At 69.9% G+C, this 108574-nt stretch carries 93 protein-coding genes, 2 tRNA genes, 1 other RNA gene, 4 pseudogenes and 1 riboswitch (1 of these 101 running past the window's edge); of the genes and pseudogenes, 59 read left to right on the top strand and 41 right to left on the bottom strand.

What is annotated here, in order from left to right:
- The 3 genes from NON19_RS10985 to NON19_RS10975 form a co-directional block, all read left to right on the top strand.
- Positions 1–476 (top strand): phosphoribosyltransferase family protein (locus NON19_RS10985; RefSeq protein ID WP_255926789.1); only part of this gene is annotated, 476 nt, incomplete at its 5' end.
- A gap of 460 nt (positions 477–936) precedes the next feature.
- A complete protein-coding gene (gene hpf, locus NON19_RS10980; RefSeq protein ID WP_255926787.1) occupies positions 937–1614 on the top strand; it encodes a ribosome hibernation-promoting factor, HPF/YfiA family in 678 nt (225 codons plus the stop codon).
- A 180-nt stretch (positions 1615–1794) separates the two neighbouring features.
- A complete protein-coding gene (locus tag NON19_RS10975) occupies positions 1795–2523 on the top strand; it encodes a response regulator (RefSeq protein ID WP_255926785.1) in 729 nt (242 codons plus the stop codon).
- Between the two features lie 38 nt (positions 2524–2561).
- Here NON19_RS10975 and NON19_RS10970 read toward each other — a convergent pair whose 3' ends face one another.
- Both NON19_RS10970 and NON19_RS10965 read right to left on the bottom strand, forming a co-directional pair.
- Positions 2562–3821, bottom strand: coding sequence for a winged helix-turn-helix domain-containing protein (locus NON19_RS10970; protein ID WP_255926783.1), 1260 nt, complete (start codon positions 3819–3821; stop codon positions 2562–2564).
- Between the two features lie 46 nt (positions 3822–3867).
- Positions 3868–4458, bottom strand: a complete 591-nt coding sequence (locus NON19_RS10965; RefSeq protein ID WP_255926781.1) for a GNAT family N-acetyltransferase — start codon at positions 4456–4458, stop codon at positions 3868–3870.
- Between the two features lie 225 nt (positions 4459–4683).
- Here NON19_RS10965 and secA point away from each other — a divergent pair, with 225 nt between their 5' ends.
- Positions 4684–7467 (top strand): preprotein translocase subunit SecA, encoded by a 2784-nt coding sequence (gene secA / locus NON19_RS10960; protein WP_255926779.1) that lies wholly within the window; start codon positions 4684–4686, stop codon positions 7465–7467.
- 56 nt (positions 7468–7523) lie between these two features.
- Here secA and NON19_RS10955 read toward each other — a convergent pair whose 3' ends face one another.
- Complete coding sequence (locus NON19_RS10955) at positions 7524–8030, bottom strand: Rv3235 family protein (RefSeq protein WP_255926777.1); 507 nt, start codon at positions 8028–8030, stop codon at positions 7524–7526.
- A 318-nt stretch (positions 8031–8348) separates the two neighbouring features.
- Here NON19_RS10955 and NON19_RS10950 point away from each other — a divergent pair, with 318 nt between their 5' ends.
- The 3 genes from NON19_RS10950 (at position 8349) to NON19_RS10940 (ending at position 14881) form a co-directional block, all read left to right on the top strand.
- Positions 8349–8855, top strand: a complete 507-nt coding sequence (locus tag NON19_RS10950; RefSeq protein ID WP_255926775.1) for a DUF6912 family protein — start codon at positions 8349–8351, stop codon at positions 8853–8855.
- 43 nt (positions 8856–8898) lie between these two features.
- Positions 8899–9552: an HAD family hydrolase gene (locus NON19_RS10945; RefSeq protein WP_255926773.1), complete on the top strand. Its 654-nt coding sequence runs from the start codon at positions 8899–8901 to the stop codon at positions 9550–9552.
- A gap of 373 nt (positions 9553–9925) precedes the next feature.
- Positions 9926–14881, top strand: a complete 4956-nt coding sequence (locus NON19_RS10940) for an NAD-glutamate dehydrogenase (protein ID WP_255926771.1) — start codon at positions 9926–9928, stop codon at positions 14879–14881.
- 287 nt (positions 14882–15168) lie between these two features.
- Here NON19_RS10940 and NON19_RS10935 read toward each other — a convergent pair whose 3' ends face one another.
- Positions 15169–16710: a hypothetical protein gene (locus NON19_RS10935; protein ID WP_255926769.1), complete on the bottom strand. Its 1542-nt coding sequence runs from the start codon at positions 16708–16710 to the stop codon at positions 15169–15171.
- Positions 16711–17064: 354 nt separating this feature from the next.
- On the opposite strand from NON19_RS10935, the pseudogene NON19_RS10930 reads away from it, so the two are divergent.
- Positions 17065–18087 (top strand): annotated as a pseudogene (locus NON19_RS10930) (acyltransferase family protein); the annotation flags it as partial.
- 16 nt (positions 18088–18103) lie between these two features.
- Here the strand turns inward: NON19_RS10930 and NON19_RS10925 are convergent.
- From NON19_RS10925 to NON19_RS10905, 5 genes are all read right to left on the bottom strand, one after another.
- Positions 18104–20518, bottom strand: coding sequence for a bifunctional glycosyltransferase/CDP-glycerol:glycerophosphate glycerophosphotransferase (locus NON19_RS10925; protein WP_255926767.1), 2415 nt, complete (start codon positions 20516–20518; stop codon positions 18104–18106).
- A gap of 115 nt (positions 20519–20633) precedes the next feature.
- On the bottom strand, positions 20634–21509 hold the full coding sequence (locus NON19_RS10920) for a carbohydrate ABC transporter permease (RefSeq protein WP_255926765.1): 876 nt from the start codon (positions 21507–21509) through the stop codon (positions 20634–20636).
- On the bottom strand, positions 21506–22867 hold the full coding sequence (locus tag NON19_RS10915) for a carbohydrate ABC transporter permease (RefSeq protein WP_255926763.1): 1362 nt from the start codon (positions 22865–22867) through the stop codon (positions 21506–21508). The genes NON19_RS10920 and NON19_RS10915 overlap by 4 nt, the downstream gene beginning before the upstream one ends.
- A 6-nt stretch (positions 22868–22873) precedes the next feature.
- Positions 22874–24235 (bottom strand): ABC transporter substrate-binding protein, encoded by a 1362-nt coding sequence (locus tag NON19_RS10910; RefSeq protein ID WP_255926761.1) that lies wholly within the window; start codon positions 24233–24235, stop codon positions 22874–22876.
- 254 nt (positions 24236–24489) lie between these two features.
- A complete protein-coding gene (locus tag NON19_RS10905) occupies positions 24490–27636 on the bottom strand; it encodes an FtsK/SpoIIIE domain-containing protein (protein ID WP_255926759.1) in 3147 nt (1048 codons plus the stop codon).
- A gap of 460 nt (positions 27637–28096) precedes the next feature.
- On the opposite strand from NON19_RS10905, the gene NON19_RS10900 reads away from it, so the two are divergent.
- From NON19_RS10900 to NON19_RS10885, 4 genes are all read left to right on the top strand, one after another.
- A complete protein-coding gene (locus NON19_RS10900) occupies positions 28097–29731 on the top strand; it encodes a serine/threonine-protein kinase (protein ID WP_255926813.1) in 1635 nt (544 codons plus the stop codon).
- 241 nt (positions 29732–29972) lie between these two features.
- The gene (locus tag NON19_RS10895; RefSeq protein ID WP_255926757.1) at positions 29973–32111 is read left to right on the top strand and encodes a protein kinase domain-containing protein; all 2139 of its coding nucleotides are present in this window, start codon (positions 29973–29975) and stop codon (positions 32109–32111) included.
- A gap of 69 nt (positions 32112–32180) precedes the next feature.
- Positions 32181–33287, top strand: coding sequence for a peptide chain release factor 2 (gene prfB, locus NON19_RS10890; protein WP_255926755.1), 1107 nt, complete (start codon positions 32181–32183; stop codon positions 33285–33287).
- Between the two features lie 287 nt (positions 33288–33574).
- Positions 33575–34672 carry a hypothetical protein gene (locus tag NON19_RS10885; RefSeq protein WP_255926753.1) on the top strand — a complete coding sequence of 366 codons (1098 nt, stop codon included), beginning with the start codon at positions 33575–33577 and terminating at the stop codon, positions 34670–34672.
- A gap of 117 nt (positions 34673–34789) precedes the next feature.
- Here NON19_RS10885 and NON19_RS10880 read toward each other — a convergent pair whose 3' ends face one another.
- Positions 34790–34978: a hypothetical protein gene (locus tag NON19_RS10880; protein WP_255926751.1), complete on the bottom strand. Its 189-nt coding sequence runs from the start codon at positions 34976–34978 to the stop codon at positions 34790–34792.
- Between the two features lie 314 nt (positions 34979–35292).
- On the opposite strand from NON19_RS10880, the gene ftsE reads away from it, so the two are divergent.
- From ftsE to NON19_RS10840, 8 genes are all read left to right on the top strand, one after another.
- A complete protein-coding gene (gene ftsE, locus NON19_RS10875; RefSeq protein ID WP_255926749.1) occupies positions 35293–35982 on the top strand; it encodes a cell division ATP-binding protein FtsE in 690 nt (229 codons plus the stop codon).
- Positions 35983–36018: 36 nt separating this feature from the next.
- On the top strand, positions 36019–36936 hold the full coding sequence (gene ftsX / locus NON19_RS10870; protein ID WP_255926747.1) for a permease-like cell division protein FtsX: 918 nt from the start codon (positions 36019–36021) through the stop codon (positions 36934–36936).
- Between the two features lie 103 nt (positions 36937–37039).
- Positions 37040–38233: a S41 family peptidase gene (locus NON19_RS10865; protein WP_255926745.1), complete on the top strand. Its 1194-nt coding sequence runs from the start codon at positions 37040–37042 to the stop codon at positions 38231–38233.
- An 18-nt stretch (positions 38234–38251) separates the two neighbouring features.
- Complete coding sequence (gene smpB, locus NON19_RS10860) at positions 38252–38731, top strand: SsrA-binding protein SmpB (protein WP_255926743.1); 480 nt, start codon at positions 38252–38254, stop codon at positions 38729–38731.
- A gap of 113 nt (positions 38732–38844) precedes the next feature.
- Positions 38845–39225: a transfer-messenger RNA gene (ssrA, locus tag NON19_RS10855) on the top strand.
- A gap of 435 nt (positions 39226–39660) precedes the next feature.
- Positions 39661–41985 (top strand): HelD family protein, encoded by a 2325-nt coding sequence (locus NON19_RS10850; protein ID WP_372514085.1) that lies wholly within the window; start codon positions 39661–39663, stop codon positions 41983–41985.
- 529 nt (positions 41986–42514) lie between these two features.
- On the top strand, positions 42515–43957 hold the full coding sequence (locus tag NON19_RS10845; RefSeq protein ID WP_255926741.1) for an NAD-dependent malic enzyme: 1443 nt from the start codon (positions 42515–42517) through the stop codon (positions 43955–43957).
- Positions 43958–44255: 298 nt separating this feature from the next.
- Positions 44256–44537, top strand: a complete 282-nt coding sequence (locus tag NON19_RS10840) for an HU family DNA-binding protein (RefSeq protein WP_255926739.1) — start codon at positions 44256–44258, stop codon at positions 44535–44537.
- 282 nt (positions 44538–44819) lie between these two features.
- On the opposite strand, the gene murA is transcribed toward NON19_RS10840, so the two are convergent.
- Positions 44820–46154 carry a UDP-N-acetylglucosamine 1-carboxyvinyltransferase gene (murA, locus tag NON19_RS10835; RefSeq protein WP_255926737.1) on the bottom strand — a complete coding sequence of 445 codons (1335 nt, stop codon included), beginning with the start codon at positions 46152–46154 and terminating at the stop codon, positions 44820–44822.
- A 372-nt stretch (positions 46155–46526) separates the two neighbouring features.
- On the opposite strand from murA, the gene NON19_RS10830 reads away from it, so the two are divergent.
- The 4 genes from NON19_RS10830 to NON19_RS10815 all read left to right on the top strand — a co-directional run bounded on the left by NON19_RS10830 (position 46527) and on the right by NON19_RS10815 (position 50225).
- On the top strand, positions 46527–47105 hold the full coding sequence (locus NON19_RS10830) for a YqgE/AlgH family protein (protein WP_255926735.1): 579 nt from the start codon (positions 46527–46529) through the stop codon (positions 47103–47105).
- Positions 47106–47141: 36 nt separating this feature from the next.
- Positions 47142–47423, top strand: a complete 282-nt coding sequence (locus tag NON19_RS10825; protein WP_255926733.1) for a DUF3039 domain-containing protein — start codon at positions 47142–47144, stop codon at positions 47421–47423.
- A gap of 476 nt (positions 47424–47899) precedes the next feature.
- A complete protein-coding gene (locus NON19_RS10820; RefSeq protein ID WP_255926731.1) occupies positions 47900–49696 on the top strand; it encodes an alpha/beta hydrolase in 1797 nt (598 codons plus the stop codon).
- Positions 49697–49790: 94 nt separating this feature from the next.
- Positions 49791–50225: a hypothetical protein gene (locus tag NON19_RS10815; RefSeq protein ID WP_255926729.1), complete on the top strand. Its 435-nt coding sequence runs from the start codon at positions 49791–49793 to the stop codon at positions 50223–50225.
- Positions 50226–50381: 156 nt separating this feature from the next.
- On the opposite strand, the gene NON19_RS10810 is transcribed toward NON19_RS10815, so the two are convergent.
- Entirely contained in the window at positions 50382–50804 is a 423-nt protein-coding gene (locus NON19_RS10810) for a hypothetical protein (protein WP_255926727.1), read from the bottom strand.
- A gap of 135 nt (positions 50805–50939) precedes the next feature.
- The gene (locus tag NON19_RS10805; RefSeq protein ID WP_255926725.1) at positions 50940–51401 is read right to left on the bottom strand and encodes an ATP-binding protein; all 462 of its coding nucleotides are present in this window, start codon (positions 51399–51401) and stop codon (positions 50940–50942) included.
- Positions 51402–51549: 148 nt separating this feature from the next.
- Here NON19_RS10805 and NON19_RS10800 point away from each other — a divergent pair, with 148 nt between their 5' ends.
- The 6 genes from NON19_RS10800 to NON19_RS10775 all read left to right on the top strand — a co-directional run bounded on the left by NON19_RS10800 (position 51550) and on the right by NON19_RS10775 (position 59422).
- Complete coding sequence (locus NON19_RS10800; protein ID WP_255926723.1) at positions 51550–52365, top strand: helix-turn-helix domain-containing protein; 816 nt, start codon at positions 51550–51552, stop codon at positions 52363–52365.
- Positions 52362–52676: a DUF397 domain-containing protein gene (locus NON19_RS10795; RefSeq protein WP_255926721.1), complete on the top strand. Its 315-nt coding sequence runs from the start codon at positions 52362–52364 to the stop codon at positions 52674–52676. Before NON19_RS10800 ends, NON19_RS10795 begins: the two co-directional genes overlap by 4 nt.
- 341 nt (positions 52677–53017) lie before the next feature.
- Entirely contained in the window at positions 53018–54670 is a 1653-nt protein-coding gene (locus tag NON19_RS10790; RefSeq protein WP_255926719.1) for a beta-N-acetylhexosaminidase, read from the top strand.
- A 363-nt stretch (positions 54671–55033) separates the two neighbouring features.
- Positions 55034–55900 (top strand): FAD binding domain-containing protein, encoded by an 867-nt coding sequence (locus tag NON19_RS10785; RefSeq protein WP_303653579.1) that lies wholly within the window; start codon positions 55034–55036, stop codon positions 55898–55900.
- A 26-nt stretch (positions 55901–55926) separates the two neighbouring features.
- Complete coding sequence (locus NON19_RS33635; RefSeq protein WP_443729337.1) at positions 55927–57030, top strand: (2Fe-2S)-binding protein; 1104 nt, start codon at positions 55927–55929, stop codon at positions 57028–57030.
- A gap of 40 nt (positions 57031–57070) precedes the next feature.
- Complete coding sequence (locus NON19_RS10775) at positions 57071–59422, top strand: xanthine dehydrogenase family protein molybdopterin-binding subunit (protein ID WP_255926715.1); 2352 nt, start codon at positions 57071–57073, stop codon at positions 59420–59422.
- 242 nt (positions 59423–59664) lie between these two features.
- Here the strand turns inward: NON19_RS10775 and NON19_RS10770 are convergent, their stop codons facing one another.
- Entirely contained in the window at positions 59665–59799 is a 135-nt protein-coding gene (locus NON19_RS10770; protein ID WP_255926713.1) for a hypothetical protein, read from the bottom strand.
- Between the two features lie 31 nt (positions 59800–59830).
- Here NON19_RS10770 and NON19_RS10765 point away from each other — a divergent pair, with 31 nt between their 5' ends.
- On the top strand, positions 59831–60541 hold the full coding sequence (locus NON19_RS10765; protein ID WP_255926711.1) for a transglycosylase SLT domain-containing protein: 711 nt from the start codon (positions 59831–59833) through the stop codon (positions 60539–60541).
- 289 nt (positions 60542–60830) lie between these two features.
- Here the strand turns inward: NON19_RS10765 and NON19_RS10760 are convergent.
- Positions 60831–60905, bottom strand: a tRNA-Cys gene (locus NON19_RS10760).
- Between the two features lie 175 nt (positions 60906–61080).
- Between NON19_RS10760 and NON19_RS10755 the strand changes: the two genes are divergently transcribed.
- The 4 genes from NON19_RS10755 to NON19_RS10740 all read left to right on the top strand — a co-directional run bounded on the left by NON19_RS10755 (position 61081) and on the right by NON19_RS10740 (position 66556).
- Entirely contained in the window at positions 61081–62535 is a 1455-nt protein-coding gene (locus tag NON19_RS10755) for an MFS transporter (protein ID WP_255926709.1), read from the top strand.
- A 194-nt stretch (positions 62536–62729) separates the two neighbouring features.
- Positions 62730–64508: a DEAD/DEAH box helicase gene (locus NON19_RS10750; RefSeq protein ID WP_255926707.1), complete on the top strand. Its 1779-nt coding sequence runs from the start codon at positions 62730–62732 to the stop codon at positions 64506–64508.
- 451 nt (positions 64509–64959) lie between these two features.
- On the top strand, positions 64960–65664 hold the full coding sequence (locus tag NON19_RS10745; protein ID WP_255926705.1) for an IclR family transcriptional regulator: 705 nt from the start codon (positions 64960–64962) through the stop codon (positions 65662–65664).
- A gap of 94 nt (positions 65665–65758) precedes the next feature.
- Positions 65759–66556, top strand: coding sequence for a S16 family serine protease (locus NON19_RS10740; protein WP_255926703.1), 798 nt, complete (start codon positions 65759–65761; stop codon positions 66554–66556).
- Between the two features lie 3 nt (positions 66557–66559).
- On the opposite strand, the gene NON19_RS10735 is transcribed toward NON19_RS10740, so the two are convergent.
- The 6 genes from NON19_RS10735 to NON19_RS10710 are packed head-to-tail and all read right to left on the bottom strand — an operon-like array spanning position 66560 to position 71750.
- Positions 66560–67573: a glycine betaine ABC transporter substrate-binding protein gene (locus tag NON19_RS10735; protein WP_255926701.1), complete on the bottom strand. Its 1014-nt coding sequence runs from the start codon at positions 67571–67573 to the stop codon at positions 66560–66562.
- Positions 67540–68502 carry a glycine betaine ABC transporter substrate-binding protein gene (locus tag NON19_RS10730; RefSeq protein ID WP_255926699.1) on the bottom strand — a complete coding sequence of 321 codons (963 nt, stop codon included), beginning with the start codon at positions 68500–68502 and terminating at the stop codon, positions 67540–67542. Before NON19_RS10730 ends, NON19_RS10735 begins: the two co-directional genes overlap by 34 nt.
- Positions 68499–69335 carry an ABC transporter permease gene (locus NON19_RS10725; protein WP_255926697.1) on the bottom strand — a complete coding sequence of 279 codons (837 nt, stop codon included), beginning with the start codon at positions 69333–69335 and terminating at the stop codon, positions 68499–68501. Before NON19_RS10725 ends, NON19_RS10730 begins: the two co-directional genes overlap by 4 nt.
- Positions 69332–70579 (bottom strand): betaine/proline/choline family ABC transporter ATP-binding protein, encoded by a 1248-nt coding sequence (locus tag NON19_RS10720; protein WP_255926695.1) that lies wholly within the window; start codon positions 70577–70579, stop codon positions 69332–69334. The genes NON19_RS10725 and NON19_RS10720 overlap by 4 nt, the downstream gene beginning before the upstream one ends.
- Complete coding sequence (locus tag NON19_RS10715) at positions 70572–71219, bottom strand: ABC transporter permease (protein ID WP_255926693.1); 648 nt, start codon at positions 71217–71219, stop codon at positions 70572–70574. Before NON19_RS10715 ends, NON19_RS10720 begins: the two co-directional genes overlap by 8 nt.
- Positions 71220–71276: 57 nt before the next feature.
- A complete protein-coding gene (locus tag NON19_RS10710; protein ID WP_255926691.1) occupies positions 71277–71750 on the bottom strand; it encodes an Lrp/AsnC family transcriptional regulator in 474 nt (157 codons plus the stop codon).
- 121 nt (positions 71751–71871) lie between these two features.
- Between NON19_RS10710 and hppD the strand changes: the two genes are divergently transcribed.
- Together hppD and NON19_RS10700 are read left to right on the top strand one after the other, a co-directional pair.
- Complete coding sequence (hppD, locus tag NON19_RS10705) at positions 71872–72996, top strand: 4-hydroxyphenylpyruvate dioxygenase (protein ID WP_255926689.1); 1125 nt, start codon at positions 71872–71874, stop codon at positions 72994–72996.
- Between the two features lie 175 nt (positions 72997–73171).
- Complete coding sequence (locus NON19_RS10700; protein WP_255926687.1) at positions 73172–74539, top strand: FAD-binding oxidoreductase; 1368 nt, start codon at positions 73172–73174, stop codon at positions 74537–74539.
- 22 nt (positions 74540–74561) lie between these two features.
- Here the strand turns inward: NON19_RS10700 and NON19_RS10695 are convergent, their stop codons facing one another.
- Positions 74562–75038 (bottom strand): SsgA family sporulation/cell division regulator, encoded by a 477-nt coding sequence (locus NON19_RS10695; protein WP_255926685.1) that lies wholly within the window; start codon positions 75036–75038, stop codon positions 74562–74564.
- A 337-nt stretch (positions 75039–75375) separates the two neighbouring features.
- Here NON19_RS10695 and NON19_RS10690 point away from each other — a divergent pair, with 337 nt between their 5' ends.
- Together NON19_RS10690 and NON19_RS10685 are read left to right on the top strand one after the other, a co-directional pair.
- A complete protein-coding gene (locus tag NON19_RS10690) occupies positions 75376–76980 on the top strand; it encodes an RDD family protein (RefSeq protein ID WP_255926683.1) in 1605 nt (534 codons plus the stop codon).
- Between the two features lie 71 nt (positions 76981–77051).
- Positions 77052–77717, top strand: a complete 666-nt coding sequence (locus NON19_RS10685; protein ID WP_255926681.1) for an RDD family protein — start codon at positions 77052–77054, stop codon at positions 77715–77717.
- Between the two features lie 15 nt (positions 77718–77732).
- Here the strand turns inward: NON19_RS10685 and NON19_RS10680 are convergent, their stop codons facing one another.
- Positions 77733–78032 (bottom strand): hypothetical protein, encoded by a 300-nt coding sequence (locus NON19_RS10680; RefSeq protein WP_255926679.1) that lies wholly within the window; start codon positions 78030–78032, stop codon positions 77733–77735.
- Between the two features lie 319 nt (positions 78033–78351).
- Between NON19_RS10680 and NON19_RS10675 the strand changes: the two genes are divergently transcribed.
- Positions 78352–78672 (top strand): hypothetical protein, encoded by a 321-nt coding sequence (locus NON19_RS10675; protein ID WP_255926677.1) that lies wholly within the window; start codon positions 78352–78354, stop codon positions 78670–78672.
- 5 nt (positions 78673–78677) lie between these two features.
- Here the strand turns inward: NON19_RS10675 and NON19_RS10670 are convergent, their stop codons facing one another.
- Together NON19_RS10670 and NON19_RS10665 are read right to left on the bottom strand one after the other, a co-directional pair.
- On the bottom strand, positions 78678–79286 hold the full coding sequence (locus NON19_RS10670) for a nicotinamidase (protein WP_255926675.1): 609 nt from the start codon (positions 79284–79286) through the stop codon (positions 78678–78680).
- An 81-nt stretch (positions 79287–79367) separates the two neighbouring features.
- The gene (locus tag NON19_RS10665; RefSeq protein ID WP_372514075.1) at positions 79368–80720 is read right to left on the bottom strand and encodes a nicotinate phosphoribosyltransferase; all 1353 of its coding nucleotides are present in this window, start codon (positions 80718–80720) and stop codon (positions 79368–79370) included.
- 515 nt (positions 80721–81235) lie between these two features.
- Between NON19_RS10665 and clpS the strand changes: the two genes are divergently transcribed.
- The 8 genes from clpS to NON19_RS10625 all read left to right on the top strand — a co-directional run bounded on the left by clpS (position 81236) and on the right by NON19_RS10625 (position 87118).
- Positions 81236–81547, top strand: a complete 312-nt coding sequence (clpS, locus tag NON19_RS10660; protein ID WP_255926673.1) for an ATP-dependent Clp protease adapter ClpS — start codon at positions 81236–81238, stop codon at positions 81545–81547.
- 32 nt (positions 81548–81579) lie between these two features.
- The gene (locus NON19_RS10655) at positions 81580–82170 is read left to right on the top strand and encodes a DUF2017 domain-containing protein (RefSeq protein ID WP_255926671.1); all 591 of its coding nucleotides are present in this window, start codon (positions 81580–81582) and stop codon (positions 82168–82170) included.
- A gap of 322 nt (positions 82171–82492) precedes the next feature.
- Positions 82493–83947, top strand: coding sequence for an amino acid permease (locus NON19_RS10650; RefSeq protein WP_255926669.1), 1455 nt, complete (start codon positions 82493–82495; stop codon positions 83945–83947).
- Between the two features lie 150 nt (positions 83948–84097).
- Positions 84098–84529, top strand: coding sequence for a M67 family metallopeptidase (locus NON19_RS10645; protein ID WP_255926667.1), 432 nt, complete (start codon positions 84098–84100; stop codon positions 84527–84529).
- 76 nt (positions 84530–84605) lie between these two features.
- The gene (locus NON19_RS10640; RefSeq protein ID WP_255926816.1) at positions 84606–84731 is read left to right on the top strand and encodes a putative leader peptide; all 126 of its coding nucleotides are present in this window, start codon (positions 84606–84608) and stop codon (positions 84729–84731) included.
- A gap of 98 nt (positions 84732–84829) precedes the next feature.
- Positions 84830–85159, top strand: coding sequence for a MoaD family protein (locus NON19_RS10635; protein WP_255926665.1), 330 nt, complete (start codon positions 84830–84832; stop codon positions 85157–85159).
- The gene (locus NON19_RS10630; RefSeq protein WP_255926663.1) at positions 85159–86109 is read left to right on the top strand and encodes a PLP-dependent cysteine synthase family protein; all 951 of its coding nucleotides are present in this window, start codon (positions 85159–85161) and stop codon (positions 86107–86109) included. The genes NON19_RS10635 and NON19_RS10630 overlap by 1 nt, the downstream gene beginning before the upstream one ends.
- 256 nt (positions 86110–86365) lie before the next feature.
- A complete protein-coding gene (locus NON19_RS10625) occupies positions 86366–87118 on the top strand; it encodes an MBL fold metallo-hydrolase (protein ID WP_255926661.1) in 753 nt (250 codons plus the stop codon).
- A gap of 106 nt (positions 87119–87224) precedes the next feature.
- Here the strand turns inward: NON19_RS10625 and NON19_RS10620 are convergent, their stop codons facing one another.
- Together NON19_RS10620 and NON19_RS10615 are read right to left on the bottom strand one after the other, a co-directional pair.
- On the bottom strand, positions 87225–88472 hold the full coding sequence (locus NON19_RS10620; RefSeq protein ID WP_255926659.1) for a PTS transporter subunit EIIC: 1248 nt from the start codon (positions 88470–88472) through the stop codon (positions 87225–87227).
- Between the two features lie 174 nt (positions 88473–88646).
- Positions 88647–89942 carry a PTS transporter subunit EIIC gene (locus tag NON19_RS10615; RefSeq protein WP_255926657.1) on the bottom strand — a complete coding sequence of 432 codons (1296 nt, stop codon included), beginning with the start codon at positions 89940–89942 and terminating at the stop codon, positions 88647–88649.
- A gap of 233 nt (positions 89943–90175) precedes the next feature.
- Here NON19_RS10615 and NON19_RS10610 point away from each other — a divergent pair, with 233 nt between their 5' ends.
- The 4 genes from NON19_RS10610 to rdgB all read left to right on the top strand — a co-directional run bounded on the left by NON19_RS10610 (position 90176) and on the right by rdgB (position 92216).
- Positions 90176–90415, top strand: coding sequence for a PTS sugar transporter subunit IIB (locus NON19_RS10610; RefSeq protein ID WP_255926655.1), 240 nt, complete (start codon positions 90176–90178; stop codon positions 90413–90415).
- Between the two features lie 78 nt (positions 90416–90493).
- Complete coding sequence (gene rph, locus NON19_RS10605) at positions 90494–91228, top strand: ribonuclease PH (RefSeq protein ID WP_255926653.1); 735 nt, start codon at positions 90494–90496, stop codon at positions 91226–91228.
- A 5-nt stretch (positions 91229–91233) separates the two neighbouring features.
- Positions 91234–91605 carry a hypothetical protein gene (locus NON19_RS10600; protein WP_255926651.1) on the top strand — a complete coding sequence of 124 codons (372 nt, stop codon included), beginning with the start codon at positions 91234–91236 and terminating at the stop codon, positions 91603–91605.
- An 8-nt stretch (positions 91606–91613) separates the two neighbouring features.
- On the top strand, positions 91614–92216 hold the full coding sequence (gene rdgB / locus NON19_RS10595; protein ID WP_255926649.1) for an RdgB/HAM1 family non-canonical purine NTP pyrophosphatase: 603 nt from the start codon (positions 91614–91616) through the stop codon (positions 92214–92216).
- A 61-nt stretch (positions 92217–92277) separates the two neighbouring features.
- Here rdgB and NON19_RS10590 read toward each other — a convergent pair.
- From NON19_RS10590 to bcp, 3 genes and pseudogenes are all read right to left on the bottom strand, one after another.
- Positions 92278–92363 (bottom strand) — tRNA-Leu (locus NON19_RS10590).
- A gap of 72 nt (positions 92364–92435) precedes the next feature.
- Positions 92436–92543: pseudogene (locus NON19_RS10585) on the bottom strand (zinc finger domain-containing protein); the annotation flags it as partial.
- A 248-nt stretch (positions 92544–92791) separates the two neighbouring features.
- Entirely contained in the window at positions 92792–93259 is a 468-nt protein-coding gene (gene bcp, locus NON19_RS10580; protein WP_255926647.1) for a thioredoxin-dependent thiol peroxidase, read from the bottom strand.
- Between the two features lie 155 nt (positions 93260–93414).
- On the opposite strand from bcp, the gene NON19_RS10575 reads away from it, so the two are divergent.
- The 3 genes and pseudogenes from NON19_RS10575 (at position 93415) to NON19_RS10565 (ending at position 94712) form a co-directional block, all read left to right on the top strand.
- Entirely contained in the window at positions 93415–93768 is a 354-nt protein-coding gene (locus NON19_RS10575; protein ID WP_255926645.1) for a DUF3618 domain-containing protein, read from the top strand.
- 161 nt (positions 93769–93929) lie between these two features.
- The gene (locus tag NON19_RS10570; RefSeq protein WP_255926807.1) at positions 93930–94232 is read left to right on the top strand and encodes a GroES family chaperonin; all 303 of its coding nucleotides are present in this window, start codon (positions 93930–93932) and stop codon (positions 94230–94232) included.
- A 58-nt stretch (positions 94233–94290) separates the two neighbouring features.
- Positions 94291–94361: riboswitch (guanidine-III (ykkC-III) riboswitch) on the top strand.
- A gap of 31 nt (positions 94362–94392) precedes the next feature.
- A pseudogene (locus tag NON19_RS10565) lies at positions 94393–94712 on the top strand (DMT family transporter).
- Between the two features lie 27 nt (positions 94713–94739).
- Here NON19_RS10565 and NON19_RS10560 read toward each other — a convergent pair.
- A complete protein-coding gene (locus NON19_RS10560; RefSeq protein ID WP_255926643.1) occupies positions 94740–97139 on the bottom strand; it encodes a transglycosylase domain-containing protein in 2400 nt (799 codons plus the stop codon).
- A 273-nt stretch (positions 97140–97412) separates the two neighbouring features.
- Between NON19_RS10560 and NON19_RS10555 the strand changes: the two genes are divergently transcribed.
- From NON19_RS10555 to NON19_RS10545, 3 genes and pseudogenes are all read left to right on the top strand, one after another.
- On the top strand, positions 97413–98231 hold the full coding sequence (locus NON19_RS10555) for an ABC transporter permease (RefSeq protein WP_255926805.1): 819 nt from the start codon (positions 97413–97415) through the stop codon (positions 98229–98231).
- 64 nt (positions 98232–98295) lie between these two features.
- A pseudogene (locus NON19_RS10550) lies at positions 98296–98832 on the top strand (ABC transporter permease); the annotation flags it as partial.
- A gap of 14 nt (positions 98833–98846) precedes the next feature.
- Complete coding sequence (locus NON19_RS10545; protein WP_255926641.1) at positions 98847–100475, top strand: recombinase family protein; 1629 nt, start codon at positions 98847–98849, stop codon at positions 100473–100475.
- Between the two features lie 179 nt (positions 100476–100654).
- Here NON19_RS10545 and NON19_RS33370 read toward each other — a convergent pair whose 3' ends face one another.
- From NON19_RS33370 to NON19_RS10525, 5 genes are all read right to left on the bottom strand, one after another.
- On the bottom strand, positions 100655–102001 hold the full coding sequence (locus tag NON19_RS33370; RefSeq protein WP_308213672.1) for a replication initiator: 1347 nt from the start codon (positions 101999–102001) through the stop codon (positions 100655–100657).
- Positions 102002–102227: 226 nt separating this feature from the next.
- Positions 102228–102434: a hypothetical protein gene (locus NON19_RS10540; protein WP_255926639.1), complete on the bottom strand. Its 207-nt coding sequence runs from the start codon at positions 102432–102434 to the stop codon at positions 102228–102230.
- On the bottom strand, positions 102431–103768 hold the full coding sequence (locus tag NON19_RS10535) for an FtsK/SpoIIIE domain-containing protein (protein WP_255926637.1): 1338 nt from the start codon (positions 103766–103768) through the stop codon (positions 102431–102433). Before NON19_RS10535 ends, NON19_RS10540 begins: the two co-directional genes overlap by 4 nt.
- Before the next feature lie 2 nt (positions 103769–103770).
- Positions 103771–103977 carry a hypothetical protein gene (locus tag NON19_RS10530; protein WP_255926635.1) on the bottom strand — a complete coding sequence of 69 codons (207 nt, stop codon included), beginning with the start codon at positions 103975–103977 and terminating at the stop codon, positions 103771–103773.
- On the bottom strand, positions 103977–104348 hold the full coding sequence (locus NON19_RS10525) for a hypothetical protein (RefSeq protein ID WP_255926633.1): 372 nt from the start codon (positions 104346–104348) through the stop codon (positions 103977–103979). The genes NON19_RS10530 and NON19_RS10525 overlap by 1 nt, the downstream gene beginning before the upstream one ends.
- A gap of 247 nt (positions 104349–104595) precedes the next feature.
- Here NON19_RS10525 and NON19_RS10520 point away from each other — a divergent pair, with 247 nt between their 5' ends.
- Positions 104596–105384, top strand: coding sequence for a GntR family transcriptional regulator (locus NON19_RS10520; protein WP_255926631.1), 789 nt, complete (start codon positions 104596–104598; stop codon positions 105382–105384).
- Positions 105385–105863: 479 nt separating this feature from the next.
- Here NON19_RS10520 and NON19_RS10515 read toward each other — a convergent pair whose 3' ends face one another.
- From NON19_RS10515 to NON19_RS10500, 5 genes are all read right to left on the bottom strand, one after another.
- The gene (locus tag NON19_RS10515) at positions 105864–106130 is read right to left on the bottom strand and encodes a hypothetical protein (RefSeq protein WP_255926629.1); all 267 of its coding nucleotides are present in this window, start codon (positions 106128–106130) and stop codon (positions 105864–105866) included.
- A 541-nt stretch (positions 106131–106671) separates the two neighbouring features.
- The gene (locus NON19_RS33630) at positions 106672–106926 is read right to left on the bottom strand and encodes an SH3 domain-containing protein (protein ID WP_372514082.1); all 255 of its coding nucleotides are present in this window, start codon (positions 106924–106926) and stop codon (positions 106672–106674) included.
- A gap of 248 nt (positions 106927–107174) precedes the next feature.
- On the bottom strand, positions 107175–107630 hold the full coding sequence (locus NON19_RS10510; RefSeq protein WP_255926627.1) for an SH3 domain-containing protein: 456 nt from the start codon (positions 107628–107630) through the stop codon (positions 107175–107177).
- A 264-nt stretch (positions 107631–107894) separates the two neighbouring features.
- A complete protein-coding gene (locus NON19_RS10505; RefSeq protein WP_255926625.1) occupies positions 107895–108107 on the bottom strand; it encodes a DUF397 domain-containing protein in 213 nt (70 codons plus the stop codon).
- Positions 108104–108574, bottom strand: partial view of a helix-turn-helix domain-containing protein gene (locus tag NON19_RS10500; protein WP_255926623.1) — the 3' portion only. 354 nt of this gene lie beyond the right edge of the window; the window shows 471 of its 825 coding nt (coding positions 355–825); its start codon lies off the right edge, out of view — the gene reads right to left on this strand; it ends in the stop codon at positions 108104–108106. Before NON19_RS10500 ends, NON19_RS10505 begins: the two co-directional genes overlap by 4 nt.

Genomic DNA, 108574 nt, shown 5'->3' with positions numbered 1-108574 from the left:
CCCACACCCCCCTGCTCCTGGTCCCCGTCCCCTCCGCCCGTCGTGCCACTGCCGCGCGGGGGCATGATCCGGCGCGGCGGGTGGCGTTGCGGGCGGCGCGGGAGCTGCGGTGTTGCGGGGTGTCGGCGCGGGTGCTGGCGGTGCTTCGGCAGCGGCGGCTGGTCGCCGATCAGGCGGGGCTTTCGGCTGCTGAGCGGCTGGAGAACCTCTCGGGCGCGCTGGCGGCGGTCTCGGGCAGTGGTCGGCTGCTGCGGGACGGTTGCGTGGTCGTGGTGGACGACGTGATGACCACGGGTGCGTCGCTGGTGGAGGCGGCGCGTGCGGTGCGGGAGGTGGGTGGCCGGGTGTGCGCGGCCGCGGTGGTGGCCGCGGTACCGCGGGCGTTCGGGCTGGTGGGGCCGGCGACGTCGGTACGGTCGGCTGGCCGCCGTCAATGGCCGGGCGGTGACGGTTCGGCGGCGCCCTTCGGCCGTTGATCGGACGGGTTGCCGAGGGAGGTGATTTCACCTGGTCACAGGGGTATCGGAACCGACTACGGCGGTTCATCGTTGCAGGTAGTACGAGAGGGGATGCACCCGAACGGAGGTAGAGCCCCACAGGGGGTGCCGACCTCGGCTCCCGAGGGCTATGTTCGGTTGTGAGGAGGGTCAGGTGCTATGTCGCTGATCGCCGGACTTGGTAGAAGTTGCGGCATTCGGTGTGCATGGCATCAGTCGTACTCCGCCCAGCCGGGCACCAGCATTCCTGTCGCACGGACGGGGTGTTGATCTTCCCCTCGGGGGAGGAGGAGGTGAAAGCCGCGGCCTCGCTGCTCCGGAGCCCTCCGGGGCCGGCGGGGTGGCAGTGATCGCAGTGCCGGACGGGACCTGTGCCCGCCGGCCTTAGCGCAAGGGATGTGCCCCGCGCGCGCGGGGCTGTCCGGGAACGGAGTTCTGCGTGGACATCGTCGTCAAGGGCCGTAAGACCGAGGTGCCCGAGCGGTTCCGCAAGCACGTCGCCGAGAAGTTGAAGCTGGACAAGATCCAGAAGCTGGACGGCAAGGCGATCCGCCTGGATGTCGAAGTCTCCAAGGAGCACAACCCGCGGCTTGCCGACCGTTCCGACCGGGTCGAGCTCACGCTGCGTTCCCGAGGCCCGGTGATCCGGGCCGAAGCGGCGGCGAGTGATCCGTACGCGGCGCTGGACGCGGCGACCAGCAAGTTGGAAGCGCAGCTGCGCAAGCTTGCCGACAAGCGGCACATGGCCCGTCGTGGTGGCCGTGCCGCGGTAAGTGTCGCCGAGTACACCGCGCCCCTGGCCACGCTCAGTGCGCGGGCGGGCGCGGAAGGTGCCGCCGACGGCGTTCCCACCACCAAGGCGGGGCCGCTGGATGTCCAGGGTGAAGGCCCGTTGGTCGTCCGCGAGAAGACCCACGCCGCATCCCCGATGACGCTCGACCAGGCGCTCTATGAGATGGAGCTGGTCGGCCACGACTTCTATCTGTTCGTCGACTCCGAACGGCACCAACCGAGCGTTGTCTATCGGCGTCACGGCTATGACTACGGCGTCATCTACCTCAAGGAGGATCCCGAGGCGGAGCCCCCCACCGGCGCGGGTGGGGCGCTGCGTCGGTGACAGGAGCCGGTGGCGCCCCTGGCGAGTCCGGGGGCGTCACTGTGTCCGTGGAGAACCGCGCGTCGTTGTACGGCATGAAATCATGGTGGTTGTGCCAACCGGCCTGTGATGGGGGATGGTTGGTCGGCCATCGCTGTGCAGCGATGTTGCCTGGGGCACTGGGCTGAGGGGGAGGAACCGATGCCGGACAGCTTCGAGTCGGCGGCCGTTGAGGGGGACGACGGCCGGGGCGCGGGCGAGCGGCGCAGCGAGCCCATCAGGGTCCTGGTCGTGGACGATCATGCCTTGTTCCGGCGCGGTCTGGAGATCGTGCTGGCGCAGGAGGAGGACATCCAGGTCGTCGGCGAGGCCGGGGACGGGGCGGAGGCCGTGGAGAAGGCGGCCGATCTGTTGCCGGACATCGTGTTGATGGATGTGCGGATGCCGCGGCGCGGCGGTATCGAGGCGTGTACGTCCATCAAGGAGGTGGCGCCCAGCGCGAAGATCATCATGCTGACGATCAGCGATGAGGAGGCCGACCTCTACGAGGCGATCAAGGCGGGGGCCACGGGGTATCTCCTGAAGGAGATCTCCACGGACGAGGTGTCCACCGCGATCCGCGCGGTTGCCGATGGCCAGTCGCAGATCAGCCCGTCGATGGCGTCCAAGCTGCTGACCGAGTTCAAGTCGATGATCCAGCGCACCGACGAGCGTCGTCTGGTGCCCGCTCCTCGGCTCACGGACCGCGAGTTGGAGGTGCTCAAGCTGGTCGCCACGGGGATGAACAACCGTGATATCGCCAAGGAGTTGTTCATCAGCGAGAACACCGTGAAGAACCATGTGCGCAACATCCTGGAGAAGTTGCAGTTGCACTCCCGGATGGAGGCGGTGGTGTACGCGATGCGCGAGAAGATCCTGGAGATCAGGTAGTCGGCAACAGATCAGGTAGTCGGCAACGCGCTTGCCGCTCAGCCCAGTTGTCTGATCAGTTCGGCTTTCAGCTTCTGGTCGTCCAGGCGTTCCACCCGTATCGTGTCGCAGTCCACCCACTCGGCCGCCTCCCGTAGTGCCTGCGCCATGGGTGCGATGGCCTTGGGCCCGGCCACTGAGACCTGCCGGGCCACCAGGGTGCGGCCCTCGCGCGCCGGGTCCACGCGGCCGACGAGTTTGCCGCCCGCGAGCAGTGGCATGGCGAAGTAGCCGTGTATGCGCTGGGGTTTGGGTACGTAGGCTTCCAGGCGGTGGGTGAAGTCGAAGATCCGCTGGGTGCGGGCGCGGTCCCAGATCAGGGAGTCGAACGGGGACAGCAAGGTGGTGCGGTGCCTGCCGCGCGGTGGGGTCGACAGTGCCGTGGGGTCGGCCCACGCCTCACCCGCGCGGTTGCGTGTGGCGTTCCGTCCGGTGGCCCAGCCTTCGACCTCGACCGGAACCAGGCCGGTGTCCTCGATCACCGCGTCGACCTGTTCGGTTTTGAGCCGGTGGTAGTCGGCCAGGTCGGCCCGGGTGGCCACGCCCAGGGCCGTGCCCGCCTGGGCGACGAGGCGGCGCAGGCATTCGGTGTCGGTCAGGCCGTCGTGTCGCAGGGAGTCGGGGACGGCGCGTTCGGCGAGGTCGTAGACGCGTTTCCAGCCGCGCCGCTGGGTGCACACCACGTCGCCGGTGTCCAGCAGCCACTCCACGGCGATCTTGGTCTCGGACCAGTCCCACCACGGTCCGCCGTTCTTGGCGCCGCCCAGTTCGGTGGAGGTCAGCGGGCCGTCGGCCTTGAGCCGGTCGAGTACCGCGGCGCAGGACCGCTGGGCGTCTCGCAGTACGTGCCAGCGGTGGCCCTTGGCGCGGCGGGCCCGGCGGCGGAAGGCGAAGTGCGGCCATTCGTCGATGGGCAGTACGCATGCCGCGTGCGACCAGTACTCAAAGGCCACCGCGCCGGTGTCCTCGGGTGATCGGCGGGGCGCGGGCAGGCTCGTACCCCAGTACGCCGATTCCACCGTCGTGCGGCCCACCCCGCCCAGCCGGGCGTACGGGACGAGTTCGTGGGAGCGGGCCAGTACCGAGATGGTGTCGAGTTGGACGGCGCCGAGCCGCCGCAGCATTCCGCGTACCCCGCCGCGCCGGTCCGGCGCGCCGAGCAGCCCTTGGGCGCGCAGCGCTATCCGGCGGGCCTCGTCGGCTGTGAGCGTGGCCTCGGGGCGCCGGGTGGCGGGCTTGGTGCGCGGCGGATTCGTCATGTGGATCAGCGTAGGGGGCACCACTGACAACGCTCGTGGCGCGCGGTCAGGGCCTTGGGTGGGGCAGGTACGGGGTGGCCGACTCCAGTGACCAGTCGGACGGCAGCAGCGCGCCGATCCAGGCGTCGCGCCGGACGCCCTGGTGGACGATGCGGGCGCGCAGGGTGCCCTCCATCCGGAAGCCGGTCTTGAGGGCGACCGCCCGTGATGCGGCGTTGCCCACTTCGGCGTACCACTCCATGCGCTGTACGCCGAGCGTGGTGAAGGCCCACTGGCACACGGCGCGTGAGGCTTCCGTGGTGTACCCGTGGCCGCGTTGCGGGCTGGCCGTCCAGTAGCCGAGTTCGGCCTGCCGTTCCTCGGTGTGCAGGAGTGCGAGCCGCACCAGGCCGATGGTGCCGACGAGCTGGCCGTGGTCCTTGGTGAACACGCCGAAGGAGTACTGGGTGTCGTTCCGCCACCCGTCCGGGGAGATCCGTTCGATGAACGCTTGCGCGTGTTCGCGCCTGTAAGGGGAGGGGACCGACGTCCAGCGCTGGATGTCGGGGTCCTGGCAGGCGGTGTGGACGTCGTCGGTGTCGCGGGGCTCCAGGGGGCGCAGGAGCAGGCGTTCGGTGGTCAGAATGACGGGTTCCATCAGGGGAGTATTTCCGGCGGCTCGCCCCGTTGGGCGGGTAATTTCCGTCACTGACCGGAGTGACAGCGCGCGGGTCCGACGGCGGACCTCCCGACGGGCTGGTGTCCTCGCTTACGATGGCCGGTGCAGCGGAGGCTGTAGACAGCTGTATACAGCCAGCGAAACACCCGCTGTGCCCAGTGCGAGAGAAACGTGCCAGGCCCGACCGGCAAGGAGCCAGCCTACGTGTCCGTCTTCGGCAAGATCCTGCGCGCAGGCGAGGGAAAGATCCTGCGCAAGCTGACCCGCATCGCGGACCAGGTCAATTCCATCGAAGAGGACTTCGTCAACCTCACGGATGCCGAGCTGCGGGCACTCACCGACGAGTACAAGCAGCGGCACGCGGACGGCGAGAGTCTGGACGACCTGCTCCCTGAGGCGTTCGCCACGGTGCGCGAGGCCGCCAAGCGGGTGCTCGGCCAGCGCCACTACGACGTCCAGCTGATGGGTGGCGCGGCGCTGCACCTCGGGTACGTGGCCGAGATGCGCACCGGTGAGGGCAAGACGCTGGTCGGCACGCTGCCCGCCTATCTGAACGCGATCTCCGGCAAGGGCGTCCACCTGATCACGGTCAACGACTATCTGGCCGAGCGTGACTCGGAGTGGATGGGCCGGGTGCACCGGTTCCTCGGTCTCGAGGTGGGCTGCATTCTGGCCAACATGACTCCGGAGGAGCGCCGTCAGCAGTACGCGTGCGACATCACGTACGGCACCAACAACGAGTTCGGTTTCGACTACCTGCGCGACAACATGGCGTGGTCGAAGGAAGAGTTGGTGCAGCGCGGCCACAACTTCGCGATCGTGGACGAGGTCGACTCGATCCTGATCGACGAGGCCCGTACTCCGCTGATCATCTCTGGTCCGGCCGACCAGGCCACCAAGTGGTACAGCGACTTCGCCAAGTTGGTGCAGCGGCTGAAGCTGGACCGCGACTACGAGGTGGACGAGAAGAAGCGCACCGTGGGTGTGCTGGAGGAGGGTGTCACCCGGGTCGAGGACTGGCTGGGCATCGACAATCTCTACGAGTCGGTCAACACCCCGCTGGTCGGCTTCCTGAACAACGCCATCAAGGCCAAGGAGCTGTACAAGCGCGACAAGGACTACGTCGTCATCGACGGCGAGGTCATGATCGTCGATGAGCACACCGGTCGTATCCTCGCGGGCCGCCGCTACAACGAGGGCATGCACCAGGCGATCGAGGCGAAGGAGGGGGTGGAGATCCAGAACGAGAACCAGACGCTGGCCACCATCACCCTGCAGAACTTCTTCCGCCTCTACGACAAGTTGTCGGGCATGACCGGTACGGCGATGACCGAGGCCGCCGAGTTCTACCAGATCTACAAGCTCGGCGTGGTGCCGATCCCCACGCACCGTCCGGTGCAGCGGCTGGACCGGCCGGACCTGATCTACCGCACCGAGGAGTCGAAGTTCCGGGCGGTCGTGGACGACATCGCCGAGAAGTACGAGAAGGGCCAGCCGGTCCTGGTCGGCACCACCTCGGTGGAGAAGTCCGAGTACCTCTCGCAGCAGTTGGCCAAGCGCGGTGTGCCGCACGAGGTGCTCAACGCCAAGCAGCACGACCGGGAGGCGACGATCGTCGCGCAGGCCGGTCGCAAGGGCGCGGTCACGGTGGCCACCAACATGGCGGGCCGTGGTACCGACATCAAGCTCGGCGGCAACCCCGACGACCTGGCGGAGGCGGAGCTGCGGCAGCGCGGCCTGGATCCGGTGGAGCATGTCGAGGAGTGGGCGGCGGCGCTGCCGGAGGCGCTGGAGCGCGCGGAGGCCGCGGTCAAGGCCGAGTTCGAGGAGGTCAAGGAGCTCGGCGGGCTGTATGTGCTGGGCACCGAGCGGCATGAGTCGCGCCGTATCGACAACCAGCTGCGTGGTCGTTCCGGACGTCAGGGTGACCCGGGCGAGTCCCGCTTCTACCTGTCGCTGGGTGACGATCTGATGCGCCTGTTCAAGGCGCAGATGGTCGAGCGCGTGATGGCGATGGCGAATGTGCCGGACGATGTGCCGATCGAGAACAAGATGGTGACCCGGGCGATCGCGTCGGCGCAGTCGCAGGTGGAGCAGCAGAACTTCGAGATCCGCAAGAACGTCCTGAAGTACGACGAGGTGCTCAACCGGCAGCGTGAGGTGATCTACGCCGAGCGCCGCCGGGTGCTGGAGGGCGAGGATCTGCAGGAGCAGATCGCGCACTTCATGGACGACACTATCGAGGACTACATCAAGGCGGAGACCTCCGAGGGCTTCGCCGAGGAGTGGGACCTGGAGAAGCTGTGGAGCGCGTTCGCGCAGCTGTACCCGATCACGGTCACCATCGAGGAGCTGGACGAGGCGGCGGGCGACCGGGCGGGCGTCACCGCGGACTTCATCGCCGAACTGGTCGTGGAGGACATCCACAAGCAGTACGAGGCGCGGGAGAAGGAGCTCGGCTCGGACATCATGCGTGAGCTGGAGCGCCGCGTGGTGCTGTCGGTGCTTGACCGCAAGTGGCGTGAGCACCTGTACGAGATGGACTACCTCCAGGAGGGCATCGGGCTGCGCGCCATGGCGCAGCGCGACCCGCTGGTGGAGTACCAGCGTGAGGGCTTCGACATGTTCAACGCCATGATGGACGGCATCAAGGAGGAGTCCGTCGGCTACCTGTTCAACCTGGAGGTCCAGGTCGAGCAGCAGGTCGAGGAGGTTCCGGTGCCGGCCGACGTGGTGCCGTCGCTGGAGAAGGAGGAAGTGGTTCCGGCGGGCGCGGTGCGTCCGGAGATCCACGCCAAGGGGCTGGAGGCTCCGCAGCGCCCGGACCGGCTGCACTTCACGGCGCCGAAGGTGGACGGTGAGGGCGGCATCGTCGAGGGCGACTTCACCACCGGCGGTGACGACGGTCCGGTCGTGTCCGAGTCGGACGGCCTGACCCGCGCCGAGCGCCGCAAGGCGCAAAAGGGCGGCCGTCGCCGCAAGAAGTAGCAGCGAAAGCGGGTACGGGGCCGGGTTGCCGATGAGGGCGGCCCGGCCCTGGCGCGTCACCATGGCGGGCCCGCGCATTCCACGGCGGTGCAGCGCCAGCGGCGGTCGGCACCGAGTTCCAGCCGGAACGCCAGCGCCCGCAGCGCGTCTCCGGAGCGGACCCGCGCGAACGCCTCGCGCACCCCGGGCGCGGGTGTGCGGTAGCCGCAGCCGTGTACCCGGGGCGTGGGGCGGCCCTTGGGCGGGCGCAGCACGCCTTGGCAGGCCAGCTGCCACAGCCGTTCGTGGGCGGCCTCGCCAAAGGTGTGGCCGAGCATCCAGGACGCCGGGCGGCGGCCGCTGAGGACTTCCACCAGCCGGTCGGCGAACCACCAGTGCGCCTGCGCCCGCCGCGCCGCGGGCTGGTCCGGTTCGCGGCCGGGGCGGTGTGGGCGGGGGCCGGGCGGGCCGGGGCGCCGGATGTCGCGGCGGGCGGGCGGTCCGGTGACTGCCGGTGGCCGCCGGGTGGTGGTGCGGGCCGGGCGGCGGGCGGCCGCTGGCGTGTCGAACGTGCTGGTCGTCATGGCTGGATTCCCCCGCTCTGCCCGGCGGAAGGCCGCCGGGCGGTTGCCGTGCGTGGTCGAGGAGACTTCTAGCGAGCCCGCGACGGCGGCGACAAGGCCCGGTCGGGCGGCGGGGGAAAGGCCGCGGAATTCACCTATCAGGGTGATGGGCGCGTGCTGGCGCACCGGATCGACAGCTTCCGGGGCGGTCGGGGCGGTTGGCCGGGCCGGGGCACACCGCACGAAGGGGGACCTGCGGCCCGCGCGGGTGACCGGCCGCGCGGGGTGCGACCGTATGCTGAGACCGTTCCTCATCGGTACGGCCACGGAGCGGCAGCGATGCGCGTCTACATCCCCACGACCCTGCCCGGACTCGCCGAGGCGCACAAGGCGGGCGAGCTGGGTTCGGCACCGCTGGACGCGTACGCGGTCACGCCGGCGCTGCGCGAGTGGTACGTCTCGGATGACATCGAGGAACTGGAGTACGCCGCCTTGTCCCGGGCGGCGCAGGCCAGCCTGCGGCTGCTGGCCGGGGACGCCGCCGCAGCGCGCCGTCGCGTGGTGGTCGCGGTCGACGTGCCGGACGCAGCGGTGACCGTCGATCCGGACCGCGGTCTGGACCCGGCCGCCTTGGGCGTGGTGCGCCTGGTGGCGGCGGTGCCGCTGGCCAGGGCGGCGGCGGTGCACGTGGACGCCGGGGACGCCGAGCCGGATGTGGCGGCGGCCGCCGAGGCGCTGGGCGCGGCGGACGCGGGCGATGACGACGCGCGGTTCGTGGTGGACGGGGCCGAGGACCACGAGCTGCTCTGGTACGCCACGCAGGAGATCCCGGCGCTGATCGGCTGAGCCCACGGCCCGATTGTCAGACCCCGCCGGTACCGTCTTGGGCATGACGGCTCACCTGGTCTGGGACTGGAACGGGACTCTGCTCGACGACGTCGACGCGGTGGTCGAGGCGACGAACGCCTCGTTCGCCGAGATCGGCCTGCCGTCGATATCCCGCGAGAGGTACCGGGAGCTGTACTGCGTGCCGGTGCCGCGGTTCTACGAGCGGCTGACCGGGCGGCTGCCGACGCAGGACGAGTGGTTGGTGATGGACGCGATATTCCACCGCCACTACTGGGCGCTGGCCGGTGGTTGCGGTCTGGCCGCCGGTGCCGTGGAGCTGCTGGCGGCGGTCGTCGAGGCGGGGCGCACCCAGTCGCTGTGCTCGCTCGCGCCGCACGACCGGCTGGTGCCGCTGGTGCGCGAGCACGGCATCGAGTCGCACTTCGTGCGGGTCGACGGCCGGGTGGGGCGGTCCGGTGAGGGCAAGGCGGAGCATCTGATACGTCACCTCGCGGCGCTCGACGGGGTCGAGCCGCGGCGCACGGTGGTCATCGGGGACGCGGTGGACGACGCCACGGCGGCGGCCGCGGCGGGCGTGCGGGCCGTGCTCTACGCCGGGGGTTCCCATTCCAGGGCCAGCCTGCAGGTGGCGGGTGTGCCGGTGGTGGACAGCCTGGCGGAAGCGGTGGAGACGGCGCATCGGCTGGTCGGCTAGGTCAAGGCGGCTCAAGCGGAACCGGCTGTGGCGGTGGTGGGCCGTGGCGGGGGTCGGCGACGTGGACACGGTGTCGACATCGACCTGTGTCTTTGTACATAAAAGGTCGCTGACAGCTTCCCCGTCGGGAGAGATAGCCTTAGCTCCGTGATCAGCGCGATAGCCATCGGGGGCGACGGAGCCCCCGCGTGTCCGGGGCGGCACCACGCCCGGGTCGCCGCTGACCGTTACATCCGGGTCAAATCCTGGGACAACCGCCCGGACACCCCTCTCCTAGGCATAACGTCGTTCCCGAACGGCAATCCCGCGCTGGGGCGATGTGCCACCACACCCATTGACGTCACGCAACGGCGCGCGACAGGAGTCACAGGACATGCAAACCAAGCTGGACGAAGCCAAGGCCGAGCTGCTCGACCGGGCGGCACGGGTAGCTGAGAACAGCCCGGCGGAGGGAGAACCTGGACCGGGCCTGGATACGACCGAGGCCGTCCAGACGTTCCTCCAGCGCTACTACCTGCACACCGCCGCCGAGGACATCGTGGACCGCGACCCGGTCGACGTCTACGGCGCCGCGCTGTCGCACTACCGCCTCGCGGAGGTCCGTCCCCAGGGCACCGCCAACGTGCGTGTGCACACCCCCTCCGTGGAGGAGAACGGCTGGACCTGCAGCCACACCGTCGTCGAGGTCGTCACCGACGACATGCCGTTCCTCGTCGACTCGGTCACCAACGAGCTGTCCCGCCAGGACCGGGCGATCCACGTCGTGATCCACCCGCAGGTCGTCGTCCGCCGCGACGTCACCGGCAAGCTGCTGGAGATCCTCGGCACCAGCAACCTGGTGGAGGCCGCCAGCGCCGAGCTGCCGGGTGCCGAGCTGCCGCACGACGCCTGCGTGGAGTCCTGGATCCACGTCGAGGTCGACCGTGAGACCGACCGCGAGGACCTCCACCAGATCACCTCTGACCTGCGCCGTGTGCTCTCCGACGTCCGCGAGTCCGTCGAGGACTGGCAGAAGATGCGCGACGCCGCGCTGCGCGTCTCCGACGAACTGGCCGCGAGCCCGCCGCCGCTGCCCGACCAGGAGGTCAGCGAGGCCCGCGAGCTGCTGCGCTGGCTCGCCGAGGACCACTTCACCTTCCTCGGGTACCGCGAGTACCGGCTGGCCACCGAGCCCGGCCCGGACGGCACCCCCGAGGACGTGCTGACCGCGGTGCCCGGCACCGGCCTGGGCATCCTGCGCTCCGACCCGCAGCACCGGGTCAGCGAAGGCGGCGGCCCGGCCTCGCCGTCCTTCAACCGGCTCCCGACGGACGCCCGCGCCAAGGCACGCGAGCCCAAGCTGCTGATCTTGACCAAGGCCAACAGCCGCGCCACCGTTCACCGCCCCTCGTACCTCGACTACGTCGGCGTGAAGACGTTCGACGCCGACGGCAACGTGACCGGTGAGCGCCGTTTCCTCGGACTGTTCTCCTCGGCCGCCTACACCGAGTCGGTCGCCCGGATCCCGGTGATCCGCCGCAAGGTGCAAGAAGTGCTCTCCGGGGCGGGCTTCACCCCCGATAGTCACGACGGCCGCGACCTGCTGCAGATCCTCGAGACCTACCCGCGCGACGAGCTGTTCCAAACCAGCGCGGACGAACTGCGTCCGATCGTCACCAGCGTGCTGTACCTGCAAGAGCGCCGCAGGCTGCGGCTGTTTCTGCGCAAGGACGAGTACGGCCGCTACTACTCGGCGTTGATCTACCTGCCGCGGGACCGCTACACCACCGCGGTGCGGCTGCGGCTGACCGACATCCTCAAGGAAGAACTCCAGGGCCGCACCGTCGACTTCACCGCCTGGAACACCGAATCGGTGCTCTCCCGGCTGCACTTCGTCATCCGGGTCGCGCCGGGCACCCAGCTGCCCGAGCTGACCGACGCCGAGGTGGACCGCATCGAGGCCCGGCTGGTGGAGGCCGCCCGCTCCTGGGAGGACGGCTTCAACGAGGCGCTGGCCGCCGAGTGCGGTGAGGAGCGGGCCGCCGAGCTGTCCCGCCGCTACGCCCACGGCTTCCCCGAGGGCTACAAGGCCGACTTCACCCCGCGCACCGCCGTCGCCGACCTGCAGCACCTCGAACAGCTCAAGCCCGAGGGCGACTTCACGCTGTCGCTGTACGAACCGGTGGGCGCCACCCGCGGCGAGCGCCGCTTCAAGATCTACCGCACCGGTGCGCCGGTGTCGCTGTCCGCCGTACTGCCGGTGCTCCAGCGGCTGGGCGTCGAGGTGGTCGACGAGCGCCCGTACGAGGTGAAGCGCTCCGACCGCACCAGGGCGTGGGTGTACGACTTCGGGCTGCGCCTGGACCGCAGCGTCGGTGACATCGGTGATGACGCCCGCGAGCGGTTCCAGGAGGCGTTCGCTGCGGTGTGGACCGACCAGGCGGAGAACGACGGCTTCAACGCCCTTGTGCTGCGCGCTGGTTTGACCTGGCGGCAGGCGATGGTGCTGCGCGCGTACGCCAAGTACCTGCGGCAGGCGGGCGCGCCGTTCAGCCAGGACTACATGGAGGAGACCCTCCGCACCAACGTCCACACCACCCGGCTGCTGGTCAACCTCTTCCAGGCCCGGATGTCGCCCGAGCACCAGCGTGCCGGGATCGAGCTGATCGAGGGGCTGCTGGAGGAGCTGGACGGCGCGCTGGACCAGGTCGCCTCGCTGGATGAGGACCGGATCCTGCGGTCGTTCCTCACCCTGATCAAGGCGACGCTGCGCACCAACTACTTCCAGCACGACGCGGACGGCAATCCGCACCCGTACCTGTCGATGAAGTTCGACCCGCAGGCGATCCCGGACCTGCCCGCGCCGCGCCCGGCGTACGAGATCTGGGTGTACTCGCCGCGGGTCGAGGGCGTGCACCTGCGGTTCGGCAAGGTGGCGCGCGGTGGCCTGCGCTGGTCCGACCGGCGGGAGGACTTCCGCACCGAGGTGCTGGGCCTGGTCAAGGCGCAGATGGTGAAGAACACCGTCATCGTGCCGGTGGGCGCCAAGGGCGGCTTCGTCGGCAAGCGGCTGCCGGATCCGGCGGTCGACCGGGACGCCTGGCTGGCCGAGGGCATCGCCTGCTACAAGACGTTCATCTCCGGTCTGCTGGACATCACCGACAACATGGTCGGCGGCGAGGTCGTGCCGCCGCACGACGTGGTCCGGCACGACGGGGACGACACGTACCTGGTGGTTGCCGCCGACAAGGGCACCGCGACGTTCTCCGACATCGCCAACGAGGTCGCGATCTCCTACGGCTTCTGGCTCGGTGACGCGTTCGCCTCCGGTGGGTCGGTGGGCTACGACCACAAGAAGATGGGCATCACCGCCCGCGGCGCCTGGGAGTCGGTCAAGCGGCACTTCCGCGAGATGGGCCACAACACCCAGGAAGAGGACTTCACCGTCGTGGGCGTCGGTGACATGTCCGGTGACGTGTTCGGCAACGGCATGCTGCTGTCCGAGCACATCCGGCTGGTCGCCGCCTTCGACCACCGGCACATCTTCATCGACCCGGACCCGGACGCGGCCACCTCGTACGCCGAGCGGCGCCGCCTGTTCGAGCTGCCGCGCAGCAGCTGGGCCGACTACGACAGCAAGTTGATCTCGGCGGGCGGCGGGGTCTTCCCGCGCAGCGCCAAGTCGGTCACCATCACCCCGCAGATCCGCAAGGCGCTGGGGCTGGCGGGCAACGTGGCCAAGCTGACCCCGGCCGAGCTGATGAAGGCGGTCCTGCAGGCGCCGGTCGACCTGCTGTGGAACGGCGGCATCGGCACATACGTGAAGGCCTCCACCGAGTCGCACGCCGACGTCGGTGACAAGGCCAACGACGCGATCCGGGTGGACGGCGCCGACCTGCGGGTCAAGGTGGTCGGCGAGGGCGGCAACCTCGGTCTGACCCAGCTGGGCCGTATCGAGTTCGCCCGGGCCGGCGGCCGGATCAACACCGACGCGATCGACAACAGCGCCGGTGTGGACGCCTCCGACCACGAGGTGAACATCAAGATCCTGCTCAACGCGGTGGTGACGGACGGCGACATGACCGTCAAGCAGCGCAACCAGCTGCTGGCGGAGATGACCGACGAGGTCGGCTCCCTCGTGCTGCGCAACAACTACGCGCAGAACGTGGCACTGGCCAACAGCATGGCGCAGGCGGCGAGCCTGCTGCCCGCGCAGCAGCGGTACATCCGCCGCCTGGTGCGGGAGGGCAAGCTGGACCGGGCCCTGGAGTTCCTGCCCACCGACCGGCAGATCCGTGAGCGGCTCAGCGCCGGCCAGGGCCTGACCGACCCGGAGACCTGCGTCCTGCTGGCCTACGCGAAGATCACCACGGCCGCGGAGCTGATCGGCACCTCGCTGCCGGACGACCCGTACCTGCGCGAGCTGTTGCACGCCTACTTCCCCAAGCCGCTGCGGGAGCGGTTCGCCGCACAGGTCGACGGGCACGCGCTGCACCGCGAGATCATCACGACGCTGCTGGTCAACGACACGATCAACACCGCCGGTACCACGTTCCTGCACCGCATGAAGGAGGAGACCGGCGCCTCGACCGAGGAGATCGTGCGGGCGCACACCGCGGGCCGCGCGATCTTCGACCTGGCGCGGATCTGGGACGAGGTGGAGGCGCTGGACAACGTGGTGGCCGCCGACGTGCTCACCCGCGTCCGGCTGCACTCGCGGCGCCTGGTCGAGCGCGGCACCCGCTGGTTGCTCAACAACCGGCCGCAGCCGCTGCAGATCACCGAGACCATCGGCTTCTTCAGTGAGGGTGTCGCCACGGTGTGGGCCCAGCTGCCGAAGCTGCTGCGCGGCGCGGACCTGGAGTGGTACCAGGGCATCCACGACGAGCTGACCGGCGCCGGGGTGCCGGAGGAGCTGGCGACGCGGGTGGCGGGCTTCTCGTCGGTCTTCCCCGCGCTGGACATCGTCGCGGTGGCCGACCGGGTGCACAAGGATCCGCTGGATGTCGCGGAGGTGTACTACGACCTCGCCGACCGGCTGCGGATCACCCAACTGCTGGACCGCATCATCGAGTTGCCGCGGGCCGACCGCTGGCAGTCGATGGCCCGGGCCGCGATCCGCGAGGACCTGTTCGCCGCCCACGCGGCACTGACCCAGGACGTGCTGTCGGCGGGCAACGGCTCGGCGACGCCGGAGCAGCGGTTCGCCGCCTGGGAGCAGAAGAACACGGCCCTGCTGAGCCGGGCGCGCACCACGCTGGAGGAGATCCAGGGCTCGGACTCGTTCGACCTGGCGAACCTGTCGGTGGCCATGCGGACTATGCGTACGCTGCTGCGTACGCATAGCTGAGCAAGAGGGGGTGCGGGGCTGCGCCCCGCGCCCCCACTCCGGGGCTGCGCCCCTGGCCCCCGCTTGGGGGGCTGCTGCGGGGCTGCACCCGGCGCCTCCGTGCGGGGGCTGCGCCCGTGTGCCCCGCTACGGGGCTGCATGCCCTGGACCCCGCTACGGGGCTGCATGCCCTGGACCCCGCTTCGGGGCTGCGCCCCTGGGGGCCGGTGTGGGAGCTGCGCCCCGCTACGGGGCTGCGCGCCTCCGCGATTGGGCTTGCGCAGCGGATGAGTGGCAACTCCCTGGGCTCAACGGGATGTTGAGCCCAGCCGTACCAGACGTTCGCCTGACTTTGGGTTTGTTGCTATCACCTTGCCGTCGGCGGGGAGTGGCTGGCCGTTGTCCAGCAGGGCCCACTTGGCGTGGTAGCGGGTGGCCACCAGCCGCTGGACGGCGGGGGTGGCGTGCGGGGAGAAGTAGACGCGGACGTCGTGGCCGCGGCGGTTGCGGACTTCCACGGGGAGTGACGGGTCCGGCCAGGCGCCGGAGACCAGGAAGGCGCCGTACGCGGGCAGCACATGGGTCGCGCGGTAGTCGTCGCTCAGGACGACGTCGCCGACGGAGATGTGGTCGGTCGCCCAGCGGTAGCTCGACCAGGTGGCCAGGTGTTGCAGATGCGGGATCTGGACGATCGACCCGGTCTGCACGGCGAGGCCGATCGCCGCCGCCCCGGCCGCGACCGCCGCCATCGCCCTGCGGGCCAGGCCCCACGGCCTGGCCCGCACCAGCTCCACGGCGAGGGCGAACTGCGGGGGGAACAGCAGCAGCCCGAAGATCCGGCCGTAGGTGTAGCGGCCGCTGAACCAGCCGTACGACGCGATGGCGATGTCCGCCAGCCACAGCACCGGCAGCGGGTCCAGCCGGTGCCGTCGAAAGCGGAGCCACAGCGCGGGCACCCCGACCAGGCTCAGCCCGTACCAGGTGATCAGCCGCCGCCCGTACAACTGCTTGTGGAACTTGTCGACGGTGGTGTCCCCGGCGAGCGCGAAGACGTCGTAGTACGGCCAGGCGACGGTCACCACGACCCCGGCGGCTACGGTGAGCGCCCAGCGGGCGGCGACCGCGCGGTTCCAGTCCCGCTGCCAGCCGATGACGATCGCGGCGATCCCGGCGGCGGCGCCGATGGACGTGATCGGGTGGATCAGCAGGATCAACCCCATGCACACACCGATCGCCGCATGCGTCAGCAGCCCCGCGCGGGCGCGTGCGGTCCGCGCGGTCAGCGCCCAGGTGTGCAAGGTCAGCGCGATCGCGAACGTTGACGGGAACGTCGCGTTCCGGGTGAGCGCCCCGGGGTTGAGGAACCCGCTCCAGGCGGCTGGTCGGATCCCCCACAGCAGCATCGTCGCGGCCAGCGCCAGCACCGGAACCCAGCGGTTCCTGCTCAGCGTGCGGGAGAAGGCGGCGATGCCGGTCAGGAAGAAGGCCAGGTTGACCGGCGCCCACGCCTTGAGCACCTGCCAACCGGCCAGCCCGGTCACCTTGGCGATCAGCCCCAGCACGACGATCAGCGGCGAGTAGTACGGGCTGTTGTCGCCGGAGAGGTCGACCAGCGGGTTGGCCGGGCGCAGCGGATCGGCCTTGATCCGTTCGATCGCCGAGGCGTGCTGGCCGAAGTCGGAGATGATGTTGTTCCGCCAGGCGAGGACCGTGATCAGGACCAGGAAGGCCGTCGCGAGCAGGGCGTAGGGGCTCGGCCGCCAGCCCGCCAGCCGGGCGGTGCCGCCCGGCCGCGGTGCCCGCTGCCCGGCGCCCGCAGTGCCGCCGTCCGTCGTCAACACACCCGTCATGCACCCTCCCGTACGTCCTCGGGGCGCACCGCGGCGCCCACCGACAATGACCGCGCGCGGGTTACGGGCAGGAGGCCAACGGGCCGCCGCCAGCCGACGACAGGGGGTCGGTTTCGAGGTCGGCCGGTTTCCGTGCGGCATGAGCCGGGCCCGGGGCGCCGCGATCGGGTTTCGGCGCGCCGCGAGCCGGTTTCCGTGTGGTCCGAGCGGGGTAGTGCGTTGGTTCGACAGGGTGGGTTTTACGCCGGGTTTCGGCGCGTCGTCCAGCGGTCACTCAATAGGGCGGATTGACGGGTGCGCCGGTTTCGGGGGCCCGCCCGTTACCTCCGAATGGCCTGATTAGTCGTATGAGTCATGTCACCCGTAGGGGTTATCCGGGCCCGCCCCCTTGCGAACGGGGGGTGGGTGCTCACTAGCGTCTTCACAGTGACCACAGCCGACACTTTGCAGAAGAACGGATCAGTCTCCGGGACGCCGGAGGTGGAGTCCCCGGCGCGGCCCGCGGCGGCTAGAACCCGGCCGCAGCGTGACCCGTTCTTCGACAACGCGAAGTTCCTGCTGGTGGTCCTGGTCGTCATCGGTCACAACTGGTATCCGCTGATCAGCCACACGCGCGCGGTCAAGGCCGCGTACCTGGTCGTCTACTCCTTCCACATGCCCGCGTTCATCCTGCTGAGCGGGTACTTCTCACGGAGCTTTGAGGCGCGTCCGGAGCAGGTCCGCAAGCTGATCAAGACGGTCCTGGTGCCGTACCTGATCTTCGAGACGTTCTATCTGGCGGTGGTCGCCGAGGCGGACGGCCGTCCGTTCAAGATGGATCTGACCTACCCCAGTTATCTGTGCTGGTTCCTGATCGCGCTGTTCGTGTGGCGGCTGACCACGCCGGTGTGGCGGGCGATGCCGCAGCCGCTGCTGGTGTCGGTGCTGGTCTCGGTGGTCGCCGGGTTGACGGACGTGAGCACCGATCTGGCGCTCTCCCGCGTGCTGCAGTTCCTGCCGTGGTTCGTGGCGGGCCTGTTGATGAAGCCCGAGCACTTCCGGTGGCTGCGGCGCCGCACGGTACGGCTGTGGGGCGCCGCGGCGCTGGTCATCGCGCTGCCGGTGGCGTACATCCTGGCGCCCGCCGCCAACGCCGACTGGCTGTCGATGGAGTACGGCGCCACCGATCTGCACGTCGGCGTGATGGAGTACGTGGCCATCAGGGCCGCGCTGTTCGCCGCGGGCGTGGTGCTGGTCGCCGCCGCGCTGGCGCTGGTGCCCACCCGCCAGTTGTGGCTGACCGCGCTGGGCACGGTGACGATGTACCCGTACCTGCTGCACGGGCTGATCGTGAAGTCCGCGCAGGCCAACGGGTTGTACGACCTGGTGGCCAACTCCGGCCCGCTCGCGGTCATCACGTTGACGGCCGGAGCGGTCGCGCTCGCGCTGCTGCTGACCACTCCGCCGGTGCGGAAGATCGCGCGTTGGGCGGTCGAGCCGACGTTCCCGCGCCCCCGCCAGGTGTTCGGCCGCTGAGGCCGCCGACCGGCTCGGTACCGTCCGGCCCGGTGCCCCGCGAGGGGCGCTGGGCGGCCCGCTGAACGCCGTCCGCGCACTCGCCGGGCGGCGGGGCCGGGGTGCGGTCCGAAAGCGGCAGTACCGGCGGCAGGCCGTCCGGCTGCCGCTCGTCCAGGAACACCCGCCGTACCACCCGCTCCGCCGCGTGGCCGTCGTCGTACCGGCAGAAGCGCGCCCGGAACGCGGCGCGCAGTTCGGCCGCGCGCGGGCCGCACCACGCGCCGCTGGTGAACGCCTCGGCCAGCGCGTCCTCGTCCTCGGCGACGATGCCTGGCGGCTCGGTGGTGATGTCGAAGTACGTGCCACGGGCCGCCCGGTAGGCCGCCCAGTCCCCGGCGTGGATGACGATCGGCCGGTCCAGGTTGGCGTAGTCGAACATTACGGACGAGTAGTCGGTGAGCAACCCGTCGGCGGCCAGGCAGAGTTCCTCGATCGAGGGGTGCCCGGAGACGTCGAGGACGGTCGCGCCGTCGGCTGAGGCCGTTGTCAGTGGCTGTTGATAGAAGTAGTGGGAGCGGACCAGCAGGACGAACCGCGGGCCCAGCGCGCGGGCCAGGCGTTCGAGGTCCATTAGCGGGAACTGGCCGCGGCGGTAGTCGCGGTGGGTGGGTGCGTACAGAAGGGCGGTGGTGCCGGTGGCGATACCGAGGCGGTCGCGGATCCGCCGCACGTCGTCCGCGCTTGCGCGGTACAGGGCGTCGTTGCGCGGATAGCCGTACTCCAGCGTGGTGTACGACGCGGGGTAGGCGCGTTCCCACACCAGGGTGGAGTGGCGGTTGGCGGACAGCACGTAGTCCCAGCGGTCCGCGTGGGCCAGCAGCCGGTCGAAGTCGGTGCCCGCCGCGGCGGCGGGGTACTCCTGAAGGTCCAGGCCCATGTGCTTGAGCGGTGTGCCGTGATGGGTCTGCAGATGGATCTGGCCGGGCCGTTTGACCAGCCGATGGGTGAAGTTGACGTTGTTGACCAGGTACTTGGCCCGGGCCAGCGCCGTCCAGTAGGCGGCGGAGCCGGGGTGCAGGCGCCGTACGCCCTCCGGGAGGGTGTGCGCGAACTCGGGGGTGGTGATCCATGCGGTACGGATGTGCGGGGCCAGTTGGCGCACGGCGGCCTCGATGGCGGCGGGGTTGCACGAGTAGCCGCGGTTCCAGTAGGCGGCGAACACCGCCAGGTGGGGGTCGATACGCCGGTGGGCCTGGAGACGGTAGTGGGCCAGAAGCAGGGCCGCCCGCAGCTTGCGGTACGCCGTCCGGGCCGCGCCGCGCGCCGCGCGGCCCAACTGGTCGACGCGCCACAGCAGTCGGTAGGTCCGCCCGGCGCCGAGTCTGGTCAGCAGATACCGCACCGAGCTGCGCCGGGACGCCGCCGGGCGCCGCTGCGCGGGGCGGTGGCGGCGGTACTGGGCGCGGCAGCGGCGGAAGAACTCGGTGCGGGCCGAACGCGGCAGCCTGCCGGGTGAGTTGTAGACCGTGCCCAGATGGTCCAGCATCCGCTCGAACAACACCGGCCGCCATCGGGCCAGTTCGGGGTGCTCGTCGAGGAAGGCGAAGACCCGGTCGTACTGGTCGAAGATGTCGAAGTGGCGGCGGCTGGTGGTGGACAGGATGTTGCCGCGCCGCCGCTGCCGGTAGTGCAGGCAGACCCGGTCCAGCACCGCGATAGATCCGGCGGCCAGCAGCGTGGGGTACGTCCAGGGGGTGTCCTCGTAGAAGCCGGAGGGGAAGGCCAGGCCCAGCCGGGCGATGTACTCGCGGCGGTACGCCTTGTTGCAAGCGATCATCAACAGCCGTAGCAACTCGGGGCGGTCGTCCAGGGTGAACACCGGCGGTCCGGCCTGGCCGAGGTGGTGTGACAGGGCGTTGCGCTGCGCCTCGCCGGTCCAGTACGTGCGGTCGTAGTCGTAGACCAGCACGTCGGGGTCGCCGGTGCGCTGGAGCCGGTCGGCGATGGCGCGCAGCGCGCCCGGCGCGAAGGTGTCGTCGCCGTCGAGGAAGAGCAGGTAGTCGCCGCGGGCGCGGGCCATCCCGGCGTTGCGGGCCGGGCCGAGGCCGCCGTTGTGCGGCAGGTGCACGGGGACGACCCGGCGGTCACGGGCCGCGAAGTCGTCGATGATCTCGCCGGAGCCGTCCGGCGAGTGGTCGTCGACGGCGATGACCTCGAAGTCCGGGTAGTCCTGGACCAGTACGGACTCCAGGCACTCGGACAGATACGCCTGGACCTGGTAGGCGGGAACGATGACGCTGAAACGGGTCACGGCACATCCCTTCCAGGAAGGAAACTGCTGAGGTCCCTGCCCGGTTACGGCCCCCGCCGCACTCGGCGCGGCGGCCCGGATCCGGACCGCCGCGCCAACCGCCGCCGCCCAGCGCCTACTTGACCGCGCCCGCCATCACGCCGGAGACGAACTGCCGCTGGAAGGCGAAGAACACCACGAGGGGGATGACCATGGAGACGAACGCGCCGGGGGCGAGGATGTCGATGTTGTTGCCGAACTGCCGCACCTGCTGCTGCAGCGCCACGGTGATCGGTGCCGAGTCGCTGTTGGCGAAGATCAACGCCACCAGCATGTCGTTCCACACCCACAGGAACTGGAAGATGCCCAGCGAGGCGATGGCGGGGCCGCCCAGCGGCAGCACCACGGTGCTGAAGATCCGCACTTCCCCCGCCCCGTCCAGCCGCGCCGCCTCCAGCAGTTCCCGGGGGATCTCCGCGAAGAAGTTCCGCAGCAGGAAGATCGCGAACGGCAGGCCGAACGCGGTGTGGAACAGCACCACACCGGTGATCGACCCGAAGATGCCGATGTCGCCGAAGAGCCGGGCCACCGGGATCAGCGCGATCTGCACCGGCACCACCAGCAGCCCGACCACGGTCAGGAACCACCAGTCACGCCCCCGGAAGTCCAGCCAGGCGAACGCGTACCCGGCCAGTGCGCCGATCACCACCACCAGCACGGTGGCCGGGACGGTGATGTAGAGGGTGTTCAGCAGCGAGTGGGTGATGGCCGAGTTGCCCAGCAGCGCGCGGAAGTTGGCGAAGGTCAGCTGCGAAGGGGCGGTGAGGACCCGCCACCAGCCGGAGGCGGCGATGTCGGCGCTGCCGCGCAACGAGGACAGCAGCAACCCGACCGTCGGCATCAGCCAGAACAGGGCGATGACGATCAGCGCGACGCGCAGCAGACCGCCGCCCGCCCGGCTGGCCAGCCGGGCCGCCAGGGTGGTTGCGCTGCGTACCGGGGCGGTGGTCACCGGCGGCGCTCCCTTCTGATCCGGCGGATGTTGAAGACCATCACAGGCAACACGAGGAGCAGCAGCAGAACGGAGATGGCGCTGCCCACGCCCTGGTCGTCACCGCCCCCGAAGGAGGTCAGATACAGCTTGAGGGCCAGCACCATGGCGTTGTTCTGGGTCGCTCCCGGCGCGATGATGTAGACCAGATCGAAGATCTTCAGGACGTTGATCATCAGCGTGACCAGCACCACGACCAGTACCGGCGCCAGCAGCGGCACGGTGATCCGGCGGAAGATCTGCCACTCGCCCGCGCCGTCCACCCGCGCGGCCTCCAGCAGCTCGCGTGGCACACCGGCGAGCCCGGCCGCGATCAGCACCATCGCGAAGCCCGCCCACATCCACACATAGGCACCGATGATCGACGGCGTCACCAGCGTGGGCCCGAGCCAGTCGACGCCGCCGTACCCGGCGGCGAAGTTGGAGGCGGGCAGCCGTAGCCGGGCGCCCGCCGCGGTGGCGGGCAGGGTGAACGTGCCGTCGGCCGCGGTCCTGGCGGACGCCACCACGCGCCCGCCCCTGACCGCCTGGACGGTGACGCCCTTCAGCCCCTTCTCGCCGGGGTCGATCACACCGGGCCGACCGCCGCCGCCCGGCCGGAAGTCCAGCCACACCGTGCCGGTGACACCGCTGCCGCCGCCGCGCGGTGCCGCGGCCTGCTGGGCGGTGGACGGCAGATTCGTCTCCGGGATGCCGACCAGCGGCAGCAGCGCCGGGGTTCCGGCGCGCGCCGTGGAGCGGGTGGTGTACGAACCGCCCGCGCTCGGCGACAGATCGGCGCCGGGGCGCGGTCGGGCGCCCGGGTACACCGAGCTGGGCGAGAACACGTCATGGACCCCGGCGATCGCCGCGTTGGCCACGCCCCGGTTCGGGTCCTGCTCGTAGACCAGCCGGAAGATGATCCCCGCCGCCAGCATGGAGATCGCCATCGGCATGAAGACCACCAGCTTGAACGCCGTTCCCCAGCGCACCCGTTCGGTGAGCACGGCGAAGATCAGCCCCAGTGCGGTGGTGATCGACGGCGCCACCACTACCCAGACCGCGTTGTTCTTGATCGCCGTCAGCGTCCCGGGATCGGAGAAGACCGTGCCGTAGTTGCGCACCCCCACGAAACCGGAGCCGCGCGCGTCATAGAGGCTGCGCACGATCGAGTAGCCGATCGGATAGACCACCAGGGCACCGAGCAGCACCAGCGCGGGCAGCAGGAACAGCGCCGCCACCCAGAACCTGGTGCGCACAACGCCCCTGTGCCCACGGGGTGTTGCGGTCGACGGCGTGCCGGGCCCGGCCGCTTCTGGTGCGACCATCGAGGCGGACATCGCCGGTCAGCCGTTTCCGTACGCCTTGGCGGCATCGGCCTCCAGCGCCTTCTGGGCGCCCGCCACATCGCCGGGGTTGGCCAGGAAGTCCTGGAGGTCCTTCCACTCGCCCTCGCCCTTGGTGCCGCCGAACGCCGCGGGGGCCTGGTCGGACATATCGAAGCGGAAGTCGTCCCCCGCATCGATCAGTGCCTTGGCGATACCCCGGGTCACATCGTCCGGATACACCGAGAGGTCGAGCGACTTGTCGGGGGAGAGGAAGCCGCCCTGCTGCGCCCAGATCCTCGCCGCGTCCGGTGTCGCCAGGAAGGTCAGCAGCGCCTGGGCGCCCTTGGTGTCCTTCAACGCCACCGCGATGTCCGCGCCCACGGTCACCGGCGGCTTGCCGCCGCCGACCGCGGGGTACGGGAAGACCTTGGCGTCGGTGCCGATCTTCGCCTTGGTGTCGGAGGTGATGAACCCGGCGACGAAATCCCCCTCGTACACCATCGCCGCACCGGGCGGATTACCGGTGAACGTCTGGGCGACCGACTTCGGGAAGTCCGTTTGCAGGGCGCCCTTATGGCCGCCCGCGAGCAACTGGTCCTTACCGAAAAGCTGGGCCAGGGTGGTCAGGGCGTCCTTCACCGAGGGGTCGGTCCACTTGATCCTGTGCTGGGCCAACTGGTCGTACTTCTGCGGGCCCTCCTGGCTCAGATAGACGTTCTCGAACCAGTCGGTCAGCGGCCAGCCGTCCGCACCGCCCACCGAGACCGGCGGGACGCCGGAATCGGATATCGTCTGCGCGGTCTTGAGGAAATCCGCCCAGGTCTTCGGCACGCTGACGCCCGCCGCCTGGAAGGCGGCGGTGTTGTACCAGATCAGCGATTTGTTGGCGGCCTTGAACGGCACCCCGTACTGCTTGCCGTTGTACGCGCCCAACTTCTGCCAGCCTTGCGAGTAGTTGGCGGTGAGTTGTGCTTGGACACCGGCGCCGACCGGTTTGATCCAGCCCTTCTGCGCGAACTGGTCCAGCACACCGGGCTGGGCGAGCAGCGCGACGTCCGGCGGCTGGCCGCCCTCGATCTTCGTGCCCAGGAAGGTGGACTCGCTGTCTCCGGTCGGGGTGAAGGTGACCTTGGCGCCGGTGCGCTTCTCGAACTCGGCGAGTACCTTCTCCATGTTCTGCTGTTCCGGGCCGGTCCACACCGCCGCCAGTTCCAGGTGCTGACCGTGGAGATCCGGCAGCTTCACGGAGGACTGGCCGCCCGGTGACTGACCGCCGTTGTCGCTCTTGCCGCTGCCGCTGCCGCAGCCTGCCGCGCCGAGTATGAGTGCGGCCACCGCCGTCATGGCGAGCGCGGCATGAGCCGTGCGCGAGGTACGCATCTGCCCCTCCCCCTGCCTGCCGGAACCGTTCGACAGTCGTACGCCCGCCCCCCGCCCCCCGCAAGGCCGCCTACGCTCCTGAGCGACCGATCGTGACCATGATGTGACGTCAATCTCTCACGTAGGAAAGGCAATTGGCGGCCTAGCAAAGGGCGGAGGGGCGGAGAAAAACCAGACCAGCCACAACCCACCGCAGGACCACAGCAGCACCGCAGAAGAACCGCAGCGCACCGCAGAAGAAGGGCCGCGCACCGTCAGAGCAACGGCACCGGCGAATCAGTGCCAACCGATTCCGCCGCCCGCTGCAGAGCGCTGGCGAGCAAGGCCAAGTCCGTGGGCCCGTTACCGAGTTCGCGAACCGGCCGCCGGGTCGGCGGATCCCCCATCCGCTCCCACTCCACCGGTACGACCGTAGGCCGCAGCGTGGCCGTACGCGGAATCCGCCCGCTCACCCGTCCCGCCTGGAACGGCGTGACCGCGCCGTCGGGCCGCCTCAAGTACCCCCGTCCTGGCTGCTGTTCGCCCAGAGCCGCAGGCTCTTCCACGTGCACCAGCAACACCGCCGACTCCGGATCCTCGGTCCGCAACGCGATCCGCAGCCGCGCACGGTCATCCGCCTCGGTACCGGCCGTCCGCTCCGGCCGCCCGGTGGACACCACCAGGTGAACCCCAAGCCGCGCCCCGGCCCGGGCCAGTGACTCCACCGCCCGCACCACCGACCCCGCCGCCGGGCGGCCCGGGCTGCCCAGCGCGGGAGCGGTCAGCGCGTCGAAGTCGTCCACCATCACCACCAGCCGGGGCAGCTCCGCGGCCCTGCTGCACAGCTTCACCGCACCCTCGGCCGAGGGCCGTTCGGCCCCCTCCGCGTCGGGGCCGGGCGCGGCCAACCGCTGCGCGAACCGGCGCGCGGCGTGCCAGGAGTCGAAGGACTCGCCGTCCAGCAGCTCCTCGCGGCGCTTCAGCTCCGCCGTCAGTGCCTGGGCGAACTCCCGCATACGGGATGGATCAGAGGCGGCCAGATACGTCGAGACATGCGGCAGGTCCGTACAGACCCGTAGCCCCTCGCCGCGTTCCGGCGCGCCGTCGACCAGCACCAGCGCCAACTGGTCCGGCCGGGCCGCGGCAGCCAGCGCCGCCGCCGTAGAGCGCAGCAGCTCGGTCTTGCCCGCGCCCGGGGCGCCGCCGACCAGCAGGTGCGGCCCCTCGGCGGCCAGGTCCACGGCGACCGTGCCCTCCGGCCCGACCCCCAACGCGGCGCGCGGCGCGGCCGGTTCGTCCGTCCAGCGCGCCGAGATCTTCGACGGGGTGGCCAGCGCGAGGTCCAACTGGTCGAGCAGCCGGGCGGTTTCCGGCAGCGCGCTACGCGCCCGGCGCCCCATGCCGTCCGCCTCCCGCAGCGGCGCCAGCGCCCGCCCGAACCGCTCCGCCCAGGCGTGCGAGACCGCGTCGACCACCGCGTGCGCCGGGCCGTCCGGGGTGAGTGTCAGGGTCGTCGCCACATCGCCCGCCAACTGGGCGAGCGCACCGCACCGGGCCGCCAGCCGGTCCGCCGACTCGGCCAGGCACACCAGATGGATCCCGGCCGCCGGACCGGCCTGCGCCAGTCGTGCCACCGACTCGCGCAGCGCGGCGGAACCGGGGTCCGCGTCCACCACCACGACGGTGTACGGACCGGAGCGCTCGGCGGCCAGCGCTGCCACCGTCTCCGGCTCCGCCGAGGGCCAGCCGGTGCCCAGCGGCCCCTCGTCCAGCCGCCGGGCCAGCTCGGCGGTGCGCGCCTCGGCCTGCTCGCGGTCGAACGCGAGCAGCAGGCGGCAGTCCTGGCCGTGCGCCGGACGCAGATGCGGCAGCCAGTTCAGCCAGGACCACTCGTCGGCTCGCTGATCCGCACCCCGGGAGCGGTCCGCGCTGATCAGCACCAGTTCGAGGGTGGCGGGAGAGTGCAGCGCGCACAACTGGGCCACCACCGAGCGGGCCAGACCGCTCAGCCGCGGCCGGGGTCCTACGATCCCCAGCGAGCCCGCACCGCGCAGGTCGACGGTGACGGGCACCGACGGAAGCAGCCCTTCGGGGGTGGGCAGATCGGTACTGCCCAGCCGGATCGCCAGCGCGTCCGGGTGGTCGCAGCCGCGCTCCCACAGCCGTGGTCCAGGGCCCAGCGCGGTCACCAGCACGCTGGCCGGGTCGGGCGCGCGCTCGCGTAGCGCCTCGGCCGCGGCGGCCAGCCGGGCCTGGCCGGAGCGGTCGCGGTCGCCGCGCCCGGCTGTGCGGCCTTGGGCGAGCCGTCGGGCCAGCGCCCCTATGGCTCCGGACAGCCCGCCGCGCGCGGGCGCCGCCTCGCCGAACACGCCGCCTCGTCCGGCCAGCGTCACCGCGTCCCGCGCCACGGCCGCCAGACGGTCACGGGTGGCGGCACGGGAGGTGGGGGTGTCCCCCGCGGGCTCGGGCTCTGCGGGGGCGGCGGGTGCGGTGTCCGGGGCCGGGGGGTGCGCCGGGGCGCCGGGGACCCGGCTGGTGCCGGTGGCGTGTGTGGTGCGGGCGTCGGGGGCGGGTACGGCGGCGGGCGGCCGGGCCGCCCCGGTTTCCGGGGAGTCGGCGCCGCCGTCACCGTCCGCCGCCGTGAACTGGCCTGCGGGCGCGGGCCGTTGAGTGGCTTCGAGCGCGCCGTCCGGCGCCGCCGGACCGGAACCGGGGCCGCCCAGCGGGCCCCGGGGCGCGGGCACCCGTGCGTAGGACCCCGTCCCGTACCCCGTGGCAGACGGCAGCACCACCTGGAGGTGCCCCTCGTTGTCGGGCACCACGGCCAGGCCCGCGCCCGGCCCGTCGGCCGGATCCAGCCGGAGCGTGGACTCGCCGATCCGCAGCAGCGCGCCGGGCGGCAGGGGTATCGGGCGCTCGTCCACCGGGCGGCCGTCGACCCGGGTGCCGTTGGTGGAGCCCAGGTCGGCGACCGTGACCTGGCCGCCGGGATCGACCGTGACCGCGCAGTGCAGCCGGGAGACGTCCGGGTCGTCGATCGGTACGTCGGCCTCCAGCGATCTGCCGATCCGCACCCGGCCGCCGTGCAGCAGGTGCACCCCGCCCGCGTCGGGGCCGCCGATCACCTGCAGCCGGGCGGCGGCCTGCGGATCGTCGTGCTCCGGCTCGGCCGCCGTGTGCACCGACAGCACCGCGCCGTCCACCAGCGGGGGCACACCCAGCCGCGCGCTCTGCGGATCGAGCCGCTGCGCACCCGCGTACAGGGCCACCGCGGAGCCGGACGAGCGCACCGGCTGCCCGGATCCGACACTGGCCGCGAGCGCGCCCGCCACCGTGCCGAGCGCCGTGTCCGCCGGAGCGGTCACGAGCACGTCACAGGCACGGCCGCCGCGCGGCCCCAGGACGGTCAGCCGGATCTGCATCGTCGTCCGCGTCCCTTCTCACCCGAGAAGCCCGGCAGGGGCGCCGTCCCCCACCGCGTCGTACGGGAGGCATCCTCCCACCTGCCGCTGACACTCCGCCCCCGGCGGCCCGCATAACGATCTTGAACGGTCGGCGATCGACGTGTTTCGGATGGATTTCGATCACTGCCGGGACCGAAAGTTCCGTCCCGTGGTGAACGCGGATGCGGTCCGGGACGTTCACCTAACGGTGCCCGGCGTCGGGCAACCGATCGCCGGTCCGTCGCGTCCTAGCCAGAAGCCCCATGTCACGACCGTCACGCCGTCCGTTCCACAGAGCACCAACCGGTCGGTACGACGGCGCGGCACTACAGTGGGCGAACGGGCCATCGACGCCACGGCGCTCGGTCTCCGCTCAGCGCGGGGCGCGGGCGGGCGGGCCCGGCAAGGGATGTCGACCACGATCTGGGAGCGCATGAACGTGCGGCCGGTAGGCAGCAAGTACCTGCTAGAGGAGCCGCTCGGGCGGGGGGCCACGGGCACCGTCTGGCGCGGCCGGGTGCGTGAGGCGGCCGATCCCGTGGAGGGCACGGCGTCGCAGGCCGGGGAGGCCGTGGCGATCAAGGTCCTCAAGGAGGAGTTGGCCAGCGATCCGGACGTGGTGATGCGCTTCCTGCGGGAGCGCTCTGTCCTGCTGCGGCTGACCCATCCCAACATCGTGCGCACCCGCGACCTGGTGGTCGAGGGCGAACTGCTGGCCCTGGTGATGGACCTGGTCAACGGTCCTGACCTGCACCGCTACGTCCAGGAGAACGGGCCGTTCAGCCCGATGGGCGCCGCGCTGCTGACCGCGGGCATCGCCGACGCGCTCGCCGCCAGCCACGCCGACGGGGTGGTGCACCGCGACCTGAAGCCCGCCAACGTCCTGCTGGCCAGCAGCGCGGACGGCTCGATGCAACCGATGCTCACCGACTTCGGCATCGCGCGGCTCGCCGACTCCCCGGGCGTCACCCGCACGCATGAATTCGTCGGTACGCCCGCGTATGTGGCGCCGGAGTCCGCCGAGGGCAAGCCGCAGACCTCGGCGGTGGACATCTACGGCGCGGGCATCTTGATGTACGAGCTGGTCACCGGGCGTCCGCCGTTCCGTGGCGAGAGCGCGCTCGAGGTGCTGCACCAGCACCTGAGCGAGGAGCCGCGCCGCCCCTCGACCGTGCCGGAGCCGCTGTGGACGGTGATCGAGCGCTGTCTGCGCAAGAACCCGGACGAGCGCCCCAGCGCCGAGAACCTGGCCCGTGCGCTGCGCGTCGTCGGCCAGGGCATCGGCGTGCACGCCACACCGGCGGCGGCCGAGGCCGCGCTGGGCGTGGCGGCGCTACTCGCCCCCGACCCGGCCCCGGCCCAGGTGCCCGGCACGGGCAGCGCCCAGCAACCGGCCGGTGCCGCCGACCCCACGCAGGTGCTGCCCACCGGCGCCGCCGCCTCCTACGGGCAGAACGGCCAGTACGGGCAGCAGTACGACCCCAACGGCGCGACCAGCGTGCTGCCGCACTCCGCGCCCACCGTCAGCGGCGACAAAACCAGAGTGATGCCGCCGCTGCCGGACGCGGGCTCCGCCTCCCAGGCGCAGCAGCCCCAGGGGCCGCACCCGTGGGAGTCCCAGCTCAACGCCGCCAGAAGCCGCAACGAGCAGACCGAGCTGCAGTACCTCGACCCCAGCCAGGACCCGCTGCGCCGCCGCCCGCGCCGCCAGCCCGCCGCGCCGCCGCAGCAGCCCCCTCGGCAGCCGCGCTACCAGGAGCCCCCGCCGCGCTACGAACCGCAGCCGCAGCGCTACGAGCCGCAGCGCCGCCCGGAGCGCGAACCGGCGCCGCGCCGCGAGCCGCGTCCGCGCACCCCGATGCGGATCCCGGGACTGGGCTGCCTCAAGGGCTGCCTGTTCATGGTCTTCATCCTGGTGGTGATCGCCGTACTGGTGTGGAACTTCACGCCGGTTCCGGAGTGGATCGCCAAGGGGCAGAGCTGGTACGAGGCCACGTCCAGCTGGATCAGCTCCGCCTGGCACTGGGTCTCCAACGTCGGCCACAAAGCGAACCGGTTGACCGGCAACGGCTGACTCCGCGACGGACGGTCAGCGAAAAAGGCCCTCTGGAGTGATCCAGGGGGCCTTTCCGGTGCCGAGCATGGAGATTTGTCGACTTCCTGAGGGTGATTTCCCCCGCAGAAGCCGCACTCGCCACCATCCGGTGCCCCCAACACGCCGTCATCCGCGTAGCTTTGTCGGCAACACGTGTCGCCCGCGCCGCCCAACCGGCCGCCGGACGGCGACAGGTGACGTCAGATGAGTCGGAGCAGCCTTGGCACGGAAGATCGGCAGCCGGTACACCGCCCAGCAGGTGCTCGGGCGGGGTTCCGCCGGAACGGTATGGCTGGGTGAGGGGCCCGAAGGTCCGGTCGCCATCAAGCTGTTGCGCGAGGACCTCGCCTCCGACCAGGACCTGGTCGGCCGGTTCGTCCAGGAGCGCACCGCACTGCTCTCGCTCGACCACCCGCGCATCGTCGGCATCCGCGACCTGGTGGTGGACGGCACGGACCTGGCACTGGTGATGGACCTGGTGCGCGGCTCCGACCTGCGCTCCCGGCTGGAGCGCGAGCGCCGCCTGGCGCCCGAGGCCGCGGTCGCCATCGCCGCGGACGTCGCCGACGCGCTGGCCGCCGCGCACGCCGCGGGCGTCGTCCACCGCGACGTCAAGCCGGAGAACGTGCTGCTGGACGCCGCCGCGCCGACCGGCCCCGGCGGCGCCCCGCCCGCGCTGCTCACCGACTTCGGCATCGCCCGCCTGGTGGACTCCCCGCGCCGCACCCGAGCCACCCGCATCATCGGCACCCCCGACTACCTCGCACCGGAGATCATCGAGGGCCTGCCGCCGCGCGCCAGCGTCGACATCTACGCGCTGGCCACCGTGCTCTACGAACTCCTGGCCGGGTTCACCCCCTTCGGCGGCGGCCACCCCGGCGCCGTACTGCGCCGCCATGTCACCGAGACCGTCAGCCCCATCCCGGGCGCGCCCGAGGGGTTGTGGCAGGTGCTGGCGCAGTGCCTGGCCAAGGCGCCCGCCTCCCGGCTGACCGCGGGCGAGCTGGGCGAGCGGCTGCGCGCCCTGCTGCCCGAACTGACCGGGCTGCCGCCGCTGGAGGTGGCGGCACCGCCCGGAGCGGCGGACGGCGACGAGGCGGCCCGAACCGAGGAGCCCGCCCCGCCGACCGCCGCGCCGCGCACCAGGCGGGGTGCCGTTCCGCTGGTCAGGGGCGCGGTACCGGACTCCAGCCGGGACACCCACACCAGCATCAAGCTGCCCTCCGCCGACGAGTTGGCCGCCTACCGCGACTCCGGCGGCCACCGCGGCCCGCACCGGCACCGGGCGGTGCCCGACGCGGTGCGCAGGCGACGGCTGAAGCTGGCCGCCGCCGCGACCGCGGCCGTGGTCGCCGCGGGCATCGGCGGCTGGGCGGTCGCCTCCGGCGGCGGCGACAAGTCCACCTCCCGCGAGGACCACCACCCCGGCGACACCCCGCACAGCGGGACCCCCACCGCCCCCACCGCGGGCGCACCCTCCCCGCAGGGCCACACCGGCGCGCCCGCCGCGCTGCCGCACTGGTCCGGCTTCCAGGACGCGCCCCGGGCCGGGGTGCCGCTGGTCGGCGGGCCGCGCGCGATCGTGCTCTCAGGCATCACCTACGTCTTCGCCCGCGGCACCGACCAGAACGTCTGGTACCTCACGCGGGACCCGGCCACCGGCCAGTACGGCGCCTGGCAGCGGCTCAGCGGCATACACACCGCCGACGACCCGGCCGTCGTCTCCGCCCGCCCCGGCCAGCTCGACCTGTTCGCGCTCGGCACCGACCACCTGCTGTACCGCAGGACGCTGGCGGAGGGGGTGTGGAACCAGTGGTACATGGTCGACCAGCGCACCACCTTCGACGCCGCCCCGGCCGCCGCCTCCTGCGAGCCCGGCCGCATCGACCTGGTCGGCCGCACCGGTGGCGACCTGGTCACCGCCTCGCTGGTCGGTGACCGCTGGAACGCCTGGGCGGTGGTGCCCACCGCGGGCCGCATCACCGCCGCCCCCGGCCTGGTCTCCCGCGCCCCCGGCACGCTCGACGCCTTCGTCGTGCGCAGGTCCGACGGCGCCGTGCTGCGCCTGCCGTACGCCCATGGCGCCTGGCGGCCGCTGCAGGTCGTCGGCGCCCTGGACGCCACCGGCCGCCCCGAGCCCGTCTACGCCCAGGGCCGCGAGTACCTGCTGGCCCCCTCCGGCGGCGGTCTGGCGCAGGCCGTCAGCCCGCAGGAGGGCGCCGACTGGACGGTGGCCGACATCTCCCAGGAACCCGGGGCGGGCGGCTCCGGCGCGGCCGTCACACCCAGCGGTCACGGCCTGGAGGCTTGGGTGCGCACCAACGACGGCACCCTGTCCCGCGCGGTCGGCGCGCCGTAGCGGCAGGCCCCGAGCCCGTCGTACGGGAACCCCAGAATCGACCCTTCGGCAAGCCGGTACGCTGGTGGCGTGGCAATCGTCGACGTATCCGAAGAGTTGAAGTCCCTCTCCTCCACCATGGAGTCCATCGAGGCCGTTTTGGACCTCGACAGGATGAGGGCTGACATCGCCGTGCTTGAGGAGCAGGCCGCGGCGCCGTCGCTCTGGGACGACCCCGACAACGCGCAGAAGATCACCAGCCGGCTGTCCTACCTGCAGGGCGAGCTGCGCAAGACCGAGGCGCTGCGCGCGCGGATCGACGATCTCGCCGTGCTCTTCGAACTCGCCGAGGCGGAGGACGACGCGGAGACCCGGGCCGAGGCCGAGGCCGAGCTGGCCTCCGTGCGCAAGGCGGTGGACGAGATGGAGGTCCGCACGCTGCTGTCCGGCGAGTACGACGCCCGCGAGGCGCTGGTGAACATCCGCGCCGAGGCGGGAGGGGTCGACGCCGCCGACTTCGCCGAGCAGCTCCAGCGGATGTACCTGCGCTGGGCCGAGCGGCACGGTTACAGCACCGAGGTGCTGGACACCTCGTACGCCGAAGAGGCGGGCATCAAGTCGACCACGTTCGCGGTCAAGAGCCCGTACGCCTACGGCACGCTGTCCGTGGAGCAGGGCACGCACCGACTGGTGCGCATCTCGCCTTTCGATAACCAGGGCCGCCGCCAGACCTCCTTCGCGGGCGTCGAGGTGCTTCCGGTGGTCGAGCAGAGCGACCACGTCGAGATCGACGAGTCCGAGCTGCGCGTCGACGTCTACCGCTCCTCCGGCCCCGGCGGCCAGGGCGTCAACACCACCGACTCCGCGGTGCGCATCACCCACCTGCCCACCGGCATCGTGGTCTCCTGCCAGAACGAGCGCTCGCAGATCCAGAACCGCGCCTCGGCGATGAACGTCCTCCAGGCCAAGCTGCTGGAGCGGCGCCGCCAGGAGGAGCAGGCCAAGATGGACGCGCTCAAGGGCGACGGCGGCAACTCCTGGGGCAACCAGATGCGTTCGTACGTCCTGCACCCGTACCAGATGGTCAAGGACCTGCGCACCGAGTACGAGGTGGGCAACCCGCAGTCGGTGCTGGACGGTGAGATCGACGGCTTCCTTGAGGCCGGTATCCGCTGGCGCAAGCAGCAGGAGAAGTAGCCCAAGGCGCAAGGTAGTTGGCGCCGTTCATCACAGCCTCATACCTAACTGCCCGGCAAACCGCTGCCAATGGGTCATACCTGATCGGTATCGGCTTGACGCTGCTGTGAATTGTGGGAAAGCTGGCGACGGCATGCGTATGACGGGGTACCAGCGGACGGGGGCGGCGAGCAGTGGTACTGCGGTGCGTGTGCCCCGGGGAATCGCTGCCCCGGGCATAGCTGCTCCACATTCTTCTTCGCATTCTCCGCTTTCGGAGATAAGCAGCTACTGGGGGTAGTTGGCAGATGACCAATCGTAAGACTCGCGTGCGCCTGGCGCGCATAGCCGCTGGCTCGGTGTTCGCGGCCGGTGCGTCGCTGACCGCCGTGGGTACCGCTCAGGCGGTGGGCATCGGCGGGGGCGACACCGTCACGACCCAGTCGGCGCACGACGGCACCATCGCCGGTGTGATCGGCGGCGGCAGCAGCCAGGGCTCGGTGGCCGGTCTGGTCCAGGGGAACGAGAACCAGGGCGCGTCGTCCGGTACCAACTCGGGCAGCGACTCCGGCTCGTCTCAGGGTGACAACTCCGGCTCGTCTCAGGGTGACAACTCCGGTTCGTCTCAGGGTGACAACTCCGGTTCGTCGCAGGGCACCACCTCGGGTTCGTCGCAGGGCGTCATCGCGGGCGTGATCCAGGGCACCACCTCGGGCACCTCGCAGGGCACCTCCTCGGGTACCTCGCAGGGCACCTCCTCGGGTACGTCGCAGGGCACCAACTCCGGTACGTCCGAGGGCACCACTGCGAGCACCTCCGAGGGCACGACCACCGTTACCGGCGGTGACTCGTCCGGCACGTCCCAGGGCACCTCCTCGGGTACGTCGCAGGGCACCAGCTCGGGCACGTCCCAGGGGACCAGCTCCGGCACGTCCCAGGGCACCTCCTCGGGTACCTCGCAGGGCACCTCCTCGGGTACGTCGCAGGGGACCAGCTCGGGCACGTCGCAGGGCACCTCGTCCGGCACGTCCCAGGGCACCAGCTCGGGTACCTCGCAGGGCACCTCGTCGGGTACGTCCCAGGGCACCTCCTCGGGCACGTCCGAGGGGACCAGCTCCGGTACCTCGCAGGGCACCACCGGCCAGACCGGCACCACCGGCTCCGGTGACAACGGTGGCACCTGCACGCTGTCCCAGGACAGCGTGAACTGCGGTGGCGGCAACAACAACACCGGCACCGACAACAACAACACCCAGCAGGTCTCGCAGGGCAAGCCGAAGCAGCAGCTCGCCGAGACCGGTTCGTCCGACACGGCGTTCCTGCTGGTCGGCGCCGCCACGATGATCGCCGGTGGCATCGCCTTCCGGCTGATGCCGCGCCTGGTCAACCGCCGCACCGCGGCCTGACGCCACCCGGGCGACGCGCAGGCGTAACCGCGCACACGTGAGGGGCCTGGGGCTACGGAATCCGTAGCCCCAGGCCCCTCATGCGTCTGGTGCGCAGAGCGTCGGGCGTACCGCCCGTTACGCGGCCTGGCGTATCACCAGCGCCACCGCGATCAGCGCGATGAGCAGCGCCATCAGCGTGGCCGGGGTCAGCGCGCCGAACGGGCTCTCCTGGTGCAGGCGCTCCCGGTTGGCCCGGCACACGGCGCACCGCCCCTCGGAGACCGGTCCGGCGCAGTTGGCGCACACCAGTCGGTCGCATGTCATGCGATGTCCTCCTCACCCTTTTCAACGCCATCGGGCGTCGACGGGTTCCCGGGCGGTCGTCCCGGTTGTTCTCCGGCGCCTCGTGCACGGCTATCCCCTCCACTGTGCCAGCTCCCGCACGATTCGGCGCGCCCCGTACCGCCGTGCACACCAGTGGGTGCGTCCGATGCGCGCTTTGTCCGTGTATCGCTGGTGAGGAAGCCCCCAAACCACCGACGGCGCCTGCACGGTCGCGCGCGCTTCGCGTATGGTCGGCGCACCGGGAGAGCCGCGCTACCGGCTGTCCGTCCCCCTAGGCCGACCCTGGTGCAGCTGTGATCCGATTCGACAATGTCAGCAAGACCTACCCGAAGCAGAACCGCCCCGCGCTCCGCGATGTGTCGTTGGAGATCGAGAAGGGCGAGTTCGTCTTCCTGGTGGGCTCCTCCGGCTCCGGGAAGTCCACCTTCCTGCGGCTGATGCTCCGCGAGGAGCGCACCGACACCGGCGCCGTTCACGTGCTCGGCAAGGACCTGAACAGGCTGTCCAACTGGAAGCTGCCGCATCTGCGGCGCCAAGTGGGCACGATCTTCCAGGACTTCAGGTTGCTGCCCAACAAGACGGTGGCGCAGAACGTGGCGTTCGCGCTGGAGGTCATCGGCAAGCCGCGCGGCACCATCCGCAAGACCGTCCCCGAGGTGCTCGACCTGGTCGGCCTAGCGGGCAAGGACGGCCGGATGCCCGGCGAGCTGTCCGGTGGTGAGCAGCAACGGGTGGCGATCGCCCGGGCGTTCGTCAACCGGCCGCTGCTGCTGATCGCCGACGAGCCGACCGGCAACCTCGACCCGCAGACCTCGGTGGGCATCATGAAGCTGCTGGACCGGATCAACCGGACCGGCACCACGGTGGTGATGGCCACCCACGACCAGCAGATCGTCGACCAGATGCGCAAGCGCGTCATCGAGTTGGAGAAGGGGCGACTGGTCCGCGACCAGTCGCGCGGTGTCTACGGCTACCAGCACTAGCCCCGTTCCGCAGCCGCAGCCACCAGAAAGGTCACCATGCGCGCCCAGTTCGTCCTGTCGGAGATCGGCGTCGGTCTCCGGCGCAACCTCACCATGACTTTCGCGGTGATCGTCTCCGTCGCCCTCTCCCTCGCCCTGGCGGGTGGCTCCTGGCTCGCCCGTGAACAGGTGAGCCACATGAAGGGCTACTGGTACGACAAGGTCCAGGTGTCGATCTTCCTGTGCAACAAGACCGACGGCACGGACACCGCCAACTGCTCCAAGGGTGCGGTCACTCCTGAGCAGATGGCCCAGATCAAGTCCGACCTGAGCAAGTTGCCGGTGGTCGAGAAGATCTACACGGAGTCGCCGCAGGAGGCGTACCAGCACTACAAGCAGCAGTTCGCCGGGCAGGCGGGCATCGACCTGCTGACGCCGGACCAGATGCAGTGGTCGTTCCGGGTCAAGCTCAAGGACCCGCAGCAGTACAACGTGATCTCCAGCGCCTTCGACGGCCGCCCCGGCGTGCAATCGGTGCAGGACCAAAGGAAGTTGCTGGACAACCTGTTCGGTCTGCTCAACGGCATGACGTATGTCGCCCTGGCGGTACTGGCGTTCATGCTCACCGTCGCCATGCTGCTGATCGTCAACACGGTACGGGTCTCGGCGTTCAGCCGCCGCCGGGAGACCGGCATCATGCGGCTGGTCGGCGCGTCCAGCTTCTACATCCAGATGCCGTTCATCATGGAGGCGGCGCTGGCCGGGCTGATCGGTGGCGGGCTCGCCTGCGGAATGCTGCTGGCCGGGCGGTACTTCCTGATCGACGGCGGGCTCAAGCTCCAGTCCAAGATCCAGCTGATCCAGTTCCTCGGCTGGGGCGATGTCATCAAGGTGCTGCCGTTGGTGCTGGTGGTCGGCGTACTGATGCCATCCCTTGCGGCTTTCTTCACGCTCCGCAAGTACCTGAAGGTGTGACAGACATGTATGGGCCGCCCACCAGCCGGGCTTCCGTACGCCCTTCCGTACGCCCCGGCGTTCTCCATGCCGGGGCGTACAGCCCTGCCCTACACTCCCGACCATGTCCGGCCCCACGATGTTCGTGAGGCCCCAGCGGATCCGCCGCGGGGCGACCCTGACGCTTGTCTTCGGTGCGGTGCTGGCGACCGGCGCGGCCACCGGGGCCTTCAGCCAGGCCGAGCCGCACCCGATACCGCGGCACTCCGCACCGGCCAGCACGGCCACCGCCCAACTGGGCACCACCGACATCGCGCGGGCCATCGACGACGGCAAGGTCGGCCCACGGGCCGCCGCCGAACTCGTCAGCCGCAGCGGCGACCGCTGGTCGTCGTACTACACCGCGCAGGAGTACGAGGGCTTCCAGCAGGAGCTGGACGGCCGCTACGTGGGCGTCGGCCTGTGGGTGCGGCGCGACCCCGACGGCCGCATAGCGGTCTCCCGCGTCCAGCCCGCCAGCCCCGCCGAACGCGCCGGACTGCGCGTCGGCGACCGGCTGCGCAGCATCGACAGCCGGGCGGTGACCGGCAGCGCGGTGACCGAGGTGGTGGCCCGGCTGCGTGGCGTCGACCCCGGCGACCCGCACGACGCGCCCGCCCCGCGCCCCGGCAGCACGGTCCGGCTCGGCCTGGAGCGGGGCCAGGACGACTGGACGGTCACGCTGCGCCGCGTCGAGCTGACCACCGACCCGGTGACCGTGACCCACCCCTGGCCCAGCGTCACCGGGATCGGCATCGACTCCTTCACGCACGGCGTCGCCGACCAGGTGCGCGCCGCCCTCGCGCACGCCGACCACCGCCGGGGCGTACTGCTGGACCTGCGCGGCAACTCCGGCGGCCTGGTCACCGAGGCGGTCGACGTCGCCTCCCAGTTCCTGGACGGCGGCCTGGTGGCCACCTACGACGTGCACGGCGAGCAGCACCCGCTGTACGCCAGCGGCACCGGCGACACCACGACCCCGCTGGTCGTGCTGGTCGACGGCGGCACGATGAGCGCCGCCGAACTGCTCACCGGCGCGCTACAGGACCGGGGGCGGGCGGTGGTGGTGGGCTGCCGTACGTTCGGCAAGGGCTCGGTGCAGATGCCCAGCACGCTGCCGGACGGCTCGGTGGCCGAACTGACCGTCGGCCACTACCGCACCCCGACCGGGCGCGCGGTCGACGGGCAGGGCATCACGCCCGATTTGACCGTCTCCGGTCGGCAGAGCGCCCAGGCCGAGGCGAGGACGGTATTCAGTGGCCTTGGGACCACCTCGTAGTGGGAGAATGACCTGGCTATGGCTAAAGAGACGGGTCGCAAGCTGATCGCGCAGAACAAGAAGGCGCGGCACGACTACCACATTCTGGACACCTACGAGGCGGGTCTGGTGCTGACCGGCACCGAGGTCAAGTCGCTGCGCCAGGGGCGGGCCTCACTGGTGGACGGCTTCGCGCAGCTCGACGGCGGCGAGGCGTGGCTGCACAACGTGCACATTCCCGAGTACAGCCAGGGAACGTGGACCAACCACTCCGCGCGCCGCAAGCGCAAGCTGCTGCTGCACCGGGCGGAGATCGACAAGCTGATCGGCAAGACCCAGGAGACCGGCCACACGCTGGTCCCGCTGCAGCTGTACTTCAAGGACGGCCGGGCCAAGGTCGAGATCGCGCTCGCCAAGGGCAAGAAGGACTACGACAAGCGGCAGACGCTGCGCGAGAAGCAGGACCGGCGTGAGGCGGAGCGCGCGATCTCGGCGGCCCGCCGCCGCCAGCGGCACTGAGCGCTCCGCTGGGGATGCGGCGATGTTCCGCCGCAGACCGCTCCGGCGGAATACGCTGGCACGGGCGTGTGTTGATCCAGTATGCTGTCGCCAGCTCATTGAGAAGTGAACATGGGGATGATCGGTTTCGACTGCGGTTGTTGAGGCAGGGGAAGCGAGCCGAGGAACGCGGTAATGATCTCGTAAACCATGTACCGCAAAAAAATAATCGCCAACACCAAGCGCGATTCCTTCGCCCTCGCTGCCTGATCTAACAGACAGCGACTTTGCGAAGTGTCAGCCCGGGGCTGTTCCCGACCCGGATCCTGGCATCAGCTAGGGGACTCAACCACTAGGCCCGGCCACGGGGGCTAGTGGGAAACCAAACAGTGGCTGAGCCCGTCGGCAGCTTGTCTGCGTGACTGCCGGGGCCGAGAAAAGCACAGCAGACTGCGCTCGGAGAAGCCCTGGTTCTGCACCGTAGGACGCGGGTTCGATTCCCGCCATCTCCACGAAGGCGATAGGCGACGCATGCCCACGGACAGCGTGGGCCGCGTCGCCTTCGTCGCTTTTTGCGCGGCTTCGCCGCGCGTCGCGGGGGCTTCGCCACCCGCACCCCCTTGGGCGGCCGGGCTCACGGCGGCCTTTGGCGGCCGCACCCCCTTTCGGCGGTCGGGCTTCCCCCCTGCATTTGGTGGCCGCGCCCCTGCCATGGCACCCCTTGGCCATCCGTGCCCCTGGCGGAGCACCGGTCCCTGCGCGTGCACCGCCCCCTTTGGTTTATCGCCCAGACCCGCTCACCCCGTGAGAAAACGCCCGTACTCATATACGGTGACAGGCTGCTCCTCTTAAGGAGTGGGCTCCCGCGGAGTGACACCACTCCCGCACGGAGTGTGAAGCAAGCAAGGCAAGAAGGGGGTCCGTGCGTGAGCGCGCAGGACGCGCGGGACGTGGCCGAGCACGTGGGCCACACCGCGCAGGAAGAGGCCGGGACCGCGGTCGTCGACCGCGAGCTGGCCGCTGAGCAGCGGCATCTCGACCGCGTCTACCGCCGCCTGGAGGAGAAGATCCACGAGGCGGAGTTCCTGGTGGACGACGCGGAGAAGCGCGGTCAGGTCGGTACGCCGGGCGCGCTGGCGGAGCGCGACGCGCAGGTCTTCCAGGCCGGTGTGCACCTCAACCGGCTCAACTCCGAGTTCGAGGACTTCCTCTTCGGGCGGATCGACCTGCTGCGCGGCAAGGACGGCAAGCGCGGCCCGGACGGCGCGTTCACCGCGACCGAGGTCGCCGAGGACGCGGTGCGCCCGGACAACACCGCCGACATCGCGGAGACCCTGCACATCGGCCGGATAGGGGTGCTGGACGCCGACTACGCACCGCTGGTCATCGACTGGCGGGCGCCCGCCGCCGCGCCGTTCTACCGTTCCACCCCCAAGGACCCCGGGCGGGTGGTGCGCCGCCGGGTGATCCGCAGCAAGGGCCGCCGGGTGCTGGGCGTCGAGGACGACCTGATGCGCCCGGAGCTGGCCACCCGGCTCGCGGGCGAGGAACTGGCCATCGTCGGCGACGGTGCGCTGATGGCCGCCCTGGGCCGGGCCCGCAGCCACACGATGCGCGACATCGTGGCGAGCATCCAGGCCGAGCAGGACATGGTGATCCGCGCACCCGCCCCGGGTGTCACCGAGGTCACTGGCGGCCCCGGTACCGGCAAGACCGCGGTGGCGCTGCACCGGGCCGCGTACCTGCTCTACCAGGACCGGCGCCGGTACTCCGGCGGGATCCTGGTGGTCAGCCCGACGCCTCTGCTGGTCTCGTACACCGAGGGCGTGCTGCCGTCGCTCGGCGAGGAGGGCCAGGTGGCGATCCGCGCGGTCGGTTCGCTGGTCGACGGCGCCGAGGCGACCACCTACGACAGCCCGGCGGTGGCCCGGATCAAGGGTTCGTCGCGGATGCTGCCGGTGCTGCGCAAGGCCGCCAGGGGCGCGCTGGACCTGGGTGGCGGGGTGCCCACGTCGCTGCGGGTGGTGGCGTTCGGCCGCAGGCTGGAGCTGGACGAGCGGGAGCTGGCCGGTATCCGCCGCAGCGTGCTCGCCGGTACCGCGCCGGTGAACCTGATGCGCCCGCGCGCCCGCAGGCTGCTGCTGGACGCGCTGTGGGCGAAGTCCGGGCGCGGTACGCACCTGGCCGACCCGGAGCTGATCGCCGAGGCCCGCGAGGGGTTCGACGAGGACGTGGCGACCGAGGACGACTTCCTGGCGTTCCTTGAGGCGTGGTGGCCGGTGCTCACCCCGCGCCGGGTGCTGGCGGCCATGGCCGACGAGAAGCGGCTGGGCCGGTGGGCGCGCCGGACGCTCAACCCGCGCGAGGTACGGCAGTTGGCCCGCTCGCTGTCCCGCCTGGACGAGCACGGCCTGGGCCCGCTGAGCGTGCACGACGTGGCGCTGCTGGACGAGCTGCGGGTGCTGCTGGGCGCCGCGCCGCGCCCGGTCAAGCCGCGTGAGGTGGACCCGCTGGACGAGCTGACCGGCCTGGACGAGGTGACCACCTACGCCGACCGCGCCTACGCCGCTCGCCGCACCCGTGCCGAGCGGATCGAGCAGGAGCGCACCGAGTACGCGCACGTCATCGTGGACGAGGCGCAGGACCTGACCCCGATGCAGTGGCGGATGGTGGCCCGGCGCGGCACCAGCGCCACCTGGACGGTGGTCGGCGATCCGGCGCAGAGTTCGTGGAGCGACCCGGAGGAGGCGGCGCGCGCCCGGGACGAGGCGCTGGGCGCCCGGGTCCGCCGCCGCTTCACTCTGACCGTCAACTACCGCAACCCGGCGGAGATCGCGGACCTGGCGGCGAAGGTGCTGCGGTTGGCGATGCCGGGCATGCAGCCGCCCTCCGCGGTGCGCTCGACGGGTGTGGTGCCCCGATTCACCGTCGCCGACGGGGAGTTGAGGCAGACCGTGCGGGCCGAGGCGGCACGGCTGCTGGCCGAGGTGGAGGGCACGGTCGGCGTCGTGGTGGCGATGGGCCGCAGGGCCGAGGCGCGGCGGTGGCTGGCCGGGCTCGGGGACCGCGTGGTGCCGCTGGGCAGCCTGGAGGCCAAGGGCTTGGAGTACGACGCCACGGTGGTGGTCTCGCCCGCCGAGATCGCCGACGAGTCGCCCGCCGGGCTGCGGGTGCTGTACGTGGCGCTGACCCGGGCCACCCAGCAGCTGACCGTGGTCGCGGGGGAGCGGGACCAGCCCGACGGGACCGGCGTGCCCGATCTGCTGCGGGACTGAACAGGCACTGAGCAGGCGGGCCTGAGCGGGCCCCTGAACAGGCACTGAGCGGGTCCCTGAACAGGCACTGAGCGGGCCCCTGAACAGGCACTGAGCGGGTCCCTGAACAGGCACCGAGCTGGCCCCCTGAAAAGGCACTGAGTACGCACGACGAAGGGCGCCCCTCCGAGGAGGGGCGCCCTTCGCGCTTACGTCTGCGACACCGACCCGCCATGCTCGCCTCGCGGCAAGAGGTCGCTCGTAGCGACAATGGTTGGGCCCGGGGGCTTGGATCGAGCCGGTGCCGTAACCAGACTAACAAACGTTGCGGGTTGGCCGTTCCTGGCGCGGAAATTGCCCGATCGGGGCGGCCCGGACGGCGTACATGACGGACCGTGACCGATTCTGATCATCCTGACATATCGCATCGCGGAATGACCGTTCCGTCGCGAGTGGGGCCGGTTACCGCCTACCAGTCAGTAGGTGCGACCATCGAGTGTCTCGTGCCCGACCCATGGACACGACACGGACAATGCGGAGGAAAGTCGGCATGGCAACGGCGCCGAGCGTCTCTTACTCGATCACGGTCCGCCTGGAGGTCCCGGCGAGCGGGACCGCGGTCAGTCAGCTCACCACCGCGGTGGAGTCGTCCGGCGGGTCCGTCACCGGCCTCGACGTCACCGCGTCCGGACACGAGAAACTCCGCATCGACGTGACCATCGCGGCCACCTCGACCGCGCACGCCGACCAGATAGTCGAGAAGCTGCGCGGCATCGAGGGCCTGGTCATCGGCAAGGTCTCCGACCGTACCTTCCTGATGCACCTCGGTGGCAAGATCGAGATGGCGTCCAAGCACCCCATCCGCAACCGTGACGACCTGTCCATGGTCTACACCCCGGGTGTCGCCCGGGTCTGCATGGCGATCGCCAACAACCCCGATGACGCACGGCGGTTGACCATCAAGCGCAACAGCGTCGCGGTCGTCACCGACGGCTCCGCGGTGCTGGGCCTGGGCAACATCGGCCCCAAGGCCGCGCTTCCGGTGATGGAGGGCAAGGCGGCCCTCTTCAAGCGCTTCGCGGGCATCGACGCCTGGCCGATCTGCCTGGACACCCAGGACACCGACGCCATCGTGGAGATCGTCAAGGCCATCGCTCCCGGCTTCGCGGGCATCAACCTGGAGGACATCTCCGCCCCCCGCTGCTTCGAGATCGAGGCGCGGCTGCGCGAGGCGCTGGACATCCCGGTCTTCCACGACGACCAGCACGGCACCGCGATCGTGGTGCTCGCCGCGCTGACCAACGCGCTGCGGGTGGTCGGCAAGAAGATCGAGGACATCCGGGTCGTCATGTCCGGCGCCGGCGCGGCCGGCACCGCGATCCTCAAGCTGCTGATCGCGGCGGGCGTACGGCACGCTGTCGTCGCCGACATCCACGGCGTGGTGCACAGCGGCCGTGACGACCTGGTGGACGCCGACCCCGAGTCGCCGCTCCGCTGGATCGCCGACAACACCAACCCCGACAACGTCACCGGCACCCTCAAGGAGGCGGTACGCGGCGCCGACGTGTTCATCGGCGTCTCCGCCCCCAACGTGCTGGACGGCACGGACGTGGCCGCCATGGCGGACGGCGCGATCGTCTTCGCGCTGGCCAACCCCGACCCCGAGGTCGACCCGGCGGTGGCCCGGGAGACCGCCGCGGTGGTCGCCACCGGCCGCAGTGACTTCCCCAACCAGATCAACAACGTGCTGGTCTTCCCGGGCGTCTTCCGCGGCCTGCTGGACGCGCAGTCGCGTACCGTGAACACCGAGATGATGCTGGCCGCCGCTCGGGCGCTGGCGGAGGTCGTCGGAGACGACCAGATCAACGCCAACTACATCATCCCGAGCGTCTTCAACGACAAGGTGGCCAGCGCGGTCGCCGAAGCGGTCCGTGAGGCCGCCAAGGCACAGGGTGTGGCCGCCCCGCACTCGATGCCGAACGACGTGCGGTAGCCCGCGCGTCGTTGCCGGTCGCGACTGCGCAGCCCATAAGGTTGCCGCAGCCGCGGCCGGAGAAATCCCTGCGCTGCGCTGTCAGGAGCGGACGGAGCGTCACCAAGCCACCGCAGTGGCGCTTTTCGTGTGACTCTCGCGGGCGCCGGATTGGCTTTCCCGCCGCAGGTACGGGCAGGATGCGTACCCGGGCGAGAGGTTCTTGCGGCAGCCCCGGACCATTGGGTGTCCGAGTGGCTTGGCAGCATCGGCTTCAAACTCACGCCTTAATGGCAAGAAAAACACGGGAGTACGAATTATGAACCGCAGTGAGCTGGTGGCCGCAGTGGCTGACCGCGCCGAGGTGACCCGCAAGGATGCCGACGCAGTGCTGGCCGCTTTCGCCGAGACCGTCGGCGAGGTCGTCGCCAAGGGCGACGAGAAGGTCACCATCCCTGGCTTCCTGACCTTCGAGCGCACCCACCGTGCCGCTCGCACCGCGCGCAACCCGCAGACCGGCGACCCCATCGAGATCCCGGCCGGGTACACCGTGAAGGTCGCCGCGGGCTCCAAGCTCAAGGAAGCCGCGAAGGGCAAGTAATCACTCGCCCTCTACCTTGACGGGCCCAGCCCGTCCCCCAGGGCGGCCACCCACGGGTGGCCGCCCTTACGCATGCCCAGGGCGCTGTTCTTCTGGGGGCAAGCCCCTAAGCCGCCCACGGCCGCCACAGGGCGGCTCCCCGCCCGCCACAGGCGGCAACGGCGCGGGTGGGTAGGAAGAGCCCGCCGGGCGAAACCGGCGGGCGGGTGGGGAAAAGCCCGCCGCAGGCGGCACGGTGGCTCGCCTGCGACGTGGCGGGGGGTGTGCCCCCGACGGGGGCGCTCAGACGGTGACGGCCGTCGGCAGCTCCACGTCCGCACCCAACGCACGGAGCTTGTCCATGAAGTTCTCGTAGCCGCGGTTGATCAGGTCGATGCCGTGCACCCGCGACGTGCCCTCCGCGGCGAGCGCGGCGATCAGGTAGGAGAAGCCGCCCCGCAGATCGGGAATGACCAGATCCGCCCCCTGCAGCTTCGTCGGCCCGGACACCACCGCCGAGTGCAGGAAGTTCCGCTGGCCGAACCGGCACGGCGTACCGCCCAGGCACTCCCGGTACAGCTGGATGTGCGCCCCCATCTGGTTCAGCGCCGAGGTGAAACCGAGGCGCGACTCGTACACCGTCTCGTGCACGATCGACAGCCCCGACGCCTGCGTCAACGCCACCACCAGCGGCTGCTGCCAGTCGGTCTGGAAACCGGGGTGCACGTCCGTCTCCAGCGCGATGGCGTTCAGCGCGCCGCCCGGGTGCCAGAACCGGATGCCCTCGTCGTCGATCTCGAACGCGCCGCCGACCTTGCGGTACGTGTTGAGGAACGTCATCATCTCGCGCTGGCTGGCGCCGCGTACGTACACGTTGCCCTTGGTCGCCAGCGCCGCGCTGGCCCAGGACGCCGACTCCAGGCGGTCCGGCAGCGCCCGGTGGTTGTAGCCGCCGAGCGTGTCCACACCGGTGATCCGGATCGTCCGGTCGGTGTCCATGGAGATGATCGCGCCCATCTTCTGCAGCACGCAGATCAGGTCCTCGATCTCCGGCTCCACGGCCGCGTTCGCCAGCTCGGTGACGCCCTCCGCGAGCACCGCCGTCAGCAGCACCTGCTCGGTCGCGCCGACCGACGGGTACGGCAGCCGGATCTTGGTGCCGCGCAGCCGGTGCGGCGCCTCCAGGTACAGGCCCTCGGGCCGCTTGTCGATGGTCGCGCCGAACTGCCGCAGCACCTCGAAGTGGAAGTCGATCGGCCGCCCGCCGATGTCGCAGCCGCCCAGGCCCGGGATGAAGGCGTGGCCCAGCCGGTGCAGCAGCGGGCCGCAGAACAGGATCGGGATGCGCGAGGAGCCCGCGTGCGCGTCGATGTCCGCGACGTTCGCGCTCTCCACATGCGACGGGTCGAGCACCAGCTCACCGGCCTCCTCGCCGGGGCCGACGGTCACGCCGTGCAGCTGGAGCAGTCCGCGTACCACCCGCACGTCCCGAATGTCCGGAACGTTGCGCAGACGGCTCGGCCCACTGCCGAGCAGGGCGGCCACCATGGCCTTGGGTACGAGGTTCTTCGCACCGCGCACACGGATCTCGCCCTCAAGCGGGGTGCCGCCGTGGACAAGCAGGATGTCGTCGGTCATGGGGCTCGCGTTCCTGGAGATGTGGCAGAACGGGGGAGAGGCGATACGCCTGACGTCCACACGGGGTCCCGTGCGCACGTCGGTCCGCGCCCTACACGCAGCAACTCCCGACCGGTAGTCGGGGCGCGGCACCGGAAGAAATGGTAATGCGCTCAGCGACCGCCCCCGTCAAGCCCTTGCACGGCTCGGCCCCCTTGTCACGGAGGTGCAGCACATCGCTCACCACCTTGTCACGAACCGCCGGGGGCACGAACCGGAACCGGCCAAGCGGACACACCGCGGTAGCCGGTGGCGGGGGCGCGGAGGTCTCCGCCCCCCAATGATCCCGATGAGAACTGCCCACACCGGGCCGGGATGCGGGATCATGTGGGCATGACGGAGGTGTCCTCGCTCACCGGTCGGCTGCTAGTGGCGACCCCGGCCCTGGCGGACCCGAACTTCGACCGGGCGGTGGTTCTCCTCCTCGACCATGACGAGGAGGGGACGCTCGGCGTCGTCCTCAACCGGCCGACCCCGGTGGGGGTCGGTGATGTGCTGGAGGCGTGGGCGCAACTGGCGGGCGCCCCGCAGGTGGTCTTCCAGGGCGGTCCGGTCTCGCTGGACTCCGCGCTCGGCCTGGCGGTGGTGCCCGGTGAGGCGCGCGAGGGCGATGCGGGCGAGCCGCTGGGGTGGCGGCGGGTGCACGGTGCGATCGGCCTGGTCGACCTGGAGGCGCCGCCGGAACTGCTCGCCGCCGAGCTGGGCTCGCTGCGGATCTTCGCCGGGTACTCCGGCTGGGGCCCGGGCCAGCTGGAGGACGAGCTGGTGGAGGGGGCGTGGTACGTGGTCGAGTCCGAGCCGGGGGACGTCTCCTCGCCCGACCCCGAGCGGCTGTGGCGTTCCGTGCTGCGGCGTCAACGCAACGAGTTGGCGATGGTGGCCACCTACCCGGATGATCCGTCCCTCAATTAGGCCGGTCGGCCGGTCGGTCAATTAGGCTAGTTCGACATGAGCACTCTTGAGCCCGAGCGCGGGGCGGGTACCGGAACCCTGGTCGAGCCGACACCACAGGTGTCCCACGGCGACGGCGACCACGAGCGCTTCGCCCACTACGTACAGAAGGACAAGATCATGGAGAGCGCGCTCTCCGGATCGCCGGTGGTCGCGCTCTGCGGCAAGGTCTGGGTCCCGGGCCGCGACCCCAAGAAGTACCCGGTCTGCCCGATGTGCAAGGAGATCTTCGAGTCCATGGAGATCGGCGGCGGAGACAACGACAAGGGCGGCAAGTAGTAGCCCCGACGCCTCCCCGCGACCCCTCCACATGGCCGCCGCCCCGCGATGCCGGGGTGGCGACCATGTTGCGCCATAGCGCGCTGGCGGAGATTCTCGGGACCTCCCAGCGGCCCGGAAGGGGATCGTCTTTCCGACCGGCTCCGCGTCCGTCGAGCCGACTGGGAACGCCGCCTTGAGGCCCTCGCCGGTTTGTCGCATCGCCTGCCAGGGGCTGCGACATCGAGGCCGCCACGTACGCCGACGCATACGTCGTCGCCGTAACGTTTCGAAATCTCCTCTGACACCAGCGATTTGACGCTGTGCTGAAGTGGTTGGCGAAGCTGCCGTCTGAGCAACTCCACGGAGGCCACGGCCTTGAGCGCTTCCGATAGCCTGCTAGACCACTGTTGACGGACGTGATTCGGGGGGACGCATGACCGGCGCTGCTGCGGCGCGAGACGACCAGTCCGTGAAGCTGGGCAGGTGAAGCGGCCATGGTGACAAGGCAGCAGCTGGCTGATCTCGACTTGACCAAGGTGTCGGCGGCTGCCGATGGCTGGGGCGATCTGATGGCCAGGATGGACGCGGCCCGGTCGAAGTCGACCAACGGCATCGCGAAGCCCCTGGACATGGACCAGAAGGGCGAAGCCGCCAATGCGATGCACGACCGGCTGAGCCAGCTCAGTCAGAACTACCAGTACGTGTACCAGGAGAGCGGCTATCTGCGGACCGTTCTAGCCGCCCTGGTCGACGAACTGAGGCCAGTTCAAAAACAGTTACACGACGCCATAGAGGAGGCGCAGCGCGACGGGTTCACGGTCGAGGCCGACGGCAGCGTCAGCTACCCGGCAGGGCCTGCGCCCGTTCCATTGCTCCCGCAGCCCGCTGGTAGCGCCAAACCGGGCGAGCCGGTGACGCCGGTCCAGGTTCCCTACGCGCGCGGGCAGAGCCCGTTGGAGCTGCAGAATTCCCAGCACGACACGGCCGAGGCCATCGCGAACCGGATAGCGAAGGCCGTCAGCCAGGCCACCGAAATAGACGAGCGCTACGCCAAAATGCTCGCCAAGGTCAAGTCCCAACAGGACTGGCGCATCACGGACAAGACCTGGGCGGCCGTGGCCGCCGAGGGTAAGGACACCCAGGATCTCGTCGGTAACGATCTCCATCTGGATCGCCTACCGGACAACAGCGATCCGAAGAAGAACGCTGCCTGGTGGAAGCATCTCACCAAGGAGCAGCAGGAAGAGTACTTGGCCCTTTACCCCGACCGCATCGGTGCCATTGACGGTCTCCCCGCCACGGTGCGCGACGAGGCGAACCGGGTGGTCCTGCGGGAGTCACGGGCGAGCCTTGAAGCTCAGTTGGACGAACTGAAGCAGAAAGAACCCGCGAAGTACCCCGAAGGCAGACCAGAAGCACCGACCCCTGAGTACCAGGACTGGGAGAACAAGGTTCAGTCGCTCGAAGACAGGATCAAGGGGACTGATGTCGTGCAGAACGCCCTTGACAGTGTGGGCGGCAATGGTCTTCCGGAGAAGTACCTCCTGGGCTTCGATACCCGTGGCAATGGCCATGCCATCGTTGCGAACGGGAACCCGGATACGGCACAGAATACGGCGGTCTACGTGCCGGGGACGGGGGCGAAACTGTCGGGGCTCGGTAGTGATCTCAATCGGATGGACGCCCTGTGGCAAAGTGCTCACCGACTGGCATCTGATCAGCAGACATCGACGATCACATATCTAGGCTATGACGCCCCCCAGGACCTAGGGGCGGCAACGTTGCGAAAGTACGCCGATCAGGGTGCTCCGGCTCTCAGCAGTTTCATGGGCGGTCTTGCAGCAGCACACGACGGAGACACGGCAGCCCATACCACGATGATTGGCCACAGCTACGGGTCCACCCTTGTCGGTGTTGCGGCGAGTCACGGCCATATCGCGACGAACGACATTGTCGTAGCTGGAAGTCCCGGTGTGGAGGTAGGAAATGCGAAGGATCTCCACGTGGGCGCGAATCACGTTTGGTCCGAGGCTGCATCGGACGATCCCGTACCCGAGATGGGTAAGTATCTGAGTCAGCTGCCTGGGAACGCTTGGGCCGTGGATAGATTTCACGGCATTCCTTACAATGTCGGGTACAACCCCCAAGTCCCATCGGACGAAGCCTTTGGGGCCAACAGAATGCATGTCGACACCAGTGGTCACAGCGCCTATTGGGACTCGGATTCGGAGAGTCTCCTGAATCAGGCTCGTGTCGTCACCGGGAAGTACGGAGAGGTTACCCTTGACTAAGACTGGATCTCGGCGACTTAAGAACCTGGTAATCCTCCCTGTCCTTCTTGCGGCTTTCTCGATGATTGCAGGATGTATGAATAACGCTAGTAAAATGGCGGAGGGTACTGCCAGAGCAAGGGCGGCTCAACTGTCCAGCCAGATCCTCAAGCTCTCGAGGATGCATGGCAAGGTGACCGACTCCGGCCCCCTTCCTGTTAGTTACGGATCCCAGTCGAACAAGTACTATATGCGGCATGACTGGGCAATCTACGGCTTGCCTAATGACGTGCTGGAAACCGGGATGAAAAATCTCCATGAGGCGCTTCCACAGAATGGGTGGAAGATCACGTCGTACGGCCCTGCCCATTCAGAGGCGCGGCAGCTCACGATCAAAGCGGAGCACGCGCAGGACCACTACACCGTGCTCATTGAGTGGATTAAGGGGAAATCCCCTGGGGATGCCCCCACTGCCACCGATCAGCCGGAGATTGGGGTGCTACTGACTTCTCCGGCGTACGAGGAACCAGCTGGATCTGACCCGACGTAGCCCTGACACGGGCAGGAATGCCGTGGCTGCTCTTGGGGGCTTTCGCGCCACATCGATCTCGGGCTTGGCCGTGATGCCGCTTTCCGGCATATCAAGCACGACGGACTTGGGGCGGGCTCGTGGTCCGGCGCTACATCGCAGATGCCGCGCCCGCGCTCAGAGCCCCTTCCGCATCGCTGCGACCTTGGCTCGGATCGTGTCGTCGTTGTCGTGGTGGGCGTCGACGGCCAGTTTGAACAGGCCGCTGAGGTCCTGGCAGTCGCGGTGGATCATGTCCAGTCGGGACTGCCACGATTTGAGTACCTCGCCCAAGGTGGTGGCGAAGGTGAAGCCGTCTGTGGCCTTGGCCAGGCCGTCATGGGCTTGGGTGAGCTTGTCGTGGGCCTGACCGGTGCTTTGGGCTAGTTCATCTGATGCGGTGGACGCCTTCTTCAAGCCGTCGGGGGAGACCTTCAGGTCGTAACTGGCCAGCTTCACGTCGTCGGCGACCGAGGCTATGGGGGTGATGGCATCGGGCTGCGAGGTGCCGGAGTCGTGGGCCGAGTCCAAGGTCAGGGGCTGGCTGTCGCCCTTCGGCATGAGGCGGTCGATTATGTTCGAACTCCCCGAACTGCTCGGCATGTTTGGCCCCCCGGCGTCTGGTCCTGTCGATGCTTGCGCAGGCGTCATGAGCTTAACGTGATCACCGTTTTTTGATGGTGTCCATACGGATACCTACGTCTGGCGGAGCGGCACCTCCGCCCACACCGTTTTGCCCGGGCCGCCGGGGCGGGCGGTGACGCCCCAGCGGGCGGCCAGTCGTGAGACGAGCAGGAGGCCGCGCCCCGATTCGGCGTCCGGCTCCGGCTCGGCACATGACGGGCGCCGTTCCGTACGGGTGTCGCTGACCTCCACGCGAATCGTCGCCGGGGCAGAACTCTCGACAAGCCGCAGGCGGAAGTCCCTGCCGGGGACGTGACCGTGGCGCACCGCGTTGGCGGCGAGTTCGGCGGCGATGAGCGTGACCGTCTCGTTGGCGTACGACGCATACGGGTGCCCCCATTCGTCGAGCCGGTGCGACACCAGCCGCCGTGCCAGGCGCGCACCGCGCGGGGTGGAGGTGAAGTTCATCGCGAACTCGTGCTTGTGCGGCGGGGCTTGGGCGGTGCGCACGGAGGGTGGAGTTTCGGTCGTCATGACCACGAGCGTGGTCGGCCATGCGTAGCCTGACCAGCGAGACGCTGGGTACGGACGGTGGCTGTACGGGCACGTGGTGTGCGCTGTCGGTCTTGTGACCCGTACCAGGTGCGACGGATGATCGTTGGGGTGCGCCGGAGGTGGCGGGATGGCGGAACGGGACGACGCGGGCGCGGGGTTCCTCAAGTGCTTCGGCAAGCAGATGAAGTTGTTCCGCGAGTTGGCCGGGCTCACCCAGGCGGAACTGGCCAAGCGGCTCAACTACGGCGAGGACCAGGTCTCTTCGGTCGAACAGGGGCGACGGATCCCCAAGCCCGCGTTCATCGACATGGTGGACGAGGTGCTGAACGCCCACGGCGTCCTCAAGGCGATGAAGGACGAGGTCGCCCAGGTCCGGTACCCGGCGTTCTTCCGCGACGCGGCCCGGTTGGAGGCGGAGGCGGTTGAGTGTCATGCGTATGACTGCCAGGTGATCAACGGGCTGTTGCAGACCGAGGAGTACGCGCGGGCGGTCTTCACCATGCGACGCCCGCTACTGGCCGAGGAGACGATCGAGCAGCGCGTGACGGCGCGACTAGCGCGCCAGGAGATCTTCTCCCGCTGGCCAGCTCCTCTGATGAGTTTTGTCATCGAGGAGGTCCTGCTGCGACGGCCGATCGGCGGTGAATCCGTGCTACGGGGGCAGTTGGAACAACTGCTACTGATCGGTCAGAAGCGGAATGTGGAGATCCAGGTGATGCCCACTGACAGGGAGGATCACGCAGGGCTAGGTGGGCATTTGATCCTTATGGAAACCGCCGGGCATCAGAGAGTCGCCTACGTGGAGGTTGCCAACGTGAGTCGCCTGCTCACCGAGCGGAAGATGGTGCGGGAACTGGAAGCTCAGTATGGGATCATCCGAGCCCAGGCTCTTACGCCACAGGAGTCGATGACCTTCATCGAGAAGTTGCTGGGAGAGGCATGAGCACCGGCGCGATAGACCAGTTGACCTGGTTCAAGAGCAGCTACAGCAGCGGCGAAGGCGGCGCTTGCATCGAAGTGGCCCTGGACTGGCGGACGAGCAGCTACAGCGGGAGCGGCGGCGGCCAGTGCATCGAAGTCGCCATGGACTGGCGAAAGAGCAGCCACAGCAGCGAACACGGCGGCCAGTGCGTCGAGGTCGCGACCTGCCCCACCACCGTTCACGTCCGTGATTCCAAGGACAAGTCCGGCCCCGTCCTCTCCTTCACCCCCCAAGCGTGGTCGCGCTTCGTGGAGTTCGCCGCGCGGCTCTGAAGGGTGACCGCTACTCGGTCACCGTCTCCCGCAACATCGCCTGCGCGTACCGGGCCGCCTCGGACAGGGCGCGGCACGACTCGCAGTGCAGGACCGGTGGTTGTTCACCCGTGGCGCAGGTCACGGTAAGCCGTACTCCCGTGGCGAAGCAGCGGAAGCAGGTGTCGTTGCGGAGGCGGAAGAGGTCGATGTGGCGATCTTGCCGTATCGCGGCGGCGCCACGCCGCACACCTCACCCGCACGGGTGAAGCGCCGGTGAAACGCTGGACTTCGTGGCCGGGAGATGAGATGTCCTGTCACCTGCTTCAGCTCACCGGGGCCGTCGTCCAGACTGGTCGGTCATGGACCTCATCCCCGCCCCCACCCACCTCCACCCCGCCCCCGGCAACGACCCCTTCACGCTCGGCGGCTCGACGCGGATCGACGCCGCGCCCGGCACCGAGGGCGTGGCGCGGTGGCTGCGGGGCACCGTGGGTGCGGCCACCGGGCTGGACCTCGCGCCCGGCGAAAGCGATCCCGCCATCCGGCTGCGCACCGACGAGTCGCTGGCCGCCGAGGCGTACCGGCTGACGGTGCGCGCCGACGGGATCGGCATCACCGGCGGCGGCCCGGCCGGGGTCTTCTGGGGCGCCCAGACCCTGCGTCAACTCCTCGGGCCGGACGCCTTCCGCCGGGCACCGCTGCACAAAGCGTCGCCACACGTGCCGTGCGCCGACATCGAGGACGTGCCGCGCTTCGGCTGGCGCGGCTTCATGCTCGACGTGGCACGGCACTTCATGCCCAAGGACGTGGTGCTGCGCTACGTCGACCTGCTCGCGGCGCACAAACTCAACGTGCTGCACCTGCACCTGACCGACGACCAGGGCTGGCGGATCGAGATCAGGCGCTACCCACGGCTGACCGAGGTCGGCGCGTGGCGCACCCGTACCAAGGTGGGCCTGCGGGACTCGCCGCTGTGGGACGAGCGGCCGCACGGCGGCTACTACACACAGGACGATATCCGCGAGATCGTCGCCTACGCCGCGGAGCGGCACATCACCGTCGTTCCCGAGATCGACATGCCCGGGCACTCGCAGGCCGCCATCGCCGCCTACCCGGAGCTGGGCAACCAGGACGTCATCGACACCACCACCCTTCCCGTGCTGACCAGTTGGGGCGTCAACCCCAACGTACTGGCCCCCACCGACAACACCCTGCGGTTCTACGAGGGCGTGCTGACCGAGGTGTTGGAGCTGTTCCCGTCCACGTTCGTGCACATCGGCGGGGACGAGTGCCCCAAGGACCAGTGGCGGGCGTCGAAGGCCGCGCAGGCCCGGATCGAGGAGCTGGGCCTGGCGGACGAGGACGGGTTGCAGAGCTGGTTCATCCGGCACTTCGACCGCTGGCTGGCGGACCGCGGCCGCCGCCTCATCGGCTGGGACGAGATCCTGGAAGGCGGGAACCGGGGCGCCCCTGCCGGAGGCGAGGTGACGGAGTACGGCCTGGCACCCGGCGCGGCCGTCTCGTCCTGGCGCGGCTACGCGGGCGGTATCGCCGCCGCGCTGGCCGGACATGACGTGGTGATGTGCCCGGAGCAGCAGGTCTACCTCGACCACCGGCAGCACGACGGCCCCGACGAACCGGTGCCCATCGGATACGTACGCACCCTGGAGGACGTCTACCGGTTCGAGCCCGTACCGCCGCAGCTGCGCGGCGAGCAGGCCCGGCACGTCATCGGCACCCAGGCGAACCTGTGGACCGAGACCCTCGACTCGGTGCGCGCCGCGGACTACCTGGCCTTCCCGAGGCTGGCCGCCTTCGCCGAGGTGGCCTGGTCCCGGCTGCCCGCTCCCGAGCAGCGCGACTACCAGGACTTCACCGCCCGAATGGCGGCCCACTACCGGCGACTTGACGCACTCGGCGTCGAATACCGGCCGCCCGCCGGGCCGCACCCCTGGCAGCGGCGCCCAGGAGTCATCGGACGCCCGATCGAAGGGGCGCCCCCAATCGTGTGAGCCGGAGCGCATCATCTCGCCGTCTCCGGGGCGGTGCTGGCACGGTTGGGCGGCAGGAGAAACCGTACAACGCGCCCGAAGTGCGCCAAAGCCCAAGTAAGGGAGAGGTGATGGTCATCGGGACCATCGTTCCTCACACGGACAGAACTACCCTTCATGGACCCTCGGGTTGATCGGCCCGGAACATGTGCCAGAGTTGCCGTGACCGGACTGTCAGCACGTACCGTACGGCGACGGACCGGTATGGGCCGCGACAGGGCCGGATGGGCTGTGGGCGCAGGGAGTACCGCCCGCGCCCTCAAGGCTGCGGGGAGGAAGGGACACTCCGTGAGCACGTACGCACGGCAGACGGGACGCACGGTGATGCTGCCCGCCTCGCTCGACGAGGCGGTGGCGGCGCTCGCCGCCATGCCCACGGCCGTGCCGGTGGCCGGTGGCACCGATCTGATGGCCGCCGTCAACTCCGGCCTGCTGCGCCCCGCGGGGCTCGTCGGCCTGGGCCGGATCAGCGAGATCCGCGGCTGGCAGTACGCCGACGGACACGCCCTGCTCGGTGCCGGGCTCACCCACGCCCGTATGGGGCGGCCCGACTTCGCCGCGCTCATCCCCGCCCTGGCCGCCGCGGCGCGCGCCGCCGGTCCGCCGCAGATCCGCAACGCCGGGACGCTGGGCGGCAACATCGCCTCCGCCGCGCCGACCGGTGACGCGCTGCCGGTGCTCGCCGCGTTGGAGGCCAGCGTCGTCCTGACCGGTCCGAACGGCAGCCGGGAGGTTCCGGTCAGTCATCTGCTGACCGGGATGGACCCGCTGCGCCCGGGTGAACTGCTGGCGTTCGTAAGGGCTCCGCTGCTGCACGCCCCGCAGGTCTTCTTGAAGGCGACCGCGCGCACCGGTCCCGGCCGGGCCATGGCATCGGTCGCGCTGGTGCTCGACCCGGCGCGGCGCGGGGTGCGGTGCGCGGTCGGCGCGGTGGCGCCGATGCCGTTGCGTCCGCTGGAGGCCGAGCAGTGGGTGGCCTCGCTGATCGACTGGGACGGCGCACGCACCCTGGACCCGCGGGTGTGCACCGCGTTCGGCGACTATGTGGCCATGGCCTGCATCCCGGACCCGGTGGGCGACCCGGCGGATCCGGCGGGTCAGGACGCGGGCGCGCTGCCGCCCGCGGTCGCGCATCTGCGGCGTACGGTGGCCGCACTGGCCCGCCGGGCACTGGGGAGGGCACTTTCGTGAGCGATGACGGGACGACGGGTGCGGGCATGAACGGACAGCCCGAGCACGACTTCGCGCCGGGCGACGGTGTGTGGCAGCCGCTGACGCCCGGCGGTGAGTACGACGCCGACGCGACCATGCACGTCTCGTTCGCCGACCGGTTCCACGACCTGGCGGCCACCCCGTCCGGCACCGATCCGCTGGCCGCCCCCGGCCACGGCTACGTACCGCCGCGCGACGCGGCCGGTTGGGACACGCCCACCGACCACGGCGGTTCCGGCGAGTGGCCGACGACGTCCCTGCCCGACCCCGGGCCGGACGCCGCCGACGCGGCCGCCCCCCAGCAGTGGACGGTCCCGTTCGCGGACGACTCCGGTGACGAGTCCGGCGAGTACGCGCTGGGGCAGGTGGTGGCCGCCCCGCGGGAACCCGCGCACGTCCCACCCGGCGAGTGGAGCGACCAGCCCGCCGCGGCCGAGACGCCAACCGCCCATGCGCAGGCGCCGGTTGACGCCGCGGCCGAGCCGGAGCCCGAGCCGCCCGCCGCCGAGCCCGATCCGCACAGCGAACACCCCCTCGCCTCCTATGTGCTGCGGGTCAACGGCGCCGACCGGCCGGTCACCGACGCCTGGCTGGGTGAGTCCCTGCTGTACGTGCTGCGCGAACGGCTCGGTCTCGCCGGTGCCAAGGACGGCTGCGAGCAGGGCGAGTGCGGCGCGTGCTCGGTGCAGGTCGACGGACGGCTGGTCGCCTCCTGCCTGATGCCCGCCGCCACCGCCGCCGGTTGCGATGTGCGCACCGTGGAGGGCCTGGCCCAGGGCGGCCAGCTCTCCGACGTACAGCGGGCGCTGGTCGACTGCGGCGCGGTGCAGTGCGGCTTCTGCGCGCCCGGGATGGCGATGACGCTGCACGACCTGCTCGCGGGCAACCACCGGCCGACCGAACTGGAGACCCGGCAGGCGCTCAGCGGCAACCTGTGCCGCTGCTCCGGCTACCGGGGCGTGCTCGACGCGGTACGGCAGGTGGTCGCCGAGCGCGCGGCGGTGGATGAGGCAGAGGACGAGGAGAGCCAGGACCCGGCCCCGGAGAACGTGGTTCCGTTGATCCCGCACCAGGCCTCGGGTGCGGCGGACGACGGGGGACTGGTATGACGCCTGGCAGCGGCGGGATCGGCGAGATCGGAGACAGGGAATGAGCGCCGTGCGTGGCACCTCCGTGGGCGGGGACGGAACGGCTGGGTCCGACGCCGCGACCGCGATCCCCACCGTGGTCGTTCCGCCCGCCGCCGTGGAGAGCCAGCACGGCCTCGGTGCCTCCCTGCTGCCCGCCGACGCGGCGGCCAAGACCCAGGGCGTCTTCCCGTACGCCGCCGACCTGTGGGCCGAGGGACTGCTGTGGGCGGCCGTGCTGCGCTCCCCGCACCCGCACGCCCGCATCGTCTCCATCGACACCACGCACGCCGCCGAGATGCCCGGAGTGCGCGCGGTCATCACGCACACGGACGTACCCGGTGACGCCATGCACGGCCGCCGGGTCGCCGACCGCCCGGTCTTCGCGCACGACGTGGTCCGCCACCACGGCGAGCCGATCGCCGCGGTGGCCGCCGACCACCCCGACACCGCACGGCTGGCCGCCGCCGCGATCATCGTCGAGTACGAGGTGCTGGAACCGGTCACCGACCCCGAGAAGGCGTTCGAGGCACCGCCGTTGCACCCGGACGGCAATCTGATCCGGCACATCCCGCTGCGCTTCGGCGACCCCTCGGCGGCCGGTGAGGTGGTGGTCGAGGGCGTCTACCGGGTCGGCCGCCAGGACCCGGCCCCGATCGGCGCGGAGGCCGGGCTCGCCGTACCGCGCCCGGACGGCGGGGTCGAGCTGTACGTGGCCTCCACCGATCCGCACGCCGACCGCGACATGGCTGCCGCCTGCTTCGGACTTGAGACCGACCGGGTCAAGGTGGTGGTCACCGGGGTGCCCGGGGCGATGGCCGACCGCGAGGACCCCGGCTTCCAACTCCCGCTGGGACTGCTGGCGTTGAAGACCGGCCATCCGGTCAAGCTGGTCGCCACCCGCGAGGAGTCCTTCCTGGGGCACGCCCACCGGCATCCGGCGCTGCTGCGCTACCGGCACCACGCCGATGCCGAGGGCCGGCTGGTCAAGGTCGAGGCGCAGCTGCTGCTGGACGCGGGCGCCTACGCGGACGCCTCCTCCGACGCGCTGGCCGCCGCGGTGGCGTTCGCCGCCGGTCCCTATGTGGTGCCGCACGTCTTCGTCGAGGGCTGGGCGGTGCGCACCAACAACCCGCCGTCGGGGCATGTGCGCGGTGAGGGTGCGATGCAGGTGTGCGCCGCGTACGAGGGGCAGATGGACAAGCTCGCCGCCAAGCTGGGCCTGGACCCGGCCGAGCTGCGGATGCGCAATGTGATGGCCACCGGCGACCTGCTGCCCACCGGTCAGACCGTGACCTGCCCGGCGCCGGTCGCCGAACTGCTGGGGGCGGTACGGGACGCCGAACTGCCGCCGCTGCCGTCCGCCGAGGACGAGGCGGAGTGGCTGCTGCCGGGCGGCCCGGAGGGCGCGGGCGAGCCGGGGGCGGTGCGCCGCGGGGTCGGCTACGCGCTGGGCATGGTGCACATGCTGGGCGCCGAGGGGCATGACGAGGTGTCCACGGCGACCGTCCGGGTGCAGGGCGGCACCGCGACCGTGATCTGCTCGGCGGTGGAGACCGGGCAGGGCTTCGCCACCCTCGCCCGGCAGATCGTGCAGGAGGTCCTCGGAGTGGAGGAGGTGGCGGTGCTGCCCGCCGACACCGACCAGCCGCCCGCGGGGCCGTCCGCCCGTGGCCGTCACACCTGGGTGTCCGGCGGTGCGGTCGAGCGCGCCGCGAAGATGGTCCGCACCCAGCTGCTGCAACCGCTGGCCGCCAAGTTCGGGATGTCGGTGGAGTTGCTCACCATCGCCGACGGCAAGATCACCTCGTACGACGGAGTACTGAGCACCACGGTCGCCGAGACGCTCCAGGGCAAGGAACTGTGGGCCACCGCGCAGTGCCGTCCGCACCCCACCGAGAAGCTGGACGAGACCGGCCAGGGGGACGCCTTCGTGGGTCTGGCCTTCGCGGCGATCCGGGCGGTGGTCGACGTCGACATCGAGCTCGGCACCGTCCGGGTGGTGGACATGGCGGTCGCCCAGGACGTCGGCCGGGTGCTCAACCCCCGCCAGGTCGCGGCCCGTATCGAGGCGGGCGTCACACAGGGTGTGGGCATGGCGCTGATGGAGGACCTGCGTACCGGGCGCGGCGCGGTCAAGCGGCCGTCGCTCACCGGCTACGCGCTGCCCACGGCGCTGGACGCGCCGCCGGTGCGGATCGTGAAGCTGGTGGAGGAGCGGGACGTGGTGGCGCCCTTCGGGGCGAAGGCGGTCAGCGCGGTGCCGGTGGTGGTCTCGCCCGCCGCGGTCGCGGCGGCGGTACGGGCGGCGACCGGCCGACCGGTGGGACGGCTGCCGATCCGCCCGCAGACGGCGGTGGCCCGGCAGGGCTGAGCGCCGGGTCCGGTCTGCGCGGGCCGCGTGACGGGCGCGGTACGGACGGTGACGGAAAGGCGCCCGGTGTGTGAGCCTCCGCATAGGGCGCAGGTCACTTACGAAGACGCGTAGTGGAATCGTAAAGGTGCCGTAAACAGGGCCGCCACGTGCTGTGGCGGCCTTTTTCGTGCCCGCTGGTCGACCCCTTTTCCACTAGTGCGGGTAGTAGGTCACATCTTTGCGAGCCGATTTTCCGGTCGCTAAGAATTGCCGAGCCGCAGGGCGCCGTGGGACATGAACGCGGCGCCTATCGCCGAAAAGGCGAAGGCGTCGCCCGGACTCAGGTGCCGGACGGGCGACTGCGGCTCAGCGACCTGGAGGACCAACTCACCCATGCCCATGCCCGCCTTTCCCGCCCTTCACCGCATGACCCGGACGACCCTGACGCACCTCGACGGCCTGACCCGGAAGCACAAGCTCTCCGCGGCCGGTGTCGCCGTTGCCGGCGCCTCAGTCCTGGCCTTTTCGGTCGCTCCGGGATCGGCGCACGCTGCCAACCCCAGCAACCCGGTGATGTCCGCCGCCATGGCGTTCGGCACGTCCGACAGCGGCTCGGCCGCCCAGAGCCAGAGCCAGCAGGCCGACATCGCCCAGCAGGCCGCCCAGGCCGCCAAGGCGGTCAAGCAGCACGCGGCCGCGCAGCACCAGGCCGCGCAGCACAAGGCCAACGAGGCCCGCCGCCACCAGCCGCAGGCCGCGAGCCGCTCGGAGTCCCGCCCGGCCGCCCCGGCGCAGGCCGCTCCGGCCCCCTCGTACCCGAACAACCTCGACGGCTGGATCCGCCAGGCGCTGGACATCATGCACCAGCACGGCATCCCCGGCAGCTACGAGGGCATCAAGCGCAACATCATGCGTGAGTCCAGCGGCAACCCGTACGCCATCAACAACTGGGACATCAACGCCCGCAACGGCATTCCGTCCAAGGGCCTGCTGCAGGTGATCGACCCGACGTTCAACGCGTACCACGTGTCGGGTACTTCGCACGACATCTACGACCCGGTCGCGAACATCACCGCCGCCTGCAATTACGCGGCGCACCGCTACGGTTCGATGGACAACGTGAACTCGGCGTACTGACCGGTTCCATAAAGGGTGGCGCCCACGGTGAATTCACCGGTGGGCGCCGACTTTGTTTTCCGCAGGAGGCCGTGGCGGGAATCGAACCGGTGTAACTCCCCGCGGGCGGAGCCCGCTGATGGATGCTGCGCAGGCGAGCCCTTCAACCGCTCGGGCGGGTGTGGTTGCTCCTTGTCTGGAGGCCGTGGCGGGAATCGAACCGGTGTAACTCCCCGCGGGCGGAGCCCGCTGATGGATGCTGCGCAGGCGAGCCCCTCAACCGCTCGGGCGGGTGTGGTTGCTCCTTGTCTGGAGGCCGTGACCGGAATCGAACCGGTGTAACTCGCTTTGCAGGCGAGCCCCTCAACCACTCGGGCACACGGCCGGGTTGATGTTCTTGACGATAGGCCGACGCCCCGGGGCGGGGTCAACGGTTGGGCGCGGGTCGCAACGTGACCGCCACGCCGCGTTCACGAACGGTCGGCCTAGGACCATCGGACGACGGGGAAAACCGGCCACGGCCAGGCGCCGACCAGCTCCAGCCGACCTACGCTGGCGCCATGGCCGCGCTGAACGATCCCCTCAACGACCAGCAAATACCGCCCATATCGGGCGCAACGCACCAGGTGGAGACGGTGCTGAGCCGTCGCTACCGCGCGTTGACACTGGGGATCGTCTCGGTCGTGCTGCTGGTCGCCTTCGAGGCGACCGCCGTCGGCACCGCGATGCCGGTCGCGGCACGCGATCTGCACGGGCTGTCGCTGTACGGCTTCGCCTTCTCCGGCTACTTCACCACCAGCCTGGTCGCGATGGTGGTGTCCGGCCAGTGGTGCGACCGGTCGGGGCCGCTGGCACCGCTGAGCACCGGCATCGGCTGCTTCGCCGCCGGTTTGGTGGTGTCCGGCACGGCGCGGGCCATGTGGCCGTTCATCGCGGGCCGGGCGGTACAGGGCGTCGGCGGCGGGCTGTTGATCGTCGCGCTCTACGTGGTGGTGGGCCGCGCCTACCCGCAGCGGCTGCGGCCCGCGGTGCTGGCCGCGTTCGCCGCGTCCTGGGTGGTGCCGTCCATCGTCGGGCCGCTGGTCTCCGGCGCGGTGACCGAACAGCTGGGCTGGCGCTGGGTGTTCCTCGGCATCCCGGTCCTGGTGGCGCTGCCGGTCTCGGTCGCGCTGCCCGCGCTGCGCCGGGCGGCGGTCGAACCGCCCCCGGACCAGGCCGCCGCCGCGGTGCGCGACCGGCGCCGGATCCCGCTGGCGCTGGGCATCTCGGCGGGCGCGGCGCTGCTGCAGTACGCGGGCCAGGACGTGCACGACTGGTGGGCGCTGCCGCCCGCGGTCGCGGGGGCGGCGCTGCTGGTGCCGTCGGCGGTACGGCTGCTGCCGCCGGGAACGTTCCGCGCCGGACGCGGGCTGCCGTCGGTGGTGTTGTTGCGCGGCATCGCGGCCGGATCCTTCCTGACCGCCGAGAGCTTCCTTCCGCTGATGCTGGTGACCCGGCGCCAGCTCTCCCCGACGCTGGCCGGGCTGTCGCTCGCCGGGGGCGGTCTGACCTGGGCGCTGGGCAGCTTCGTGCAGTCCCGGCCGCGCCTGGAGCCGTACCGCGAGCGGTTGGTGCGGGCCGGGATGGGACTGGTCGGCATGGCGGTGGTCGGCGCGGCGCTGGCGCTGCTGCCGGTGGTACCGGCGTGGATCGTGGCGGTGGCGTGGTGCGTGGGCGGGCTCGGTATGGGGCTGGTGATCGCCTCGATGAGCGTGCTGCTGCTGACGTACTCGCCACCACAGGAGGCGGGCGCCAACTCGGCGGCGCTCCAGGTGTGCGACGCGCTGTCCAACGTGGTGTTGGTGGCCGCCGGGGGAGTGCTGTTCGCCGCGCTGGGCGGCGGTACGGTCGCCGCCGGTGGTCCCACGGCGGGCGCGCACGCTCATCCGGCGGCCTTCGCGGCGGTGTTCTGCCTGGCGACGGCGGTCGCGCTGGTCGGCGTCGCGGTGGCGGGCAGGCTGCGGCCCGAGCGGTAACGCCCGGGCGCGGTACGGGACTTGGTGCCGGGTGCGTCAACCGGCCGCCGCGGACGGGCCGCTGTGAGCTGTGTCGCACCGCCGCGTGGACTCGCCGCGTTCCGCGGGGGGCGGGGAGGGGGCGCCGGTAAGCTGTCACGGTTTTCGTATCCGACCGACGTGACCGACAGATCCGACGGACCCGCCCGGAGACCGTGACTACCACCGCCTCGCACCACCTCTCACCCGCCTTTCCCGGTCGTGCCCCGTGGGGTACGGCCGGGAAGCTGCGTGCCTGGCAGCAGGCCGCACTCGACTCGTACGTGCAGCGTCAGCCGCGTGACTTCCTCGCCGTGGCGACGCCGGGCGCGGGCAAGACCACGTTCGCGCTGACCCTCGCCTCGTACCTGCTGCACAACCACGTGGTGCAGCAGGTCACGGTGGTCGCGCCCACCGAGCACCTGAAGAAGCAGTGGGCCGAGGCGGCCGCGCGGATAGGCATCAAGCTCGACCCCGACTACAGCGCGGGCCCGGTGTCGAGGGAGTACCACGGCGTCGCGGTGACGTACGCGGGTGTCGGGGTGCGTCCGATGCTGCACCGCAACCGCTGCGAGCAGCGCAAGACGCTGGTCATCCTGGACGAGATCCACCACGCCGGCGACACCAAGTCCTGGGGCGAGGCCTGCTTCGAGGCGTTCGAACCGGCGGCCCGGCGGCTGGCGCTCACCGGTACGCCGTTCCGTTCCGACACCAACCCCATCCCGTTCGTCTCCTACGCGGAGGGTCCGGACGGCATCCGGCGCTCGGTGGCCGACTACACCTACGGATACGGCAACGCGCTCGCCGACGGTGTGGTGCGGCCGGTCATCTTCCTCTCGTACAGCGGGAACATGCGGTGGCGCACCAAGGCGGGCGACGAGATCGCCGCCCGGCTCGGCGACCCGATGACCAAGGACGCCATCGGCCAGGCCTGGCGCACCGCGCTGGCGCCGACCGGTGAGTGGATCCCCAACGTGCTGCGCGCAGCGGATCAGCGGTTGACCGAGGTCAGAAAGGGCATTCCGGACGCGGGCGGTCTGGTGATCGCCTCCGACCAGGACGCGGCCCGCGCGTACGCCAAGCTGATCCGGGAGATCACCGGGACCAAGGCGACGGTGGTGCTGTCGGACGACGCGGGCGCGTCCAAGAAGATCGACGAGTTCAGCGGGTCCGACGAGCGGTGGATGGTCGCGGTCCGGATGGTCTCCGAGGGCGTGGACGTACCGCGGCTCGCGGTGGGCGTCTACGCCACGACGATCTCGACCCCGCTGTTCTTCGCGCAGGCCGTGGGCCGTTTCGTACGGTCCCGGCGGCGCGGGGAGACGGCGTCGGTGTTCCTGCCCACCATTCCGATGCTGCTCGGCTTCGCCAACGAGATGGAGGTCGAGCGCGACCACGTGCTCGACAAGCCGAAGAAGTCGGGCGAGGACGACATCTACGCGGAGGAGGAAAAGCTCCTCGCGGAGGCGGAGAAGGGGAAGGACGAGGTCACCGAGGACCAACTCCCCTTCGAGGCACTGGAGTCGGACGCGGTCTTCGACCGGGTGCTGTACGACGGCGCCGAGTTCGGTATGCAGGCGCACCCCGGCAGCGAGGAGGAGCAGGACTATCTGGGCATTCCGGGCCTACTTGAGCCCGACCAGGTCCAGTTGCTGCTCCAGCGCAGGCAGGCTCGCCAGATCGCCCACAGCCGCAAGAAGCCGGATACGGAGGCGGACCTGGTGGAACTCCCGGCGGAACGCCGCCCGGTGGTCAGCCACAAGGAACTCCTCGAGCTGCGCAAGCGGCTCAACACCATGGTCTCCGCCTACAACCACCAGAGCGGCAAGCCGCACGGCGTGATCCACAACGAACTCCGCCGCGCCTGCGGCGGCCCCCCGAGCGCGGAGGCGACGGCGGGCCAGATCAAGGAACGCATCAAAAAGATCCAGGAGTGGGCCACCCGCCACCGCTAACCACAACGGCCGCCACAGCAGGAGAGCGGGGCCGCAGCCCGTCCGGGGTTTGGGGCCGCAGCCCCAACCTCGCCCGGGTGTGGGGCGCGGCCCCAAGGGGCGAGGGCGCAGCCCCAAGCTGGCCCGGGGCTGGGCCGCAGCCCAAGGGGGGGCGAAGCCCCCGAAGTCCGGGGCGCGGCCCGTCCGGGGCTTGGGGGGCGCAGCCCCCGAGCTCGCCCGGGGGTTTGGGGGCGGAGCCCCCAAGAGAAAGTAAAGGTATCTGCCCGGATTCTGGACGGACTCTTCCGCTGAGCGGGACAGTAAAGCTACTGTCCCGCTCACGCACGCGCCGTGGCAACGCCGCCGCGGAGCGCAGCCGGGTACCACGCGACCGGCGGCCTCTGCGCGCGCTGCCGCGCTGTCGGCAGCGGTCCACCGCGCCCGGCCGCCACTCACCTGAGGAGGGGGCGTCGTGACCACGGAGACCTCACAGACGCTCGACCGGGGACTGCGGGTCCTCAAACTGCTGGCCGACACCGATCACGGGCTCACCGTCACCGAACTCGCGGCGAAGCTCGGCGTGAACCGCACCGTGGTGTACCGGCTGCTCGCCACGCTGGAACAGCACGCCCTGGTGCGCCGCGACCTGGGCGGTCGCGCCAGGGTCGGGCTGGGCGTGCTGCGGCTGGCCCACCAGGTGCATCCGCTGCTGCGCGAGGCCGCGCTGCCCGCGCTGCGCTCGCTCGCCGAGGACATCGGCGCGACCGCGCACCTGACGCTGGTGGACGGCAACGAGGCGCTCGCCGTCGCCGTGGTGGAGCCCAGCTGGACCGACTACCACGTCGCCTACCGCACCGGCTTCCGCCACGCGCTGGACCGTGGCGCGGCGGGCAAGGCGATCCTGGAGGGCCGCCTGTGGAACGCGTCCCGCCCCGCCGTCCCCGCCGCCGCGGGCGCCGGTGGTCCGGTCCCGCAGGCGGAACTCAACGGAGCGCCCGGCTACGTCCTCACCCACAGCGAGCTTGAGGCGGGCGCCAGCGGTGCCGCCGCGCCACTGCTCGGCGTCACCGGCATCGAGGGCAGCGTCGGCGTGGTGATGCTCGCGGAGTCCGTCCCGGAACGGGTGGGCCAGCGCGTGGTGGCCGCGGCACGGGAGGTCGCGGAGGCACTGCGGTAGCCACCGTGGCGCCGGAGGCGCTTGCGAACCTGCGGTGACGGTCTGGTGCCGGTAAGCGAGCGTGGCTGGGGGTACGGGGGTCGTCCCCCGGGAAATGCTGTGTAATGCCAGTGTGTCTTCTCGCGCCAGGATCCTAGCCGTCTGCTCCGCCGTCGTCGTCGCGCTGCTCGCGGTGGCACTGTTCGCCCCGCTGCCGATCACGATCGCCTACCCGGGCATGACCGCCAACGTCCTCGGCGCGAACAACGGACAGCAGGTGATCAGCGTCTCCGGAACCAAGGTCCGCCCCACCAGCGGCCAGCTGCGGATGGTCACCATCGTCGCCACCGGGCCCAACGCGGACGTGCACTTCACCGACGTGTGGACGGCGTGGTGGTCCCGGAGCCAGGCGGTGATGCCGCGCAGCGCCGTCTACCCGGGCGGCGGCAGCGTCCAGCAGGTCACCCAGCAGAACCTCAACGAGATGAAGCAGTCCCAGCAGGCGGCCACCGCCGCCGCCCTGAAGCACATGGGACTGTCGCCCTCGCAGGTGAAGGTGGACCTCAAGCTCGCGGACGTGGGCGGCCCCAGCGCCGGACTGATGTTCACCCTCGGGATCATCGACCGGGTCCAGGGCGACGGCAGGGGCAACGACCTCACCGGTGGCCGCACCATCGCCGGTACCGGAACCATCGACCAGGACGGCACGGTCGGCGCGGTCGGCGGTGTGGCGCTCAAGGAGCAGGCCGCCAAGCGGGACGGCGCCTCCGTCTTCCTCACCCCCAGGGACGAGTGCTCCGACGCCAAGGCGGAACTGCCCGGTGGCATGCGGCTGATCCCGGTCAGCACCTTGGGCGACGCGTTGAACTCCCTGGCCGCGCTGCGCTCCGGCGCGCCGCTGCCGAGTTGCTGATGTTCAGCCGGACTTGATGAACCCCTCCCGGACCAGCCAGTCCTTGGCGACCGCGCGCGGGTCCTGACCGTCCACGTCCACCCTGGCGTTGAGCTGCTGCTGGTTGGCGGTGGTCAGCTTCGCCGTGATGGGTTCGAGCACGGTGGCGATCGCCGGATGGGCCCGCAGCGTACGGCTGTTGATCTCCGGGGCCGCGTTGTAGTTCGGGAAGAAGTGCCGGTCGTCATCGAGCACCCGCAGGTGCTTGGCGGGGATCCGGCCGTCGGTGGTGAACACCTCGCCCAGCGCGCAGGAGGTGCCCTGGGCGACCTGGGTGTAGACGATGCCGCTGTCCATCACCCGCACGTTCCGGGCCGGGACGTCCATCCGGTACGCCCTGCTCATGCCGGGCAGGCCGTCGTCGCGCACGTCGAACTCGTTGTTGACGCACAGCGTGACCGCGCTCGGGTCCGACCGGGACAGGGCGGCCACCTCGGAGAGGTTGGAGTAGCCGTACCGCTCCTGGTTGGCCTGGTTCGTCGCCAGCGCGTAGGTGTTGTCCAAGGTGGCGGGCGGCAGCCAGGTCAGTCCGTTGCGGGCGTCCTCGTCGCGTACCGCGCGCCACTGGCCCTGTGGGTCGGGGATGGGTCTGGTGTGGCCGAGGTAGGTGATCCAGGCGGTGCCGGTGTACTCGTACATCGCGTCGGCCGTGCCCTTGAGCACCGCCTGCCGGGCGCCGACGGAGCCTTGGATGTCGGTCTTGTCGATGACGGTGGCGCCCGCCGCCTTCAGCGCGAGGCCCATCATCTCGCCGAGGATGATCTGTTCGCTGAAGTTCTTGGAGGTGACGGTCAGCGTCACGCCCCTGAGCGGTTCGCCCCGACCGACCGAACCGGGCCGCACGGGATCCGCGATGGCCTGGCCGCTCCTCAGCCCGCAGCCGGACAGCACGGCCGCGCCGCACAGTGCGAGGGCCGCGCCGAGCGCCACCGCCCGTACCGCGGTCACCGGCGCAGGAAGCCCTGGTCGATCAGCCATGACTTCGCCACCTCCCGCGGGTCCTTGCCCTGGACGTCGACCTCGGCGCCGAGCCTGCGCGCCTCCTGGGTGGTGAGCCTCGCGGTCACCGGGCCGAGCAGCCCGGCGAGTTGGGGATAGCGCCGCAGGGTCGGGCCGTAGACGACCGGGGCCGCGTTGTAGTCGGGGAAGAAGTGCCGGTCGTCGGTGAGCACGGTCAGCCGGTCCGCCTCGATCCGGCCGTCGGTGGCGTACACGTCGCCGATCAGGCATGGACTGCCCGCCGCGACCTGGGTGTAGATCAGTCCGGCGTCCATCGTCATGATCCGCGACTTCGGCACCGAGATGCCGTAGGCCCGCAGCACACCGGGCAGTCCGTCGTCGCGCACCGCGAACTCGTTGTCCGCGCAGATGGTCAGCGCCGACGGCGAGCGCCGGGCCAGCGCGGCCACGTCGGAGAGCGAACGCAGCCGGTAGCGCGCGGCGTTGGCCCGGTTGACGGCGAAGGCGTAGGTGTTGTTCAACCGCGCCATGGGCAGCCAGGCCAGTCCGTTGCGGGCGTCCTCGTCGCGTACCGCCCGCCACTGGGCCTGTGGGTCGGGGACGGTTCCGGTGTGGCCGAGATAGGTGATCCAGGCGGTGCCGGTGTAGTCGTACATCGCGTCCGCCGCGCCGGTGAGCATCGACTGGCGGGCGCCGATCGAGCCGCTGATGCCGGTGTGGTCCCGTACCGTGGCACCGGCCGCCTTGAGCACCAGGCCGGTGATCTGGCCCAGGACGCGCTGCTCGGTGTCCTGTTTGGAGGCCACCGTCAACTGGGCGCCGGACAGCGGCTTTCCGGCGCCCACCGAACCCGGCCGCACGGTGTCCGCGATGTCCGAGCCGCTGTGCAGCCCGCACCCGGACAGCGCCCCGAGCAGCGCCAGTACGGCGCACAGCGCACGGCTCACCCCGCCTCCAGCCCGTGCGGGGTCATCCGCAGCTCGGCCAGTGCCGCCAGCCAGTCCACCAGCAGCGCCAGTGCCACCGCGAGCACCGAGCCCACGATCAGCACCCTGGTGCGCTGGGTGACGATGCCGTTGGTGATGATCGTGCCCAGACCGCCGCCGCTGACGAACCCGGCGAGCGTGCCGGTGCCCACGTTGAGCACCAGTGCGTTGCGCACCCCGGCGAGGATCAGTGGTACCGCCAGCGGCAGTTCGACCTTGCGCAGCACGCCCCAGCCGGACATCCCGATGCCGCGCGCCGCGTCCACCAGGCTCGGGTCGATCGCCCGCAGTCCGCTCATGGTGTTGCTGAGCACCGGCAGCACCGCGTACGCCACCATGCCGACCAGCGCGGTGTGCGGTCCGATGCCCAGCCAGAAGGTGAGCAGCGCCAGCAGGCCGATGGACGGGATGGACTGGCCGAGGTTGGCCACCGCGGTGGCCAACGGGGCGGCGGCGCGCAACCGCCTGCGGGTGAGCGCGATGCCCAGCGGGATGGCGATCACCAGCACGAAGAAGGTGGAGTAGGCGACCAGTTTGACCTGTTGCCACAGCGCCTGGCCGACCGCGCCGCCACTGAGCGAGTTGCGTTCGATGGAGTCCAGCCGGACGTTGCTGATCCACAGATAGGTGGCGGCCAGCGCCAGCGCGATCACGACCGGGGTGAGCACCAGCCGCCTGGTGGAGACCCTGCGGCCGGGGGTGCCGGGCAGCGCCGAGGCGAGCGGTTGCTCCGGCTCGCCCGCCGGGTCCTGCCGTTCGGCCAGCCGCTCGTACTTCTCCGGGCCGCCGGTCATGGCCGCTCGCCTCCGGCGAAGCCGGTCTCCAACCGCTCCTGGGTCTGGTGGGCGCGCGCCTCCTCCAGATCGTGCCGGTGCTCCAGGGCGGCCATCCGGTCGGCCTCCAGCAGCTCGTGCACCGAGTTCAGCAGCGTCTCCATGTCGACCACGCCCACGTACTCACCGCGCCGCCCGGTGACCGGCACCCGGCCCGCGCTGTCGGTGAGCACCGCCTCCAGCGCGTCGCGCAGCGTGGCGTCCCGGGTGACGTGGTGGCTGACCAGCGTGCCCGCCCTGGCCAACGAGCCCTTGGCACGCATCAGGTCGCCGCGCCGCAGCCACTTGTACGGGCGCCGCCGCCGGTCGAGCAGCAGCAGTTCGTTGCCGCCGCGTTCGCGCAGCTTGTCGAAGATCTCTTGCAGCGGGTCGTCCATGGTGACGGTGGGGACGTCCTCGATCGTCACATCGCGCACCCGGGTCAGGTTGAGCCTCTTCAGCGCGGCGCCCGCGCCGACGAAGCCGGAGACGAAGTCGTCCGACGGGTTGGTGAGGATCGCCTCGGGGGTGTCGAACTGGGCGATGTGCGACTGCTCGCGCAACACCGCGATGCGGTCGCCGAGTTTGATCGCCTCGTCGAAGTCATGGGTGACGAAGACGATCGTCTTGTGCAACTCGTGCTGCAGCCTGATCAGTTCGTCCTGCAGGTGGTCGCGGGTGATCGGGTCGACCGCGCCGAACGGCTCGTCCATCAGCAGCACCGGCGGATCGGCGGCCAGCGCCCTGGCCACCCCGACGCGCTGCTGCTGGCCGCCGGAGAGCTGGCGGGGGTAGCGCGAGTGGAACTCGCGCGGATCGAGTCCGACCAGGTCCAGCATCTCCTCGACCCGGTCCCTGATCCGGGCCTTGGACCAGCCGACCATCCTCGGCACCTGCGCGATGTTCTCCGCGACCGTCATGTGCGGGAAGAGGCCGGAGGACTGGATGGCGTAGCCGATCCGGCGGCGCAGCCGCACCGGGTCGATGTCGGTGACGTCCTCCCCGTCGATCCTGATCCGGCCGGAGCTGGGCTCGATCAGCCGGTTGATCATCCGCAGCGTGGTGGACTTGCCGCAGCCGGACGGGCCGACCAGGATGACCGTCTCCCCGGCGGCTATCTCCATGTTGACGCCGTCCACCGCGGGCAGCTGGCTGCCCGGGTAGTGCTTGGTGAGGTCGTCCAGCTCAATCACCGCGCCGGTGACGGCCCGCTGCCGGTCAGCCACGGATCCCCCTCGAAGTGGTCAGCCGTCCGATGAGCACCAGGGCGAAGTCGAACAGCAGGGCCAGTACGACGATGCCGAGCGTTCCGGCCAGCACCTGGTTGAGCGCGTTGGCACTGCCCAGGCTGGAGATGCCGGTGAAGATATCGTTGCCCAGGCCCGGTCCCGAGGCGAAGGCGGCGACGGCCGCGATGCCCATCAGCATCTGGGTGGCCACCCGGATACCGGTCAGGATGGACGGCCAGGCCAGCGGCAGTTCGACCCGCAGGATCTGGGCGGCCCGGCTCATCCCGATGCCCTTGGCGGCGTCCACCAGGGTGGGGTCGACCCCGCGCAGCCCCACGATGGCGTTGCGCACGATGGGCAGCAGCGCGTAGAGCACCAGCGCCGTCACGGTGGGCGGCACGCCCAGGCCGAGCACCGGGATCAGCAGGCCGAGCAGGGCGTACGACGGCACGGTCATGATCGTCACGGTGGTGGCGATGGCCAGCCGACCGGCCCGGTCGTTGCGGTACGTCAGCACGCCGATGCCGACGCCGACCACGGAGGCGACCACCATGCACTGGAACACCGCGCTGGCGTGCTGGTAGGTGTCCATCAGCAGCTGCTGACGCCGGTCGCTGACGAAGCTCCAGAAGTCCACGTCGGCCTCCCGACGAATCACCGTACTGACGGCCGCGCGAGGGCGTCCACGGGGCGTCTACGTTCCGTCCTGCGATGCCTGCTCCACCAGCGGGATGATCCGGTACGGAACCGGATTTTCCATGACGATCGCCGTGGAAGCCCGCACGATGCCATCAAAACCCACGACCCGGTCGATCACACGTTGGAGGTCGGCGTTCGAACGGGCCACCAGTCGGCACAGCATGTCCCCCTCCCCGGTGGTGGTGTGCAGCTCCAGCACCTCGGGAACGGCCGCCAAGTGAGCCCGCACATCCGGGCCTTGGCCCTGCTTGATCTCCAGCGTGGCGAAGGCGGTGACCGGATAGCCGAGCGCCGCCGGATCCACCTGGGGGCCGAAGCCCCGGATCACCCCTTTGGCCCGCAGGCGGTCCAGCCGCGCCTGGACCGTGCCGCGCGCCACTCCGAGCTGCCGGGACGCCTCCAGTACCCCGATCCTCGGCTCCCGCTCCAGCAGCTTGATCAGCCGCCCGTCGAGCGCGTCGATGCCCATAGCGCCTCCTCGATGGTCATCATGTACAGATTGACCGGTGATTCCGGGCGTGTGCTGCACAGGGTGTCCAGTGATTTCGCAAACTATTGCGCACTATGAGGCGTGGCGCGAGAGTTTCGCCATGACTGAGACCCAGGAGAAGACCAAGGACGCGTTCCCGGTCAAGGGCATGGACGCCGTCGTCTTCGCGGTCGGCAACGCCAAGCAGGCCGCGCACTACTACTCCACCGCCTTCGGGATGAAGCTCGTCGCCTACTCGGGACCGGAGAACGGCAGCCGCGAGACCGCCAGCTACGTCCTGGAGTCCGGCGGCGCCCGCTTCGTGTTCACCTCCGTCATCAAGGCGGAGACCGACCACGGCCGCTTCCTCGCCGGGCACGTCGCCGAGCACGGCGACGGTGTGGTGGACCTGGCCATCGAGGTGCCGGACGCGCGCGCCGCGTACGAGCACGCCGTGGCCCAGGGCGCCACCGGCCTGGAGGAGCCGTACGAGCTGAAGGACGAACACGGCACGGTCGTGCTCGCCGCCATCGCCACCTACGGCCAGACCCGGCACACCCTCGTCGAGCGCACCGGCTACGACGGCCCCTACCTGCCCGGCTTCGTGGCGGCCAAGCCGATCGTGGAGCCCGGCCCGCGCCGCTTCCAGGCCATCGACCACTGCGTCGGCAACGTCGAGCTCGGCCGGATGGACGAGTGGGTGGCCTTCTACAACAAGGTCATGGGCTTCACCAACATGAAGGAGTTCGTCGGCGACGACATCGCCACCGAGTACTCGGCGCTGATGTCCAAGGTGGTCGCCGACGGCACCCGCAAGGTGAAGTTCCCGCTCAACGAGCCCGCGATCGCGAAGAAGAAGTCGCAGATCGACGAGTACCTGGAGTTCTACGGCGGCCCCGGCGTCCAGCACATCGCCCTGGCCACCAACGACATCGTCGCCACCGTGCGGGCGATGCGGGCGGCCGGTGTGGAGTTCCTCGACACCCCCGACTCGTACTACGACACCCTCGGCGAGTGGGTCGGCGAGACCCGGGTGCCCATCGAGACGCTGCGCGAGCTGAAGATCCTCGCCGACCGCGACGAGGACGGCTACCTGCTGCAGATCTTCACCAAGCCGGTGCAGGACCGGCCGACGGTCTTCTTCGAGATGATCGAGCGGCACGGCTCCATGGGCTTCGGCAAGGGCAACTTCAAGGCCCTCTTCGAGGCCATCGAGCGCGAACAGGAACGCCGCGGCAACCTGTAAGCACCCCGCAAGCAACCCTCCCGGGCGCACCCTCGAGGGGTTCGGGGCGCGGCCCCCGAGGGGGCCAGAGGGCGCAGCCCCGGAAAAGGGGCCGGGGGCGACGCCCCCGAAAACCCCTACCCCGGCCAGCGGCCGCGTGCTTTCGCACGCGGCCGCCCGGTGGGACGCTGAGTCCATGACGGATCTTGCGGAACGGCTGCGCACCGGCCTCCCGGACGACGCGGTGATGACCGACCCGGACGTCACCGCCGCGTACGCCCGGGACATGGCCAGCCTCTGCGACGCGGGCGCACCGGCCGTCGTCGTGCTGCCGCGCACGGTGGAGCAGGTGCAGCACGTCATGCGCACCGCGACCGAACTGCGCGTCCCGGTGGTCCCGCAGGGCGCCCGCACCGGCCTGTCCGGCGCGGCCAACGCCAGCGACGGCTGCATCGTGCTGTCCCTGGTCAGGATGGACCGCGTCCTGGAGATCGACACCGTCAACCGCACCGCGGTGGTCGAACCGGGCGTGGTCAACGCGGTGCTCTCCCGCGCCGTCGCCGAGCACGGCCTGTACTACCCACCGGATCCGTCGAGTTGGGAGCAGTGCACCATCGGCGGCAACATCGGCACCGGCTCCGGCGGGCTGTGCTGCGTGAAGTACGGGGTCACCGCCGAGTACGTGCTCGGCCTCGAAGTCGTGCTGGCCGACGGGCGGTTGCTGCGCACCGGGCGGCGCACCGCCAAGGGCGTCGCGGGCTACGACCTCACCCGGCTGTTCGTCGGCTCCGAGGGCACCTTGGGCATCGTCGTCAAGGCCGTGCTGGCGCTGCGGCCCGCGCCGCGGGCGCAGTTGGCGCTGGCCGCCGAGTTCCCGTCGAACGCCACCGCCTGCGAGGCGATCTGCGCGATCATGTCGGCCGGACACGTGCCGTCGCTGCTCGAACTGATGGACCGCACCACCATCCGGGCGGTCAACGACATGACGCGGATGGGGCTGCCGCAGACCACCGAGGCGCTGCTGCTGGCCGCCTTCGACACCCCCGACCCGGCGGCCGACCTGGCCGCGCTCGGCGAACTGTGCACGGCCGCCGGGGCGACCACGGTGGTACCCGCCGAGGACCCCGCCGAATCCGAACTCCTGCTGCAGGCACGGCGGATGGGGCTGCCCGCGCTGGAGCGTATCACCGGCGCCACCATGATCGACGATGTCGCGGTACCGCGCTCGCGACTGGCGGCGATGCTGGACGGGGTGGCCGCCATCGCCGAGAAGTACGACCTGGTGATCGGGGTGTGCGCGCACGCCGGAGACGGCAACACCCACCCCGTGGTCTGCTTCGACGCCCACGAACCCGACGCCACCCGGCGGGCGAGGGCGTCCTTCGACGAGATCATGGCGCTCGGCTTGGAACTGGGCGGCACGATCACCGGTGAACACGGCGTCGGGGTGCTGAAGAAGGACTGGCTGGCCCGCGAACTCGGCCCGGTGGGCGTGGAGTTGCAACGCGGCATCAAGCAGGTCTTCGACCCGCTGGGACTCCTCAATCCCGGCAAACTGTTCTGAACCCCCACGGAACACTCTGGCGCTACGCCCCGGCCTCCGGCGTGTCGTCGCCCGGCCAACCCCCGTGCGGCCACAGATCGTCCAGCGTGCTGGGGGCGAGCAGTCGGCTCAGTTCGTCGTCCATGCCCAGCTGTTCGTGCTCGGTGCCCGGCGGCACGACGCGCAGCGTGCGCTCCAGCCAGGCGGCCACAGGGGAGGAGGGCACCTCCAACAGCGCACTGCCGTCCGGTGAGTTGAGCGCCAGGCAGATCACACTGCGGCCCTCCACCTTCGTCGGCCAGATCCGCACATCGCCGTGGCCGGACGGCCGGAACACCCCCTCGACCAGCAGTTCCCGGGAGAAGCTCCAGTTCACCGGCGAGTCCGAGCCGATATGGAAGGTGATGTGCACGGCGAACGGGTCGTCCGTCCGGTAGACCACCCGGGCCGGTACGGGGACGCTGCGCTCGGGCGACAGCACCAGGGTCAGTTCGAGTTCACGTTCCACGACGGTGCGCATGAAGTCGACGTCCTTTCCTCGGCGGCCCCTGGCGGAGTGACGCAGCGGACGCTGCGGGGGCCGCACCGGGAGAGAGCGCATTCCTCCGACACCATTACGCGACTTCGGACCGCGATGTTGAGATTTTCCGGAACCGCCGTCAGCGTGGGCCCGGAGCGGCTAAAGAGGACCGGTGGGCGGGTGCGTCCGTACGGGCGTGCGTCGCACGTGTTGACGGTGCTCGGGTCCGTGTCCGCGGCCGTCTACCGAGGTCACGGTTGTTCGTTAATGTCTTCGCTAGTTGTCCTTCCCGGGGGTGTCGCGCCCGGGCACGTTGGCCAGATGGGAGTTGGGGGCCGTGGTGACCTCCGGTGACGGTGGTGAGCAGGTGCCGCGCGAAGGGTATTACCCAGACCCGTCGATTCCGGGATATGTCCGGTACTGGAACGGTGCGGCGTGGGTTCCCGGAACCAGCCGCCCGGCGCCCGCGCCGGGCGAGACTCTCGCCCCGCCCCCGGCCGCCGCGAAGGTGGTGCCGCCCTCGGTGACCCCGCAGGCGCCGCCGCGGACCCCGGCGATCGACGAGTCCGGTCCGATGTTCCTCGACGAGGACCCGGCGGCGCCGGTGGCGCAGACCGCCACCACGTCCGAGACCTCCTGGAAGGCGGATCCGGCCCAGCAGACCGGGGTTGGCGAGGCCGCCCGCAAGGTGAGGTGGGGTTCGGAGGGCGAGGCCGGTTCCACGGCGGACGCGGCCGGTACCGGTACCGCGGACCCCGGCGCGGGCGCCCCGGGGGGCGCGGCTGTCGCCGGTACGGGCGCCTCGGGGGGCGCGGCTGTCGCCGGTACGGGTGGTTCCGGCGGGGCGGCGGGCGGTGCGGCTGGGTCGGGGGCGCCGGGTGTGGGTGGCGGTGCCAGTGGCTCCGGCGCGACCGGTGTGGGTGGCGGTGCTCCTGGTTCGGCGGCGCCCGGTGTTGGGGTCGGTGCCGCTGGTTCCGGGGCTCCCGGCGCGGGTGCTGGGGCGCCGGGGGCTGGGACCGGCGCGCCCGGTGCTGGGGCCGGTGTGCCCGGTGGCGGGGCGGTGGCCGGGTTCGGTCCGCCGGGGTCCGGGGTGCCGGTTTCCGGCCCGGCGGCGGGGGCGCCCGCGGTCGTGCCGGAGGCGGCACCTGGCGGGACGCCAGCCGCGCAGCCACCCGGGGGCTACTCGTACCCCCAGAGCGCCGGGAGCGGCACCCCTCTCGCCCCCGGCCAGGCCGCCTACGCCTACCCGCCGCAGGCTCCCGTGCCGGGCGGCTACGGGTTCCCGCAACCGGGCGGCGAGCCGGTGCCGGGCGGCTACGGCTATCCCCAGGCGGGCAGCGACCCCGTGCCGTGGCAGCGGCAGGTGCAGGAGCTGGCCGGTGACGGCGGCGCGGCGGGGCAGGCGCTGCCGTGGCGTCCACCGGCCGCCAACCCCTTCCTGCAGGCCCAGGAGCAGGCCCGCCCGGCCGGTACCGGGCGCCGACTGGTCGCCCGGATCATCGACAGCCTGCTGGTCGGGGCAGTGGTCGCGGCGGCCGCCTTCCCGCTGGTCACCGCCTCCGTACGGCACGTCCAGGACAAGATCGACGCCGCCCGGCAGAGCGGCGAGAATGTCCAGGTCTGGCTGATCGACGGCACCACCGGCCTCTACCTGGGCATCGTGCTGGCCGTGTTGCTCGTGGCCGGAGTGCTCTACGAGGCGCTGCCCACCGCCAAGTGGGGCCGCACGCTGGGCAAGAAGCTGCTCAACCTTCGGGTGCTCGACATCGAGTCGCAGCTCACCCCGGGCTTCGGCCAGGCGCTGCGCCGCATGCTGGTGCGCCAGTTGCTCGACTTCCTGGTGGTGGGCGTGGTCAACGTCGTGTGGTGCCTGTTCGACCGCCCGTGGCGGCAGTGCTGGCACGACAAGGCGGCCCGCACCTTCGTCGCGGGCGGCAGCTGAGCCGTACACCGGCGTCCCCCGAACGGGTGTGACCACGGGCGGAGCGCTGACAGCCGGGTTTGACTCGGTCCATGAGCACCGATCAGCCGACGCCCGGTCCGGGCGAGGAGCCCCCGGAGCGCCCCAGCGGCCCCGGCGAGGAGCCACCACAGCGACCCAGCGGCCCCGGCGAGCCCAGCGGCCCCGGGGGTGAACCCGGCCGCCCCACCGGTGAGCCCAGCGGTGCCGCGGGCGAGCCGCCGTACGGCCGGATGCCGCCACCGCCGGTCGGCGACCGTACCGAGGCCGATCCGCTGGCCGGGATGCCGCCGCTCGCCAACCGGCTCAAGCGGCTGGTCGCCAGGATCATCGACGCGCTGATCGTCGGCATCCCGCTCAGCATCATCCTGGGCTTCGCCTTCGGCGGCTACGACTACAACCGGGCGGGCCGCAGCTTCTGGCAGGAAATCATCTACGCCGTGGTGTACTTCGGCTACGACGGCTACATGCTCACCACCCGCGGCCAGACCTTCGGCAAGATGGCGATGAAGATCCGTGTCGCGATGCTGCGCGACGGCGCGGTACCGGCCGGTCAACCCGGCTGGACCCGCGCGGCCGTCTACGCGCTGCCGCCGATCGTGCCGTGCTGCGGTTCGCTGTTCTGGCTGATCAACGTCCTGTGGCTGCTGTGGGACGAGCCGTACCACCACGCACTGCACGACAAGGCCGCGAGGACCGTGGTGGTCTCCGCGCAGTGACCGCGGGCGCCCGGTTCAGTGCGGCAGCGAGTGATCGCTGAGCACCGGCTCGGCGGCGCCTCCGGTACGGGCACGCGGCACCCGGTGTCCACGCGCCGGGGCGGTCGGCTCGGCCGATCGGGACTGCCGGGTGGTCTGCGCTCCCCAGGGCAGGGTGAAGGTCAGTGCGACGAGCACCCCGAGCGCCAGCCCGGCGAGCGCGATCACGATGACTCCCGCACCCGAACTGGCTCGGGAGAGCAGCAGCATGGCGATGGTGGAGAAGACGACGGTGGCCGAACCATAGGCGAGCTGGGCGGGAGTCGGGCGCGGCATGGCGGTATCCGTCCTCGATGCGGGGGGGTACGTCAGTCGGTCGGGCGTTGTCCGTTCTTCGTCGTTCGCGTGTTTGATGTGTCGCCCGATGACTCTACGAGTCCGCATGCCCGATGGGAACGTCCGGTAAGCGTGACCTAACCGATCGTACGGAGCACAGGGGGCGCACGGATTCACAGTGCGCCTGCCAAAGCCTCACGTACAGATCTCGCGCAACCCCGCGGGATGACCCGAGCGTGGGACAACGCCGTCTGGCGGAGGGAAGCCCCTCGGCCTGATCATCGTTCTTGTCGGTATGTCCCACTCGTGAGGAGACGCCGTGGCCGCCGGTGGTTTCGCCAAGCTTCCCAACGGCAACGTTGTCGTGGCGCTGACGCTGCCCCGCCCCGGCGGCGACGGCCACGCCGCCGCCGTACGGGTGCTGGTGTACGCGGTCAACCGGCAGCGCGCCCTGACCCGGGTGCGGAACCTCGGCTTCCGCGCGGTCCGGCTGAGCGGCAACGCGGAGCCGCCCACCCCGGACGAGATCAGCGCCGTGCTGCACCATCCGGACGGCCTGGTCTGGCGGCCCCGGCACGCCGACGACACCGAGCTGTGGCATCCGCTACGGGCGCTGCGCCGACTCGGCACGGCCAGCTGAGGACGTCAGTCCGCCACCACCGGCTTGCCGCCCACCACCGGTGTGCCGCTCAGTTCCACCCCGGCCCGGCGCATCTCCTCCAGCGCCCGCTCGGTGGTCTCCGGCAGCACGCCCGCGGTCAGGTCGAGCAGCACCCGGGTGGCGAAGCCCTCGCGCACCGCGTCCAGCGCGGTGGCGCGCACACAGTGGTCGGTGGCGATGCCGACGATGTCGACCTCGTCCACGCCACGGTCGCGCAGCCACTGGGCGAGGCCCAGCCCGCTCTCGTCCACGCCCTCGAAGCCGCTGTACGCGGCCGCGTAGGCGCCCTTGTCGAAGACCGCGTCGATCGCGCCGGAGGCCACGGCGGGCGCGAAGTTCGGATGGAAGCCCACGCCCTCGGTGCCCGCCACACAGTGCGTGGGCCAACTGTCCTGGAAGTCGGGGTGGTCGGAGAAGTGGGCTCCTGGTGCGATGTGGCAGTCCCTGGTGGCCGCCACATGCCGATACACGCTTCCGGTGGCGCCGACCAGGTCGGTGATCGCGGCGGCCACGTCGGCCCCGCCCTCCACCGCCAGACTGCCGCCCTCACAGAAGTCGTTCTGTACGTCAACGACGATCAGTGCCCGGTGCATGGTGCACGCCTTTCGTAAGGCCCTAAGCGTAGTACCGGATCGGGGAGTTGCCCCACCTGTCAGTACCCAGCCGGGTATCGGTCACACGAAATCCGTGGGCAGCACCGGCTCACCGCGCGACAACTGGGTCGCGGACAGCGGCAGTCCGGCCCGCGCCTGGATGTGCCGGGTGCGCGCCGCGTCCAGCGGCTCGCGGGCCACCACCTCGCCGCGCAGCACCAGCGGGACCAGCAGCTGCTGGTCGGCCAGCTCGGCCGGTATCGGTCCGGTGCCGACCACCTCGGCCTCGGCGACACCGTCCGCGTCCAGTCGGCGGGCCGCCCACTTGCGGCCGCCGATGCTGGCCTTGCCGCCCAGCGACCTCTTCGCCACCGGGACCAGCGGGCTGTCCGGGCCGTCGGCGTCGCGCCGGGCGCGGGCGACCAGCTTGTAGACCATCGAGCAGGTCGGATGGCCGCTGCCGGTGACCAGCGAGGTGCCCACGCCGTACGCGTCGACGGGGGCGGCGGCCAGCGAGGCGATGGCGTACTCGTCCAGGTCGGAGGTGACCACGATCTTGGTGTTCTGCGCGCCCAGCGAGTCGAGTTGCTGGCGCACCCGGTGGGCGAGCAGCAGCAGGTCGCCCGAGTCGATGCGGACGGCGCCCAGCTCGGGTCCGGCGACCTCCACGGCGGTGCGCACCGCTTCGCTCAGGTCGTAGGTGTCGACCAGCAGAGTCGTTCCGGCACCGAGGGCGTCCACCTGGGCGGTGAACGCGTCGCGCTCGGTGTCGTGCAGCAGGGTGAAGGCGTGGGCGCTGGTGCCGACCGTCGGGATGTTGTAGCGGAAGCCCGTGGCCAGGTCTGAGGTGGTGGCGAAGCCGCCCACGTACGCGGCGCGGGCCGCGGCCACCGCGGCCAGTTCGTGGGTACGGCGGGCGCCCATCTCGATCAGCGGGCGGCTGCCCGCGGCGACCGCCATCCGGGACGCGGCGGCGGCGACCGCCGAGTCGTGGTTGAGGATCGACAGGATCAGCGTCTCCAGCAGGATGGCTTCGCCGAACGTGCCCTCGACCCGCAGGATCGGCGAGCCGGGGAAGTAGACCTCGCCCTCGGGGTAGCCGTGGATGTCGCCGGTGAAGCGGAAATCGGCCAGCCAGTCCAAGGTGGCGCGGTCGACGACCTTCTCGCGGGAGAGGAAGCTCAGCACGTCGGCGTCGAACCGGAAGTTCTCCACCGCGTCCAGCACCCGGCCGGTGCCCGCGACGACGCCGTAGCGGCGGCCTTCCGGCAGGCGGCGGGTGAAGACCTCGAAGACCGAGTGGCGACGGGCCGCTCCGCTGCGCAGCGCGGCCTGCAGCATCGTCAGCTCGTACCGGTCCGTGAACAGCGCGGTCGACGGCACCGCGACCGGCAGCCCGAGAGCAGACCCGGCCAACATCGCTGGAGTGTCCATGTGTGCGATGCTACCCGGTAATCGTCATTGTGACGATTACCGGGGGCGTGATCTGCGTCGCTCTCGTACCGCGCCCTGACGGTTCGCCACCGTCGAACCACCGGGCTCCATGAACGTGGTTGCTCGCCGCTGCGGCGCAGAGGGGTAACCCGGCGGGCAGTCAGCGGCAGTTGATCCGCCGGTAGGAAGTTCCCGCCGGGTAATCGGCTGGCCCGCAACGAACTCCCCGCCGCGACGGCGGGCAACTACACCCAAGCGGTCCGGAGGTCTCGCTCGCAGCGGACGCGGGTGACTCGACGAGCGATCAGCCGAAGGTTCCGCCGGAAAGAACTCCCCGCCGCGACGGCGGACAACCACACCCAAGGAGCCCGGCGGTCTCGAACCCACCGCGCCCGAGAATCCGGAACCGCACCCCGAGAATCCACAAGGGCGCCGAGGCCCCCAACCCCCGCGGAGCGGAAGCGCGCCGCGCCCAACGGTGGGCGCCATCTGACGCGAGTCGGTGGCGCCGTAGCATGGGAAGGGTGAGTGTCGCACCCATGGAGATCGAGCGGACCGAGTCGAGCGAGGCCGTCTCCGAGCAGCCGAAACCCGACGTCCCTTGGGTGACGATCGTCCACAACGACCCGGTCAACCTGATGAGCTACGTGACCTACGTCTTCCAGGCCTACTTCGGTTATCCGAAGGACAAGGCCAAGAAGCTGATGCTGGACGTCCACCACAAGGGCCGCGCCGTCGTCTCCAGCGGTACCCGTGAAGAGATGGAACGCGACGTACAGGCCATGCACGGCTACGGTCTGTGGGCCACGCTCAGCCAGGACCGCTGACCCCTTCGACTACCCGGAGACATACGGGCCTCATGGCCGGATACTTCGAAGCCGCCCCCGACGGCGGAGCCGCGATCGCCCTCGACGAGGTGGAGATCTCCATCCTCCGCAGCCTCGCCGTCCAGTTCCTGGAGCTGATCGGCCCCGGGCCCGGCGGGTCCGCGGACGACAGCGACCCGCTGGCCGCGCTGCTCGCCGAGGGACCCACCCAACCGCCGTCCGACCCCGCGCTCGCCCGGCTGTTCCCCAACGCCTACTGCGACCCGGAGCGGGCGTCGGACGCCGCGGCCGAGGCGGCCTCCGCCGAGTTCCGCCGCTACACCGAGAACGACCTGCGGGCCCGCAAGCGCGAGGACGCGCTCGCCGTGGTCCGTGCGCTCGACGCGCTCACCCCGGCCGGCGACCGGGGAGCGGTGCTCAAGGTGACCGGCGACCAGGCCCAGCACTGGCTCGGCGCGCTCAACGACCTGCGGCTGACCATCGGCACCCGGCTGGAAGTGGACGACGATCCGGACAGCGACCTGTACCGGCTGCCGGACGACGATCCGCGCAAGCCGCTGATGATGGCGTACATGTGGCTGGGGGGCCTGCAGGAGTCACTGATCGAGACGCTGCTGCCGTAGTGCCGTACCCGGCGGTTCACCGGTTGTTCGCTCAGCGGACGCTCAACTCCGCATAACGATCGGGTTACCCGTGATACGGGCTTCGTCCGCATATGCCGGTTTTCACCCTGCTTATCGGTGACCTCCGTCACATACGTGTGCGTCGATCATCCTCAGACTCGTGATAGGAATCCACGACCAGCCGTAGGACGCCACCCATGTCCACACGGCGGCGCTGTGCCGACCGATCGTCGGCGTGCGACTCCATCCGGGGGAATCGGTACCCGGTCCGGTCATGTAGTACCGGCCGGGCGTGCAGACGTGGAGAAAGGCGCACACCACCATGACCTCAGAGCAGGTCAAACCAATCGACGACAGCGCGGCGGAATCCTCCGAAGAGGGTTATCACCGAGGGCTCGGCAACCGTCAGATCCAGATGATCGCCATTGGCGGCGCGATCGGCACCGGTCTTTTCCTCGGCGCCGGAAAGGCGATCTCCAAGGCCGGTCCCAGTCTCATCCTGGCGTACGCCGTGGTCGGCATCGTCATCTTCCTCATCATGCGGGCGCTGGGCGAACTGCTCATGTACCGCCCGGTGTCGGGAAGCTTCTCCGAGTACGCCCGGGAATTCCTCGGCTCGTTCTTCGGCTATGTCACCGGCTGGACCTACTGGCTTTTCTGGGTGGTCACCGGCATCACCGAGGTGACCGCCGCCGCGAGCTACGTCCAGTACTGGTGGCCGGGCGTTCCGCAGTGGACGTCAGCGCTGGTCTTCACCATCGCCCTGTACTTCGTGAACCTCATCTCCGTGAAACTCTTCGGTGAGTTGGAGTTCTGGTTCTCGATGGTCAAGGTGACCGCGATCATCGGCATGATCCTGATCGGCGTCGGAGTGCTCACCCTCGGCTTCTCCAAGGCCGGTGACACCGCGTCGATCACCCACCTGTGGCATGACGGCGGGTTCTTCCCCAAGGGCATCGGCGGCACGCTGATGACCCTTCAGGTCGTGATGTTCGCCTTCCTCGCCGTGGAGTTGGTGGGTGTCACCGCGGGCGAGTCCAAGGACCCGAAGACCGTGCTGCCCAAGGCGATCAACACGGTGCCGTGGCGCATCGGGCTGTTCTACGTCGGCGCGCTCGTCATCATCATGTCGCTGGTGCCGTGGACCGAATTCAAGCCCGGCGTAAGCCCGTTCGTCGCCGCTTTCGCCAAGGTCGGGCTGCCGCTCGGCGCCGGAATCGTCAACTTCGTCGTGCTGAGTGCGGCGTTGTCGTCCTGCAACTCCGGTATGTACTCCACCGGCCGCATGCTGCGCGACCTCGCGCTCAACGGCCAGGGCCCGAAGGCGTTCACCAAGCTCACCCGCAACGGCACACCGCTGCTGGGCACCACCGTCTCCGGTGCCTTCATGCTGGTCGGCGTGTGGATCAACTACCAGTGGCCGTCGAACGCGTTCAACTACGTGGTCTCGTTCGCGACCATCTCCGGTATGTGGGCCTGGATCATGATCCTCTGCTCCCATCTGCGGTACCGCCGGGCGGTTCGGCTCGGTCGGCTCCCGGCCTCCGACTTCCGGATGCCGGGCGCGCCGTGGACGAGCTGGATCGCGCTGGCCTTCATCGGCCTGGTGATCGTGGAGATGGGTGTCGACCAGGACGCCCGGGTCTCGCTGTACTGCGCCCCGATCTGGGCGCTGATCATGGTCGTCTCATACTTCGGGATCCGGGCCCGCCGCCCGGAGGTCTTCGCGAAGAAGGACGTCCAGGTCGAGCGCGAGGCCGAGCGCGTCGAGGCGTAAGGACACGAGGAGGGCCGCCCCAACTGCCCGGGGCGGCCCTTTCCCGTGCCACCACCCTCAATCGAGACGCTCCGCTTCACTCTTATGCCCGCCCGTCGCCCACCACCACCCTCAATCGAGACGCTCCGCGTCACTCTTATGCTCTAGTGCATGCTCACCATCACCCAGGCCCTGTACGACGCCATCGTCGCCCATGCGCGGGCCGACCACCCCGACGAGGCGTGCGGGGTCGTCGCGGGACCGGCCGGTACCGGACGCGCCGAGCGCTTCGTCCCGATGCTGAACGCGGCCCGTTCGCCCACGTTCTACGAGTTCGACTCCACGGACCTGCTCAAGCTCTACCGCGAGATGGACGACCGCGACGAGGAACCGGTCGTCATCTACCACTCGCACACCGCCACCGAGGCCTACCCCTCCCGTACCGACATCTCGTACGCCAACGAGCCGGGCGCCCACTATGTCCTGGTATCCACCGCCGAGTGCGGCAATGACGAGGGACCGGTGTCGTTCCGCTCGTTCCGCATCGTGGATGGCGAGGTCACCGAGGAACCGGTGGAAATCGTGGCAAGCTACGCGGCTTAGTTCGGGTGCGCCCACCGCTGTCCGCATGCTGGGACAACGCACTGGGGCTGACGAGGGGAATCGATACGATGTCCGCATGGTTGTCCACGACGTGAGCGACAGCGAGAAGGCGCCGGGCGCGCTACTTGTCGCGCGGCTGCACGTCGACCTGTGCCGTCTCGCCAGCGCCATGTGTACCCGCGCGGCGCACCGTCCGGCCTGAGCCCCGTACGGCTCCCGCCCGACCCTGCTCAGCCCGCTGCTCGGCGCGGCCCCGCGGCCGTGCGTGCCCTGTCTTCCTTCCGCACCTGGAGCGCATCCATGGCCATCGAGGTCCGCATTCCGACCATCCTCCGCACCTACACCGGCGACAAGAAGTCCGTCGAGGGCGCTGGCGAGACCCTCGCCGAGCTGTTCACCGACCTCGACACCCGCTACCCGGGCATCCGCGAGCGCGTGGTGGAGGGCGAGGAACTGCGCCGGTTCGTCAACGTCTACCTCAACGACGAGGACGTGCGGTTCCTGGAGGGCATCCAGACGAAGCTGTCGGACGGCGACAACGTGACGATCCTGCCCGCGGTAGCAGGAGGGGCCGGGGCGGAGCCCCGTCCTGCCGGGGTGGTGGCCGGGCGGCGGGCGGGAGCCCGCTGATGCGGTACGACAACCCGCTCGCCGCGGTCGGCAACACCCCGCTGGTACGGCTGGCACGTCTGTCCCCGTCGGACAACGTGACGCTGTGGGCCAAGCTGGAGGACCGCAACCCCACCGGTTCGATCAAGGACCGCCCCGCGCTCCACATGATCGAACAGGCCGAGCGGGACGGGACGTTGACCCCCGGCTGCACCATCCTGGAGCCGACGTCCGGCAACACCGGCATCTCGCTGGCGATGGCGGCCAAGCTCAAGGGCTACCGCATCGTCTGCGTGATGCCGGAGAACACCTCGCAGGAGCGGCGCGAGCTGTTGGCGATGTGGGGCGCGCAGATCATCTCCTCGCCCGCCGCGGGCGGCTCCAACACCGCGGTACGGGTGGCCAAGGAGCTGAGCGCGGAACACCCGGACTGGGTGATGCTCTACCAGTACGGCAACCCCGCCAACACCGCCGCTCACTACGCCACCACCGGCCCGGAGATCCTCGCCGACCTGCCGACCATCACCCACTTCGTGGCGGGCCTGGGCACCACCGGCACGCTGATGGGCGTCGGCCGCTATCTGCGCGAGAAGGTGCCCGGCGTGTCGATCGTCGCCGCCGAGCCGCGCTACGACGACGTGGTCTACGGCCTGCGCAACCTCGACGAGGGGTTCGTGCCGGAGCTGTACGACGAGTCGGTGCTCACCACCCGCTACTCGGTCGGCAGCCAGGACGCCGTGCGCCGTACCCGTGAACTCCTGCGCGAGGAGGGCATCTTCGCGGGCGTCTCCACCGGCGCGGCGCTGCACGCGGCCCTGGGCGTGGCCAACAAGGCGCTGCGCGCCGGGGAGAGCGCCGACGTGGTCTTCGTGGTCGCCGACGGCGGCTGGAAGTACCTGTCGACGGGCATCTACACCGCCCCCTCCACCGAGGCCGCGATCGAGGCGCTGCACGGCCAACTCTGGGCGTAGCGCCCCCGCGGCGACAGCAACGGATCAGGGCGATCCGACAACCGGCTTGGCGGAACACGGACTGGTGATTCCGCCCACAACCGTGCCTGGCTAAGGCGCGCCGACGGTCACCCCGCCTTACTCTCGACTGCACAATGGCGGGCCATGGAATCCGCACCACGCACCCGGCGGCGCGCTCACGACGAAGTGATGCCTCCGGGTGGGTGACCGCACCCGACCGCGCAAGACCCCCGGACCCAAGCCTGGAGGCTCCTGCATGAAGCTCACCGTCGTCGGCTGCTCGGGGTCGTTCCCGTCCGCGGACTCGGCCTGTTCGAGCTACCTCGTCGAAGCCGACGGCTTCCGGCTGCTCCTCGACATGGGCAACGGCGCCCTTGGCGAACTGCAGCGCCACATCGGCCTGTACGACCTGGACGCGGTCCTGCTGAGCCATCTGCACGCGGACCACTGCGTCGACATGTGCGGCTACTTCGTCGCCCGCTACTACCGCTACGACGGCGGCATGCCGGACCCGATCCCGGTCTACGGACCGGAGGGCACCGAGGCCCGGCTGGCCACCGCGTACGGGGAGGAGCCGGACGACAAGTCCATGAGCGAGGTCTTCGACTTCCGCACCCTCACCCCGGGCACCTTCTGCGTCGGCCCGTTCACCGTGCGCACCGAGCGAGTCTGCCATCCGGTGGAGGCGTTCGCGTTCCGGGTGGAGCACGGCGGGCGGTCACTGACGTACTCCGGGGACACCGGGCCGTGCGAGTCGCTGCTCTCCCTCGCGCGGGGCACCGACCTCTTCCTGTGCGAGGCGTCGTTCACCTACGGCAAGGAGGACGTGCCCGCGCTGCATCTGAACGGCCGCGAGGCGGGCGAGCACGCCACCCGGGCCGGGGTCCACCGACTGGTGCTGACCCACATCCCCCCGTGGACCGACCCCCAGGTCAGCCTCGCCGACGCGCGCGTCGCGTACGACGGCCCCGTGGAGCTGGCCCGCAGCGGCGCGGTGTACGAGCTGTAGGCCCACGCGGCTTTGCCCGCCCGGGGGCGCGGTCGGCGAGCCCCGATCCCCCCGCCGCACACGAAAAGGCCCCGGAACCGCCAGGTTCCGGGGCCTTGTACCGGCCTTACGCCTTGGTGAGTTCCTCGACCTCCTCCTCGGGCTCGCGGCCCGGGGTGGGGATGTTGAACTTGGTGATCGCGAAGCGGAACACCACGTAGTAGACGACCGCGAAGCACAGGCCGATCGGGATGATCAGCCAGGGCTTGGTGGCCAGGTTCCAGTTGAGCAGGTAGTCGATCAGCCCGGCCGAGAACCCGAAGCCGTCGTGTACGCCCAGGCCCCAGGTGACGGCCATGGATATACCGGTGAGCACCGCGTGAATGGCGTACAGCACCGGGGCGATGAACAAGAAGGTGAACTCGATCGGCTCGGTGACACCGGTGACGAAGGCGGTCAGCGCGACCGAGATCATCATGCCCATCACGGCCTTGCGGCGCTCGGGGCGGGCGCAGTGCGCGATCGCGATCGCGGCGGCGGGCAGGCCGAACATCATGATCGGGAAGAAGCCGGACATGAACTGGCCAGCGGTCGGGTCGCCCGCGAAGAACCGCGGGATGTCACCGTGGACGACCTTCCCGGCGTGCGTGAAGGTACCGACCTGCTGCTGGAAGAAGGTGTTGAGGAACTGGTGCATGCCGACCGGGATCAGCGCCCGGTTGGCCACGCCGTAGATACCGGCGCCCGCCGAGCCCAGACCGGTCAGCCAGTCGCTGAAGCGACCCAGTCCGGTGCCGATCGGACCCCACAGCAGACCGAACAGCACGCCGAAGCCGGTGCCGATGAAGGCCATCAGGATCGGCACCAGACGGCGGCCGTTGAAGAAGCCCAGCCAGTCCACCAGCTTGGTGCGGTGGAACCGCTGCCAGACGATGGCGCTCACCAGACCGATCACGATGCCACCGAGCACGCCCGGGTTCTGCGGGGTGCCCTGCGGAAGCGCCTTGGTGACGGAACCGGCAACCGGGAAAGCGGTCAGTACGTTGTGGTAGACCAGATAACCGACTAGAGCGGCGAGCGCGGTGGAACCGTCGGCCTTCTTCGCGTAGCCGATGGCGACACCGATGCAGAACAGCAGCGGCAGGTTGTCGAAGAGGGCGCCGCCCGCGGTGGCGAAGACCGTGGCGACCTTGCCCCAGTGCAGCCCGGCTTTGCCGAAGACGTCGTCCTGGCCGAGCCGCAGCAGGATGGCGGCGGCGGGCAGAACGGCGACGGGCAGCTGCAGGCTGCGGCCGACCTTCTGCATACCCTGCATGAAGCTGGCGCCCCGCTTCTTCGCGGTCGCGGGCGCCGCCGAAGCGGTGGCCGTACTCATCAGATTCCTCCTGGTGAGAGGCGGGCTCTGAGGGGGACGGCCCGCGGCTCTGGTCTACACCACTCAGTGGTGTAGACCTGTTGTAACACGTCGGAGCCGCATAAAGGAATCCATGATTTCAAGCAACGCCGACACGCCGCCAATCCGTTATGACGCCCGCTATACCGCCAGGTCCTACGCCTTGGTGGTGTCCGTGGTGTCCTCAGCGTCTTCTTCCGGTTCACGGCCTGGTGTCGGCAGGTCGAACCTGGTGATCGCGAAACGGAAGACCACGTAGTAGACGACCGCGAAGCACAGCCCGATCGGAATGATCAGCCAGGGCTTCGTCGCCAGGCTCCAGTTGATCACGTAGTCGATCAGCCCGGCCGAGAAACTGAACCCGTCATGCACACCGAGGCCCCAGGTGATCGCCATCGAAACGCCGGTGAGCACCGCGTGCACCGCGTACAGCAGCGGCGCGATGAACAAGAACGAGTACTCGATCGGCTCGGTGATGCCGGTGACGAACGAGGTCAGACCGACCGAGAGCATCATCCCGCCGATCGCCTTGCGCCGGTCGGGACGCGCGCAGTGGGTGATCGCCAGCGCCGCGGCGGGCAGCGCGAACATCATGATCGGGAAGAACCCGGAGGTGAACTGCCCGGCCGCCGGATCGCCCGCCAGGAAACGGTTGATGTCACCGTGCACCACCGTGCCGTCCGGCTTGGTGTAACTGCCGAACTGGAACCACACGAAGGTGTTGAGGAACTGGTGCAGCCCCACCACCAGCAGCGCCCGGTTGGCCACCCCGAACACCCCGGACCCGATCGCACCCAGATCGCTGATCCATTTGCTGAACGTGGTCAGTCCGGCACCCACCGGCGGCCAGACCAACAGGCACAGCACCGCGAAGACCAGCGCCACGAAGGACATCACGATCGGCACCAGACGGCGGCCGTTGAAGAAGCCCAGCCAGTCCACCAGCCGCACCCGATGGAAGCGCTGCCAGAAGAAGGCGGTCAGCAGCCCCAGCACGATCCCGCCGAATACGCCCGGGTTCTGGTACACGGGCACGGTGGCGCCGGACCCGGCAAGACAACTCGCCGCAGCGAACCGCGCGCCCGCCGGGCACCGCGGGAACTGGTGCAGGATGCCGTAGTAGACCAGGAACCCGGCGACCGCGGCGAGCGCCGTGGAGCCGTCCGCCTTCTTCGCCATCCCGATGGCCACCCCCACACAGAACAGCAGCGGCAGCCCCAGCGAGGAGTCCAACAGCGCCCCACCCGCGCCCGCGAAAACCCTGGCCACACCACTCCAGCCCAGCCCGGCGCGACCGAACACATCGTCCTGACCGAGCCGGTTGAGGATGCCCGCCGCGGGCAGCACGGCGATCGGCAGCTGAAGGCTGCGGCCCATCTTCTGCGCGCCCTGGAACAGCGACGCCGTCCACTTCCGAACCGGCGCCCGACCGGTGGCGCCCTGCGAGCTCATCGGCCACCTCCTGGCGGGCTGTTGCCGGGTTTGGCGGGCACCACAAGATGGTGTAGACCAGTCACAGTGCGGGTGTTGGACTGCCCCAGCGGGTGCGCCGCCAGCGATCGTCATCATTCGGCAGATGGCGGCCAACCGCTCGCGAAGGTGGGCCAAACGTGCGTTAACGTGTGGATTCTTCACGGCGCGCGCGGTACGCGAACGCGGGCTGCCGAGGGCCTGAGACAACAGGAGTGGACATGGCCAGCAAGGCTGAGAAGATCGTCGCCGGGCTCGGCGGGCTCGACAACATCGAAGAGGTCGAGGGCTGCATCACGCGGCTGCGCACCGAGGTCAACGACCCCTCCCTGGTCGACGAGGCCGCCCTCAAGGCCGCCGGCGCACACGGCGTGGTGAAGATGGGCACCGCCATCCAGGTCGTCATCGGCACCGACGCCGACCCGATCGCCGCCGAGATCGAGGACATGATGTAAGGCGCCGCCAAGCGCCCGGACGGGGTCCGCTCCACACCCGGAGCGGACCCCGTCCGGTTTGTCGATAGGGTCGTGCCCATGTCTCGCATCGACGGCCGCACCCCAGAACAGCTCCGCCCGGTCACCATCGAACGCGGATGGAGCAAGCACGCGGAAGGCTCCGTCCTGGTCTCCTTCGGCGACACCCGCGTGCTGTGCACCGCCAGCGTCACCGAGGGCGTACCGCGCTGGCGCAAGGGCAGCGGCGAGGGCTGGGTCACCGCCGAGTACGCGATGCTGCCGCGCGCCACCAACACCCGCGGCGACCGCGAGGCCGTCAAGGGCCGCATCGGCGGCCGCACCCACGAGATCTCCCGCCTGATCGGCCGCTCGCTGCGCGCCGTCATCGACTACAAGGCACTCGGCGAGAACACCATCGTGCTCGACTGCGACGTGCTCCAGGCCGACGGCGGCACCCGCACCGCCGCCATCACCGGCGCCTACGTCGCACTGGCCGACGCCATCGGCTGGGCGCAGGAGAAGAAACTGATCAAGGCCAAGGCGCAGCCGCTCACCGGCGCGGTCAGCGCGGTCAGCGTCGGCATCATCGACGGCGTCCCCATGCTCGACCTGTGCTACGAGGAGGACGTGCGCGCCGAGACCGACATGAACGTGGTCTGCACCGGCGATGGCCGCTTCGTGGAGGTCCAGGGCACCGCCGAAGGCGCCCCCTTCGACCGCGCCGAGCTGAACGCCCTGCTCGACCTCGCCGTCGCCGGCGCCGCCCAGCTCGACGGCATCCAGCGCGCCGCGCTCGCCCAGGTCCGGGGCTGACCGTCATGCGTACCGCACTGACCACCACCGCCGCCGCGGCCCTGGCCCTCGCGCTGCTCACCGGCTGCGGCGGCCAGAGCGGCAAGCACGACTGCGCATCCGTGGCCGACGCTGTGAACGGCAACGTCAAGGACCTGCGCGCCGCCGTCGCCAAGGGCACCGGCAACCCGCGCGACGCCGCCACCGCGCTGCGCAAGCTCCAACTCAACCTCGACCAGCTCACCAGCGGCGGCAACAGCGCCACCACCAAGGCGGTGGCCGACCTGTCGCTGGCCGCCTCCAACGCGAAGAACGCGCTCGACAAGGGAGAGCCCGTCGACCTCCGGCCGATCAACGCGGCGGCGGGCGCGCTCACTTCCTCGTGCGGAAAGGGATGATCCAGACCATGCAGCGGCTCGTGCTCGCCACCCGCAACGCCAACAAGGTCGCCGAACTGCGGGCCATCCTCGCCGACGCCGGACTGGACGTGGAACTGGTCGGCGCCGACGCGTACCCGCAGGTCCCGGACACCAAGGAGACCGGCGTCACCTTCGCCGAGAACGCGTTGCTGAAGGCGCACGCCCTCGCCCAGGCCACCGGACTGCCCGCCATCGCCGACGACTCCGGCCTGTGCGTCGACGTGCTCGGCGGCGCCCCCGGCATCTTCTCCGCCCGCTGGGCCGGACGGCACGGGGACGACCAGGCCAACCTCGAACTGCTGCTGGCCCAACTCGCCGACATCGACAGCGAACACCGCGCCGCCCACTTCGCCTGCGCCGCCGCCCTAGCCCTGCCGGACGGCACCGAACACGTGGTGGAGGGCCGCCTGGACGGCACCCTGCGCCACGCCCCCGAAGGCGACGGCGGCTTCGGCTACGACCCGATCCTGCAACCCGAGGGCGAGACCCGCACCTGCGCCCAGCTGACGCCCCAGGAGAAGAACGCCATCAGCCACCGCGGCAAGGCGTTCCGGGCACTGGTTCCGGTGGTTCGGGAAGTGCTGGGGTGAGCCGAGAACTGGGCTAAGAAAGGAGCCTGCGATCCCTCCTGGGAATCGCAGGCCCCGCCGGTGCGGCGGAAGGGATTCGAACCCTCAAGCCCGGTCAGGGGCCACAGATCCTAAGTCTGCTGCGTCAACCAACTGCGCCACCGCCGCAAGATGGATCCATAGTAGCGGGTAGTCGCGCCGCGACTGCGGGCTGGTGGCCAAGAGCGTTGCCCACCTACACCTACTTCCACGGCACCAGGTACCCGTCGTGGCATGGCAGTTGGGGCACAACAACCGCAGGTTGGCAGGCCGGTCGTCCAGCCGGTCGCCGTACCGGTGATCTGCCTTTGCCGCGTGGCGAGTTGGGGTGCGCATTCCCGCCTGCTGCCCGGGTGAAGTGTGATGTATCGATTCCCAATGCCCTGACCCGGCGGGTGTCGTGGGTGTGATGCCTGCCCACGACGTGCCGACCGAGGTGGCGTAGGACATCGTTCATGTTCGCCGACACCGTGACCGCTTCGGTGAGCACATCCCGGCTCCACCGAGTGCCCTCCATTGAGGGCCCGCCGCGCCGGGGCCTCGTCCATGGCGCGCGTTCAGATCCCCAGATCCTTGATGATCTTGGCGACATGGCCGGTCGCCTTGACGTTGTACAGGGCGCGCTCCACCTTGCCCTGCTCGTCGACGATGACGGTGGAGCGGATCACGCCGGTCACCGTCTTCCCGTACAGCTTCTTCTCGCCGAACGCGCCGTACGCCGACAGCACCTCCTTGTCCGGGTCGGCGACCAGGGTGACCTTGAGGTCCTCCTTCTCGCGGAACTTCGCCAGCTTCTCCGGCTTGTCGGGGGAGACTCCGATGACCTCGTACCCGGCGCCCGCGAGCAGTTCGAGGTTGTCGGTGAAGTCGCAGGCCTGCTTGGTGCAGCCGGGGGTGAGGGCGGCGGGGTAGAAGTAGACGATGACCTTGCGGCCGCGGCGGTCGGCGAGGGAGACGGGGTTGCCGTCCGCGTCCGGCAGGGTGAAGTCGGGGGCGGTGTCGCCGGGCGTCAGGCGCTCGCTCATGGCTGGGGCTCCTCGTCGGATACGGCTCGGGTACGGCTCGGATTCGCTACCCAGTGAGCCTAATCGGGGTGCCAGGCAGCGCGGCGTAAGGGGAGCTGACAAACTGATCGGCAAGGTATGTCGGTTGTATCGGCCTAGGTGACGGAGGCAGCGCGGTGTCGGAGGGCAGGACTCCCGCTCAGATCGAGGCGGACATCGTCCGCAGGCGGCAGGAGCTCGCCGTGACGCTGGACGAGATCGGGGTGCGGGTGCACCCCAGGACCATCGTCGGCAACGCGTCGGCTTCGGTGCGACAGACGGTGGACCGCACCGCCGGGCGCGCGTACGTGGCGTTGAACCGGGCGGTGACCAGTGTGCGCGGCGAGTTGTTCGCCTCGGACGGCGCACCGCGGATGGAGCGCATCGTGCCCGCGGCGGTCGTCGTGGTGGGGCTGGCCGTGGTGGTGGCCGGGCGGTCGGCCAAGGGCAGGGGCAGGGGCAGGGGCAGGGGCAGGGGCAAGCGGAAGTAGCGTGTTTTGGCCCGTGCTGTGCGTTGTGTAACGGCTCATCCCGGGCGCCGGGGAGCCACACCCGCCGGACGCCAGGTAACGTCGTGCCCGTGAGCTCGAATACGTCCCTCGACGGTGGCGGCGCGCAGCACGCGCGTACGCACGACAAGCTGCCCATCCGCATGCTGCACGACCGGGTGCTGGTACGCACCGACATCTCGGAGGGCGAGCGCCGCTCGTCCGGCGGCATCCTCATTCCGGCGACGGCGGCGGTGGGCCGTCGGCTGGCCTGGGCCGAGGTGGTCGCGGTCGGGCAGAACGTACGGACCGTGGAGGTCGGTGACCGGGTGCTGTTCGACCCGGAGGACCGCGCGGAGGTCGAGGTGCGCGGTGTCGGGTACGTGCTGATGCGCGAGCGGGACCTGCACGCGGTGGCCGCCGAGCGGCTCCAGGGCTCGGAGGACTCCACGGGCCTGTATCTGTAACCGCGGTTTCCGCGGGAAGCGGGCGGTGATCCCGGTCACCGCCCGCTTCGTCGCTTTCATCGTGCCTTTGTTACGGTCGGCGGTACCCGACGAGACGCGCCGTACCGGGACCCGCAAAGACGACGCACCCCGTAGCGACATCCACCACGGAGGTGCCGTCATGGCCTGGGTCCTGTGGTTCCTCGCCGGTCTGCTGGAGATCGCCTGGTCGGTCGGCATGAAGTTCAGCGAGGGGTTCACCCGGCTGTGGCCGAGCCTGGGCACGGTGGCCGGGATCGCGGCGAGTATGGCGTTGCTCGCGCTCGCGGTGCGCAACTGCCGATCGGCACCGCCTACGGGATGTGGGTGGGCATCGGCGCGGTGGGCACTGCGGTGCTGGGCATGATGCTGTTCCACGAGCCGGTCACCGCCGCCCGGGTCTTCTTCGTCTGTCTGCTGGTCGTCGCCGTGGTCGGCCTGGAGGCCCCCCGCGGGCACTGAATGAGGCCACCCGCGGGCGCTGAACGGCTACGGCGCGAACGTCCTGGGCGGCCCGCTGGTCGCCCCCGGCCCGCCGCTCGGCGTACCGCTCGCACCGCCACCACCGCCACCGCCCGGGCCGGGGCCGCCGGAGCCCGCGCCGTCCGAGGTGCCGGACGAGGTGCCGCCCGCCGCGCCCGTCGACGTGCCGCCCGAGCCGGGGCTCCCGGTGGAGCCGCTGGGGCCGCCGTTGCCCGTGCCGCCGTCCGGGCCGCCGCTGGCGCCCTGGTCGAAGCCGCCGTTCAGGCCGCCGGTGACCGGGCTCATCTGCGGCGGTGAGTCGGGCGGGGAGTCCGGTGGGCCGCTTTGCGGCGGGCCGCTGTCCGGCGGGGAGCTCTCCTCCGGTGGGGCGCTGGTGTCCGGTGCGGAGTCGCTGGGCGACGGGCTGGCACCGGACTGCAGGTGCAGGTCGAAGTCGGGTACCGACTGGCCGCGCTCGGCGTCCGCGGTGTACTGCGCCCAGATCTGCGCCGGGAAACCGCCGCCGTTGACCCGGTCGAGGCCGGTGGCGCCGTACAGCTTCATCTGCTGGCCGGTGTCGGAGTTCTGGCCCATCACGGCGACCACGGTGACCAGGTTCGGGGTGTAGCCCGCGAACCAGGCGGCCTTGTCGTCCTCGGCGGTGCCGGTCTTGCCCGCCGACGGCACCCCGGAGGCCTGTGCGGCGGTGCCGGTGCCGTCGGGGGCGTTGACCACGTTCTGCAGCATGGAGGTGGTGGTGTCGGCGGCCTCCCGGGTCACCGCCTGGCGGTGGTCGCGGCCCGGCAGCGACACCGGGTTGCCGCCCTTGACCACGCTGCTCACCAGCCTGTACGGGATGTACGTGCCGTGGTTGTCCAGCGTCGCGTAGGCCTGCGCCATGTCCAGTGGGCTGGCGGTGGCCACGCCGAGCGCGATGGACGGGTAGGCGCTCAAGTCCGGTGTGCTGGCGGGCAGTCCGAGGCTTGTGGCGGTGGCCTTCACCTTGTCCGGGCCGACGTCCTCGGCCATCTGCGCGTAGACGGCGTTGACCGACTTGTTGGTCGCGGTGGAGACGTTGATCTGGCCGTAGTCGACGTCGTCCTCGTTCGCGGGCGCGTAGTTCACCGGCCCGTCGGGGCCCTGTACCTGGCGGTGGTTGGTGCCGTCGTAGACGGTGTTAGGGGTGATCGGTTCGCCGTCCTGGGTGGTGGAGTTGTTCTGCACCGCGGAGGCGAACACGAACGGCTTGAAGGTGGAGCCGACCTGGTAGTCGCGCCGGGTCGCGTTGTTCACGTACTGCTTGGTGAAGTCGACGCCGCCGTACATCGCCACCACGTTGCCGGTGGCCGGGTCGATGGAGACGCCGCCCGCCCGTACGTACTTGTCGGTCGGGTTGGTCGACGGGTCGAGTTTGCCGATGAGTTGGTCCTGGGCGGCCTTGACGAACGCGTCCTGTCTGCCCTTGTCGATGGTGGTGGTGATCCGGTAGCCGCCCGCGGCCAGGGTCTGCTCGTCGATGATCTTGTTCTGGGTGAGGTAGTTCTTGACCGCCTCCACCAGATAGCCGCGCTGACCGGAAAGGCCCGAGCTGGCCTTGGCCTTGCCGGGCGTCGGGAAGGCCATGTGCGCCCGCTGCGACTCGGACAGCCAGTGCTGCTTGACCATGCCGTCCAGCACGTAGTTCCAGCGGGCCAGCGCGCGGTCCTTGTTCTGCGGGTCGGCGACCACGTCGAAGGCGCTGGGCGCGTTGAGCAGCGAGGCCAGGTAGGCGCCCTCGGCGGTGCTCAGCTTGCTGGCGTCCTTGCCGTAGTACGCCTGGGCGGCGGCCTGGATGCCGTAGGCGTTGCGGCCGAAGTAACTGGTGTTCAGATAGCCTTCGAGGATCTCGTCCTTGGACTGCTCGCGGTCGAGCTTGATCGCGATGAAGAACTCCTTGACCTTGCGGCTGATGGTCTGCTGCTGGTTGAGGTAGTAGTTCTTCACGTACTGCTGGGTGATGGTCGAACCCGACTGGGTGCCCTTGCCGCTGACGGTGTTCCAGGCGGCCCGTACCATCGCCTGCGGGTCGATCGCGGACTCGTGGTAGAAGCCGCGGTCCTCGGCGGCCAGCACCGCGTACTGGGTGCTGCGCGGCACCTGGCTGAGCGGGATCTCCTCCCGGTTGACCGCGCCGCTGCGGGCCAGTTCGGTCTTGCCGTCCGAGTAGAGGAAGACGTTGCTCTGCGCGGTCGCCATGGTGTTCGCCGCCGGGATCCGCACCAGCAGGTATCCGGCGATGAACGCGCCGCACGCCGCGATCAGGAACACCAGCACCGCACCGAGCGTGAACCGCCAGGTGGGGACGAGACGGCGCAGACCGGTCCGCCGGGAGCGCGCGGCCCCGTCCCCCGTGCCGCGTCCCTGACGCTCCGGCTGCTCGTCGCTCATGTCTGTACGGACTCCTTGGCCGCCGTGGGGGTTGCGCCGCGGCCCGAACGCCGCGGAAAGGCGATGTCCCGCGGGACACTCTCGCACCATCAGGCTCCGCGCCCACGGCGGGCGCACCCCGACGGCCGTCCCACGGCCCGAACGGCTGTCTCGTTCCACTGGAACGGATCACAAAACCTGTGGCAGCGGTTGGATCCGCGCCCGTACACTGCGGAACTTCCGCCTGACGGTGGATCACTGGTGGTCGGACCCGCACTGGGCGAGGGACGGATGATGGGGCTGCGTGGTGGCGCGCGGTTGTACGCGGCCGTCGCGGTGCGCGGCTTCCGCCGCTATGCGACGTACCGGATGGCCACCTTCGCCGGGGTGTTCACCAACACCGTCTTCGGCTTCATCGTCGCCTACACCTACATCGCGCTGTGGAGCGTACGGCCCCGGCTGGGCGGCTACGACCTGCCACACGCGGTGACCTTCGTCTGGCTCGGGCAGGCGCTGCTGATGACCACCGCGCTGCTCGGCGGCGGGCACGAGGCGGAACTCGTGGAGCGCATCAGGTCCGGTGACGTGGCCATCGACCTGTACCGCCCGGCGAACCTGCAACTGTGGTGGCTGGCCACCGATCTCGGCCGGGCGGCGTTCCACCTGGTCGGTCGGGGGCTGCTGCCGATGGCCGCCGCCTCGCTGGTGTTCCGGCTGGCCTGGCCCACCGGCGCGGCCGTCTGGGGCTGCTTCCTGGTCTCGGTCGCGCTGGGGGTGGTGGTCAGCTTCGCCATCCGCTATCTGCTGGCCCTCACCACCTTCTGGCTGCTGGACGGCGCGGGAGTGCTGCTGATGGCGGCCTTGCTGGCGACGTTCTTCTCCGGCATGGTGCTGCCGCTCACCGTCTTTCCCGGCTGGCTCGGCACGCTGGCCCGGGCGCTGCCGTGGTCGGCGCAGCTCCAGGTGCCCGCCGATGTCTTCCTCGGGCGGCACCACGGCAGCGGGGTGCTGTGGGCGCTGGCGTTCCAGGCCGGATGGGCGGTGGCGCTGCTGGGCGTGGGGCAACTGGTGCAGTCGGTGGCGACCCGCAAGGTGGTGGTGCAGGGTGGCTGACGCGGTACGGTCCCGGGCCGCGCTGGCGGTCGACGGGGTGCGCGCGTACCTGCTGATCGCCGGGATGTGGATCCGCTCCACGATGGTCTACCGCACCTCGTTCGTCCTGATGACGGTGGGCAACTTCGCGATGACCGCGCTGGACTTCGCGGCGGTGGCCATCATCTTCGGCCACACCCGGGTGCTCGGCGGCTTCACGCTCACCGAAACCGCCTTCCTGTACGGGAGTTCGGGCGTCGCCCTGGGCCTGGCGGACCTCGCGGTCGGCAACCTGGACCAGCTCGGGCGGCGAGTGCGGGACGGCACGCTGGACACCCTGCTGGTGCGGCCGGTCCCGGTCTACGCGCAGGCCACCGCCGACCGCTTCGCGCTGCGCAGGCTCGGTCGGATCAGCCAGGCGGCGGTGGTGCTCGGCTGGTCGGCCACCCGGATCCAGGTGGCGTGGACGGCGGTCAACGTGGCCCTCGTCCCGGTGATGCTGGTCAGCGGCGCCGCGATCTTCGCCGCCGTCTACACCACCGGCGCCGCCTTCCAGTTCTGGGCCAACGACGCGGCCGAGGTGCAGAACTCGTTCACCTACGGCGGTCAGCAGGTCGCTGAATGTAGTTTCTAGGTATGAGCGACGAACTGATCCAGCGTGCGCAGTGGGGCCACTTCGACGGTATGAACTTCGCCGTACTGACCCGCCTTTCAACCGAGGAGACAGAAGGCGAGGAGTTAGAACCTGACGGCAAGTCAGCCAACCGCTACATGACCGGCCGGGACATCAAGAGCACGGCCGAGCAGGAGAAGGACAGCCGAGAGTTCATCGAGGCTCGCGGCGGTCGCGTCGTCTTCGTCTACACCGAACCGGACACGTCCGCGTGGAAGCGCAGGCGTGTACGCCTTCCCGATGGACGAGTCGCCTACCGCGTCGTACGCCCCGTGTTCGAAGGAGCCCTAGGCGATCTCAAAGCGGGACGAGCCCCGAACGGCGAACGAGTCGACGGCCTCATCGTGTATGACGTGGACCGGTTGACCCGTGACCCCCGGCATCTAGAAGACGCCATAGAGACGGTCGAGCACTACCACCGGCCGATCATCGACATCACCGGTACCTTGGACCTTCTGACGGACAACGGTCGGGCGATGGCCCGCGTAATCGTCGCCATGGCGAACAAGCAATCGGCGGACACCTCCCGACGAGTGAAGCGGAAGCACAAGGCCATGCAGCAGAAAGGTATCCCAGCAGGCGGAACCCGCCCGTTTGGTTGGAAGGAAGACCGGCGGACGGTAGAGCCCGATCAAGCGAAGCTCATCCGCGACGCTGCGAAACGCCTTATCGATGGAGCCCCGTGGTACGCGATCGTGGCGGAGTGGAACGAGAAGGGAATCGTATCCGCTAAGGGGAAGAAGTGGTCCGTGCGTGTGCTGCAAGAGGTGATGAGTAATCCGCGTATCTGCGGCTATCGTTCTCGAACCGCCGTTGAGTTCAACCCCGAGACAGGTACTGAAAGTTGGAGCATCGTTGCTGTCTACGACGACGAAGGGAAACCAGTTGTTGGGCAGCACCAGCCGATTCTGACGGTCGCCGAGTGGCAGGCGATCACCGCGATTCTTGAAGAGGGGCCGAAGCGCGGCAGTGGTCACAACGCGCGCAAGTACCTTCTGACTGGCACCCTGCGATGTGGTAAGGACAACTGTGGAGCGAAGCTCCGCGCCATGAAGGCACCGCCAAGTCACGGAAAGCCAGAAGGGCATTTCTACTACATGTGCGCGGGCAAGGCCACCGGCCAGGGATGTGGGGGCGTGTCCATAGCCGGACCGCAGACCGACGAATTGGTTAAGAAACTCTTGATTGCACACCATGAGGAGCAAGCCAAAAGGCGTCAGGCTGTCACAGCCGCCGAACCGTGGCCGAAAGAGGAGCAGCTAGCCAGGGTCCACGAAGACATCGAGGACTTGAAGCAGGCCCGCAGGAATCGCCAGATCAGTGCCGAACGGTACTACAGGGATCTGGCCGAGTACGAAGCCGAGGAGCAGCAGCTCAAGAAAGCGCGTAACGCTTGGCAGCGCAAGGCTCTGGCGAACCAAGGGCGCCCCATCGACATTGCCAAGGAGTGGGCACGGCCGGACATCACGCTTGCGGAGAAGCGGGCCTATGTAGAACAAGCATTTACGGCCATTGTCGTTCTGCCGGTTGGTAAGGGCTCACGGGTGCCACTGCGTGAGCGCCTAGTCCCGCTGACCGCTGAAAGCGACTAACAGCAGGATCCATTTAACAGTGCTACGAGGCAGAGGGATAGTGGCGGCGTGACTCGGTGCAATCCGACACCGCTATGCGCAAGAGTGAGTTCATTCGCCGCCACTTCTCATCGGACCATTTGGGAGCCTTCCGGGCATGGTTCCTCGCCCACTCCCAATCCAATGCCTCTTCGTCGCGCTTATGCTGCGACATCGAAACACCTCACGGCCCGCGCGTCTCTGGCGTCATTGCGAGCATGCGCCTGCTGGTCTGCGATGGCTTTCGCGAACCAGGCTTGCCCGAGCGTGTGACCGCTGGTGACGTACCGCCAGGCCGACTCAACGACCACCACTCCCGAAGCCGTTTCGCCCGCAACCTGCCGTTGGTGGTCCGCACGGGCGGAGCGCAGAGCGGTATAGGTGGTGGAGTAGGAACGTGATTTGGTGAGTACGTGGCCGCGAAATCCGAGTGTGTGAGCCCATGCCCGCAGGTTGAGGTCAGCGAATTCGACTAGGCCGCCGAGCCGCCAGCATGCCCTCATGAGTGCCCGTATGTGCGGACTTACGGCTACGATTGATATTTCCGCTAAGGAGGTGACGCGTTGGTCTGTGCCGCCCGCGTCGCCCACGCTTTTCGATGTGTATTTCGCGACGTACGCCGCTACCGTGTCATCGCTTACCACCGCGTCGCCGACCGCTTGTATCGGGTGTACGTCTACTTGTGTGCCCCACTTGACGACTCGGTCGCCGACGGCTGGCGAGTAGGGGGCGTGCACAGCTACCTGCCCAGTGGCCGCTAGGACCGCCTCTTGCAGCCGTTCGGCGGTGCCCCATGGCGGTGGGGGCGTGTCCGGGCCGTCTGGTCCGTCGAGGCGTATGACCGCGTGAAAGTGCACGGCGCCGCGCCGTTGGAACTCCGCGACTTTGGCGAATGACAGTCGGGCGTAGCGCGGGAAATGAGTCTGTGGGATGCCCGCAGCGGTCGCCAGGTGACGCCGTACGGCGTGTGCCCAGCGGGACCACAGCGTGCCTGCCAGGGCATGCCAGAGCACGTGCCCCGCGTAGTCGTAGCAGTCCGGGCACAGCGGCTGGCCGACGCAAGCGTCGGTGTCTTGGTGGGTCTGGCCGCAGCCGAGCGGGCGCCCGTGATCGCACAGGCCGCCGTGGCGTCGAGGATGGCACCGGCCGTCCGCACGGTGCACCCTGCCGAAGGACGGAGCTGTCAGCGTCACGAACAACCGGGGATGCTCTCGGACTTCGGCCGGGACACCCTTACCGCCGGTCAGGCCCGAGCGCACCAGGTGGTACGTGTCGCCAGCGTGCAGGTAGGAGCACGGCTCACAGCGCGAGGACCGCCGGTTGTTGCACCGCAGGGCAAGCCGCCCGGCAGGCTCGGATTCGGTGGAGTAGCGCCGAATGATGTCGCCGGATACCGGGTCAGCCCAGGTGGTATGCCCGGATAGGTAAATGGGGTGTGCGCAGCCGCCGGTAGCGCGTATTTGTTCCAGCCACCGGCGAAAGCCCGGCTCGTTGGCTACGCGGACCATATCGGCGATGGTGGGGGAAAGCGTGCGCTGGCGCTCAGTCTGTTCGAGAACTGAGCGCCGCGCTTGAGTGTCGATGTGGGGGTTACCGATCACGGCGGAGACCTTCCAAGAGGAGCGCCCCAACGCACGGCGCGGAGACTGGAATGGGGTGGGGAAGCCATGGGTTCCTTGTCGGTCGCGGAGGGCAAGTCCCCGCCGCACGTGGACAGTTGGCGCGTCCCCCCGTTCAGGGGAGGAAGAGATGCAAGATTCCGTTGACGACCCAGGCGACGCCGTAGCCCACGGGGGTCATGCCGATTTCGAAGAAGAAGACGCCGATGACGACGACCATCCATACGCGGATTTCCTTGCTTCGTACGGCCATGAACCAGATAGTGAACAGGACGATCTCAACGACGTAGATTTCTGCCGGGTTGAGGGGTGTTGTTTTCATTCCGCCTCGATTCCTTCTGCTGTGGCGGATACAAGTGCCGGGAAGTCCGGCCGAAGGTCTGCGTGTTGGGCAGCGATAGCGCGCGCCTCATCGGTGGTGACCATGTGGGAGCGAGCCCGCAGCCACCGGCCGCCAATGGTGGTGATCGCCACCCCTTGTTCGTGCTCGGTGATCATCTGGGCGGCGTCGACGGCGTCTGGTGCCATGTCGCCGAGTGCCATTTCCGCCGTCGTCGGATCGTTCACGCGGTGCGCTATGCGTCCGGAGAGTTGAGCCCGCAGCGCCGTTACTCCGGGACCGAGTTCGGCGCCGAATCGCTGACCGGCGACCACGAGGTGAAGTCCGAGAGCGGCGCCGAGTTGTGCCAGCCGCAGCAGCAGCACCGAGCACGCCGTGACCTCGTCTCGGGCTTCCCTGGATCCGTCCGACAGGTACAGCTCCGCTATCTCATCCACGACCAGGACCAGGGGCACCGGGCGTTCATCGTCGCTCAACTCCCAGATGTTGCGCACCCCGGCTATCCGGCACACGGCCATGCGCTTGTCCAGCTCTGTGGCCAGCGCATCGAGGAGCGATCTGGCCTGTTTCCGGTTGATGGCCAGCGCGGACAGTCGGGGGAGCCATGGCGACAGTTCCAGCCCGCCTTTACAGTCGATGCCGACCAGGGCCACCGGTTGTCCGGCGAGCGCGACCAGCAGTGCACCGAGCCAGGTGGATTTGCCGGATCGGGTAGCGCCGACGACCAGCCAGTGAGCGACCATCCGGAAATCGATCAGCCAGCCGCCGCCGCTTTCCAGGCGACCGACCCGCGCGACCAGCAGTCGAGGAGGTTGCGCCCGCTCGGTTTCCTCGGTCGCCGCACCGGCCAGGGGATCGCGGGCGGTGACGGTCAGCACCACGTAGCCACGTTCCGGGGAGCTGACACGCACCCCGTAGACCGCCCATGCATGTGCCAGAGCGTCTACCGCCCGATAGAACGGGGATGGTGTTTGCCCGGCATGCAGGCCGATGCGGACGACCAGGCCCCCGCGGGTGGGCCGAGGCAATCCCAGTCGTGGCGGGATCTGCCGCAGCGCACTGCCCTGGACGACCAGGCCCCCGAGAACCCCCCGGTTCCCGCGCGGGGATATGGACAAGTCATTCAGCAGGCAGGTCTGACGCCATGTCAGCCGCATTCGGATCACGGTTGCCGGGTAGCCGAGCAGGTACCAGCGCCAGGGGATACTCCGCACGTCGATACCGCGCCCGGCGAGCCAGGGTTCCCAGCGCCGTCGCGTCAGGTAGGCGACCGCCGCCAGGACGAGGACGACGAGCCAGAGATAGTGCGCATCCATGGCTAGTCTCCCGCGTCCGAGGCTCGGATCCGCGCCAGCAGCAGCCGCGCACGCTCCGAGGCGTCTTCACCGCGTTGCCCCACCAGCGACAGCAAGAACTGGACGGTAGCCAAGTCGGTTTCCGTCTCCAGAAGCGCCCGACATCCGGTCAGCGACCGCAGGTCGTCCATGAGGACGTGGAACTGATGTTCATCGTTGGGGGTCAGCATCAGCCATCACCCCCCTTGCTGCCCCGCGCGGTCGGAGCGGAGGTAGGTGGGGTGCTGGGGGTGGCGGGGGTGATGTCCGCCGCCGACCAGGTAGCGCCAGACCGCCCGTCTATCGTCCAGTCGTTATGCCACAGGTCCGTGATCGTGACCGGCATGCCCACGGTGATGCCCTGTGGTTCGCCCGGGACGACGATATCGATCGTTTCAGATTCGATGCGGTTGCCTTTGGTCGCGGTGACCGCAACGGTGACCAGCCACTGGACGACACCGTCCGCATCCTTGCGCGGACGCCCCGCCTGATCTGTGCGCTGACGCGGCGGGACCATGCAGAGCGCGGCATCAAACCGGTCCGCCGCTATCGGCTTTTGCATGTTCTCTCCCTTCCGGTAGGTCGGGCCGAAGCCCTACCCGCCTAACGTGTCCACTCGCCCACAGGTTCCCTGGTCCACTGGTCCCCTGCCTAAGATCGCCGCTATCCCCTGCCTAGGTGCGCCAGGTGCGCCCCCCATGCGCCCGTGTGCAGGTCTAGGCGAGCACCTATCCTGTCCCCTGTGTAAGTGGAGAAGCGCGCCTTATGCCACGTAGGTCTGACACCCCGCCCGAGGAGGCATCCGCGTCGTGGAGCTACAGCCGCCAGTCGCACGGTTCCAGCAGATCGCCAGCTACTACGCTGACGAGATCGCAGCCGGTACCTACGCCCCCGGATCCCGTCTCCCCTCAGAGTCGGAAATGATCGCCAAATGGGGTGTCAGCAAGAACACCGTTCGTTACGCCCTCCAGGAGCTGAGAAACCGAGGGCTGGTGGAGCGGCAGCAGGGCCGAGGCACCTTCGTGCTGGCAGGTTCCGCCCCGGCAGCGACGATCACGCGCCAGATCACGCGCACCGGCCGCCGCCACCAGGAGCACGGCTACACCCAGGTAGGCGAACCGAAGGTAGAGCGCACGGTCATTGACGGTATGTCAGCGTCATTCCTTGGGCGGGATCCGAACGACGAGGACGAGGCTCTAAGGGTGACCCGGGTGTTGGTGGACGATGCAGGGCATCGGGCACTGCATGCGCTGATCATTCCCATGGATCTGGCGACCACCGCACCCAGCGTGATCAACACCCCGACCATGCCCGTAACCGAGCTCTACACCGAGCTGCGGGACGCCGGACATGAGGATCTTGCGTGGACCGAGTACGTGACTGCGAGGCCCGCGCTACCGGATGAGCAGGTGGCAATGGCCCTGGGCGATACAGGCCCGACGGTTTTGATCACCTACCGCGTCACGCACCACGACGAACGACCGCTGATAGCGGAGCAACTGCGCTGCTCCGCCGCTCGCACCTCCCTAGCGTTCCCTCTCACCGCGACCAGGACCAAGGCCAAGCGCCCGCGCAAGGCCGAAGGCGCAGCGGAGTAACTTTTCTCTACTTACTCAAGGGCGCGCGCCTTACGGCGCGCGCCGCCCGCCCCGACGCCCGCCCGGCATGCGACGTTCCGCCGTTCCGGTCGGTCGCCGGGGCGTGCGTCGCGCGCGAAAGCCACCACCCGAGCAGTACGAAGCCCCCGCCAGCATCAGCCAGCGGGGGCGCGTTGTTCCCTATCGCAGTGCAGGACCTAGGGCGGCGACCACCAGGCCTGCGCTGTCGGGCGTCAGCGGTTGCACGTGTCTGCGTGCTGCTGGGCGGTAAACCGGCTCGGTTGAACGCCCGTGATCAACTTCCGCGTCCGGCAGCCGTCGCAGCGGAGAAACTCTCCCCGCGTCGTCACCTCTACCCATACCCGGTGACCGGCTCGGTTCTTCCAGGTCATGTCGTTCCTCCCGTCCGGAGTGGCACCGCGGATTCCGCCCCCGCCGGGGGGTTGGGTGTTGGGGGCAGTAGGTGAGTCACACCCGACTCATTTCGGGCAAGTCTCCATCGACACCAGGTAAGCCACGAGGAGATCCGCAGACCGGGCGGTGAGTTTCACCCACGGCCGTCCCGACGCGCTCATATGCGGTCGCAGCCGTACCGGGTGGCCCTCAACCTCAATCCCCGCTTGTTCCAGCGCACGCATCAGTCTTTCCGCTGCTGTCTGCGCTTCCGCCCATCGTTCGGCGTAGTCCACCTCAGGGCGGTACTCGCCATCATCGAAATCTTCCTGCCAGGTGGCCGCGCCGTCCACCGCAACACTCCCATCCCAGGACCCCCCACGGCGCCCCGGAGTCGCTGATGATGCCGCGCCGCCGCGCCGTCCACGCGCTCAAGGCCGCATCAGGTAAGGCGAGTTGACGTCCCCTAGCCGGTCACACAGACCTCAGGGGAATCTCAAATCGTACGCCTCATACCGGCCACTGACGAGGGCTAGTCGTGATTCATATCCTTCTGACCAGCCGGTTTTCCCCTACGCGCCGCCAACAGCGTGCAGGCCGACGCGTGCTGACCGGAACCGGTTGCGCTCGCTTCGCGTGACACGCACGTGCGCACCTGCGGACCGTAGGCAGCACTTCCGGTTGCGGAGTCTCGGGCGGTACCGGCCGTGACGAAAAAACCATGGAGGAGTGGTACCTACCGGCGGGGGTGCAGGTGGCACACGCGCGCCTGCCCGGTCGGCACACCGTATCGCCGTGGTTGCCTGTCTTGGGCTGAGGCATCCAGCGGCACGAAGTTGGACCAGGCAGACGAGGACGAGCAACACCGGCTGCGGCCGATGCCGACGAGGAGCCCTAGCCGCAGACCCCACCCGTAGGCGTCGAGGGGGCGCAGGCCAAGTAGCCATCCCACACCCAACCCGCCGACCCAGCAGGCAGCCCGCCAGAGCTTTCAAAGGTGAGGTAAACCCGCGCCCAACTCCCCGATGTGGTCAGGACTTCCACCGAGTCACCGCTGTACAGCAACCCGACGACCGAGCCAGAACCCGCACCCGAGTGCAGCCTTACGCCGTCCGTATCGATCTCAGTCGTATAGGTATCGCGCGGCATCAACCGCTCATGGTGGACCACCACAGCGGACGCAGCAGCCGGAGCGACAGCGTTCGCTGGAGCCACCCCCAGACCCAACGCCACCAGCACCACAATGGCCGCCCCCACAGCGCTCACACATGTACGAACAAAACGCACTGCTACCCCCTTGATCGTGGATGTGTGGCGCCGAGACCCGCCCGGCGCCACACGTAGACAGTCAGAGGACTGGTCCCCTGCCTAAGTTGGGGCGAAGGAGGAGGCCCACCTCAGTCGTGACCGGCCACCGGGTTGCCCGGACCGTAGTAGCCATCCCCAGACACCGTGCTGGGAGTGCCGACATAGGCCGCGTAGACCCAGCCGACCGCCCCGGAGTCCAGACCGCCCGCGCTCGCTTCGGGAAGCGACACCTCATACCAGGTGCCGCCGTCCATGTCGGTGCTTGAAGCGATCACGTTGACCTGATCACTGGTGTACAGCAGCCCCTCAACGTCACCGTTCAAGTTGCCAGCCGTACGCAGCCGCAGACCGTCCACCAGCACCGGCACCGGAGCGCTGATCTCCCCGGCAGCCGGACCGGCCACCAGCGAGCTGCCCCCATCGGAAGGCATAGCGGCTACGGCCGGAATGGCCACGGACCCGACCAGGCCCAGACCGGACACCACGGCGCCAACCAGGACCAGCCCCCGTAGGCGCTGACGCACCGTCACACTTGTTCGTCGCACAGAACACCCCTTGAATCGCCAGCGAACGCCCCTTGTGGCGCACGCCCAGGGAGATCCAGCTTGCAACTTAGGCAGGGGAGCAGTCAACAGGCTACCTGGTCCCCTGCCTAAGTATCGTGGTGCCGCCGAACCGACTGGACTCCGGCAGGCCGCCCCTTCCGCCGCTTACACGCCATGCAAGGAGCCCCGGATCGCCACAGAGACGACCGAGGCTCCGTGATCCCTCGACTACTCGGGGCGGGAACGTCAATGCCTACATCTGGATCAGCTTGTCGACAGCTCCCCACTCTTCACCGCGTCCGCGAACTGCGCCCAGGCCGACGCCTTGAACGTCAGCACAGGCCCAGCGGGATCCTTGGAGTCGCGAACGCGGACGCCGGAGGGCTGCGCAGCAACCTCAACGCACTGTCCCCCATTGGATGAGCTATAGGACGACGTGATCCAGATAGCGGTATCAGTGTTTTGGGCATTGCTCATGACGTGTATTCCTTGAGTAGACTCTGGACAAAATGAATCGAATCGTCAGGTGACATGGCGTTCGCTCGCAGACGATCATAGTTTTCCATGGCCCTGTCGACAGCTTCCGGTGAGCGGTAAAGCCTCCCCCCTTGAACATCTTCCGCGTACAGGATGGCAGGCTCACCGGCAAAGGTCAGCACTGTGAATGGAAGCGAGTGAGCAGCAGCGGCACCAGTCGAGTGCCGGATGATCTGTATGTCGACCCTTGGCCCCGAGGCCCACGTGACAAGGTGTTCAAGCTGGTCAGCCATGGTGCGTCGGCCACCCACAGGAGTCCGTAGACATGCCTCATGCAGGACGACCCACAGCAGTGGTGGCCTGTCCTGCTCTAAGACTTCGCGTCGTCGAACTCGCGCCCGCGCCAAGCCCTGAATCCGCTCTTCGGACTCACGAGCACGCCCCGCACGGTAGATTGCCCGGGCGTA

It is taken from the genome of Streptantibioticus rubrisoli (assembly GCF_024436055.1).
GTDB classification, from domain to species: domain Bacteria; phylum Actinomycetota; class Actinomycetes; order Streptomycetales; family Streptomycetaceae; genus Streptantibioticus_A; species Streptantibioticus_A rubrisoli.
The sequence above is the reverse complement of the archived record's forward strand: the minus strand, read 5'-3'. Positions and strand labels throughout refer to the sequence as shown.

What these genes read in the sequence shown, in the direction of transcription:
- NON19_RS10975 (WP_255926785.1), top strand. Translation starts at nt 1,795, where the DNA reads ATGCCGGACAGCTTCGAGTCGGCGGCCGTTGAGGGGGACGACGGCCGG.
- NON19_RS10970 (WP_255926783.1), bottom strand. Translation starts at nt 3,821, where the DNA reads ATGACGAATCCGCCGCGCACCAAGCCCGCCACCCGGCGCCCCGAGGCC.
- NON19_RS10965 (WP_255926781.1), bottom strand. Translation starts at nt 4,458, where the DNA reads ATGGAACCCGTCATTCTGACCACCGAACGCCTGCTCCTGCGCCCCCTG.
- NON19_RS10955 (WP_255926777.1), bottom strand. Translation starts at nt 8,030, where the DNA reads ATGACGACCAGCACGTTCGACACGCCAGCGGCCGCCCGCCGCCCGGCC.
- NON19_RS10950 (WP_255926775.1), top strand. Translation starts at nt 8,349, where the DNA reads ATGCGCGTCTACATCCCCACGACCCTGCCCGGACTCGCCGAGGCGCAC.
- NON19_RS10945 (WP_255926773.1), top strand. Translation starts at nt 8,899, where the DNA reads ATGACGGCTCACCTGGTCTGGGACTGGAACGGGACTCTGCTCGACGAC.
- NON19_RS10940 (WP_255926771.1), top strand. Translation starts at nt 9,926, where the DNA reads ATGCAAACCAAGCTGGACGAAGCCAAGGCCGAGCTGCTCGACCGGGCG.
- NON19_RS10935 (WP_255926769.1), bottom strand. Translation starts at nt 16,710, where the DNA reads ATGACGGGTGTGTTGACGACGGACGGCGGCACTGCGGGCGCCGGGCAG.
- NON19_RS10915 (WP_255926763.1), bottom strand. Translation starts at nt 22,867, where the DNA reads ATGTCCGCCTCGATGGTCGCACCAGAAGCGGCCGGGCCCGGCACGCCG.
- NON19_RS10910 (WP_255926761.1), bottom strand. Translation starts at nt 24,235, where the DNA reads ATGCGTACCTCGCGCACGGCTCATGCCGCGCTCGCCATGACGGCGGTG.
- NON19_RS10905 (WP_255926759.1), bottom strand. Translation starts at nt 27,636, where the DNA reads ATGCAGATCCGGCTGACCGTCCTGGGGCCGCGCGGCGGCCGTGCCTGT.
- NON19_RS10885 (WP_255926753.1), top strand. Translation starts at nt 33,575, where the DNA reads ATGACCAATCGTAAGACTCGCGTGCGCCTGGCGCGCATAGCCGCTGGC.
- NON19_RS10880 (WP_255926751.1), bottom strand. Translation starts at nt 34,978, where the DNA reads ATGACATGCGACCGACTGGTGTGCGCCAACTGCGCCGGACCGGTCTCC.
- ftsX (WP_255926747.1), top strand. Translation starts at nt 36,019, where the DNA reads ATGCGCGCCCAGTTCGTCCTGTCGGAGATCGGCGTCGGTCTCCGGCGC.
- NON19_RS10865 (WP_255926745.1), top strand. Translation starts at nt 37,040, where the DNA reads ATGTCCGGCCCCACGATGTTCGTGAGGCCCCAGCGGATCCGCCGCGGG.
- smpB (WP_255926743.1), top strand. Translation starts at nt 38,252, where the DNA reads ATGGCTAAAGAGACGGGTCGCAAGCTGATCGCGCAGAACAAGAAGGCG.
- NON19_RS10845 (WP_255926741.1), top strand. Translation starts at nt 42,515, where the DNA reads ATGGCAACGGCGCCGAGCGTCTCTTACTCGATCACGGTCCGCCTGGAG.
- NON19_RS10840 (WP_255926739.1), top strand. Translation starts at nt 44,256, where the DNA reads ATGAACCGCAGTGAGCTGGTGGCCGCAGTGGCTGACCGCGCCGAGGTG.
- murA (WP_255926737.1), bottom strand. Translation starts at nt 46,154, where the DNA reads ATGACCGACGACATCCTGCTTGTCCACGGCGGCACCCCGCTTGAGGGC.
- NON19_RS10830 (WP_255926735.1), top strand. Translation starts at nt 46,527, where the DNA reads ATGACGGAGGTGTCCTCGCTCACCGGTCGGCTGCTAGTGGCGACCCCG.
- NON19_RS10825 (WP_255926733.1), top strand. Translation starts at nt 47,142, where the DNA reads ATGAGCACTCTTGAGCCCGAGCGCGGGGCGGGTACCGGAACCCTGGTC.
- NON19_RS10820 (WP_255926731.1), top strand. Translation starts at nt 47,900, where the DNA reads ATGGTGACAAGGCAGCAGCTGGCTGATCTCGACTTGACCAAGGTGTCG.
- NON19_RS10815 (WP_255926729.1), top strand. Translation starts at nt 49,791, where the DNA reads ATGGCGGAGGGTACTGCCAGAGCAAGGGCGGCTCAACTGTCCAGCCAG.
- NON19_RS10810 (WP_255926727.1), bottom strand. Translation starts at nt 50,804, where the DNA reads ATGCCGAAGGGCGACAGCCAGCCCCTGACCTTGGACTCGGCCCACGAC.
- NON19_RS10805 (WP_255926725.1), bottom strand. Translation starts at nt 51,401, where the DNA reads ATGACGACCGAAACTCCACCCTCCGTGCGCACCGCCCAAGCCCCGCCG.
- NON19_RS10800 (WP_255926723.1), top strand. Translation starts at nt 51,550, where the DNA reads ATGGCGGAACGGGACGACGCGGGCGCGGGGTTCCTCAAGTGCTTCGGC.
- NON19_RS10795 (WP_255926721.1), top strand. Translation starts at nt 52,362, where the DNA reads ATGAGCACCGGCGCGATAGACCAGTTGACCTGGTTCAAGAGCAGCTAC.
- NON19_RS10790 (WP_255926719.1), top strand. Translation starts at nt 53,018, where the DNA reads ATGGACCTCATCCCCGCCCCCACCCACCTCCACCCCGCCCCCGGCAAC.
- NON19_RS10785 (WP_303653579.1), top strand. Translation starts at nt 55,034, where the DNA reads ATGCTGCCCGCCTCGCTCGACGAGGCGGTGGCGGCGCTCGCCGCCATG.
- NON19_RS33635 (WP_443729337.1), top strand. Translation starts at nt 55,927, where the DNA reads ATGAACGGACAGCCCGAGCACGACTTCGCGCCGGGCGACGGTGTGTGG.
- NON19_RS10775 (WP_255926715.1), top strand. Translation starts at nt 57,071, where the DNA reads ATGAGCGCCGTGCGTGGCACCTCCGTGGGCGGGGACGGAACGGCTGGG.
- NON19_RS10770 (WP_255926713.1), bottom strand. Translation starts at nt 59,799, where the DNA reads ATGGGTGAGTTGGTCCTCCAGGTCGCTGAGCCGCAGTCGCCCGTCCGG.
- NON19_RS10765 (WP_255926711.1), top strand. Translation starts at nt 59,831, where the DNA reads ATGACCCGGACGACCCTGACGCACCTCGACGGCCTGACCCGGAAGCAC.
- NON19_RS10755 (WP_255926709.1), top strand. Translation starts at nt 61,081, where the DNA reads ATGGCCGCGCTGAACGATCCCCTCAACGACCAGCAAATACCGCCCATA.
- NON19_RS10740 (WP_255926703.1), top strand. Translation starts at nt 65,759, where the DNA reads ATGCTGTGTAATGCCAGTGTGTCTTCTCGCGCCAGGATCCTAGCCGTC.
- NON19_RS10735 (WP_255926701.1), bottom strand. Translation starts at nt 67,573, where the DNA reads ATGGCTGATCGACCAGGGCTTCCTGCGCCGGTGACCGCGGTACGGGCG.
- NON19_RS10725 (WP_255926697.1), bottom strand. Translation starts at nt 69,335, where the DNA reads ATGACCGGCGGCCCGGAGAAGTACGAGCGGCTGGCCGAACGGCAGGAC.
- NON19_RS10710 (WP_255926691.1), bottom strand. Translation starts at nt 71,750, where the DNA reads ATGGGCATCGACGCGCTCGACGGGCGGCTGATCAAGCTGCTGGAGCGG.
- hppD (WP_255926689.1), top strand. Translation starts at nt 71,872, where the DNA reads ATGACTGAGACCCAGGAGAAGACCAAGGACGCGTTCCCGGTCAAGGGC.
- NON19_RS10700 (WP_255926687.1), top strand. Translation starts at nt 73,172, where the DNA reads ATGACGGATCTTGCGGAACGGCTGCGCACCGGCCTCCCGGACGACGCG.
- NON19_RS10695 (WP_255926685.1), bottom strand. Translation starts at nt 75,038, where the DNA reads ATGCGCACCGTCGTGGAACGTGAACTCGAACTGACCCTGGTGCTGTCG.
- NON19_RS10685 (WP_255926681.1), top strand. Translation starts at nt 77,052, where the DNA reads ATGAGCACCGATCAGCCGACGCCCGGTCCGGGCGAGGAGCCCCCGGAG.
- NON19_RS10680 (WP_255926679.1), bottom strand. Translation starts at nt 78,032, where the DNA reads ATGCCGCGCCCGACTCCCGCCCAGCTCGCCTATGGTTCGGCCACCGTC.
- NON19_RS10670 (WP_255926675.1), bottom strand. Translation starts at nt 79,286, where the DNA reads ATGCACCGGGCACTGATCGTCGTTGACGTACAGAACGACTTCTGTGAG.
- NON19_RS10665 (WP_372514075.1), bottom strand. Translation starts at nt 80,720, where the DNA reads ATGGACACTCCAGCGATGTTGGCCGGGTCTGCTCTCGGGCTGCCGGTC.
- clpS (WP_255926673.1), top strand. Translation starts at nt 81,236, where the DNA reads ATGGGAAGGGTGAGTGTCGCACCCATGGAGATCGAGCGGACCGAGTCG.
- NON19_RS10655 (WP_255926671.1), top strand. Translation starts at nt 81,580, where the DNA reads ATGGCCGGATACTTCGAAGCCGCCCCCGACGGCGGAGCCGCGATCGCC.
- NON19_RS10650 (WP_255926669.1), top strand. Translation starts at nt 82,493, where the DNA reads ATGACCTCAGAGCAGGTCAAACCAATCGACGACAGCGCGGCGGAATCC.
- NON19_RS10645 (WP_255926667.1), top strand. Translation starts at nt 84,098, where the DNA reads ATGCTCACCATCACCCAGGCCCTGTACGACGCCATCGTCGCCCATGCG.
- NON19_RS10640 (WP_255926816.1), top strand. Translation starts at nt 84,606, where the DNA reads ATGGTTGTCCACGACGTGAGCGACAGCGAGAAGGCGCCGGGCGCGCTA.
- NON19_RS10635 (WP_255926665.1), top strand. Translation starts at nt 84,830, where the DNA reads ATGGCCATCGAGGTCCGCATTCCGACCATCCTCCGCACCTACACCGGC.
- NON19_RS10630 (WP_255926663.1), top strand. Translation starts at nt 85,159, where the DNA reads ATGCGGTACGACAACCCGCTCGCCGCGGTCGGCAACACCCCGCTGGTA.
- NON19_RS10625 (WP_255926661.1), top strand. Translation starts at nt 86,366, where the DNA reads ATGAAGCTCACCGTCGTCGGCTGCTCGGGGTCGTTCCCGTCCGCGGAC.
- NON19_RS10620 (WP_255926659.1), bottom strand. Translation starts at nt 88,472, where the DNA reads ATGAGTACGGCCACCGCTTCGGCGGCGCCCGCGACCGCGAAGAAGCGG.
- NON19_RS10615 (WP_255926657.1), bottom strand. Translation starts at nt 89,942, where the DNA reads ATGAGCTCGCAGGGCGCCACCGGTCGGGCGCCGGTTCGGAAGTGGACG.
- rph (WP_255926653.1), top strand. Translation starts at nt 90,494, where the DNA reads ATGTCTCGCATCGACGGCCGCACCCCAGAACAGCTCCGCCCGGTCACC.
- NON19_RS10600 (WP_255926651.1), top strand. Translation starts at nt 91,234, where the DNA reads ATGCGTACCGCACTGACCACCACCGCCGCCGCGGCCCTGGCCCTCGCG.
- rdgB (WP_255926649.1), top strand. Translation starts at nt 91,614, where the DNA reads ATGCAGCGGCTCGTGCTCGCCACCCGCAACGCCAACAAGGTCGCCGAA.
- bcp (WP_255926647.1), bottom strand. Translation starts at nt 93,259, where the DNA reads ATGAGCGAGCGCCTGACGCCCGGCGACACCGCCCCCGACTTCACCCTG.
- NON19_RS10570 (WP_255926807.1), top strand. Translation starts at nt 93,930, where the DNA reads ATGCTGCACGACCGGGTGCTGGTACGCACCGACATCTCGGAGGGCGAG.
- NON19_RS10560 (WP_255926643.1), bottom strand. Translation starts at nt 97,139, where the DNA reads ATGAGCGACGAGCAGCCGGAGCGTCAGGGACGCGGCACGGGGGACGGG.
- NON19_RS10555 (WP_255926805.1), top strand. Translation starts at nt 97,413, where the DNA reads ATGGGGCTGCGTGGTGGCGCGCGGTTGTACGCGGCCGTCGCGGTGCGC.
- NON19_RS10545 (WP_255926641.1), top strand. Translation starts at nt 98,847, where the DNA reads ATGAGCGACGAACTGATCCAGCGTGCGCAGTGGGGCCACTTCGACGGT.
- NON19_RS33370 (WP_308213672.1), bottom strand. Translation starts at nt 102,001, where the DNA reads ATGGTCCGCGTAGCCAACGAGCCGGGCTTTCGCCGGTGGCTGGAACAA.
- NON19_RS10540 (WP_255926639.1), bottom strand. Translation starts at nt 102,434, where the DNA reads ATGAAAACAACACCCCTCAACCCGGCAGAAATCTACGTCGTTGAGATC.
- NON19_RS10535 (WP_255926637.1), bottom strand. Translation starts at nt 103,768, where the DNA reads ATGGATGCGCACTATCTCTGGCTCGTCGTCCTCGTCCTGGCGGCGGTC.
- NON19_RS10530 (WP_255926635.1), bottom strand. Translation starts at nt 103,977, where the DNA reads ATGCTGACCCCCAACGATGAACATCAGTTCCACGTCCTCATGGACGAC.
- NON19_RS10525 (WP_255926633.1), bottom strand. Translation starts at nt 104,348, where the DNA reads ATGCAAAAGCCGATAGCGGCGGACCGGTTTGATGCCGCGCTCTGCATG.
- NON19_RS33630 (WP_372514082.1), bottom strand. Translation starts at nt 106,926, where the DNA reads ATGCCGCGCGATACCTATACGACTGAGATCGATACGGACGGCGTAAGG.
- NON19_RS10505 (WP_255926625.1), bottom strand. Translation starts at nt 108,107, where the DNA reads ATGAGCAATGCCCAAAACACTGATACCGCTATCTGGATCACGTCGTCC.